The organism is Vibrio sp. C8 (assembly GCF_054051265.1).
In genome coordinates this window covers 1-114101 of sequence record NZ_JBPAOE010000002.1, presented here as the reverse complement: position 1 = coordinate 114101, position 114101 = coordinate 1, and the positions used below count along the sequence as shown (strand labels likewise).

Here is a 114101-nt window from a genome sequence, read left to right as displayed (position 1 = left end):
TTTGATTTGCGCGCTCTTGACCTGAGGTTTGTACTTGAATACAAACGGGATTATTGCTGTCGTTAGTCATGATGGAATCTAGACGCTGCGCCATTCGAGAAGCGATACTTGCCGGCTCTTCTTCACCCACTTTCGTCAGCAGTCCATAGCCCAGCTTTTCATTCGCTGCCGTCACTTTATCGATAATTGGACCAAGCTTTTCACCGAGCGGGGTCAACTGTCCGCGCTTTTTCGCCAGATCCCACACTTGCTTGCTCAGCACGTCGTATTTTGGACTTGATAGAGCGCGAGCACCATGTCGTTCAACCAACTGGCTGTAAACCACGTTGTAACCTTTTGGCACGGCTTCATAGCTGTTTAAATCTTGCTGAGCAGAATAGGTAGCTTTGCTGCTGTACTGATAGCCATTACTTTCATCGTTTTGGTGAGTAGAGCTACAACCACTGAGTAAAGCCACGGTAATTGCAGATGCAATCAGAGTATAACGAGTCATTAATCTTCCTTAATTTCAGAGCGAATTTGGTTTTACGTTTTCAGAAACTCGCTGCACATTAGTTCCGGTTAATGACATTCTCATTGCAGTTTGAATAAGTTACGACGACAGATAACTCTTTGATTTGTTGACTTTCCAATGTGCTGAAACCATTTGTTGTAATAACCTTTAGCCCAACGATTACTTTAGTTCACTTAAACTTTGAGCGTAGGCAGTGAAAAACCAATATCAATAACCACACCTCTTATATAACTCTCGCCAATGTATAGCGTATTTTAAATTGACCTATGCTTGGCGATTGGTGAGACTAGCAGGATAAATCAATAAGTAACGTCAGAGGCCTTTATGATTATCCTGCACCATCTCGTTCAATCTCGCTCTAATCGCATTGCGTGGTTATTAGAAGCTTTAAATCTTCCTTACGAAATTAAAGTTTACCAACGCGACCCTAAAACCTACGGCGCACCTGAGTCACTCAAGCAGATCGACCCGCTGGGTAAATCGCCGGTTATTACCGATGGAGAACTGGTGATTGCTGAGTCTGGCGCCATCATTGAATATCTGATTGATACCTACGACACTGAGCAAAAGTTCAAACCTAAAGAATCTAAAGCGCTGTTAAATTACCGCTACTGGTTACACTTTGCTGAAGGCTCAATGATGCCTTTATTGGTAATGCGACTGGTTTTATCAAAAGCCGTTGATAAACCAATGCCGTTCTTTATTAAACCTGTAATTAAAAAGTTTGTGCAGGCGATAAACCAGCACTTCATCGACCCAAGAATTATTCCGCAACTCAAACTTATTGATCAGCATCTTTCTGACAACAAATGGTTCGCGGGTGAAGAGCTATCAGGCGCAGATTTCCAGATGCTACTTGCTCTGCAGCTTGCTAGTGCACGTTGTGATATGTCTCCTTACCACCACATTAAAAAATACATAGAGCAAGTTGAAAGCATAGAAAGCTATCAAAAAGCGATGAAGAAGCTCGGTTAACTCAAGGTTACAGCACGTGGTGTTTATATTGCTCTGGGTGGAATGCCTAGAGCAATATGATAACGTTGCAATAAACGCTATTCTTCTTTCGTTTCCTCTACGCTCATTTCAAGATCACAAGTTCGTCAAGATAAAACGGGCCCTTTCGCCAAGACCGTGATTCAAAACTCAAATTTAACTCACACTTACCAAACAAGCCTGTCGTTCTAAGCAGCAGTCAACACATAGGGTACTGATTACTATTAACTTTACCGAAAAACCTCATCTAAGCATCAAATATATAAACTGCTATAGTTAAGTCAGCTTCAATAACAAAGGGAAAGTTATGGCCATCAAGAAGCTGTATCTAATCACTATATTATTATGTTGCTTTTCTGCCTTCACAGTAGCTCAAGATAAGGTTGTTCATCTCGTTACGGGAGAAAGAAGTCCATACATTGCGAATACCTACCCAGAATATGGTTACGCCTATGATGTGGTAAAAGAAGCATTTTTGAGGGAAGGATACAGTGTCAAAGTTGTCTTCTATCCATGGCCTCGCGCTAACAAACTGATAGAACGAGGTAAAGCCGATGGCATTATGCCCATTCACTTAGGCTCGCCTTTAGATAAATTTATCATCGCATCGGCCCCATTTCCCGGTGATACAATAGGACTACTTAAACATAAGAACACTAAGTATCAGTATCCAGAAGAACTTACATACAGCCGACTCATCGATACGCTTAAAGGGCAATACATTGGAATAGTCCGGGGCAGTAATCTGATTCCTGAAATTGAAAATGCCGACTCCATTAACTTTATAGAACTGAACCGTGACCTACAAAGCTTGGATATGCTTAATGCTGGCCGCATAAACTTCTCACTTATTGACAAATATACCGCAGCCTACTTAATGATCGAAAACCGACCGCAGTACATTGGTCAATTAGAGTTTCAGCAACCGCCTATCGCCGAAATGCCATTTCACATTGGCTTTTCAAGCAAATCCCCAAACGCAAAGCATTTGGCGAAGGTTTTCAATCTTGGGTTAAACCAAATAAAACAAGACGGAGTGCTTCATGAAATACAAGCCAAGCATGGATTACTTCCCCCTATACCCGAATCAAACACAATCCACCTTACTATTGGCAGCATAAACAACGCCGATATGCGAATAATGCAATCTCTTAGTTCAGAGTTTGAGAATGAACACCCCGATATAAAACTTGAATGGCGTGTTATGGATGAAGGTACATTACGCCGACGACTCCTCAGCGATCTCGCTCTTTCTGATGGTAAATACGATGTCATGGTAATTGGTAACTATGAAGTTCCTATTTGGGCGAAAAACGAATGGATAATCCCACTTACTAATCTAAAAGAGGACTATGACGTAAACGATATATTTCCCTCTCTTCGAGACTCTTTATCTATCGAAAAAGAGCTCTACGCTCTCCCTTTTTATGCTGAAAGTATCATGACCTATTACCGAAAAGACTTATTCGAAAACGCTGGAATCAAAATGCCGAAAAGTCCCACTTTTACCGATATTCAAAACTTCGCCAGAAAGATTCATAACCCAGACAAAGGGGTTTATGGTATTTGCTTGCGAGGAAAGCCAGGCTGGGGCGAAAACATTGGGATCATCACCAGTATCGTCAATGCTTTTGGCGGGCGCTGGTTCAATGAACAGTGGGAACCCCAATTAGACTCAAAAGAATGGAAAGATGCGGTGAGATATTACTACGATCTGGTCAGGAAATATGGTCCACCTAGCGCTGCGAAAAATGGATACAATGAGAACCTAAAGCTATTCCTCAATGGACAATGTGGTATCTGGATAGACGCAACCGTTGCGGCTGGTCAACTTTATAACAAGACACTATCACCAGTGGCAGACAAAGTCGGATTTGCGCCTGCCCCTATGCAAAAAATCACATCAAACTGGATGTGGACTTGGGCTTTGGCAATACCTGAATCATCTAACCGAAAGGAAGCGGCATTAACCTTTATTCAGTGGGCGACATCGAAGAACTACATAAGAAAAGTAGCTGAAACTACAGGATGGACATCTGTACCTTCTGGTACCCGCCAATCGACATACAGTTCGGCTCAGTACAAAGAATCGGCGCCGTTTGGGGTATTTGTTGAAGATGCCATCAACCAAGCTTTTTCAGAGCAAAAAGCCACCACATATACTGTACCTTACAAAGGAATACAATTTGTCGACATTCCTGAGTTTGTTTCGTTTGGCAGTCAGGTAGGGCAAAATATGGCGGATATGCTACGGGGAAAATTGTCTGTTGATGACACCCTTTCAAAGTCTCAACAAGAAGTACGGCAACTCATGATGGCTGCTGATTATTTGAAATAAGCTTTCTGTAGCTTCCTATTTAACACCATTGACCAATGAAAATATTTATTTTCATCACCGATATTTTCGCCAAAATACCGGGAGTTCTAGAACATAGTATTATTTGCTGACTTTTCTGGTACAGACTGACTCACATCCCAGTGTTCCACAACCTTTCCATTGTCTAATCCCCCTTTCTCCCCTGGTTCTCTTACTGCGTGAACATGAAGAATAACGTCATCACCATCGACAACACTGGCTTTGATTTCACTATGGGAATCAGGATATGTCTTGCGTAAAAAGGTACCGAATCCGCGAAATCCTTTAGGTCCGTCAGAGGCGTTAGAGTTATGTTGTATGTAACTATCACCGACAAATTTTCATGCCGCATCAGCATCCTTTTTATTAAGCCCTGCTTCATTGAAATTGAGAACATCGATATGGCCGAGGAAAGGGTAAGCAACAAAGCCAATCAGTCGAACAGAATTAAACCCTACATTCATCTACAGTAATTAAACTGGGCCTGCACTCTTCAATCAAGGTATTAAAGCCAACAATCGCAAGTAATTATATGGTTCACAAACTACAACAAACGATTCTTATATTGCTCCGGCGTCTGTCCGGAGTATTTTTTGAACATAGCAATGAACGGGCTGGCTTGGTTGTATCCCAAGGTTAAGGCGACCTCCTTCACCGAATGACCACTTCGTAATAAATCCATTGAATGAAGATAGCGAACACGCAAGCGCCACTCAGTAAAGCTCATACCGAGTTCTGCCTGACAATATCTGGCAAGCGTTCGCTCGGTAGTGTGCACTCGCTCTGCCCACTGCTGCAAGCTGGTGTTATCGGTCGGGTTTTCTTCTACCGCCGCTAAAATAGGTGCTAAATATTTGTGGTGGCTGGACGGCAAGAAGTGCTGCTGCATTTCGCGTGTCGCAAGTTGATCAATCAATACCTGCAACAGACGTTTGTCTTCGACACTTTCCGCAACACCAATTTCACGCATGCGGAAGTCATCAATAATCGCCGTAACAATCGGAGTAACTTTAATTAAGCTGGTTCTGGTTGGAAAAGCGTGCGTCATTTCGGCTGAAATATTAATCGAGCAATAATCCAGAGGCTTGCGGTTAAAACTCTTGTGTCGTGTTCCCGCTGGAACCCAAATTGCGAGATGAGGTGGAGCAAGAAAACGGGTGTCTTCCGCTTCCATTTCCAATATGCCACCAGCAATTAACTGAACCTGCCCCCAAGTGTGGCTGTGTACGCGCGTTTCGGTGTTCGACAAAAACGCTTCAAAGTTCATGAATACGTCTGAAGGCGCCTTAGCAATAGCTAGGGAAGGATGAAGGTTTCTCGCCTGTTTTTTCACACAATGTCCTTTGCTTTAAATGTCGTTTAAGCGATAGATAATAGTATAAAGACTTCCACCAGGAACATCCAACATTGTCGATTGGCTCACCTTGTCTTGGCTTGTCAAACAAGTATTAATAATCAGCGTGGACATTAATGGAATAGTTGATGGAGTAAAAAATAAAACGTGATCTTGCTTCGGACGAATTCTCGCTCGCTTGAGCAACATCTTGCTCGATTCAGGCAACTTCTTGCTCAGTTCAGGCAACTTCTTGCTCAATCAGTTTGAGAAAAACCATAACCAATTGATAATTAATGAAATAAAAGTTGGCACGAGCCTTGATATATCAAGTGACTTACTCATTTAGAAAAAGGAAAAGTTATGCCAACTCCGTGTTATATCTCAATTAACGGTGAAACCCAGGGTCTTATCACCGCTGGCGCTTGTACTGCAGATTCAATCGGTGATTCTTTTGTTGAAGGTCATGAAGATGAAATGCTGGTTCAAGCATTTTCTCATGACGTTACCGTGCCAACCGACCCACAATCCGGTCAACCTTCCGGTCAGCGTGTTCATAAAGCGTTTAAGTTTACCGTGTCACTCAATAAAGCGGTGCCGCTTTTGTACAACGCATTGTCCTCCGGTGAGAAAATGAGTGAAGTGACGCTCAAATGGTATCGCACCTCCATCGAAGGTAAGCAAGAGAACTTCTTCACCACCAAGCTAGAGAACGCCTCCATTATTGATATCCGATGTGAGATGCCTCACTGTCAGGACCCATCAAAATCAGATTTTACGCAAAACCTCACCGTATCGATGTCTTACCGCAAAATTACGTGGGACCACGTGAACGCGGGTACATCGGGCTCAGACGACTGGCGTAAGCCGGTAGAAGCGTAAGCGCTTTTAATCGTCACTTAATCTGAATAGTCAGCGTCACTTAAGTGGTCGATATCACTTAAGTGACCTTTTACCACAACGTGCTTGCTATCGCGTGAGTGGCTTGTGGTAAAGGTGCTGGGTACACAACGAGGAATTTGGTATGGCAAGGTTGCGTTTTACGTTTCAAGTCGAGGGGCTATCGGAAGCGCTGTTGGTGGTTCGAGGCTTTGATGGGCAAGAGTCGCTTTCAGACAGTTCGTTTAATCACCGGCGGTGTTTAGGGTTTTATTATCAAATTGAGCTTGCCAGCCGTCAAGAGAACATCACGCCTGAGCAAGTGGTGGACAGGTTGGCGGAATTGCATGTGTATCAAGATGGTGAGCTGACTCAGCGCGTGCATGGCATGGTGCGCAGCTTTACCCAGGGCAATATAGGTCATCACCATACCTTCTATCAAGTGACTTTAGTCCCTGCTTTAGAGCGCTTATCCCTCCGTCACAATAGCCGCATCTTTCAGCACAAAAGCTCAGTTGATATAGCGACGACCTTACTGCAAGAGATGGGGATTACCGATTATGCATTCTCACTCAAACGACAAAGTGAGCCGCGCGAATTCTGCGTGCAGTATCGGGAAACCGACTTAGACTTTGTACATCGTTTAGCGGCTGAAGAGGGTTGGACGTACAGTTTTCAGCATGAGTCGGGTAAGCATACGCTACTGTTCAGTGACAGTTCCCAATCGCTGCCAACGCTCAGTGAGTCTCTCCCTTATAACGGTAATGCCGGCGGTGTCGCGTCAGGCAATTATATCTCCTCATTCAATAAGCGCACTCAAAGCGATGTATCAGAGGTCACGCTCAAAGACTACAGCTTTAAAAAACCGCAATACAGCTTCCTCCAACAGCAGCTTGGCGCCGATATAGCGTATCAACGGGAAGGGTATGAGCACTTTGACGCTCCGGGGCGTTACAAAGATGACGACAGCGGTAAAGCGTTCAGCACCGTGCGATTGGAATACTTACGCAGAGAGTCACATCTTGCTTTGGGCAAAAGTAATCACGGTGGTCTTCGGGCGGGTATGCGCTTTGAGCTGGCTGAACATCTTAACACCTCGTTAAACCACCGTTGGTTGGTGGTTAAAGTCAACCACAAAGGCGAGCAGCCTCAAGCCTTAGAAGAAGATGCGACCCAAGGGGCGACAACCTACCACAATACCTTTGAAGTCATACCAGCGACGCAGAATTGGCAAGCCACTCCTCTAGCACAGCCGCAAGTCGATGGCCCAATGATGGCTATCGTTGTCGGTCCCGAGGGTGAAGAAATCTACTGTGATGAACATGGTCGAGTGAAGGTGCATTTCCCCTGGGATAGGTATTCTAACGGTAATGAACACAGCTCTTGCTGGGTACGGGTTTCGCAAGGCTGGGCTGGCGGTCAATATGGCATGATGGCACTGCCACGCATTGGTCATGAAGTGATTGTGTCGTTTTTAAATGGTGATCCTGACCAACCGATTATCACCGGTCGCACGTACCATGCAACCAATACACCGCCCTATCCGCTGCCAGAAAACAAAACCAAGATGGTCATTCGCAGTGAGACCCATCAGGGGGAAGGATTTAACGAGCTGAGCTTTGAAGACCAATCAGAGAACGAAAAAGTCTATCTGCACGCACAAAAAGACTTTGAAGCGAAGGTGAATAACGACCACAGCAGCCACATTCACCACGACAAGCATCTCACCGTAGAGAACGACAGTTATCAGGACATCAAACACAATCAACATGTCACCATGGGGGGCGAGCAGCGCACTCATATAACGAAAGATAACAGTCTCGTTATTGATGGCAGCGCTCATCAAAAAGTGGGCAGTCTCTACGCATTGGATGTGGGCAATGAAGTGCACATTAAAGCGGGTCAAAAAGTAGTGATTGAGGCCGGAGCGGAGCTGACGATAAAAGCCGGTGGCAGCTTCGTAAAAGTGGACGCTTCTGGCGTTAGCTTGGTTGGGCCAGGTATCAAACTTAACTCTGGTGGCAGTGCGGGCAATGGTAGCGGTTTTGGCGGACAAATGGCACAACTGCCGAATGGGGTTGAGTCAGTTGACGCACCTGAGCCTGTCACTCCAGCATCAATCACCGCGACACAATACAGTGACATGGTGAATACAGGGGCGTTAATGAAAGAGTTGTGTAACTGTGGTCAGGGGGGCGCATGCCAAATTCATGGTTAGAGCCCGATTGGGGGATACAAGCACTTGAGCAGTCTCCGATAAGTAGCGGCTTTGGCGAGGCAAAGGTTTATCTTTTAATTGAGTCGGCATTGATGCCTAACTGGCAGCAGGACATATATCAACACGTAAACAAACATGGCAAGGAGGCGCCGTTTTTTGCCTCTTTATTTACGGATACGGCATATCAACATATAGAGCAAGGGCCTGTATTGGTTGATGTCACGCACTATCCATCTTTGCAAGTCTCTTGGCTGGAACAGTTCGAAACGTTACCAATGGGGTGTGTCTTGCTGACGGATAATACGGTTGAAGTCGCGACACTTTTGGACACGTTACGACATCGACTTACCGTTTTAAAAAACGATACATCGACCTTTTTTCGCTATTACGAACCAAGAATGCTCTTACCTTTGATGGGAGCACTATCAACAGAAGAGAAGCCAGTGTTTCTGCCTCAAGTGCATTCGATATATTGGTATCATCAGCAATGGTTGCAAGCCAAATGGTCTTCTCTTCAAAGTAGTAAAGCTCCACTTTCATCATGGAATGTGACCTCTCAGCATATCGAAAACATGACCACTATTATGACCGCAATTCAATCGCAAGAGGAGTCCGCATGAGTCGTAGCTACACCGTAAAATCGGGCGATACATTACTGGGTATTGCGATAGAGCAAGGGTTGAGTTTCAATCAGATATTGTCGTTAAACCCAAAGTATCAACCCAACCCTAACCTCATTCATGTCGGCGATGTCATTGTACTACCTCAAGAGCCAGAATCTGAAGAAGATATGTCGCCGATTGTCACCGTCGCTCCGGCTGAAACTCAGCGGCCATTGTCAACATCAGGATGCTTAGAAGCGGCCCCTCAATGCCAAGGAGTGGATATCAAGGACGTACTTTTTCAAACGGACGATAAAGGGCAACAATACTATTGTTTGGATGAAAAATCGCTGGCAGCGCTGGATAAAGAGGTCGCAGGAATTGAGCCAGTAATTGCGGCTTATCATGAAATATCAGCGCAAGCACCAGATCCTCAAAATGCCACCCTAGAGGCGTTGATTGAGCACACAAACAAAAGAAATCAGTGGGCCATTGATGCGGCTAATGCCGGGGTTATTGCTCATGAAGCTGATACACCTCAAGTACCATCGCCCGAGTCTGTTAAAAAAACGGCTGAGGAAAACTTGAAGCTAGTGGATGCAAAAATTAAAGTGCTAGATCAGCGTCGCCGTCGGATCAATCGGTTTCACCCCCGGCATTTAGATAATGAGCCATCCGTTGGGGTATTAAGAAACCAGACATTGAAGTCTATTGACCGGGACATTCAATACTATCAATCCTTACGGCAGGACGCGGTAACCGCTTCGACTCAGCCTCAAGAGCCGAAAACAGGCAAAATCACGTTGGATAACTTCGTTAATAGTAAAACCTTAACCACCAAACCAGCGAAAAGGCATGCAGTTGAACTGTTTTCGGTGAAGCGTAATAGCTTTGTATATGTCCGAGCCGAGTACTTAGAGGCTGAGAAGCGATACTGGCACAAGCGTAACATCAAAGAAAAATCGCTATCTTCGTTGCGCAATGGTCATACTGGTGAGTTTAAAAGTGCAATATTAGAAGATATTAAACAAGACATCTCCAAAGACATCCAAAGCCCATCGATTGAGGCGGTGATTAAAGAGTGGAAAGCCGACGGGGGAAGTGCGCAAGAGTGGAAAGCAGCACATTACTTACTTAACCAAGACGGTGATACACGATTTGCGACCAGTGCGGAGGCACAACTGCTACGTTGGGGTGCAGGGGTAGCAATAAAATCGAACATAAAACCCATGGATGGAAAGGTGGATATTGGTGTCAGTGCTTCAGCCAAAATAGCACTGGCTGAGGCGTCGGTTCAGTTGAACTCATATTTGCCTTATGAAGCGGGGTTTCCGGTATCTCTGAGTTACACCGACGCAAACGGTAATCCTCAGGAGCACTCTTTTGGTCGCTTTCGAACCAATGCCTGTATCACGATGAGCTGCTTTGTGGGTGCGATGGGCAGCGCCACAGCTGAGGTGAGTAATCAAGGGCAGGAGCAAGTGGCGGGACACAGCGTGCTGTTGGCACCGTCGGTCTCGATGGGTGAAAGTCGAGGACGTATTGGGGTAAAAGCGGAAGGATTTGCGGGGGCGCAAGTGGGTGGAGAGCTGACGGGTGGGATTGAATGGCAAAACCCAAAATATGACAACACCCCTAAATTTGATGCGCTGGCGACCATCAAAGCGGAAGGCAACCTGGCCTTTGGTGCCGGTGCAGGCGCGGATTTTTATATAGAACTACGAAATAGGCAACTTTATTTCCACTGTAACGCTCGCCTTGTTTGGGGACCGGGAGGCAGTGGTGGTTTTGGGGCGTCAGTCAATTTTGAGCATATCTGGTCGCTGGCACAAGTAGTATGGGACGGGGTGCAGTATGTAGATTACCGTAAACTCGATAATGTGAATGAAGATATGTATGAATTCTTGGTGCATGCCAGCTATGTGGCATTTGCCACGAAGATCATTACCGATCCGCCTGGCGCGCTAATGAATACAATTAAAGCAGGGGTATCGGGATTAGACAAATGGCATCGAAAGAGACAATCTCGTCAACATGAAGCTGCACTGTTAGCGAAGCGTATTCTTAACCAAGAAGTTTGGTCGGGAGTGTCGCGCGACAAACTGTTACCCGAGACCATCGGTATGATGCTTGATACGTTAAGTGAAACCTTTGTAGAATCTTTTGAGAAAGAGCAAGAGAAAGCAATTTGTGCTTTGTTGTCCGACTGTGTGAAGAGCTGGCGTAAGTTTGAAGAGGTGTTAGCGAGAATGAACCCGCGAGGTGAAAAGCAAAGCACCGATGATGAATTGTTTTATAACTTGAGTCGCATTAATTATATTTTAGATAGAAACCAGCAGCGACAGTTTAACCGCTGGGTGCAAATACTGGCGCAGAAGAGTGAAATACACCCCGCAAAGCCGAGTCTTGAGTTGGCTTTCACGCCATCAACATATAGGCAGATAGAAGATAAGCTAGAGGATGTGCAACAGCAATATGCGAGCTTGAAGAGTCGCCATAGCGATAACCGCGATGTGTAATCACGTTATATTAAAAAGCGCCGTCGGCATTGAGTTATACAATGCCGACGGCGACTCTTTATGGTTTCACAGGCACAACCTGTTGCATGGCGCAGCGAAAGCTTATTCCAGGTTCATAGCTGTCAAAGCCTGCCGAATGCATTCGAGAGAAGGTCATGGTCACACCGCTGGCATCACGCAACACTTTCTCTGTGCCGGATTCAGGCCCTTGAGGATTATGCTCTGGGGAATTCAGGTAATAATCTTTGGCGTACCAGTCGTTAACCCATTCCGACACCTGATTACTCATGCCATAGACACCAAGCGGATTGGGCGGAAAGGTATCGACATAAGTAATGCGAGTAGAGGCATTAACCTCATCATTGGTGTAATTAACCCTATAACCAGTGGTTGGGTCATAATAGCCGGAGTCTCTTTTTTGGCGATAGCCGTTATTGGTGGCGAAATAATAGTGCTGACCACGACTGCGAGCAGCATACTCCCATTGCGCTTCAGTGGGTAAATCAAAAGGTAGAGCGGTAATGTTACCCAGCCATTGGCAATAACCTTTCCCGTCCTTCCAGATTTTGGTGCTAGCAGCGTATAGCTTAAATCGTTCTAAATCGTTTTTAAATTCGCTGGAATCTCTGCTAATACTCGAACCATCTAAGTTTTGGTCAGCAACTGGTAAACCGTTCACTTTGCGCATTACCTCCATATCGGCGTAGGTAGTTTCAAATTTGGAAATGGAATACGAATCCAGCGTCACTTTATGAAGGTACATACCGCCAGCTAACATTGCGCTGGGACCGCTGTAACATTTGTTATCTGGCGACCAATCAATGCGTTCGTAAGTGCGGGAGGGAATTTCACATGGCGCTTTAAAGTCTCCCATATCAAAACTGCCCCCTTCCACAAAAAGCAGATTTTCAATCGCTTTTACCGCGACATCGGCAATTTGTTGTTGCTCTTCTAGCGAAGCGTTGGGATGAAGTCGCTGAATGTTGGTTTCAATTGCTTTTGCTTGCTCAGGCGTGATTTGAGCGCTGTTTATTTTAATTTTTGAAGGAGCCTCACAGGCTGTGAGTGAAGGCAGTAGTAGAAAAATACCTAACCATGACGTTTTCATAAAAATTCCTTTAAGTTCAATGGCTTTTTATCCATTTTTTATGGTTCGATTATAAAGAATAAGGGTGGCATTGGCGATAAAAACGGCAGCAATTATTTCAATTTATGTAGCTGTCGAGTCATTTATGGTTTCACAGGCGCAGTTTGTTGCAGGGCGCAGCGAAAGCTTATTCCAGGTTCATAGCTGTCAAAGCCTGCCGAATGCATTCGAGAGAAGGTCATGGTCACACCGCGGGCATCACGCAACACTTTCTCCGTACCGCTTTCTGGCCCTTGAGGGTTATGCTCTGGGGCGTGCAGGTAATAATCTTTGGCGTACCAATCGTTAACCCATTCTGACACCTGATTACTCATGCCATAGACACCAAGGGGATTGGGCGGGAAGGTATCGACATTAGTAATCCGAGAAGATGCATTGACCTCGTCTGCTGTATAGCTGGTTCTATAACCTGTTTCATGGTTGTAATATCCCCCATCAAGGACTTGACGATAACCATTATTGGTGGCGAAATAATAGTGCTGACCACGACTGCGAGCAGCATACTCCCATTGTGCTTCAGTGGGTAAATCAAAAGGTAGAGCGGTAATCGTACCCAGCCACTGGCAATAGTTTTTTCCGTTTTCCCATTCTTTAGTTCGAGCAGCACGTAGCCCTCTTTTTTCTAACCATTCCTTAAAGTATTCTGAGCCTCTTACGCGAGGAGTGCCATCTAAGTTTTGGTCAGCAACGGGTAAACCGCTCACCTTGCGCATCACTTCCATATCAGCGTAGGTGGTTTCAAATTTGGCAATGGAATATGAATCCAGCGTGACTTTGTGGAGGTTAATTTCTCCACCGTCACTAAACATGGAATAGCATGTGTGTTCCGGTGACCAATCCATTCTTTCTTTTGTTCGACTGGGAATTTCACATGGCGCTTTAAAGTCTCCCATGTCAAAACTGCCCCCTTCCACAAAAAGCAGATTTTCAATCGCTTTAACCGCGACATCGGCGATTTGTTGTTGCTCTTCTAGCGAAGCATTGGGATGAAGTCGCTGAATGTTGGTTTCAATTGTTTTTGCTTGCTCAGGCGTGATTTGAGCGCTGTTTATTTTAATTTTTGAAGGAGCCTCACAGGCTGTGAGTGAAGGCAATAGTAGAAAAATACCTAACCATGACGTTTTCACAAAAATTCCTTTAAGTTCAATGGCTTTTTATCTATTTGTTATGGTTTGATTATAAAGAATAAGGATGGCATTGGCGATAAAAACGGCAGCAATTGTTTTAATTTATTTAGCCGTCGAGTCATTTATGATTTCAAAGGCGCAGCCTGTTGCAGGGCGCAGCGAAAACTTATTCCAGGGTAATAGCGGTCAAAGCCTGCCGAATGCATTCGAGAGAAGGTCATGGTCACACCGCTGGCATCACGCAACACTTTCTCCGTACCGCTTTCTGGCCCTTGAGGGTTATGCTCTGGGCTGTGTAGGTAATAATCTTTGGCGTACCAGTCGTTAACCCATTCCGACACCTGATTACTCATGCCATAGACACCAAGCGGGTTTGAGGGGAAAGCATCGACATTAGAAATACGTTTCGGAGCATTAACCTCATCATCGGTGTAATTGATTCTGTAACCGGAGAGATGGTCATGATAGCCTCCCCCTTTCAATTGTAAATAGCCATTATTGGTGGCGAAATAATAGTGCTGACCACGACTGCGAGCCGCATACTCCCATTGTGCTTCAGCGGGTAAATCAAAAGGTAGAGCGGTAATCGTACCCAGCCACTGGCAATAGTTTTTTCCGTTTTCCCATTCTTTAGTTCGAGCAGCACGTAGCCCTCTTTTTTCTAACCATTCCTTAAAGTATTCTGAGCCTCTTACGCGAGGAGTGCCATCTAAGTTTTGGTCAGCAACGGGTAAACCGCTCACCTTGCGCATCACTTCCATATCAGCGTAGGTGGTTTCAAATTTGGCAATGGAATATGAATCCAGCGTGACTTTGTGGAGGTTAATTTCTCCACCGTCACTAAACATGGAATAGCATGTGTGTTCCGGTGACCAATCCATTCTTTCTTTTGTTCGACTGGGAATTTCACATGGCGCTTTAAAGTCTCCCATGTCAAAACTGCCCCCTTCCACAAAAAGCAAATTCTCAATGGCTTTAACCGCGACATCGGCGATTTGTTGTTGCTCTTCTAGCGAAGCGTTGGAATGAAGTCGCTGAATGTTGGTTTCAATTGTTTTTGCTTGCTCAGGCGTGATTTGAGCGCTGTTTATTTTAATTTTTGAAGGAGCCTCACAGGCTGTGAGTGAAGGCAATAGTAGAAAAATACCTAACCATGACGTTTTCATAAAAATCCCTTTAAGTTCAACGGCTTTTTATTTATTTGTTATGGTTCGATTATAAAGAATAAGGGTGGCATTGGCGATAAAAACGGCAGCAATTGTTTTAATTTATTTAGCCGTCGAATCATTTATGGTTTCAAAGACGCAGTCTGTTGCAGGGCGCAGCGAAAGCTGACTCCAGGGCGATAGCGGTCAAAGCCTGCCGAATGCATTCGAGAGAAGGTCATGGTCACACCGCTGGCATCACGCAGCACTTTCTCCGTGCCGTTTTCTGGCCCTTGAGGGTTATGCTCTGGGGCGTGCAGGTAATAATCTTTGGCGTACCAGTCGTTAACCCATTCTGACACCTGATTACTCATACCATAGACACCAAGGGGATTGGGCAGGAAGGTATCGACATAAGTAATGCGGGAAGACGCATTGACCTCGTCTGCTGTATAGCTGGTTCTATAACCCGTTTCATGGTTGTAATATCCCCCATCAAGGACTTGACGATAACCATTATTGGTGGCGAAATAATAGTGCTGACCACGACTACGAGCAGCATACTCCCATTGCGCTTCAGTGGGTAAATCAAAAGGGAGAGCGGTAATAGTACCCAGCCATTGGCAATAGCCTTTCCCGTCTTGCCAGATTTTGGTACTAGCAGCGTATAGCTTAAATCGTTTTAAATCGTTTTTAAATTCGCTGGAATCTCTGCTAATACTCGAACCATCTAAGTTTTGGTCAGCAACGGGTAAACCGTTCACTTTGCGCATTACCTCCATATCAGCGTAGGTGGTTTCAAACTTGGCAATGGAGTACGAATCCAGCGTCACTTTATGGAGATTGGTTGCACCGGAGTCACTGAAAATGGAATTGCACGTATGCTCCGGTGACCAATCAATTCTGTCTCTTGTTCGACTGGGAATTTCACATGGCGCTTTAAAATCGCCCATATCAAAACTGCCCCCTTCCACAAAAAGCAGATTTTCAATCGCTTTAACCGCGACATCGGCAATTTGTTGTTGCTCTTCTAGCGAAGCATTGGAATGAAGTCGCTGAATGTTAGTTTCAATTGCTTTTGCTTGCTCAGGCGTGATTTGAGCGCTGTTTATTTTAATTTTTGAAGGAGCCTCACAAGCTGTGAGTGAAGGCAGTAGTAGAAAAATACCCAACCATGACGTTTTCATAAAAATCCCTTTAAGTTCAATGGCTTTTTATCTATTTGTTATGGTTTGATTATAAAGAATAAGGGTGGCATTGGCGATAAAAACGGCAGCAATTGTTTTAATTTATTTAGCCGTCGAGTCATTTATGGTTTCAAAGGCGCAGCCTGTTGCAGGGCGCAGCGAAAACTTATTCCAGGCTCATAGCTGTCGAAGCCTGCCGAATGCATTCGAGAGAAGGTCATGGTCACCCCGCGGGCATCACGCAACACTTTCTCTGTGCCGCTTTCTGGCCCTTGAGGGTTATGCTCTGGGCTGTGTAGGTAATAATCTTTGGCGTACCAGTCGTCAACCCATTCTGACACCTGATTACTCATGACATTGTTCAGCGAATTTACTTGAGGGGGTTGGAAAGCACTTCAGCATAAGCGATATTCTCTAAAGGTTGCGAAAAGGTGACAAATTCGTTATTAGTAAACACTGATATCGCCTTCACTCAGAACTATAAAAGGATAAGCCCATGAGTAATGGCAAAAGAGAAAGTACCCTTCGTTTTTTAGCAGAACCTGGCGATGTGAACTTCGGCGGTAAAGTTCATGGTGGCGCAGTGATGAAATGGATCGACTTAGCAGCGTACGCTTGTTCTGCCGCTTGGAGCGGTAAATATTGTATTACGGCCTATGCTGGCGGCATCCGTTTTGTTGCCCCTATTCATGTCGGTAATATCGTAGAGGTGAGCGCAAAGGTTATCTACACAGGTAAAACCTCAATGCACATTGCTATTGACGTACAAGCCAGTGATCCAAAAGAGCTCAAAAACCGATTAACTACCCATTGCATTGTTATCATGGTAGCTGTTGACGAAAATGGTAAACCAACCGCAGTTCCTGAATGGGTACCAGAAACCCCCGAAGATATCGCTCTTCGAAACTCGGCAATTAGACTAATGAACATGCGAACAGAAATTGGTGAAGAGATGGAAGCGCATGTGAAATACCTTAAAGCTGACGGATAAAAAAACACCCGGCTACTGTCGGGTGTTTTGCTTTACTTATTTACCTAACCAAACTCCCGCTGTATTTATTATTGCTTCATTGTTCACCGAAACATAAAAGTTCAAATGAACACGTAGCAGTGTTAAGTGATGTGTTATTCCGCAAGCTCTTGTGCTGTTTTTATATAGATATCGCGCAGTTTTAGGGCGATTTCTCCTGGCTTGCCACTGCCGACAGGCTTGTCATCAATTGCGACCACAGGCCAGACAAACGTTGTTGCAGAGCTGATAAACGCTTCTTTCGCCTGATACGCTTCATTGATTGTAAATAGACGTTCTTCAATAGTGAGTTTGAGCTCTTGAGCTAGCTTCATCAAAGACGCGCGGGTAATTCCATGCAAGATGTCATTACTCAAAGGGCGTGTTACCAGAACATTTTCCTGCGTCACGATATAAGCGTTACTCGAACCACCTTCAGTCACAAAGCCGTCTTCGATTAACCAGACATCCTCAGCACCTGCAGCATGAGCAGCTTGTTTTGCCAAACAGGCCGGCAATAGGCTAGTTGTTTTAATATCACGACGTCGCCAACGGATATCATCAAACGAGATCACTTCAATACCCGTTTGAGCCTTAGGGCTGTTGATCAGGCTTCTTGACTGCGTAAACAGCACCAAGGTTGGTTCTATGTCATCACTGTATGAGAAGTCTCGATCACCTTCATCACCACGCGTCAATTGCAGATAAATGCCACCTTCAACCAAAGCGTTTCTTTGAATTAGCTCTTGTTGAATGTCCATCAGTTGCTTCCCTGTTACAGGCAGTTTGATACCGAGCTCTTTTGCCGAGCGTTCTAAACGCGCAAGATGCCCTTGATGATCGATGAGCTTACCGCCCAATACTGCGGTAACTTCGTAAACGGCATCGGCAAAGAGAAAACCACGATCAAAGACCGAAACTTTCGCCTCACTTTCCGCAACGAATTCGCCATTTAGATATACGATTCGTTCCATTTTCTCTCCCTACCCCCACAGCTTTTGTTTAAAGGGCAACATAGAATTGTTTTCAAATTCAAATCCGTTTTCGATATCTGCGCTAAGCAATAGCGGGCCATCGAGATCAACCACTTCAGTACCTTGAGCCACGACAAAAGCGGGAGCTATGCTTAATGAAGACGAAACCATGCAACCAACCATGACTCGTAATCCTAACGACTGCGCTTGATCTTTTAGCTTTAGAGCTTCAGTTAAACCACCGGCTTTATCGAGTTTAATATTGACCATGTCATACAGACCAACGACTTTCTGCAAACTATTTCTGTCGTGACAAGATTCATCGGCACAAATAGGAATTGGGCGCTCTAGCGAAGCCAAGACCGAGTCTTCATCTGCATGAAATGGCTGCTCTATCATCGCCACATCCAGCTTTATCAATTCAGGAATAAGCTGCTTGTAGGCTTCTACCGTCCATGCTTCATTGGCATCAAGAATAATTTTTGCATTGGGTGCGCCACGACGAACCGCTTGCACACGCGCCAAATCTTCTGGACCACCCAGTTTGAGTTTGAGTAGCGGTCGCTCAGCATTTTCAATCGCCGTTTTCTCCATATTCTCAGGAGTATCTAACGACAGAGTGTAAGCCGTAGTGAGTGGCTCGGCGGCTAAAAAACCGACCTTCGTCCATATCGATTGTTTGTCTTGCTTGCATTCAAGGTCCCACATAGCGCAATCCACCGCATTTCTCGCCGCACCAGCAGGAAGAAGTGGTTGTAACTGCTCGCGCGTAATACCAGTTTCAATATCTGTAATAACATCGGTGATTTGCTGCAATACACTAGCGATGGATTCATCATAGCGGGCATAAGGAACGCATTCCCCTCGCCCAATCAGACCTTGGTGTTCAATCTCAACAATGATGGTTTCAGCTTGAGTTTTACTACCACGAGAGATAGTAAAACTGCCACGAATTGGCCAACTTTGTGTGTAGAGTTTTACCTTCATTACAGCTCCAGAAGCTTATCAACAATACGAGCAACACCTTGGCGGAATGGATCGACAACAGGTAAACCTATTTCTGATTCCACTTTGTCCATATACGCCATTGCATCAGCTTCGCTCAAACCTGAGGTATTGATAGATACACCTACAAACTTCACCGCAGGGTTAGTTAAACGAGCCGTAGCAATGTTCGCTTCCATGCACACTTTAAGATCAGGTAATTGATAATCAGGTAAGCCACGCATATGTGCGCGAGTCGGTTCATGACAAAGTACCAGAGCATCAGCTTGTGAACCATGAATAAGACCCGTTGTGACACCTGCAAAAGAAGCATGGAATAGCGAACCCTGACCTTCAATAACGTCCCAATGTTGTGGATCGTTTTCCGGTGTAATGGTTTCAATTGCTCCTGCAATAAAATCTGCAACGACACAGTCTGCGCTAACACCAGCCCCGGTAATCAAAATACCCGTCTGGCCGGTGGCACGAAAATCAGCATCAACACCGCGCTCTTTCATCTCTTTTTCTATTGCAAGTGAGGTGTACATTTTGCCAACAGAGCAGTCTGTTCCGACTGTCAAAACACGTTTTCCTGAACGCTTTTTACCATTCGCAACAGGATAAGTTTGTGTGGGGTAACGAACATCATAAAGTGCGCAACCGTTCTTTTTCGCACCCTCAACAAGTTCGGGGATATCTGCTAATTTGTTGTGCAGTCCAGCTGCGATATCCATCCCAGCTTCAAGCGCTTCTATAAGAACTGAAATCCACTCTTTAGAGATCACACCGCCACGGTTAGCAACACCGATAACGAGAGTTTGTGCACCCGCTTCTTTCGCTTGCGCCACCGTTAAGTCTTGCAGACCAACGTCAGCATTACATGCTTCAAGACGCAGTTGTCCTACACAGTACTCAGGACGCCAAGTTTTAATACCCTGCGCGACTTTAGCTGCCAGAGAATCTGCAGCATCACCCAAAAATAATAGATACGGTTGTTTAAGTTCCATCTTTCGTCACTCCATTTTGGCCATCTAGGCCAGACATTAATTTCGACTTCTTTTACAACCTACAGTTTAAAATCCTCATCAACAATAGGACTTTATGTTCACTTATATTCAAAATAATTTATTAAATTAAAATTTTATGCACCAAAAACTCACAATAAGCGCAAATAATGCATTTTAATTCAATTGAAGGAATTTTTAGAAAATATCGTAAACTAAAGAAAATTAAGCAACAAATGAAAGCATCCACGTACCTAATCGAAAGATTGTCTTACAGACCAATCAAATAGTTGTTATATCTAAAATTCAGCCAAAAAACCCATTTGGCATTTATCTCCAAATATAACAATATTTTTAGATTTTCATGTTTTGTGATCCAGAGCAATAATAAACAATTTTGTATACAATCTAGCCATAAATTTGAAGTACAAGAACATAGAATCTTACTAATGGAAATCGAGTTAGAAAGCCCAAAGACTACCTATTTTCAACAACTACAGCCCACCATTAGTTAATAACAATGAGTATTTAGGTTAAATTCTTTTGCACAAAACAGTGATCAGAATTACTTTTTCGCCAGAAAATGAATAATTTTATTCAACTATAAATAATAAAAAATAAGAAATAATATTCTTTCAAACCAACCAATAAACCACTTTGTTAGAAATAAAAAGCAGACAGTGGTTTTATCCATACACAAAACTCCAAAATAGTCGTAATGACTGGAATGCTCTCATACCTTGGCATGGTCTGTTTATTATTAAATAAATGTATAAAATCTTTTGCTGCGAGCGATGGTTCGCTGTTGGAGAAACAGACATTACTCAGTATGATAGCTACTCTTTAGTAAGCCCCCATTTCTGAGCTGCAATGGAAACAAGGTAATAATTAGGACGGATTCAATGATCACAGCAGAAGCTCTTATCAATCTAAAGGCGCTTAGTGATAACTACGATTTGCTAAAAAAGAAATGTGGAAACAAGCCTGTTGTAGCGGTTATTAAAGGTGACGCTTACGGCCACAACGCAGTAAACACAGCACAGGCGCTGGCTCAAGCGGACGTATTTGCCGTTTCTCGTATTGAGGAAGCACAAGAATTAAGAAATGCAGGTATTCAACAACCCATTCTGCTTCTTGAAGGCTGCTTTTGTAAGGACGATTTGGAAACAGCTTCACGTGAAGGCTTTCAAACCGCTATTCATTGTCAAGAACAGCTAGACGATCTGAAAAATGCTACGTTAGCGAAACCAATCATGGTGTGGCTTAAACTCGATACCGGCATGCACCGCCTGGGTGTTCAACCGTGCGAACTGAATGATTATGTTGAGCAGATTGAAGCAACAGGTAAGCTATCTGGCCCAGTTGGCTTCATGAGTCACTTTAGCTGTGCCGATGATCTTTCTTCTGCCTCTACACAAAAGCAAATCGATCTGTTTCTGTCGCAAACCTCTCGATTTCCAGGCCCTAAAACCTTGGCAAATTCGGCGGGCATTCTGTACTGGTCTGACTCTCATCTCGATTACATGCGTGCTGGCATTGCACTGTATGGCATCAGCCCGAATGAAAACGAGACAGGTAAATCCTATGGCCTGCATTGTGGTATGACGTTAACCTCAAAACTCATCGCGGTTCGTAAACACAAAGCCAATCAACCTGTTGGGTATGGTGAAACTTGGACATCACAGCATGATACCTACATTGGAGTGGTTGCTATGGGTTATGGTGATGGGTATCCGAGAACAGCGCCAGAAGGTACGCCTGTTTATATTAATGGTCGTATCGTGCCTATTTCAGGCCGAGTCTCCATGGATATGATTACCGTTGATTTAGGTCCAAACTCACAAGATAAAGTGGGTGACTGTGTCGAATTCTGGGGTGAAAATTTACCGATTGAGCAGGTATCAAAGCACATTGGAACGATTCCGTATGAACTCGTCATAAAGCTAACTAAGCGAGTGCATAAGACCTACATCGAAAAGTAGTGTATTGAGTTAAAAGAGCGTAAGTATGATTACGCTCTTTTTATTTGCACCAATCGTTTAAATTCAGTCTCCTAACAACTTTCTCCTACCAGACTTTTTGTCATAGAAGTTTCATTTTTCTCTGATTTAATATGCTAGAAAATTGAATAGCCTTCCCAGAGAACAAAAACATGGCCTTGTCCATCAGTGATATTACTTTAAGTGAAAACACCCTCTCCGATTTAAAGTCTGTTGAATATCATTGGATTCGGACTATGTATGTCGAAGGCTACCAGCCTTCTGAAATCAATCACTACATTCGCACATGCTTTGGTGGTGATGACACATTTGCAGATCTATTCCGTAAAGTTGCTCTACAACAAGAGAGCCTATATGTACTGTTACAGTACATTGGTTGCGCACCATCCAATAAAGAATTTTAGCTGCTTTAGATTGTTCATATCTAAGTGCCACATCTCTTTAGCCATACGCGCTCGTGTGGCTAATAGTCCGTCATTTCATTAAACCTAACGCGTCATTAAGATTTATGAAAAGCTCAGTAAAACGGTTATCGCAGATATAAAAAAACCTGAGCAGAGCTCAGGTCATGGTTACAAAAACCGTTAGTCATTTACAGTAAGGAATTGAGCTAACAGCCAGCTATGCGTAACGCCAGAAGTTATGTATCTAACTTAACTGATCAGCGGCCAAACCAAGTTGTTAAGCAGACACAAAATGGGCGACCTTACAGTCGCCCTTATCGTTGTTATCCTTTCACACCGCCGGCCGTGAGTCCTCCGACTAGCCAACGCTGCGCAAGCAAGAATACGATAGTAATTGGTAAAGCAGATAAAACTGCCGCTGCCGCAAAGTCTCCCCATAAGTAGTTTTGAGGGTACAAATACTGCTGCATACCAACCGCAAGTGTGTATGAGTTTACATCAGAAAGTAACAAAGATGCCACTGGAACCTCACCCACAACACCGATAAATGAGAGAATAAACACAACTGCTAGAATCGGTACGGAAAGCGGTAAAAGTACTAGGCGGAAAGCTTGCCATGGTGTTGCACCGTCAAGTGCTGCCGCTTCTTCCAATGAAAGGTCAATCGTTTCAAAGTAGCCTTTGATTGTCCAAACATGCAGCGCGATACCGCCCAAGTAAGAAAAAATCAAACCGCCGTGAGTGTTCAAACCAAGGAATGGAATATACTGACCTAGCTTATCAAACAATGCGTATAGAGCCACCAGCGCCAATACCGCAGGGAACATCTGGAAAATCATCATCGCTTTCAAGATAGTGCTCTTACCTTTGAACTTCATTCGAGCAAAAGCATAGGCAGAAGTCGTAGATAGCGCGACGATCAACACTGAACTGATAGCTGCCACTTTCACTGAGTTCCATAACCACGTAAGAACAGGGAATGGCGGTGGAGTGACTGAACCGTCAGCATTCTCGACTGCAATACCTAACGCCAGCTTCCAGTGCTCTAGTGACGGATTTTCCGGAATTAAGCTACCTGTTGCGAAGTTACCTTCACGGAAAGAAATCGCCACAATCATCAGTAATGGGAAGATGATTAAAGCTAGAAATGCCCACAGCGCGATGTGCGTCGCCAACACTCTGTATTTTAAGGTTTTACCTTGTACCATAGCCATTGTGCGACTCCTTAATCTTGTTCTAGCTTAGTGAAACGAAGGTTGAGTAGTGCTAAACCACCCACTAACAAGAAGATCAGTGTTGCGATTGCACTTGCCAGACCGAAATCTTGACCGCCACCACCTTCAAACGCGATACGGTAGGTATAACTTACCAGTAGGTCGGTATAACCCGCTGGCTCTGAAGTACCAATCATATTCGGACCACCTTGCGTTAATAGTTGAATCATCACAAAGTTATTGAAGTTAAAAGCAAAACTCGCAATCAAAAGCGGCGTCATTGGCTTAATCATCAAAGGCAATGTAATGCGAGTGAAGTTGCTCATAAAGTTTGAACCATCAATTGCCGACGCTTCGTATAAATCATCTGGTATTGCTTTTAGTAGACCCATACACAAGATCATCATGTAAGGGAAACCTAGCCATGTGTTAACTATCAACACCATAGTTTTGGCAAGTATCGGATCTGAGAACCAAGACGGACTGATACCAAACATCGCTTCTAGTACCATATTGATTTCACCGAAGCTTTGGTTAAACAAACCTTTAAAAATCAGAATCGAAATGAATGCAGGTACCGCGTATGGAAGAATTAATAAAACTCGGTAAATAGCTCTACCTTTCAAAGCTTCCCACTGCACAACACTTGCAAGCACTAAACCGATAAGCAAAGTGAAAACTACAGTCAATAAAGAGAAAATAACCGTCCAAATAAAGATGCTGATAAAGGGTTCTTTAATACCATCATCTTTCCATACACGCTCAAAATTATGAGTACCGATGGAGACAACAAAACCTGGTGATACCGTTGAGCCAACAAACTGACCACTCTCATCTACAGTCTGGTAGAAACCTACATCCTTGTTCGGACGCAGTACTTCACCAGTTTCTTGGTTAGTCAGAGTAACGCCATCTTCTTGCATTTTGTATAGAGGTAATACCGCTGCGAACTTACGCAAGCCGCTCATACGAATGTCATTACCATCAGGGAAATGGAGGTCGAATTCACTCAAAGCAGAGCGATTACTAATGATGGTTTTAATCGGTGCTTTTTTACCTGATACCGGTTGTTCGGCAGGGCTAAGGTTTAACTCACGACTTGCAGAATTTAACGAAAATGCTTCCGTCACATATTGAGTATCGCCATCTTGAATCGTAATTTGAAAACCTGAGTCGGTCTCATACAGGTCAAATGAGTAGCTTTGACCACTTTGGAACGTTCTATCCATCAACACAGATTGAGCACGTTCTAAAGTAAGCTGGTTCTTAGCGCTATAGTTAGTGAAGGCCAAGTTAACGGTGTACGCCAAAGGGAAAAGGATGAAGAGAATCATCCCAGCGACACCTGGATAAATATAGCGGTGGGCGTAAGTTTTCTTACTGCCAAAAATATAGAGTGCTAATGCGGTAAGAAAGAGAGTAAGTAACGCAAAGGCAGACTCACCGCGCGAATACATAAGAATGGATGCATAACCATTGACCACACCAACAACCCCTAACGCTGCCCACTTAAGTAGTGCACGCTTATTAGAAGATGACGGTGTTGATGGTGTCGGCATCGCTTCTGAACCTTGAACTGACTGCATAGTACAACCTGCTAGCGAAATAAACTGAGAAAATAAGGAGGAGTTACCCCCTCCCCAAAAGTAGAACTAAAAAATTACTTAACCATTTGCTTTTCTGCATCTGCAAGTGCTGCATCTACAGTTTGACGGCCATCAACGATGTTGACGATTGCGTTCTTAGCTGCACCCCAGAAAGCATTCATTTGTGGGATGTTTGGCATAATTTCACCGTTCATTGCGTTGTCCATTGTCGCCGCAATGCGAGGGTCATTACCCAATTCTTGTTGGAATGAGTTCAAAGCAACTGCACCTAGTGGCTTGTCATCATTCATCTTACGTAGACCGTCGTTAGTTAGTAGGTAGTTCTCGATGAACTCTACTGCTAAGTCTTTGTTAGGAGATGCCGTACTGATACCTGCAGTTAGTACACCAACGAACGGTTTCGATGAGTGACCATTAAATTTAGGCAGAGTAGTCACACCGTAGTTGATACCAGACTTCTCAATGTTGCCCCATGACCAAGGACCATTGATTGTCATTGCAGTATTGCCTTTGTTGAATTCAGCTTCAGAAACTGAGTAATCCATATCAGAAGAAATTACGCCTTTATCAACAAGACCTTTAACAAAGTTCATTGCATCCGAAACACCTTTATTCGCGATACCAGCATCTTTAATGTCATAACCTTGAGCTGTGTATTTAAATGCGTAACCGCCATCAGCAGCCATTAGAGGCCAAGTGAAGTACGGTTCTTTTAGGTTCCACATGATTGCAGATTTGCCTTGTTTCTTAAGCTCAGCGTTTAACTGTGCTACTTCTTCCCAAGATTTTGGTGGGTTTGGAACAAGATCTTTGTTGTAGATAAGAGATAGTGATTCTACTGCGATTGGGTAACCAATGAGCTTGCCATTGTAGTTAACCGCATCCCAAGCGAAATCGATAATGCCATCTTTAACTTGTTGAGATGGTTTAACTTCTGCCAGTAAACCTGCTTCAGCATAACCACCAAAACGGTCGTGTGCCCAAAATACAATATCTGGACCGTCACCAGTTGAAGCGGTTTGAGGGAACTTATCTTGAAGCGCATCTGGGTGTGCAACAGTTACTTTAATACCCGTGTCTTCTTCAAATTTCTTACCAACTTCAGCCAATCCATTGTAGCCTTTGTCTCCGTTAATCCAGATAGTCAATTGACCTTCTTCGATTGCAGCGTGAGCTCCAAACGAACCAAGAGCAACTAATGTGCTAAGTGCTACGGTACTTAGGGCGTTTTTCATGTTCATATCCTTTTAATATTTATGTTGTAGGGCTAACCAAGAGGTTTTGCCGTATTTCGGCACATATCATCAGAAAAAACAGACTAGGACTCATCCTCCTGCGCACTACGCCCTAGCTATTATGGACTATTTTCGTGATCTACATCGCCACGAGTGGTAGATGAAGATCACAAAAAGGTGTTTTGTTGTGAGCAACCTCAACTTCAAAAGCATCAATTATTTGAGCTTGATCTAACTACGCCCTATTCCCCCTCCTCCTACTCATCCCTGTCTACTACCCCCACAAAAAAGAGGACTAGGAGGATGTCAAATAGGTTCACATCTTAGAAACTAACCCCGTCCAAAGTGGATGGTAAGAGTCTTTTATTGGCACCGAACATTAGGTGTTTACATTGCCGGTTAGAGTGCTTACGCAAATGTGCATACGACGCAAGTTCGTCGTTCCGGGGGGAACACATATTTGCATTGAGTAAGTGTCTAGTTTTGGCCATGAGGGGTGATGTATGATTTCGAGCAGCGTTTACCCAAATATTACTAAAATACATCACCCTTTCTTTTCTTACCGATAAAGGCTAATAGCGAATTGGGATTACACCAAATTATTAGCCACTTAAATGATTCTTCTCAAAGTCGAGAAATCATAAACTTAAATGTATTCCTACTATTATTGCTAGTAGTTCATTGCACAAAACAATGTCGTACAATGATGGCAATAGTAATTAAAAAGTGTTGATCGAGGACGAGCTAGATGTCGAATGTCACGTTAAAAAATGTTTGTAAAGCTTATGGCGATGTAGTTATTTCTAAGAATGTTGATTTAGACATTCAAGAAGGCGAATTCGTTGTATTCGTAGGTCCATCTGGTTGTGGTAAATCGACGCTACTTCGCTGCATTGCAGGACTAGAAGACATCACATCCGGTGACTTGTACATCGGTGACCAACGCATGAACGATGTTGAACCTTCTAAACGCGGTGTGGGTATGGTGTTCCAATCTTACGCTCTTTACCCTCACCTAAACCTATATGACAACATGTCTTTTGGCTTGAAACTGGCAAAAGCTAGTAAAGAAGAGATCCATAAGCGTGTTGATCATGCTGCGGATATTCTGCAGTTGACACATTTGCTCGACCGCCAGCCAAAAGCGCTGTCAGGCGGTCAACGTCAGCGTGTTGCCATCGGTCGTACTTTGGTGTCTCAACCTAACGTGTTCCTGCTTGATGAACCTTTATCAAACCTAGATGCAGCACTTCGCGTACAAATGCGCTCTGAAATCACCAAACTGCAACGCAAATTGGGTTGCACCATGATTTATGTTACCCATGACCAAGTAGAAGCAATGACAATGGCTGACAAAATTGTTGTACTTGATGCTGGTTATGTATCACAAGTAGGTCAACCTCTTGAGCTTTACCACTACCCTAGAAACCGTTTTGTCGCAGGCTTCATCGGCTCACCAAAAATGAACTTTATGAGTGTATTCATTGAAGCTGTAGAGAAAGAGCGAGTAATGGTGCAACTTTCTAATGGCACAACATTCTGGATTCCTGTAGACGGCACAACCGTAAACCGCGGAGAGAGAATGTCTTTAGGTGTTCGTCCAGAACACTTGCTCACGGCAAGTGAAGGCGATGCTGTCATTGAAGGTAAAGTGATGATGGTTGAGAAACTGGGGAATGAAACCCAGGTTTACATGAACCTTAAAGGCTCAGATTCAGATGTGATCTACCGCCAGCCAGATACGCTAGATGTTGAAACGGACGATGTGCTGTCGATTGGTATTCCAGCGCACCGTTGTCACCTGTTCCACAGTGATGGCCGCGCATGCCGCCGTCTGTTTAAAGAAAAAGGCGTTGAGCTTCCAGAAGCATAAAATGCATTAAAGAAAGAACTATTAAGCGTCCTCTTAACTAATCGTTTAGAGGACGTTTTTTTTGCATGTAGAGCGAATTGGATAATGAATATGTAATACAACAAGCCTACTAATAGACAAAGCTGCGCTTTAACGCTCAACCGTCCCCATCAACAGTCTTATCATCCGTCGACGACTACCTAATAAGGTTAGATTCAACGATTACATAACTGACTTTATTAGCTCTACCAATTGTGAAGCGTTAACTGACAGATTGATTTCAAGAAACACCGAAAGAGTTATCAAGCCAGCACCAACGCCCTGCAATGTATGTTCAAGTGTGTTCATCTCGATTATCCAATGTAATAGTGCTATTGGGATATCCATAAATGAATGACTAAATAGCTTCGTTACAACTCATATCGAATGAGTAAATTCATTTATGGTTGCTAGATGTTAAGAGGACATATTTGATTTCAATTGACATCCCGCTTCAAGCGTAAAGGATTCAGTTCCTTCACTTTCACTAATCACTTCAATACGAATGGGCAAATCATTAACACCAAAGCCCAAACTCAAAGCACTGCGATTAGAGAATCCATAACTCATTTTGTTACCGGAAGAGGTACTTGCCACGATTTTTGCAGCGAATTGCTTGGCCGTTTTCGCGGTAAGCTTTACTCGTTGCGCGTCCTGAGAGCATTCAAATTGAAGCGCCCCACCGTAAAAGCTCAATGATGAACTATCCATTGCTATCGCACTCAATGAAATGAGAAAAGCGGCGCAAAGCGCCGCTAGATAACGTACTAACATAGTAATCTGTTAGTATTGAGTAACTGTAACGACGTTATTTGTGCTTGCACCCACATTTACATTCGCAACATCACCATATGTTTGAGTAACGTTGATAGTGTTTTCTGTACTTCCCCAGTAGACAGCTACATTAGCAGTTGCATTTGAACTGGTTTGTGTGATGTCAAGATTGTTGTTGTCACTCCATCCAGTTACATCAACATCGATGGTGTTGGAGTCGCCAGTTTGTTCAAAGGCAATCGTATTGTCGAAGCTATCATCAACGTAAACATCAGCCATGTTATTATTACCATCGACAGCGCCAGTAACAATACTGCCATCACCTCTGTTCAGCACAACACTAGTTTCGTTTAGTGTACCAACGACGTTAAGTTCAACATTAGCATCATCTGTACCACCCTGAAGCAACACTTTAGAGTTATTGCTCTCACCATTCTGAGTAATAGAAACAGTGTCGTTATCGTAAGAGTAGTTATCCCAGAAACTGTTATCAGTCTTGATTAGAGCTTCGTTGAGGTCGCCAGTTTGATTGATGCTGAAATCTCCGTTGTCCACTCCTACAGCTAAAATTTGAGCGTCGTTTTCACCGCCTACTTGAGAAATTGATAGAGAAGAGTCTTCTACAAAGAAGGATTTAATGTCCGCCGTGTTCCCTTCATCTGGCGACTGTTGGAATACCGTGACGTCAGATTCTGAAGTCATAAACATATTTACGTCTGCTGTATTATTTGCTAACACAGTTGTTGAAGTTAACGTTGCTGCAATTACTAATGCCAATTTAGTTTTCATGACAATTTCCTTTATATCATATTGTTACATTTGAATAGACAAGTATCTAAATGTGCTGTTGATTAATTTTGAGTAACATACACATCGATACCATAGCCCCCAATTATGGCAACATAGTCATTACCATTTTGACTGATGCCATAATTAGAACCACCGTTATCAACAATAATGGCTTGGTTATTATTGCCTGTTTGATTAATACTCAAAGAACTTCCATATCCATACTGGATAATAGCCGCGGTATTGTTATTTCCAGCTTGATTAATCCAAGCGTTATTTCCATAACCATACTGTGCTATGTAAGCTTCATTAAACTTACCTGTCTGAGTAATTAAAGCAGTATTATCCCCGCCATATTGCCAAATTCCAGCCTCACTCCCTACGCTGTCTGACTGGATTACTTTCGCTTTGTTACCTGCAATCTGACTTCCCTGCTCGATATAAACATTTCCTAATATCGAGTTTTCCAAGACAACTTCAGCATAATTATCACTGGTCGAAATAGCTTCTAACTCATTGAATTCACTTAAATCCAAATCGTAACCGAACTCACCTGCATGAGTATGTCTTCTATTTTTAGAGTGATCATGGTGACGACTCTCACCTCCATGATTACTCTCAGACTGATAATAACTCTGACCTTGTAGATCATTGTTCGCCCAAGCTAGGTTCGACATTGCCAAATACAAAACGATACCCATCACAAGCATACTGAAGCAGGCATTATTCCGGATGGACATAATTCCTCCTTCACGAGAGAACACCGTGTTCTCGTTAATTAGGTTAGAGGTAGCAAAGATTTTAAACCATCAACTTTAAATTAAATTTGGTAATTATTTTTTAATTTTTTGGTTGTTAATCTCATGTAACAACAAATACAAATAGACTATTTTATTTGTTCAATTCTAATACTTTGGTTTATACAATTAATGGAAATTAAATCTTATTATTAATTCGTCTCAATCATTTCTATAAGATTCGAACATGACGTTTAGAATTAATAGCTTTCTCACAGTTTTATTCATGCTTTTCTCGTTACAAACATCTTGTTTGCATGCAAAAGAGAATGCAGGAGCTCAAGCTCCCATAGAAGACACACAGCAACTAGAAGATGTACAGCATGACTCTCTGGATGAAGTCAATGGCCTCATCATAGATAGGACGATGACCCGAATTGGGAGCATGTTTTATTCAGAGTTCGCACAACAACTCAACGAGAGTGAAGAAAACTTAGAAGAGAATTTAACAATAACTGAAAAAACGACGGCCAAGTTTGGAACAATTATGACTATTTGGCATTCGCAAAAAGTGGTTTTTCGCACCAGTCTTTCTCCCAAAATGAAAGAGTCAAAAGAACAGGCGGCAAAAGCTGTAAGAATAGTACAAGACTATTTAACCAAGTGGCGAATACAACGGATGTATTCCGACACATTCGATCTTGCACATGACGAATTATAACAAATGCTTATAAGGGAAAAATATGAAAACTCTGGGTGTTACTAAGCGGCATTCTCAACCTGAAAAATCAAATTTTGGGTTCAAGAAAGGACTGGTGATCAGTCTCAGCCTAATCATCTGCAACTTTATAGCGGCTCCAACATTTGCATCCAAACTGACTTACAAACCCATAAATCCTACGTTCGGTGGCAACCCACTGAACACTTCACACTTGTTTGCCAGAGCAGAAGCCATTAACGACTATGAAGATCCAGATAGAGCAAACAACGATAGATCATCGGTATCGTCACTGCTTTCTTCATTACAATCTCGGCTGTTAGGCCAGTTAATTTCCAGCGGAGAACCTGGAAGTTTAGAAACGGACGATTACACATTAACCATCACCGATAATGATGGATTTTTAACCATCACCGTTTTCGATAAGACGACTGGTGAATCCACCACAATCGAAGTTACAGGTTTATAGTTCAGGAAGATAAAAAATGAAAAAAGGACTTTGCCTAGCAGTGGCTCTAGTGCTCTCACTTACAGGGTGCTCAAACTTTATGGATACTCCTGATGCGGAAGAATATCCGACACTAGCGCCAAGAGGGGCGATATACAAAGATCTTATTAGTCTACCTCTTCCTAAAGGGAAGATTATGGTTTCCGTGTATGATTTCCGCGACCAAACAGGTCAGTACAAAGACTACCCTTCAAGTACCTTTGCAACAGCGGTACCCCAAGGAGGCACTTCTATGCTGACTTCTTCTTTATTGGATTCGAAATGGTTTTTGCCTTTAGAGCGTGAAGGTTTACAAAACTTACTTACGGAGCGAAAAATCATTCGTGCAGCGCAAAAGAAAGATGAAGCCCCAGTAAACATTGGCGATGATTTACCTGCGTTAAAATCAGCGAACTTAGTCATTGAAGGCGGCATCATTGGCTATGAGTCCGACTTGAAAAGTGGTGGTCATGGTATCGGCTATTTCGGACTTGCAACTTATGGCGAATATCGCATGGATCAAGTGACCGTCAACCTACGAGCCGTAGATGTTCGAACTGGTCAGATTTTACTCAGCGTCACTACCAGCAAAACCATTTTTTCTCACGCTTTAAGTGGTAGTGCTTTCCGTTACATTGCATACCAAGATTTGCTTGAATTGGAGTCAGGTTATACCAATAACGAACCCGTCAACATAGCGGTAATGTCAGCCATCGATTCCGCTGTAATACATATGATCATCGATGGCATTCAGAAAGGTCTCTGGGAACCAGCGGACAAAAAGCAAATGGAAAGCCCTATCTTGAAACGCTATATGCAAGAGAGCACAACGATTCTCTAAAGCAGTCCTCTGCCCGCCTTTATTAATCTGGGCGGGCAACCTTCCTTCCAATAGACCAATAGGTAAATCCCCTTGCAGCCATTCTTTGTGGCTCGAAAAGATTTCTCCCATCAAATATTACTGGTTCACTTAACTCTGAAAAAATTAAGCTGAAGTCAGGCGCCTTAAAGTTCTGCCATTCTGTGCAAATAATCAAAGCATCTGCACCTTTTAATGTGACTTCTTTGGTACCCATCAGTAAAAGGTCGTTACGCAAAGAGTACAGCCTTTGAGTTTCTTCCATCGCTTTTGGATCATAGGCTTGTACCATAGCACCAGCTGACCACAAGGCTTCCATCAGTGCACGGCTAGGAGCTTCTCGCATATCATCAGTTTTAGGTTTAAAGGCTAGCCCCCACAGAGCGAACGTTCTCCCTTTTAGATTATGCGCCCCTCCAAAGTGAACACAGATTTGCTCAAAGAGCTTTCTTTTTTGGTGATAGTTGGTGTTCTCAACCGCTTTCAGAATCTCACTTTCATAACCAATGTTCTCCGATGAACGAATCAAAGCTTGAACATCTTTGGGAAAACAAGAACCGCCATAGCCGCAACCAGGATAAATAAAGTGATAGCCTATTCTTTCATCGCTACCGATGCCTTTGCGTACCTGTTCAATATCCGCGCCCAACTTATCTGCAATGTTAGCGATTTCGTTCATGAAACTAATTTTGGTCGCTAACATACAGTTAGCAGCATACTTGGTGAGTTCCGCCGATTTCACTGTCATAAACAGAATTTTTTCGTGATTGCGATTAAAAGGCGCATACAGCTCTCTCATCAGATCTTTCACTTCTGTAAAATATCTGTCCTGTTCATCAAGTCCAATCACAATTCTGTCTGGACGCATACAGTCAGTTACTGCACTTCCCTCTTTGAGAAATTCAGGATTGGATACCACTGAGAAATGTATTGGTGGTAAACCTAAATGTTCTCTAGTCAACCGTAATACATTATTCACTTGGTACGCTGTACCCACGGGGACCGTAGATTTATTAATGACTATTTTTCTGTGGCAAGAAAATGTTGCAATTGTTTTCGCAACATCCAATACATAGCGGAGATCTGCTGAACCGTCTTCATCTTGTGGTGTTCCAACAGCGATAAATACTACGTCAGAAAACTCAATTCCTTCTTTTGCTGAAGAGGTAAAGCATAAATGTCCGGCTGTAAGATTATTGTGAACGAGTTGCTCTAGCCCAGGCTCATAAATAGTAATCTCACCTTTTTGCAGTTTGCTAATTTTTTCAGCATCAACATCCACACAACATACATTGTGCCCTACGCCACTCAACACTGCTGCCTGAACCAAACCAACATATCCAGTGCCAAAGATGGTTACTTTCATTCAATTGTCCGCTCTTCTTCTGCATTGACATCAGTATTTAATGCCGATGTGTCAGAGCCGTTACGTTTTCAGGGCAGTACAATGACAAAAGTTAAGCAATTTCCGACTGTTGTAAAAAATCCCAATGGACAAACGCTAGGCAAAGCGTACAGTTAGTTAAAACAGAAGGAGTTTGAATGAAAAATTTTAGCTTCAATATGGAAGATGCCAGCCAAGTGTGTGTGGGAGCTTTTGCATTGGCCGTTCCCATTTCCTTCTCAGAAGAGGCATGGCAACTGGGTACCACATTACCAACAACCAACTTGCTGTTTCTAATGAGCCTTTCTTTGTGTTTTCTGGGCGTATTCGCCTATCAAAGTGTGTTTCAGCGAAACATTCAACATCGAATTTCTGTTTTTATTTTTCGCATTGCTATCGCTTATTTGCTTGCTGCTTTAGTGGTTGGTTTGGTGTTATTTGCCTTGAACAAATTACCCATCATCGATGACCCTATATTAGCGTTCAAGCGTATCATAGTAATCACTATGCCCGCCTCCATGGGCGCGATTGTGGTAGACAGTTTTGACAAAGAATAGAAGACTAAACTGTAATAAAACAATGATATAAAACCGTATCACCTGTAAGAGACATCAACATGAAACAGAATTTATCTCTTCGAGCGTTAGAACGTGGCGATCTTAGATTTATCCATAATTTAAACAACAACAGAAACATCATGTCTTATTGGTTCGAAGAGCCGTATGAGTCTTTTGATGAACTAGAAGAGCTTTACAACAAACACATTCACGATAACGCAGAAAGACGATTTGTTGTTGAAGATGAGAACAAATCCCTAATTGGTTTGGTTGAAATTATTGAGATTGACTACATTCACCGTAGTGCTGAATTTCAGATCATTATTACCCCAGAACACCAAGGGAAAGGGTACGCAAACACGCTAATCAACAAAGCGTTAGATTACTCATTCACTATTTTGAATCTTCACAAAATTTACTTGCATGTGGCGACTGAGAATGAAAAAGCTCTTCATTTGTATGAACAGTGCGGATTTATTGAAGAAGGGCACTTGGTCGAAGAATTTTTTATCAACGGGCAATATCGAGATGTAAAGCGCATGTATATACTGCAACCCCAATATCTGAAACAAACTCGAAGTTAGGCGCGGAATGTTAAGGATGAAAAAACAGGCAAAGCCTGTTTTTTTTTACTTAGGAGAGAATATCAAACCGATTTTCGCTGACACCATTGGTTCGAAACCAACCAGCAATACTATAGCGTTTAGCGTAAGCAGGAAGTACCTCATGTGGAAATTGCTCTGACAGGAACACAACTAGCCGTCCAGCAATAGGAGCAATGGTTTGAATAATTTGATCGTTGAGGTCATAGACTTTCAGTTCACCACCGTTAGCATCACACCAACCTTCATTCATATAAAAAACGGTGGTCAATTTACGACTTTCATTACCACGAAAAGCATCTAAATGCTTTTTGTAAAAGTCTCCTACTTCGTACTCTGCAAAATGAGCCTCATATTCGAACAACCCGAGGAACAGCTCCCGATTAACTTCTCGCCTAATAAACTCCATTCGCTCTAGGTAATCCTGTACTGGTTGTCCCATGTCGGAGTCTAGCCACTGAATTTTGTCGCGACGAATTTCACTGGCTCGTTGAGTATCTTCATTTCTACCAATACGTGCGCGCTGCCAATCATCTGAAGCACAGTTCTTGAGTAACTTAACTTGTTCAAGAGTTAGAAAATCATCCCAGACATACCAACCTTTTTCGGCAATGGAATCTAACAACTGTTCTAGCGCCATAAGTTTTTCACTACGAGGAAAAAGAAAGCGTTATAACCAGCCTTTACCTCAACAGCAAATCAACATGTTAATCTTAAAGAACAAAATTAATTGTTAAACTAATCATTTTAAAATCAAACAATTAAGTAATAAACCCAAATTATTAAGAATTATTAAGTTGAAGGTGGTATAACAAACTCGACCACAAAACTATTCATTGGGAGTTTCCTATGATCGTAACTACTACGCCTAATGTAGAGGGTAAACGTATCGTTCGTTATTGCGGCGTTATTGCTGGTGAAGCCATTCTCGGTGCAAACATATTTAAAGATCTGTTCGCTGGTATTCGAGACATCGTTGGTGGACGTTCAGCAACCTATGAACACGAGTTGCAGAAGGCGCGAACGATTGCATTAGCCGAACTTGAAGCTCGTGCTAGAGAGCTTGGCGCGAACGCTGTTGTCGGTATTGACTTGGATTATGAAACCTTTGGCAAGACCAATGGAATGCTGATGGTATCGGTAAGTGGAACGGCAGTGTTTGTAGAGTAGCCATTCACCGTCAAAGAAGGTAATTTTGGATTGTAAAAGTAAAAAGGCAGCTGAGCTGCCTTTTTACATATAAACTTTTTTATTAGATTAATTTTTAATTAATAAACGTATTTATTATTGACTTACTTCTTCAATTCCAATGTTGTTCTTAGCCCAAATTAATGCTTGAAGACGATTCTTAGCATTAATTTTCTTAAATACATTATGAAGGTGCGTTTTAACTGTATTTTCACTGACAAATAACTGATCTGCTATCTCAACATTTGAAGCTCCACTGCCAAGTAGCTTAATTATTTGTTGTTCGCGCTTGGTTAATTTTGAGAACATTTGAGAGGTAACAACTGAGTTGCCAGAGCGATAATGAAGAATATATTCTTGCGCGAGTCGGCGAGTTAGCCACATTTCGCCTTTAATAATTTTACTCATGCCTTTCACTAATACATCAATGTCATCATCGGCGTAGAATACCCCTGCCAAACACTGCCACTTGAATAAATCTTTTGCTTCAATTTCACTAGGACAATTTAGTACAACTTCTCGCGCTTCCGAACAACATAGGTGTTTGAACGAAGCATAGTCAGAAAGAGCTTGATCATCGAGTCGAGCACAATCGATGAGGACTAACTGTGTATCTTGACATGCAGGGTTACTCTCCTGCATCCACATATCGCAAAAAGGAGAAATTTCAATTTTTATTGGAAGCTTAGACTCCAACGCATCTTTAAGTAAACGTGACTGCATACAGACATCAGAAAGTAATCGTACGTTTAGTTTTTTTCCTTCCGTCATTATAAAAACTCCTAACCATAGACCTGACTTATGTAAAACTAACGTTGATAGAGAATAAGTCAATGGAACAAAATCATCCTCGTTTAATAATAAATAAAATCTACAAATTACTTTAATAAATTCATAAGGTTAATTTATTGTCTTATTTTTAAGAATGCATTTGAGTTATTTAAGGATCAGCATACTATTTGAAATAAAAACGTATGCTAAATTAGAAACAACTAAAAAATCATTCAATAAAATGTACCCATTAGTCTTTCTGATTAGGAAAGAACAACTTTCCTAATCGCTTTAATCCAAAATCCCCCAGTTGAGATACTATATAAAGCATGATGTTCCAATAAATCAAACTCATCCGATAAGACTATCGTTTGCATGCTATTTATACACTCGGAATGATGACTATTATTTGAAAAGCAATTTATTGAGTATTTTAATTATGAATAAAACACTACCTTTTTCCCTTCTCAGTTTACTCATCGCTACTACTTCTTTCAGCTCAATCGCAGAAGAGCAAAAAGATGAAGTTCAGGATATGTCAGATCCACTTGCTGTATTTACCCAAGGTGGTGTTGGTATTACAGATAAAGGTTTAAACCTTAAAGTGGGTCAAACCTACGACTCTGGCAAAGAAAACGTTGCCGCAATGAATGTATTTGAGCTAAAAGGCATCGGTGGTGAGGTGTTAGGTTTTCGAGATAGCGATAAACCTATGTATGGTTCTGTTGACGACAGCATTGACTCTTTCCGTCTACGCAACTTCCAAGCAAACATCAAAAATGGTCAAGGTCGCCAGCTAGACATGACATATGACGTTGATAGTGAAACGTTAAATGCCTCGTACAGTATTCTTCAAGCGCTTCCTCAAATTGGTGGATTCTTAAACCTATACCCTCTTGCAGGTGCGGGTGTGACAGTTCAAAACACCGAAGATGACGGTTATGAAATCCCAGGGACTTTCACAGTCGTAGGTATGTACTCTAAAGTGGCTCTAACCGATAAAATTTGGATCAACTATAACCCAATGTATATGCACACACTGTCTGGTTCGGATACCTATAAGAATGGTAACTTTGCTGGAGACAACAATATCCTGACTCACGAATTTGCCATTTCCTACCAGCTCACACCTCGTTCTAATATTCGTTACTTCGCTAACTGGAATGAAAAAGTCGACTTTGCTGATGGTGACCACCGTATCGAGTACAACTACCAGTTTTAATTCAACTCCTTAATTAGTAATAAAATTTGCAACGTGGATTAAGCGTACAAACAGGTTAGCTTTAGAAGCGGCAACTGATAAAAACGAGCCCAGAATATCAAACAAAATATTCTGGGCTCGTTAACTCAATAATGCATGGCATATGCTTGTTTAAGTACGATATAGCACCTTTAAGACATGCCAACCGAACTTCGTTTTTACTAGCTGAGGGGTGAGAACTTCACCTTGAAAGCATGCTTTATCAAATTGAGGCACCATTTGCCCTTGTCGAAATTCGCCTAGGTCTCCACCTTTCTTACCTGATGGGCATAAAGAATGCTTCTTCGCTAATACCTGAAATTTAGCGCCTTTCTTGAGCTGCTGAATGATATCTTCTGCTTGCTCTTTGTGCTTAACCAAAATGTGAAGGGCTGCTGCGGTTCTTGCCATTTCATTCTCTCCTCATTTCTAAAGCGCGAAGTCTAACCTAAGCTAAAGGGACACGCACCCCACTTTTTGAAAACTAAAAGAGAAAATAAGCGTCTAAATCAATGCCAGTCGTTGATGATATGGCAATATGCGGTAGTATAGTTACCAGTAAAATTATTGAAGTAGTACCACTATGGCTAAGACAATAAGTAAGGCAAATCAGTCACAAGGGATGTTAATGTTCACTTTGAACCTGCAAAAGCAGCTGTTCGCGATTGGAACATTAAAAGTTCGAGAAATTGTGCCTTATATGCCGATGACTCAGATCCCTTATTCACATCACCATGTGATAGGTACGGTCACGTTTCGTAATTTAACGATACCAGTGATCGACATGGCTGCTGCGATTGGTTTTCGACCTATTGCTCCAAACGAGTACGAAAAAAGCTATTTAATCGTTACTGACTGTTTACGTACTGTCGTCGCTTTCATGGTTCGCAGTATTGAAAAAATCATTGACTGTAACTGGCGCGCTATAGAATCAGCACCAAGCACTGCTGGTAAAAATGTTTTTGTTACTGGTATTACTCGTTACGAAGACAAAATTGTTCAGTTACTCGATGTCGAATTACTGCTGTCAAAAATTTACCCGCAATATGAATCGACCAAAGTACCAATGCTGACAGACGTAGAACGTGAGCGTCTTAAAGCACTGAATATTTTGCTGGTTGATGACTCGTCTATTGCCCGTAAACAACTGTCAGACGCGTTAGATCGAATTAACATCCCGTATTACGTGTGCAAGAACGGCAATGAAGCGGCTGAGTTTATGAAGAAGATGGCGAACGAAAACAACGCTATCGACCTCCTTGTCAGTGATATTGAAATGCCTGGTCTTGATGGCTATGAGCTTGCGTTTGAAGTGCAAAATGACAAGTCGTTAAGTCATGCCTACATCATCCTTCACACTTCTCTATCGAGTGAAATTTGTGTCGACAGAGCACATCAGGTTGGTGCCCATGAAGCGCTTGAGAAGTTCAATGCTACGGAACTGATTGAAGCAATGTTGAGAGGCGCAAAACGCTTGGAAGCACAAATGGCTTAGAGCGCCAACCAATCTGCTTAAGATAGATTTGAAAATGCAGCCTGTTGGCTGCTTTTTTTATTGTTCAACAATAAAGAGTGAAACTTTAAGGCAGCAATAGTTGAAGCGCTTCTCTATCTGATTTTTTCAGCTTACTCACAACCAATTGGAATGATCTCAAACACAAATCTTCTATCATCTCTGGCTCCACATCTCCATCCAAAACAACAGAAATCCAGTGTCGCTTATTCATGTGATAGCCCGGTTTAATCGCATCAAACTGGTCAGTAAGAAACGCACCGTCTTGAGGCTCGCATTTCAAAGTAACAAACGGTTTGTCAGTATCAAATGCAAGATAAGCAAACATTTTATCGCGAATCTTAAAAACTAAAGGATCCGGCCCGAAAGGATTACACGATTCAGCCTGAGGTAAATTATTTAAATACTCTTCTAAACGCTGCACATCCATCGGTTTCGCCTTCCTTCTTAATCTTCGAATATTTTGAGCCACAGCTTCAAACATTGACCTATTTGTTGTTGTTCTGCCTTTGATAGGCCAACCACAAGTTCTTCCTGAGCCTTTACATGCTCTGTGACCAACGCTTCGACTAAAACCAAACCCTCTTCCGTCAGCTCAACTTCGATGCTACGTCGATCGGCTTGGCTGTGCTGGCGAAGTATAAGATTTTTACTTTCCAGCTTATCCAATCGATTGGTCATAGCTCCTGATGTCAGAAGCATAGAGCTAAGTAACTCCGAGGGTGTCAGCCGATAGGGTGCGCCAGCTCTGCGCAAAGTTGCCAGAACATCAAACTCGCCCATTTTAAGATCATACTTTTTGTGAACTTCTGCTATTCGGCTCTCGAGAATTTTAGACAGGCGCATCAGGCGTCCAATCATAGCCATTGGCATCGTGTTGAGATCCGGTCTCTCTTTACCCCACTGGGATACAGCTCTATCGATTGCGTCCATTGTTTTAAAACTCTTTCTTTTTTATTGCCTTAAAATACTTCAATGTAAAGATACTTTACAATAACTAATTTTTGTTTTAAATTCGCCGCACAGATATCTTGACGTAAAGATACTTAATATGAATATTTTATTTGCCATGATTCCTGCATTTTTCTGGGGAACCACATACGCTGTCACACAATACACCTTAGCAGGCTGGCCTCCACTACTGCTTGGAGCTCTACGAGCTTTGCCTGCAGGGCTAATTTTGCTTGCGTTAAAACCCACATTTCCAGCTAAAACAAGCTGGAAGCCTTTGATTACCATCGGCATTGTAAATATCGCAGCTTTCTTTAGCCTGATATTTGTTATGGCATTGACGCTACCTTCCGCTATCGCTGGCGTTGGGATGATTTCAGTACCAGTATTTGCCATGACATTTCATTGGATATTTAACCGTACTGCGCCATCAAAAGTTCAGCTTACAAGCGGCGTATTGCTGATATTGCTTGCATGGCTACTGTTTGACCCGAAATCCATAACACTAAACCCGATTGGTTTAATCGCCATGTTGGCGGCTATCTCGTGCATCATTTACGGCTCGTCTCTGACAAAAACGTTGGGCGGTAAAATTGACTGGTGGACAGTACTGACATGGCAGCTAATCATAGGCGGTGTAGCACTCACGCTGGTGACTTTAGTTCACGCAAGCGTGCATCCTCAGCCATACGTTGATGCAATACAGTCCTTCTCCACAACCAATCTTGGTGGGTTAGTCTGGATAACCTTACTCAATACCGCATTCAGCTATAGTTTGTACGTGTGGTTATTGCAGCGTATGTCAATTGTGGATTTTACTTTTGGTGGTATTGCTAACCCAATTGCAGGGATTGTCTTTGGTGGGTTTCTGATGAATGAACTTTATTCACTGCATCAGTACAGTCTCATGGGTGGAATGATTATCGTATCTTTGCTGCCTCAACTCGTGGTGTTACTGAAAAAACGTCACTCAACACAACTCGCGTTACAAAAGTAAGTCGTTACAAACCATTCACAGAGCATTGCATCTTGTTTTATAAGCATTTGATGAACAATCAGACAAATGCATTGCCGCAATAAGAATTACTTAATGTAATCTATGTGAAAAGGCTCAAATAGACGTTATTTTTGGAGCGCAAAGCGTTGAATTCCGCTACTCTTAGCGTATTACTTTCGACGCATTTATTAATACTAAGAAATGAACGAAGACGAGTTTAAAAGAGCCACCTCTAATCTTAAAAAAGCAGTGCCACTTATGATGAAGCATCGCATCGCTGCGACGCCATCGAATTACGCCTTGTGGTATACCTACGCGGATAATACGATTCCTGAGCTGAACCAAGAACTGGATTATATTCTGGAGAGTTTTGGTTTTTGCCCCGCCGCCACGGGTGATCAGCTTTATAAAGATTATATTGCTTCAAAAGCAGAAACGAGTATCCACGAGTTAAGACAAAACGTCGAACTGCTGGTACATGAAATTTCTAGCTCAATGGACGATACCTTGTCCGACGCCAGCGCTTTTTCGCAAGTTATCGATAAAAGTTTTGCTAACTTAGAAAAAGTGCAAAGCGAAAACCTTTCTATTGATGAAGTGATGTCCGTTATTCGTCAATTGGTCAATGAATCAGAGGATATTCGTCATTCGACGCGTTTCCTCAACAAGCAGCTAAACAGTGCCAGCCAAGAGATTTCTCGTTTGAAATCTCAGTTAGCTCAGGTCCACAAAGCGGCTTTGTTTGATAGCCTTTCCGGTTTATATAACCGCCGAGCATTCGATGATGATTTAGCGTCATTGATGCAATCTGAACAATCCTTAAGCCTTATCTTTTTAGATATTGACCACTTCAAAGTATTTAATGACGAATATGGTCATCTGTTCGGCGATACAGTGATTCGAGCTATCGCAAAACGACTACAGACCAGTTGTCAGGGCGGCATTACCGCCTATCGCTATGGTGGCGAAGAATTCGCACTATTGGTGCCACACAAATCTTTGCGCGTGGCGCGACAGTTTGCTGAGATGCTGCGCACATCCATTGAAAAACTCAATGTGAAAGATCGCCGAACAAGTGAACAAGTCAGTAGTATTACCGCGTCTTTTGGTGTCGCTGAAAAAATGCCTAAGGACACACCTGAATCACTGGTTGAACGTGCAGACCGAAAGCTCTATGAAGCGAAAAAAATGGGTCGAAACCGAGTGATGCCTTTCTAAAACATCCACATTTCTGTAAATAAAAAAACCTCCCGAGTTACAGCGGGAGGTGCTCGCAGAGCTTAAGACAGGTTGGATGGAACACAGTGAGATTCCGTGAGTTAAAGACTGAAGCTATAACTCAATAAGTACTCTTCTCCACACTTAGAAACGTACTCTTTATCTTCACTGCACGCTTGAGGTTTACCACGCTCGTCACCTTTCACCAAACTAATCCAATGTCGCATCGCAACAGTTGGAATAGAAGTCTCATCGGTTTGCATAAACGTTGTACACGTTTCTAGTTGTATATCTTCAATCTCCACCAGCTCAACGCATCCTGTACCTCGATGACAGCCCAATGTCACTTCTACATGGCTACCACTGCCATCACGGAACAATATTGAGCAAGGCTGTTCCTTGTTGCCGATATAAGCAACAAAATGTTTAGGATGCTTTAAGCCACTGTGACGACCATCTTTGAAGTACGCAAGTACATGGTTGTAATCGATCATGTAGCTGGTCACGTCTTGGTGTGAACCATTTTCAAGAGGAAACAAACGGTCAAGCAACTGTTTGGCTTTCACTTGTTTTTCTCGCGATTGGTGCGCACTGACGGTTTCGACGGCGAACACTGCTTCAGCGATAAATGGTTTATGTTGTTTTTGAATATCAGTTTTATCAAATGTCAGCATATTCATCGTCATTTCCTTATTGGATTAAGCCCTTCCTATTTGGCGACGCTATTGACTATATTTGCTAGCGATAACCAATCGACTGGGTGTCTTTGTTCAAAAATAGTCCCAGTTCATATTTCTCAAACTTGTGTTTAATTTTTATTCAAGTTTGTGACTGGGTTAATTTGTAGACTAGCGCAATTTTACCTACAATTTCACAACAAAAATTTTACAATGTGAATTTTACAAAATGGCCGTGTCAAAAAGCTTAGTTAGACAGTCTCACTTTTTGGGTACCAAAGTGAGAAACCTGAGAAAACGCAACCACTTAACTATGGAAGATCTTTCTGCACGCTGTATTCGCATCAATTCAGAATACGCACCTTCGGTTTCCTACCTTTCGATGATTGAGAGGGGAAAACGTGTTCCAAGTGTAGAAATGTTGAAAGTCATCGCGGAAGTGTTCCAAAAAGATCCCGCTTGGTTTCTTGATGATGAACCCGAGCAAACCGACATCACGCCAGAAAAAGGCAATCGAGGTGGTATCAGTGGTATGGCCTTGGAACCCAGCTTTCTGTTTTCCAATGATATTTTACAAATCGCGATTCCAGAGATGCTTTCTCAAACCGGCATTACTGGCAGACAGTTCGCGCATTTGCTTATTCGAGCTCATCAGGAAAGCCTGCAAAACCACTTCCCTGACTTAGAAAGAGCCGCAGAAGAGATAGGCCAGAAGCGTCTTAATCTTGCGGTTGAAGATCTGTTTGATATCGCCAAAAGTCTGGGACTCAACATTCGCTGGGTGAAAAGAACCCCTCACGATGTAGTGGATGAACTTGGGGTCAGCGCCAAACAACTCGTTACCTCTTTTTTCGAACCGCCAGATACCATTTATCTCAACGAAGTCTTGCGCCAATACCCAACTCGTCTCAAATACGATTTAGCGGTGTATATCGGTCATAATGTGCTGCACAGCAAAGACGGACTGAAAAACGTCTTATCAGTCGGACACTCCAATAGTTGGGAAGAGCAACCGAATTCTCAATCCAGCTCTGAACTGAATTCACAAGATATTCTTCAGGCATGGCGTGATTTTGAATCCAGCTTTTTCGCCGGCGCGCTGCTTTGCCCGAAAGTACCATTTCGTCAGTTGTTGGATAGAAATGGTTATGAGATCGATGTGCACAAGAAAGCAGGAGTATCCCCATCTGTTGCGATGCGCCGAATGACGGTGGTTTCTCCCTACCCTCACTGGCATTACTTTGATGCTTATGGTCCTGGTAAACTCAAAGCGGTTTATCGTGGTAATGGTATCCCTCTTCCTTGGGGCAACATGCGTAAAGTGCATGATCCTTGTCAGCACTGGGCTGTATTCAGACGCCTAGCCGAGCCTCAGGAAGGAAGTTCTGCACAGATCTCAATCCTAAACGTCGGTGACGAGCCAAGAATCTACTGCTGTGAATCAATCAATGTGTTAGACGCCGCAGGAAATACGCGCGTGCTCTGTGCTGGCGTCGATTTAAACCCAGCAATTGCGGCGCAGGGCGGAGATGCAAACGCCATAGCTGAAGAGTTGAAATCTTCTTGTGTCAGCCAAGGCGGTACCACCATTATTCCAACACATATTAAAAAGGATTTAAGAACCATCGCTCGTATCCTTAATATCAACTGGATTGAGAGAGGTATTGAGGGAGATGCGAGGCTAATCTGTTCGAGGGGCGCCGTGTGTCCGAGAAAACCGAGCTGCTATGCTAAATGCGCAGATTCAGACGAAGATTTGATATGAAATTTCTTCTTCAGACATGAAAAAACAGATAAAAAAAAGCCAACCACAATACCCGTGATTGGCTATAGATATGTGTGAACAAAATAAATTCACTAACAACGTCAGTTGGCTAGGTGATCCTTGGCTTAAAAGGATCACACTAATTAATGCAGGTAGTGTGCCAACTTTTTTTTGCACAGAAACAGGCCACATTGTACATAAAACATGCCGTTTCATTACAACCAATATCATAACGAAATTGCAGAATGCAAATATTTGCAATTTGCAATGTAAGGCGCTACGCAATTTGATGTAAGAATCGAATGATTAAGCCAAACCATTCTTGACAGCATACATGGCTTCATCGGCAGCTTTGAGCATGTCATCAATATCGACAAATTTGGAGTGATAGAGGATATAACCAACACTGGCATGTATGTTCAGAAGCGTTTTATCGTAAATAACTGGCGAATCTGATATCGCCTTTTCTATCGTTTTGCTGATGAGTTCCAAATCTGCAACTCGATTGATACGTGGTAGGAGTATTAAGAACTCGTCGCCCCCCATTCTCGATACGATATCCGAAGCGCGAAGCGCCGACAGTATTCGCTCAGAACAAGCAATAAGAACTTTATCCCCTGCATCGTGGCCGTACTTATCATTGATGGATTTAAACTTATCCAGATCAATGTTCACAATGGCAAAACTGTTCTTTCCTTTCGACCTTTCAGCCAATTCAAAAAAGTGTTGCAGTGTGAACATAAAATAACGGCGGTTTGGTAACTTGGTCAGTTCGTCAAACATGGCGCGCTCATTGGCAATGGTGTACAGGCGATAAATGATGAATGCCAGAATGATCAATATCAGCAATACAGGGTAGCCTTGCAGACGAACGATGTTGCTTTGATACCAAGGGAGCTGCTTGAGGACGTCTTTCTTTTCTGAAGCTGCAATTACCCAGCTTCCATAAGGGAAGTTGACGATTTCTGTCGCAAAGGCGTTATCAAACGTACTCGATTCACCAAAGAAGACTTCCCCTTGAAAGCCTGAACTATCAAAGCCACGAATAGCAAAGTTGTAAGAGTAGCCGAAAGTCTCGACACCAGATTCCGAAAAAAGCGAATCCCAGTTAATGACAATACTGCATACTCCCCAATATTGGCTGTTGATTGGCGGGTCAGTAAAGATTGGAACACGCGCAACGATGGCTTTGCCGCCTTGAACTAAATTTACTGGTCCAGAGATAAAGATATCTTGAATTTCTCTGGCCTTATTAATCGATTTCCACTGTTGCGGAACCGTTCTGTAATCCAACCCAAGTGCCGCTTGATTACCTTCCAATGGATATATGTATTTGATGACATCGTTGGGTGCCAAACCCACACCCTTAACGTGTTTGCCTTTACGCAGCACACTCGCTGCTACCTGCGGCCAATCAGTGATATCAGCGTCGGGACGCAATGTGACCAAGGCCTGCAGACCATTCGCAGCATAAATATCAGACAAAATAGAAGCTTCGAGGCGAAATCGAATTGACAACATCTCTTCTTTAGCTCGAGTGTATAGCCCCTCTCTCATGAAATTTCGCTGGCTAACATTGAAGGATTCAATCAGGCCAACAAAAATTAAGAGAAAAATCAGCAGTAGTGTTCTAACTATCCATAGCTTGCCTGAGATAGCTCCCATGCAACGTTCCTTCCACTGTGCAGTGATTAACTACAGTATTATTATGTCGTACGTAGACACGACGACGATCTTTTTAAATGTAATACTGCTTGGCCAATCCCAAGCCAAATAATCGTACATCTTAATAATAATATTATGGATATAACTTATGGAATTTGCGTTGTTTTCCCTTAACGAAAGTGACAACAATTGGATAGAGTTGCAAAATGCGCGCTTATTTTATGCACCCAATTTTCTATCGGAACAACAGGCAGACCAATGTTTTCTCAACCTCAGAGATGAATTGGATTGGCAGCAGGAGAAGATCCAAATGTTCGGTAAACAAATTCTGCAACCCAGATTGCAGGCTTGGCACGGAGATAAACCCTACACCTACTCTGGATTATCAATGCAGCCTCAACCATGGACACCTACCTTGCTGAACCTTAAGTCTCGCTGTGAATCCGTCGCCAAACATACCTTCAACTCTGTGTTGGCCAATTTATATCGCGATGGACAAGACTCTATGGGTTGGCATCAGGACAATGAAATTGAGCTGGGCACCAATCCTGTCATTGCGTCACTTACCCTTGGTGAATCTCGCCGATTTGTATTACGTCATCTCTCCACCAAAGAGAAATACGAAGTCGAACTCGGACACGGTTCTTTATTGATAATGGCGGGTGAAACTCAACACTATTGGCAGCACAGCGTTCCCAAAACGGCCAAAGCCAAAGAAGAACGCATCAATCTTACTTTTCGCTATATCAATTGACCCCTTGTAGTCACACTGAACTGCGTTAGGAATTCACACATAACTGACTCATTGCTCACACAAATTGGTTCGTCACCATTGATACTAGTGAAAATCATTTTTCAGTATCAGTATCATCATGTTATTACGGAAGAAATACATCGCGTTTAGTATCGGAGCTTCACTACTTCTGCTTTCTGCTTTGTCAAATTGCACGGAAACCACACAGCTTCAAACTCAACAAGAAGAAAAAAGTTACCAGTATTTCGCCGACGTTATTAGAAACACCTATGAGAGTCAGCTTTATACCTTGCCAGCATTTCAAGAAGGTCACTATGCGCTACGAATGTTTCGCCAAACGTCTAACGAAAAGTACCAAGCCGCGATCTGGAGTGATCTGGCTAGAGTCGCAAGTCGGCTGAACCGTTATGCGGACGAAGTACATACTCCGGAACAGATCTATATGCATAGCCAAAAGAGGCTCGCAGGTTATTTAGACGAAACCGATGAACGTTCGAAACTTCGCTATAACGTCACCAAACATAATCCCGAATACCTTTATTTAGGCGTTGGCCTTTTGGGTTCGATGGCCCGCGCTGATGAGTATGGTTTAAAACACAAACAGGATGCGAAACTGCGTGAAATCATTCGTCGTTACGACTTTACTAAGTATGCGACGGACCAAGGCATGATCAAAGCGTGGGCGGCGCAACTCGCCAATCAGGTGTACTGGCTGAAGCAGCTGGGTGAGCAGGATGTGGTAATGCCATTTACTGAAGCTTTCCGTAATACCTATCCGGACAGTGAAGATGAGCATCTCACCAATCAACAGTTCGGTAATAAGCTGTATGGCATGACACACATTATTTTTGCTGATTCACAATACTATCAGCATGCTGTCAATGAAGCGGATCATCAGTGGATCTACGATTATTTTCGCAACAACATTGATACGATTTTGCTAAAAGCCAAAGAAGACATCATTGCAGAGGTTGGAATATCTTTTCTTCTCGCTGGGCTAAACAATGATCCAGTGGTAGAAAAAACCAGACAGCACATCAGAGACGCCATCAATCGCGATCAAGGTATGATTCCTTCCACTTCCGGTGATTTCGATTTGAGTTACGGTGAGCACCGCAATGTGCTAGCGATTATGTTACTTGACTGGCAACAAGTGAACGCCATTCCAACAATCGAAAAACAGCCGCAAATTTTTGCTAGCCTGCCATACGGGTTGGTATCAAAATAGAAATCAACACCTCCCAAAACGGTGATTGAAAACTAACAACCAAGGGCGCAGATAATTGCGCCTTTCAATTATTCAGCCTCTCAACAAAACTCTTTTGTTTCCCATTTCATGTATGCATAAAACAGAGCCTAGATACCAATTAGTGGCTTCCCTCAACTTTAGCATGAGCTAAAACAACCAAGTTTAGTCAGAAAGGTGAAAGGCATCACAAGATTTCTTGTTCTTTTGGCCTTGCTTCCATTTTTTTCTCCTAGACTTTAACCGAGTTGGTTTGTGTCTAGGACAATACTAATAATGAATAAACTGATGGGACATCAGTTGAAGGAGATGGCGGAGATAAGTTCAGTCAGGAAACACAAAGTCATATTATTAAGTTCGCTTTTATCAATCATGGTTTTTACTCTTTACGGGTATCACCATTTAACGAACAATAACTTTATCTTTGGTTTTCTGTGTGTTGTTAGTCTCTTAGTCACTACTGCGAATCTGATTTACCTGCTAATTGCAAAAAACGCTAAATATACCGACGTTATCCTCACTTCTGTGTTGCTGACGCAGGCATTTATGGTTTTTATTTATGGGGCGGAATTAGAAAACCGCTTGTTGTGGGTATATCCGATTCTTGCCGCCGTTATATTCATCAATACCTTCGCAATTGGCTTGATCATCAGTTGTACTTACTGCACTTTGGCAGGTATCGCAATTTATGGTCATCTCGTAATAGTGAGCACTGACATTCTTGCGGCTGAACGCTTTTTCATCAGCCTTATAGCCATGTGCGCTGTGTGCAATACTTCATCCTACTTTTATTCCAAAGCAATAAACTACATAACCTCACTCTACTTAGAAGGAATTGAAAAACTTGCCTATCGCGATCACCTCACGGGTCTAGCCAACCGCTGGAGTTTTGAAAACTGGGCGACAGGGAAGCTATCAGAAATACCAAACGACGAAAGAATTACAGCATTGGTCTTTTTGGATATTGATAATTTCAAACACATCAATGACAGCTATGGCCATGAAATGGGTGATAAAATTCTAAAGAATTTTGCACACCGAATTAAGAACAACGTCCGAACAAGAGACAGAAAAACTCACAAAGCTGATTTCTCAATAGCGAGATATGCTGGCGATGAGTTTGTGTTGCTACTTTATGATGTGAAATCGTTAAAAGATCTCGACAATATCCTTCACCGGATATGTCATCTATTTGACAGTAAATACAAAGATAAACAACTACTTAGCAATGTCACCATCAGCGTGGGTGCCGCTCTCTACCCTCAAGATGCCGACAATCTAGCTGAACTCACACGCTGTGCTGATAAAGCGATGTATGCAGCCAAGCACAATGGTAAAAACCAATACTGCTATTACCAGAATGTCGGTGACTATCAAACTCAACTTCTGAATTATCCAGACAGAAAAGTCACGCCAATACACAGAGCTACTGAGTTAAATACATAACCCCCAGAGCGAGTAGCGCAATCAGTACCATAAACATCGCATATTGATGTGAACTTCGTTTACCTCTTTTCGCCTTAGCTTGTTTTCTATATTCAGCAAAACGAGATCTACGAGCCACTTCAATAATTGACGGTGTTTCGCTTTCTTCGATTGCTTCGCGCTTTTTCTGCGCTTTATTCGCTGCACGAGTGTATCTGTGTAACTGATCGACGGTAAGATCATCATCAGGATCATAGCGAGGGTTCTGGTCGTTATGTTTAGGAAGAACAGCCATTGCAACCTCCTCGTTAATATTACGCGTACTCAAAGTATAGACCAAACGCGAAATCAAATAACAAAGCGGCTACCTATCACTTATTCGAAATTATTGAATGACATCCTCGACTAACACCTCTCATCCTTTGTTTCATCCTCTACTACAATTCCACCATAGAAACAAAAGGTCAATCGACCTCATCTACCATCTAAAGCTACGGTATAAACATTATGAATACACAACGTGAAATCCGCCAAATCATTCCAGCGCAGCCTACGTCAGACGGTGATGGCGTAAAAATCAAGCGTGTAGCTGGTTTCAACAACGCTTCTTTTTCTCCGTTTTTGATGGTGGATGAACTCAAATCAGACCAGCGTAAAGATTATGTCGGAGGTTTTCCTCCACACCCACATCGCGGAATTGAAACACTGACCTATATGCTAAAAGGCCATTTTGAGCATAAAGATCATATGGGAAATGTTGGCTCACTTCGCTCGGGTGGCGCTCAGTGGATGGCAGCAGGGCAAGGTGTGATCCATAGTGAAATGCCTATTATGCAAGATGGCGACTTACACGGTTTCCAAATTTGGATTAATCAGCCAGCGCGCGACAAAATGAAGCCAGCTCAATACCACGATTTTCAACCAGAAACGATTACAGAATTCAGAGATGAAAAACTGGGGTTATTGAGAGTTCTATCGGGTGACATTACCGCTAATGGTACAGATTTACAGGGCCCACTGACAAAAACTGGTGTACCAGCTACAGTTGCTGATTGGCAAACCAATGCTGGCAGTGCAGTGACACTGCAAACACCTGCGCACCACAATGTTATGCTTTACGCTTACAAAGGCAGTATCAAAGTCGGCGAACGAGCTCTGATGCAAGGTGAGTTTGCGTTACTGTCTAGCGGGGAATCATTCTCTATGACGGCGAACGATACCAGTGGTGTGTTGATTTTCAGCGGTGAACCAATCAATGAACCTGTAGTTCACTATGGCCCATTTGTAATGAACTCAATTCAAGAAATTGAACAAGCGATTAATGATTACAACTCAGGCTTATTCCAAACATATTAATGATTCAATTTGAAAGACCGCTTTGGTTTTTCTGTGGCTCATTGGTTGCAACTATCTGTTTAACAACTGTCTGTTTAGCAAACAATGAGCATCCAGACAAAAAGAGAATAATCCACTGCCCATTCCTTTTTGCTTTGCCACACTAGTAATCTAACTAGTGTGGCTTTTTCTCATTATAAGTATTCGCATAGATAGGCAGTATCAGTGTCAACTTTGACTTCAAATGAAGCATTGCCAGCCACTTCAAATGCGTCACCACTTTCAAATGTCGTCCAGTCTTTGTCACCAATTCGTTTAATCGTGAGAGCACCTTTTACCACTGTCATACATTCTGGGTTACCCGTATTGAACGTGTAACTTCCCGGCAACATAACTCCGACAGTGACATCTTTATCTGCGTGAGTAAAACCTAGAGACTTAACAGAGCCTTCAAAGTAAGTGTTTTCCTTAATCATCATTCTTCCTTGTAAATTATCAATTAATGGTTGTTCCATCGACAGCGTAATGTTTTAACGCATTACCTGTTTTGATTCAAGACGCAAAATACCCAGATTATCCTTATTGATTTATAAATAATCGAGCCTCCCTGTTCATCTTCGAATGTCACAATTGGTAACCCTCCTTGTGACTTTTGGTTATTGTCTGTGCTGTAATACATACCAACGAGCCCAGTAGAAAGCGAAATCCATTCGCACACTTTCAAACTGATGCTATTTGATGGTACTTTTAGCACGCTGTAAGAATGAACTTACAAAATGAACAAGCAGTCGGAGTCGTAAGGATCGGTTGATCCAAATATTCATATGTCAAAAGAAGCAATATTTAAATCAGTATTTGCCACAACCTTAGGCGTCGCAGCTTTGCTTTGTGGAGCACTCATTTACTTTGGTTACCAAGCTTATACCAATCCATCCCAAGTATATGGCTCATGGATTGAGATTAATGCGCCAGGCTATCGTACTGAAGTGATCACTTTGAGTGACCAAGGTGTGTTCCGCAATCACCGCTTAATCAGCACCAGTTTTGAATATGATGGTAAAAACATCAAGATCGAAACTGGGCAAGGCCGTTCTGTTTATGCCTTAGCCGGCACAGAGAACTCACCGCAATTAAAGCGAATTCAACCAGCATCTCCAATTCAACGTTTTATTAAACAAGGCTTTGAAGATACCGTTGATTCACAAAGTGCAGTAGAAACGCGCCGCAGCGCGATAACTAGCCACTTCGACCGGGATTAACCGGTCAACACGGTATCTTCAGGGTATTTCAATAGGGTTGGTTGCGGGGTCGCAAGCATATAAGCCAATGTCAGCGGCCCGATACGGCCGATGATCATCACTACCACCATAATGTATTTACCAACTTCAGAAAGCTCAGCCGTCAGCCCTGTTGAAAGCCCGACGGTGGCAAAGGCTGAAATCGTTTCAAACAATATATGATCAAAACTGGCGTTTTTTTCGGTAATCATAAGCAGAAACATAGCGATCGTTAGCAACGCACCACTGACAACAATAATCGCTAGTGCTTTCGTTACCGTAGGCCAGTTGACGGTGCGCTGAAACATCACTACATGTCTCTTCTGACGTAAAAATGACCACGTAGCAACAAACGCTACGGCAAAAGTTGACACTTTAATCCCGCCCCCCGTTGATGTAGAACCTGCTCCGATAAGCATCAAAATGATCATTACCAATAAAGCTGGACGAGTATATTGAGCAAGATCGACACTGTTAAAACCTGCGGTTCGAGCGGTTGCAGACTGAAAAAATGCCGCTAACCATTGAGCTTCTATATCCAGACTTTGCATGGTGTTTGGATTGTGCCGTTCTAACAACCAGAACAACACGGTACCTATAAACAACAAGGTCGGTGTTGCGGTGAGCATGATTTTGGTATGCAAACTCAGACGATGAAAGCCTTTGCGCCAGTTCGTCCAAACATCCCCGACAACTGTAAATCCCAACCCACCAAATATAAATAAACTGGCGAGAGTAATAATCACTAAAGGATCGCCCACATAGCCCGTCATGCTGTCCGAAAACAAGGAGAAACCAGCGTTATTAAACGCTGATATGGCATGAAAAAGCGCATAAAATAGGCCTGTTGACCAGCCAAACTCAGGAACCCAGCGAAACGATAAAATCACAAACCCGATAAATTCTGCGATTAAAGCAAAAGTGATGATTCTTGTGACCAGTCTGCGTAGATTGATCGCACGATCTTGTCCCAACGCATCTTTTGCCAACGCCTGTTGATACAAGCTCAGACGCACACCGAATAGGTACAAAAGTACCGCAGACAGAGTCATCTGCCCCAGCCCGCCTACTTGCATTAACGCCATCAACAGAATTTTGCCCGCCAAAGTAAAATGTTGCCCTGTATCAACCACACCAAGCCCGGTCACACTGATTGCCGAAGTTGCTGTAAATAGCGCGTCGGCGAAGCTTAAGCCGGAAACAGAAAAAACAGGTAACGTCAGCAATATAGCGGAAGGTATCAGAACCCAAAGGAAGCTGAGCAAGATAATCTTCGGCTCAGAGCTTTTCTTTTCGTCATGTTTTTTATCTAGAGGATAGAAAACACCGCTGCGAAATAGACTCATAAAGATTTCAACTTAGCCATTAATACATCTTTAGGACCTGCGACAATTAACATATCCCCTATTTCCATCACTTTATCAAGATCTGGATTTTTGATGATTTCAGGGCCACGTTTAAAGCCTAGAACCTGAATCTCATCGTTCTGACATAAACTCAATTGCCCAAGAGTTTTGCCCATCAAGCGAGAACCAATAACCACTTCGGTCATGGCGAGATTGCTGCCTAACTCCTGAAATTCTAACACTCGCTTATCCAGCATCTTTCGGGCAACGCGTACGCCCATATCACGCTCGGGCATAATGATGTGGTCAGCGCCTATTTTTTGCAAAATCTTCGCGTGAAACTTGTCGTTCGCTTTTACCCAAACAGACTTAACACCCGATTCTTTCATTACAAGCGTAGTAAGAATCGATGCATTCACATCTTCACCGATTGAAATCATCACCATGTCATAGTCACTGAGTTTTAACTCTTCTGCGGTATCTTCGAGTGTACAGTTAGCGACAACCGCTTGGGTGACAAACTGCGTTGCAGCTTTCACCTTGTCTTCATTTACATCAACAGCCAACACTTGTGCACCAGCGTCTGCCAACTCTTGGCAAACAGATAAACCAAAACGTCCTAAGCCGATGACGGCGAATTGCTTATCACGAATCTTCATTTAATTGCCTTACTGACTCAAATGGTTATGCAGCACCAATGGCTCTAACCTTAGTAATTAAAACCGTTACCAAACTTATTGAATAATGTGGGGCGACTTTTTAGATAGCATAGAATGCCTTTAAAAATTCGCCACTTAACTCACATAATCTAGAGAATAAACCTACTTTCTGTTAATTTAGATGAGAAAAATGACATCAAATTTGGATAGTTATGAACGAATTATTAACACAGCTTCAAACTTCACAGTACCTCAAAGGCTGGGATAACAGCGTAATTTTCATCACGTTAGCAAGTTTAATTGCATGGGTGATTTGGCGATTCGTTTATAACCACTTATCCAATATCAGTGAAAAAACCAAGTTTCACTGGGACGACTTAATACTACATGCCTTAAAAACCCCAATTAGTACCTTGATTTGGTGCTGGCCCGCAACGATATCTCTTGGGTTGCTGTTAGATGATAACATTCAAAGCAAATTCAGTTGGTTAGCGACAAGTAAAAAGCTCATGCTTGCCGCTATATTTATCTGGGTTCTGATTCGCTTAGCCATCAATATCGAGCAATATCTTCTCCAAGACAAGAGTCGTGATGAAACAACCATACAAGCCGCGAGTAAAGTTGCCCGTCTCATCATCTTAACAATAGGTTTGCTCTCAGTGATGCAAACGCTAGGAGTGAGCTTGCGAGGCTTGTTGACTTTTGGTGGTGTCGGAGGCTTGATAGTGGGTCTTGCTGCAAAAGATCTACTTTCCAATTTCTTTGGCGGACTGATGATTTACTTCGATCGTCCTTTCAAAGTCGGTGAATGGATTCGTTCTCCAGATAGAGAAATAGAAGGTACCGTAGAACGTATTGGTTGGCGTATGACCATCATACGTACATTTGATAAAAGACCACTGTATGTACCAAATTCTGTGTTCAGCAATATTATTGTTGAAAACCCTTCACGAATGAAAAACCGTCGCATCTACGAAACTATCGGTTTGCGTTATCAAGATGCCGATAAAATGGAGACCATCGTCGCACAGGTGCGCGAGATGTTAGAAAATCACCCAGATATCGATGCGCAGCAAACGCTGATTGTCAATTTCAACGCGTTTGGCGCCTCATCACTCGATTTCTTTATCTATACCTTCACGGAAACCATTAACTGGGTTCGTTTTCACGAAGTGAAGCAAGATGTGATGCTGAAAGTGATGGAGATCATTCATCAAAATGGCTCCGATATCGCCTACCCAACTCGCACTCTAATGATTGAGCCAAAAGAAGCGCCTTTGTTCGACGAATGATCATTAACCAATGAGATGGAATATAACGGTTCCCCTACCTACTCAAATAAATAAGGGGAATCATGATATTAAGGACGATTTATGAATAGTACGGCGATACCGCACCACACGGTAGACTCCAAAGCGCGGCTTTTTGGGCAGGGTACCGTAGCTATGCTGCCACTTAGTGTCGCGGTTCTGCCTTGGGGTTTGCTTGCAGGCTCCTTTGCAATTGAGGCAGGGCTAAACCCTTTTGAGAGCCAAGCGTTATCCGCGATCTTATTTGCGGGTTCCGCTCAGTTAGTTGCAACAGGGATGATAAAAGCGGGTGCAGGCTTAATGACCATGCTGATCACCACCTTCTTCATTACTTCGCGTCACTTTCTTTATAGCGTCTCGATGAGAGGGAAAATCAGCCCACTACCTACCCGTTGGCGTGTGATTCTCGGGTTTCTACTTACTGATGAACTGTTTGCATTATGCGGTCAACAAAGTGAAAAACAATTTAACCGCTGGTATGCATTGGGGGCTGGCTTTAGTTTCTATTTAATCTGGAACCTAGCCACTTTGGTTGGAATTGTGGCGGGAAGTTACATTCCGTCGCTCAATTCTATTGGTTTAGAGTTTGCAGTTGCAGCGACTTTTATTGCAATTGTTGTCCCAAACGTTAAGAGCATTCCGATTCTTATTTCCGTGCTTACCGCATTAATACTGTCTGTTACTCTGACAATCTTTAATGTAAACGGCAGCTTAATGTATGCCAGCGTTGGCGCTATGTTAACGGGATATTTCAGCGAACTAGCCTTAGCGAAAAAGACACCAAGCAACAAAGAAACGGGAGATAAAGCATGATTATTCTCTCCATCTTGGCCATGACCTGTTTGGTGTTCCTCAGTCGGTATTTATTTCTTGAACCCAGACTGCCACTAAGACTTAGCCCGGGGGTACAGAAGCTGCTCAGCTATTCCAGCCCAGCGGTATTAACGGCAATTTGGGCACCGATCGTTTTTACGCACGAAAGTCAGCTCAATACCTCGTTCTACAACCCTTATCTCTGGGCTGCGATACTAGCAGGTATCATTGCTTGGAAAACGAAAAACGTACTACTCACTACTGTAGTGAGTATGGCGGTATTTCTGGTACTTAACTTGGTTGTTTGGGGATAAACAAGAAAAGGGAAAACGAAATCAGTTTTCCCTTCTCAGACCGCCAATAAGAATAAGAAGTAAGAAGGGAAAATACAGCCGATTATTCAGCCGGCCATTCAATCTCGATAAGTGTGGTATCACCGCTTTTCAAACGACCTAGGAAAACATCGCCACGATGAACTTCTCCCACACCCTGTGGAGTACCTGTCATGATGATGTCACCATCAAACAAAGTGGTGTATGACTTTAGTTCCTGCAAAATCATATCGGGTTTGAACATCATCTGCTCAACGCCACCCGCCTGTACTCGGACGCAATTAATCAGTAATTCAAGATGCAAAGAAGCAATATCAATCCCTTCTAGCGGAATAAAACGGCTGAACACTGCTGATCCGTCAAAAGCCTTTGCACGTTCCCATGGTAAGCCTTGTTTTTTCAATACAGATTGTTGCTCACGCTTGGTGAGATCCAAACCCAAACCAACTGCGGCATACTGACCATCTTTAATCATGAAACAGATCTCTGTTTCGTAGTGCAGAGTCTCCTGATGGAAAGAATTCAATATCGAGGTTACGCTGCTGTTGGGCTTATTAAACACCACCATTTGATCAGGAATGGCATTATTTAACTCTTTAATGTGCTCAACATAATTACGTCCAACGCACACCACCTTCGAGGGGTAAACGTGTTGCTCATCTAATCGAACCGAGTTCATTTTTCTTCCTTGAACATTGAATGAGCACAAATTTTATCTTATCCATACAATTCAACAACTAAATTGATGAATCTATAACTAGAACTAAGATCTTTGACCCGAATTTCTAAGTTCAAGACAACTTCGTAATGACCTTTTCGCAAAGTGTTTTTAACGAAATCAGGTCATCCAATTCAAGATCCAGCTTACATAACATAGCGTTAGGTACTGATAACGCTTTTTGCTTTAGTGCAAAACCATCATCCGTAAGGAAAAGCTCACGTACACGTTCATCAGACTGACCACGTTTGCGCATCACAATACCTTTGCTTTCGAGGCGCTTTAAAAGCGGAGTCAATGTGCCTGAATCGAGATGCAATCGCTCACCAAGAATTTTTACGTTAATACCGTTTGTCTGCCACAGAACCATCATCACTAAGTATTGCGCATAGGTAAGATCAAGAGTATCAAGCAATGGTCGATACGCACGAATCACGGCGTTGGCTGCGCTATACAAAGGAAAACATACCTGTTTATCAAGCAGCAGTAGCTCTTCTGTAGCAAGTGAATCCGTATTCTTGCCTGTTACACAATGACTCATGTTTCTCTCTCTCAAAAATAAATTGTGCACAATATACTTGCATTCTACCTAAAGATCGATTTAATATTGCAAACAATTAGATTGCACACAACATATATTAAGGTGATAAACATGGCGACTATCTACACAACTAAAGCAACAGCACTAGCAGGCCGTAACGGTAAAGTTTCAACAGATGACGGTTTACTGTCTGTAGACTTGAGCTATCCAAAAGAAATGGGCGGTAACGGTACAGCAACAAACCCAGAGCAGCTATTTGCAGCAGGTTACTCAGCCTGTTTCTCAAACGCGATTCTTCATGTTGCTCGCGAAGCAAAAGTAGCGCTTAAATCCGCACCGGTAACTGCTGAAGTGGGTATTGGTCCTAACGAGACAGGTGGCTTTGCTCTAACTGTTAGCCTTGATGTTCAATTAGACCTTGAAGAAGCACAAGCTATTGAACTGGTGAAAACCGCTCACCAAGTATGTCCTTACTCAAACGCAACTCGTGGAAATATCGCTGTTGCTCTGACAGCGAATGGCGTAAAAATCGCTTAATTTATCGAGAATTAATATTCAATAAGCTCGCCCTGTGCGAGCTTTTTTGTGAATCACAATAATGACAACAAGTTGAAATCAAACCGTCATTAAATCCGTTTACCTTTACCAACAGCAAAGTAATTAGTTCAAATACTACAGGTATCTTGTAACTAACGATGTTTGCTTGGTTTAAATACTCCCAAGATAAATCCTTTTGACCAAACATTCGTTTGGTCTTTTTTTTGCACCATATCACAGCGTTGTGCGCCATGAAGATGCACATGACGTTACTGCACAAACACGCAACATCCACATAACTTATTGTAAATAAAGAAAAACAATTATTGGCATAGTAAATGCTAAATAGAAAATACAAATGCAGGCAGCGTTTGTGCTTCTTTTCAGTGATAAGGCAGAAATCACTGGTCACTTCATGTTCTTTCGACCTCCTACTAGGAGGTCTTTTTTTATCTGCAATTTACCTCAAAGATTCTGAACAGCTTCAACAGATAATCTCCATTGGTTTCGCTGTAAATTGAACGTATGATTCACCCTACTATCTACTTTGTATAAGCTTTTCAAATGAACGGAAAACACCAGCCAATCCATGGCGCTTTTTGGATGTTAACAGCGGGGTTAGCTTTTGCTGTTGTGAACAGCGTAACGCAAATTGCGACCATCAAGTTCGGACTTACTTCAACTACGGTTGCATTGATTCAGTATGCCGTCGCGATTGTGGTTATTCTGCCATATCTCAAAACGCTGGGAATTCGACGTTCTTTACGTACCCAACATTTTGGTTGGCACGTATTTCGTGTTTTCTTAGCCGTGATAGGTATTCAATTATGGTTATGGGCACTTGCCTACCCAGTGCCTATCTGGCAAGGCATTGCTTTATTGATGACTTCTCCGCTATTTGCCACTGTCGGTTCTGGCTTAATTCTGAAAGAAAAAGTGGGAATCGCTCGTTGGGGAGCTACGCTAACAGGCTTTATCGGCGCAATGATCATTCTTGAACCGTGGGCTGAAGACTTTAGCTGGGCGACACTGCTTCCTGTTGGCGCTGCGTTTTTCTGGGCATGTTATTCACTGATGGTAAAAAAACTCTCTTCGGTCGATAACCCGTCCACTATGGTTGTTTACCTGTTGCTGCTGATTACGCCCTTTAACCTGCTTTTAGCGATTCCTGAATGGCAAACACCTGTCGGCGGCACGTTATGGGTATTACTTATTGCTGCTGGCGCGATGACAGCCTTAGCTCAGTGGTCGATAGTTAAAGCGTACTCTGTAGCGGATGCTTCCTTTGTACAGCCTTTCGACCATGCAAAACTACCGCTGAATGTTCTTGCTGGTTGGATGGTTTTCGGTTGGGTTCCACCGGGTAGACTATGGCTTGGGGCAATCATTATCATCTTGTCTGTCGCCTTCATTACTCAGTGGGAAGCAAAAAAGAGCCACGTTGAAATAAAAACCGCTTGAGTTCGTTCTTATGTTGTAAGTGATCAAACGAAGGTTAACTGGGTATCTATCAGCCATGACAAAGCCAATTAAAATAACTTTATATCGATGGGCAGGCAGCTTCGGTCCATTTAAAGTGAACATTCCGTGCGGCGAATGCACACTGACAAAAGACATACTTCTCGATACGTTTATAAACGAACTCGCGGACGTTCCTGTTGAATTAGAAGTGAAAGACTGGCTAACGCATTGGTGGGAACCTTTGAAGCACGGAGCTTGGCACGCACCAATTGTTATTCTTGAAGGACAAGTAGTGAGCCAAGGAGAAGCCCTAAACAGAGGTCTGCTGGTCCAAGCTGCGATTAAAGAATGGACAAAGCGTGACTCGTTGAAGGGCAATATCGTGTTTGGTAAAGAGACCTGCCCTTACTGCGCCAAAGCAAAACAGTTGCTGGACAAATCTGGCATCAGTTACCAGTACCATGATGTGGTAAAAGACAGCGCGGCGCTGTACAGAATGATTCCCGAGGTGAAAGCCATTATCGGAGATAAAACGCCCGTGACGGTTCCGCAAATATGGATTGAGGGCAACTACATCGGTGGATGCAGCGATTTAGAAACATGGTTAGCCCAACGAGATTTGAATCAAGAAAGCCTATCGAACGGAGAAAATGTTCATCTGATTCATCAGAAAGAGATTGGTTAGCCTATCGCCAATCGAATAAGCAAAAAGCCCTGAGACTATTAACCTCAGGGCTTTTTAATTACTGAAAGATTTTCTTAACAAACATCTTTATACGCGATGATTTCTTCGCTTTAGCTTTTCCGTAAAGCGTTTCTTTCATCACTTGTTTAACAACCACGTCACCCGCCACCATATAGGCTGATGCTAATTGAAAATTAATAGCTGTCTGCGAAAACTCAGTTAGCTTCTTTTCGGCTGCTGATAGGTTTTGCCTGCTGCTTGGTAAGTATCTTTATGTTTAACATCAAAATGGATATCGAAGAACCAAGCGACAAATTTAATCACATCGTCACCTTCATTCATAATATGCTCGACAAACTCTTGCTCTTCGCCTTGTTCATCCTGCTGCAAAAAGACGTGATAGATGCGTTGTTCACCATCAACTTCTGCCAATGCAAACTGGCCCGTTAACGACTGAGCGGCTTCCGCAACCTCTTTATCTTCGCTCGCTTTTAGCAGCTCTAGAGCCTGAGGTAGGTTCTCTTTCTCACATAAGCTTTTTACCAAAGCTTCAAATTCGTTTTGCTGCATAAAATCTCTCCTCAATAAAGTACGCGGCGGATTATATACGTAAAGCGGCAGACAAAGCATCTTCCCGTACATCTTTAAAACATAGGACAAAGCATCTTCCCGTACATCTTTAAAACATAGATAGTTAAAACATAAAAAAGCCCCATCAAACGATAGGGCTCTTGAAACATTAATGATCCAACGACTAACCTTCTTGAGGAACGTCTTTGGCATTTGAAGCAAGCATGCTCTCTTTGGAGTCGAGAATTTTATCAAGCTGAGCACGTCGAGCAAGAAATACGGACATCTCTTTTTTCGGTACCGAAGTTGCCATTGGGATATTCGCTTTCATAGCATCAACCGGACGACCACGAACGATCAATTCATAGTGCAAATGCGGGCCAGTTACACGACCTGATTTACCCGATAAACCAATGCGTTGACCACGAGTTACTTTCTGCCCTTTACGCACCAGTATCTTGCTCAAATGCAAATAACGAGTGCTATAGGTGTTGTCATGCTTAATCACAACATAGTTACCCGCATACGGATGGTTACGAGTCATTATTACTTGACCATCACCCGTTGACAGAATTGGCGTACCTATCGGAGTCGCGAAATCCGTACCATTGTGCGGAGCATACTGTCCAGTAACAGGGTGATGACGATTAGGATTAAAGCCCGATGACATTCGCCAATGTGTTTTTGTCGGATAACGTTGAAAAGCACGTTGAAGACTGTTGCCATCTTTGTCGTAATACTGACCATCTTTGTATAAATACGCAGAAACTTCGCTATTGCGGCTATAAATTTTAATCGCTTGAATTTCTCGGTTACCTGTCAGTTTTTCACCGACATACTGACGAGACTGAACCACTTCAAACTGGTCACCAGCACGTAAATCTCGGCCAAAATTCACTTTATCCTTCAACAAAGCGACGATTTGATCGATCTCAGCACTGCCCAAACCAATTTTATTCGCAGACTGGGAAAAGCTACCCTGAATTTCACCGACTAGAGCAAACTCTTTCCATCGGCTAGGTAAAGTTACGTCCTTATATTCAAAACTTCCATCTTCAACACGCGAATAAACCGCTCGCTCAACCAAACTAAACTCTAACTCCATCTTAGCCAGAGTTCGTTTGTTATCGCCTGACCAGAAACGCAGTATGTTGCCAGGCTTCAGTGTATCCAGGGCCAGATAGTTTAAGTCGGTTTCCATTATCTTCATCAGCTCTTGGTAGGAAAAACCAAGCTGATTAAAGATGCTACTTAAATTATCACCGGATTTGATTACATATTCGTAATCAGGAAGTGGCAAACTCTCTTGCTTTGTCTCGCCAAAAATCGATTCTACTACGTCTGATTCTTGGATAGATAAAGCAATACGTCGCTGATTTGACTCAGGAGTTGACGATAACAAGATGGCTGCAGCAGCTACAATAGGTAACCCTAGTGCAAAGGCTTTCTTTCTTTTTGAAAGCTCTGAAAATCGCAAAATAACAGATTTTGAAAGCACAACCTTACCTGTGTAAATCATTTAAAAAGAGGCACAGATTAAGGCTTTCTTAACAAAAAGTCATTATTGAGCGAGTAAAGAATAGTAAAAAGGCACAAAAGTGCCTTTTTAGAAGTATTGTTTATAGCGCAAGTTTAGCCTTCAGTAGCCAATCAACATTACTTTTAACTATATGGTATCTAAACTAATTTATTGGTGTGTGGATACCATGCAGTTATCTTCGCCATAGCCATTGGGAATATATTGATCAGCCTGTGGATCATTCACCCAAAGTTCTTCGTCTAAAAGATAACGGAACTGGTAATTAGAATCTTTTGGTAGGCGGGTTTTAAACTTAAACACACTGGATTTTGCAACTTTCTTCATCGGCTGAGGCTGCCAATCAAGAAAATCTGCAACAATAGAGACATTCGATGCGACATCCGGAGCATCCAGCTCAAATGTCACTTCTACTTCATCTTTTGTCTTAAAGAAACGCTTATTAATCATGTCAAACTCCATTTTTTGCTCAAAAAGTGTTCTGCTAGGCAAATGATAGAAACTCAAAAATAAACTTTCAACTTCAGCCAAGAAGTTTCCTCAAACAACTGAGTATCACTAAGCCATTATGCTACTATGCACCTACCCTGCTGAAACTGCGTTCCTAATTGGATAGAGATAGCTGATATTTCTCCGATATCGAAAACAGTATAGACACAGATTCCGTTGCTGCCTCAGAAAAAGCCACATTATTTTCATGGCTTAAAAGTGTCACGGTTACGTTGCCACCATTTTGTACCAACGATTGTACATCGACACGATCCCCTAAAAGCTGGCTGCTGACCATCACCATTCGAGATCTGAGTGAGTCATATTTAAATAAGGCTAAATAGTTGAATACGCCGGAGCCCTGATTCGAAACACGAATCACCGAAAGATAACCATGTTGCTCTTCAAAGCCTTCCAACTTAAGCATTAGTTGAGTATCCAATGCGACAGAGCCACGCTCGCTTCCCGAATCATAAGTGCCGCCCACCCAGCGCTGCTGCTCATCCCAAGACTCCATAAATGCAAAGCTTGGAGTTTCAGGAACCGGAACGGTGATTGGGTTGGGTACGTCCAACCCAAAAACAGCTTGAGCGATCAGGTCTTGCTTTATTGTTGTGGTGGGAAATTTCGCCATGATTTCTTGATCAGAAAGTGAGAAGCGATAGATCCCCGCCACAACAACGATAACGAGTAAAACGATAGGAGTGAGCAAAATCAGAGGAATAGGTAAAAGGCGTTTTTTCATAATGTTTGTAGTTTGATGTTTTATAAGGCGCGAACACTATAACCCAAGCTCTCTGACATTAAGAGTATTAAGCCAATAACCTATTGGTAAAAATTCATTACGAATGCCTCACATGAGTACAACTTTTCCGCTTGAAAAGCGCTTTTTTAGCGAAATTTCGCTGCAAAAAATCTATCTGAATCCTACCTTTACAGGATATGAAATGAGCGTAGAATCAGACGCCGTTCGATTACCACACCATTGTTAAGGCTATTGATATGTTTGCCATCTATGAATCCCATAAAGCAGGTCTGCTTAAAAGTAAGCATTGGTTAAATAATTTAAGTGCGGGATTGATAGTCGGGGTGGTTGCTCTTCCTTTAGCGATGGCATTCGCGATTGCATCAGGGGTGAAACCTGAACAAGGTATTTATACCGCGATTATCGCAGGCTTAATTGTCTCTATCTTCGGCGGTTCGCGAGTTCAAATTGCAGGACCTACCGGCGCATTTATCGTTATTTTGGCGGGGATTGTTGCTCAGTATGGCGTTAGCGGCTTGCAAGTCGCGACTATGATGGCGGGTGTCATTCTGCTTGTTCTTGGTGTAACCAAACTTGGCAGTATCATTCGCTATATCCCAGATCCAGTTATCGTCGGCTTTACCAGTGGTATTGGCGTCATCATTTGGGTCGGTCAATGGCAAGATTTCTTTGGCTTGCCTCAGATCAGCGGTGCGCATTTTCATCAAAAACTGATTTCTATTTTCCATGCGTTCCCACAATTTCATTTAACAACTACCTTGTTGGCTTTATTGTCTTTGGTGTTGGTCATTGCAGCGCCTAAAATTCCAAAGTTATCACGCATTCCGGGGCCGTTACTGGCACTGGTAGTGGTCACCACATTGCAGTATGTCGTCGGCTTTGAAGGCGTGCGCACCATAGGTTCTGCTTTTGGTGGTATCCCACAAGGTTTACCAGAACTCTCTGTTCCTGATATCTCGTTTTCTCAGATTATTCAGTTGATCGGCCCTGCTTTTGCTATTGCCATGCTCGGTGCAATTGAGTCTCTACTTTCTGCGGTTGTTGCTGATGGTATGGCGGGCACTAAACACAACTCAAACCAAGAATTAGTGGGCCAAGGCATTGCCAATATCATCGCACCTATTTTTGGTGGTATTGCGGCAACAGGGGCAATTGCCCGCACCGCAACCAATATTCGCAATGGGGGTAATAGCCCACTAGCGGGTATTATTCATGCGTTAACACTGGTTGTCATTTTGCTGGTGCTAGCTCCATTAGCGGTCAATATTCCACTCGCTACACTGAGTGCAATTTTATTCGTTGTAGCTTGGAATATGAGTGAAATTCCACACTTCGTTAAGCTAGTTAAACGAGCTCCCAAGGCGGATGTGGTTATTCTGCTTATCACCTTTAGCTTGACTGTTTTTGCAGACCTTGTTGTAGCAGTAAACATTGGTGTGATTATCGCTATTCTTCACTTTGTGAAACGCATGGCTTCGAGCGTTGAAGTGAAAGCATCAACACCAGAAGAATTAACCCCTGATTTACAGCGTCATGGAAAAAGCGCATTACCGCGAGAATTGGCTATTTATGCACTTGATGGACCGTTCTTTTTTGCTGCAGCCGAAACGTTTGAGCGTGTGATGACCAGCATTCAGGAAACTCCGAAGATTCTTATCATCCGTTTAAGATGGGTACCGTTTATGGACATTACCGGACTGCAAGCTCTAGAAGAAATCATCGAGAATTTCCATCATAAAAATGTCACAGTGCTCATTTCAGGGGCGAACCCACGCGTGACACAAAAGCTAGATAGGGCGGGAATTATTCATCTTGTAGGCGAAGAGAATGTATATAAAGAATTCGATGACGCACTGCGTGTAAGCTTAAATAGCATTGATAAAAATTCATTAACAAATTCAGACCCAACCTAACGCGAAAAAGTAAACATCTCCCCTTGTCAATCCTCTAATCTCAGCTCTTGGTCTAATAACCAAGAGCTTTTCTTTATAATTCTGTAACTTATAGAAAAAGAACCTCTTTCGACCCGCATTTTGATCTACAAGTCTGTGCCCGACTTCACATTAAGCACACAAATGATTTTATACAAATCCTTCACCAGTGTAACAATAACGAAACAAATCACCATGATTTGCCATTCTCAAAGTGCAAAGGAATGAATATTTACTCCTTTTTGTTGAATAGTATTGCTTAAGCATCAAAAAATAGATATTCTCGCGCCAATGAGTAAATACGGATGTTTAGTGAATTATTATACCAAGGACATGGTTTTAATTGACTAGTAGTAACACGAGAAAAATAATGCAAGATAACGCTCAAACACTAGACACGCCAGTAGAACAGAAGTCTGCTGGAAGCTTATGGATGTTCCTGATCCCTTCTCTGATCGGGGTGTTCCTATTTATGGCACCGATCAGTTATGACGGTTCATTCACCATTCCTGTTGCTGTATTGGCTAAGTCTGTACAAGCATTGTTTGGTGACTCTTTAGTGGCAATTATTACTACTATTATTGCTTTTATGTCGGTTGCTTCTTTTGCGACGAAACTTTTCAAACCGGCATTCATTGTTGATAAACCATTTTTAAACAGTCTGTTTAACCCATCATGGTTATGGCTTGCTGTACGAGTGATTGGTGGCGCAGCAGTCATCATGACTTTCTTCAAAGTTGGTCCTGAAGCTATCTGGGAAGAAAACACGGGTGGTTTAGTTCTAGAAGGCTTATTACCAACACTATTCTCAGTATTCATTTTTGCAGGCCTGCTATTACCACTATTGCTTAACTTTGGTTTGTTAGAACTCATGGGTGCACTATTAAGTAAAATTATGCGTCCTCTGTTCAACCTACCTGGCCGCAGTGCAATCGACTGTGTAGCTTCTTGGTTAGGTGATGGCAGCGTAGGTATCCTACTGACAAGCAAGCAATATGAAGACAAATTCTACACTCAACGTGAAGCTGCCGTTGTCGGTACAACCTTCTCAGCAGTATCTATTACGTTCAGTCTAGTGGTTATTGCTCAGGTAGAACTGGAACATTTATTCCTACCATTCTACGGAGCTATCTGTTTAGCCGGTTTTGTTGCAGCGATCATTATTCCTCGTCTGCCACCACTAAGCTTGAAAAAGAATACTTTTATTGATGGTTCAAAGCCTGATGCGGATGCGGATGCAATTCCAACAGGTCACACCTCACTTTCTTGGGGTATGAAACTTGCGCTAACTAAAGCAGGCCAAGTGAACTCATTCAAGTCAGTATTCGGCGAAGGTATTCGCAATGCTGTCGACATGGTATTCGGTGTACTTCCAGTGGTTATGGGCTTAGGTACTGTTGCTTTAGTTATTGCTGAATACACCTCTGTATTCTCGATTCTAGGTCAACCATTTATTCCTTACCTAGAGCTATTAGGCGTACCTGAAGCCGTTCAAGCGTCTCAAACAATTGTGGTTGGCTTTGCAGACATGTTCATTCCTGCAATCCTTGCCGCTTCAATCGACAATGAGATGACTCGCTTTGTTATCGCAGCAATGTCTGTTACTCAGCTTATCTACATGTCTGAAGTTGGTGCGCTAATGCTAGGCAGCCGAATTCCGGTTAACTTCGTAGAACTGTTCGTTATCTTCATTTTACGTACGTTGATCACGCTACCTGTTATCGCTGGTGTTGCACATTTGATTTTCTAAGTTCAGATTCGCAAACAAAAGGCTTCACTCGGTGAAGCCTTTTTTATTGTCTTGTGCAGAAATAATATAAAACTATCTCCATATCTCCCCAGAATTTCATTCACCTCATTGCATAAAATTCCAGTTATTAGTCCTAAATAACCTAGCTTAAGTACTATAAGTCTTAATAAAAAATAGAACTGGTTAGGTATGCACCGTATAATTTCGTAGGAACATCCCAGACAGGTCGTTTTTCAGACGATTTTTGTGCAAATAGCGATCAACATATAAAAGTGAATGAATGGAATGAAACGGATTTTAACTGCCTCTCTACTCTTTATTAGTACTTTCGCGTCTGCGTATGACTTAACAATAAAACTGCCAGATCAAGCACCGATTGTCCTGTCGATGACCCAACTCGAAAGCGAGTTACCTGTTGTCAATTTTACCACTAGCACTCCTTGGGGAAACAACCCCAACGCCGAAGTCTTTACTGGTTTCACCATGATCGATTTGTTGAGCTATTTAAAAACCAAAGATGTAGCCAGTGTTTCCTTCACTGCGTTGAACGACTACTCATCAACAACTTCTATTGATGATTTGAAGCGCTATACACCAATTGTGGCTTACTCCATCAATGGCGAGCCGATGCGAGTACGCGACAAAGGCCCATTTTGGTTTATTTACGATATGTCCAAGTTTCCGCAAACTGATACGCCGGAATATCACACTCAAATGGTATGGCAAATTAAAGAGATATCCATTAAATACAAATGATTGCAGCCCCTCAAAGTAAGCAGTTACATCCTTTAATTCAACGAACAAAGACGTTGTTACTGATCGTCTCTGTTGTTTTAATGATCGCTAATCTCTATACGCTAACTTCAACCAAAGAGTTGGCTCGTTCTTACACTTATAAGCAGCATAAAGCTACTTGGTTTTTGTTCTACCTAACTAAAGAGTTTACTGAGCTGGTATCTATTATGCCTCATGCTTTAGATACACCCGAAGACCTAGAAAATGTGAAGCTAAAATATGAGCTTACATGGAGCCGTTTTGATCTGATTCTGCACAACAGCGAAGCGGATGAATTCTTGGAAATAGACGGCACACTGCACTACTTCAAAAATACTTTTGACCATTTCAAGCTACTGGAGTCCTTGTTGTTGAGCATCAACGACGAGCAGTCACTCACTAACTTCACAAGCAGAACTGAAGCTCTTTATCTGGACGTGATTCAATACATTAACGATAACTTTAAAATTCAAAGTCCTATGTATTTAGAACAGAAGGCACAAGCTGAATATGTAACCAATATTCAATATGTACTCATTCTGCTACTGTTTTTCTCCATCGGATTGGTAAGTTTTATTTGGTACAAAGAGGCTCAGTATCATCGTTTGTTAGCGTTAACGGACCCACTGACCGATATCGGCAACCGATTGTCGATGTTTCGCTCTATTTCACATCGACCTAATAGTGGTCGTTACTCTCTATTCCTATTGGATCTCAACGGTTTTAAAGCCATTAACGATGACTTTGGCCATTTGTCTGGTGATTCTGTTTTAAAACAGGTGACCAAACGCTTATCACACATTCCAACCTTTGATTATGAGCTTTTCCGTATGGGTGGTGATGAGTTTGCACTCATTATTAACAGTGTGGAACCATTGGAATTGGAAGGGATGCAAAACCTTATAGAGCAGTGTTTTGAACAGAAATTTGTGGTAGGCGATAATCAACATCGTGCTTTAAGTACCAGTATTGGCGTTAGTTCTTATCCAAACGATGCTACCGACATCAACCAGTTAATTCACATTGCAGACCAAAAAATGTATGCAATGAAGCATCAAAAAAAAGGCCCCTCATTATGAGGGGCAAGGTTACCATCGCTTTATAGTTATATAGTGTTAGCCAGCAAGTGTTGTCATTAATGACGTCTCTTTGGTGAATAAGTTGCGATTAACCGAAATCACCGTTTACATAGCCTTTTGTTCTGTCATCTTTTGGTTGACTGAAAATCACCTGTGTATCGTCATGCTCAACCAACTCTCCCATCAGGAAGAACGCTGTGCGGTCTGAAATACGACGCGCTTGCTGCATTGAGTGAGTAACGATAACGATGGTGTAGTTTTTCTTTAACTCTTCCATCAACTCTTCAATTTTATGCGTTGCGATCGGGTCAAGTGCAGACGTTGGTTCGTCCATCAGGATCACATCCGGTTCCATTGCGATGGTGCGAGCAATACATAGACGTTGCTGCTGACCGCCCGATAAACCAAACGCGTGTGACTTCAAACGATCTTTCACTTCATCCCAAAGCGCAGCGCCACGCAGTGAACGTTCTACCACTTCATCAATGTGCTTTTTATCTTTCACACCTTGAGCACGCAGGCCGTACGCTACGTTTTCGTAAATGCTCATAGGGAATGGGTTCGGCTTTTGGAAAACCATACCAACACGGATACGGATATCGGCAACATCAACGTTGCCATAAATATCCTGACCATCCATCTCTAGTTTGCCTTTGATAGTCACGCCTTCGATCAAGTCATTCATGCGGTTCAAACAGCGCAATAGCGTTGATTTACCACAACCAGATGGGCCAATCAGCGCCGTCACTTGACGAGTAGGTATTGGCAGGTTGATTGATTTTAGTGCTTGGTTTTCGCCGTAGAATAAATCCAGATTTTCAATATTAAATTTGTTCATTGTCGTGTCTCTTAAATTCTGTCAGTCGTATCGGACTAGTAAGTTGCCGTATTGAATCGCTTAGCGATTAACTTGGTAAACATGTTGATGAGCAACACAACAACAATCAGCACAGTGGCTGTTCCGTACGCTTGATTCCACTCTTCAATTGTGAATAGTTCAGTTGTCAGTTTGTATAGGTGAACCGTCAATGTTCGGCCTGAATCCAATAGAGAATCAGGAACACGAGCTACCATACCTGCGGTTAAGAACACCGGCGCTGACTCACCAATAACGCGGCCAATACTCAAAATAACAGAAGTCAGAATACCTGGAATCGCACTTGGCAAGATGAGACGCCAGATAGTGTATATTTTTGAAGCACCAAGACCATAGGAGCCTTCGCGATAGGTTTGTGGTACCGACATTAGTGCTTCTTCTGTTGTACGAATGATCACTGGCAGAATCAGGATACTGAGCGTTAATGCGCCAGAAAGAATCGAGAATCCTAAACCAAGAATCACCACAAAGAATGTCATACCAAACAGACCAAAAATGATCGATGGAATACCCGCTAGTGATTCTGTACAAAAACGAATGACTTTCACCAGTTTACTGCCCACTTTGGCATATTCAGTAAGATAGATCGCCGTCATAATACCCAAAGGTGCCGCAACCGCTATTGAAGCTATCACCATATAAATGGTTGAGATGATCATCGGGAAAATACCGTGTTCATCACCAGTACGGGTGTAGTTGTCCGTAACGAATGCCCAATCGACGTGTTTTAAACCGTTAGATAGGATGTACCAGATAATCCAGAACAGAAAACCAACCGTTAAAGCCGCAGCAAGCCAGATAAACGCTCTTAAAACATTATCTTTAAATTCTCGCGCTTGTTTTAGTTTTGCGCGATCTGCGCTTTTTTGATTTGCGAAACTCATAGTCGTTACCTCGCTTTCTCACGGTTTAGGTACAGAAGAGCAGCGTTGAGCATCATGATAAAGACAAGCAACACAACACCCGTGGCATACAGCGCGTTAGCATGAACGCCACTTGCATATGACATCTCAATTGCGATGTTTGCCGTCAGGGTACGTGCAGAATCAAGAATGCCTTCTGGCATCGCAGGTGCGTTACCCATCACCATGATGATCGCCATGGTTTCACCAAGCGCGCGACCGATACCAAGAATAACGCCAGTCATAATGCCTGAACGTGCCGCTGGAACGAGAAGCTTGAAAATGGTGTAGATGTTTGAAGCACCCAGCGCCAGAGAACCTTCTTTATATGCGCGAGGTACCGCACGGATTGACGTTTCAGATACAGTGATAACAGTTGGCAAAATCATCACACCAAGAACAATAATCCCTGCGAGAATAGTGTTACCTGCAGGCACTTGGAAAATGTTCTGAATTAAAGGAACAATGATCACTAGGCCGAAGAAGCCATAAACAACCGAAGGGATACCCGCCAACAATTCAACCGCTGGGCGAATGATGTCCGCAACACTTTTAGGTGCAATCTCTGCGATAAAAATGGCAGTCAGTACACCGATAGGAACACCAACAATTACCGCTCCAAAAGTAGAAACAACAGATGCCACAATCATGGTAGCCACACCGTATAACGCCGGCGGTAACCAGTCTTGTCCAAGAACGATGCCAGAAACGCCAACTTCTTGGAATGCAGGAATACTCTCTTTTACGATAAAGTAGGCAATAACAGCTAGAGAAACGATACCAATAACGGCACTCGTCAAAAACAAACCGTGGAAGAAACGTTCCCTCCAATCTACGCGCTTCTGTGCACGCAGTTTACGCTTTGCTTGCGTCTTTTCGATATCCATAAGCTTGTCACTATTTGCGATGGTCATAGATGTTCTCAATCTCACCTACCGAACAAACCAACTTTCATTCGTTCGTCGGTATGTAATACAAAAGCCCAGCCCAAAGCGGGCTGAGCAAAGTTTATTAATTTAAATCTTAGTTCACAGAGATGTAGTGGTGTGAAGCAACAATCTTCTGAGCTTCATCCGTTAGCATCCAGTCTAGGAATTTTTGAGTTTCTGCAGATGGCGCGCCTTTCTTGTAAAGCACTAGGAAAGGACGAGCAACTTTGTACGAGCCTGCTTTCACGTTTTCAACTGTTGCTGGAGTGCCATCAACAGCTAGAGCGTGAACTGAACCGTCAACAGTGCCTAGAGAAATGTAGCCAATTGAGTATGGGTTTGATGCAACCATTGTTTTCAGGCCACCGTTACCATTTGCTACTTGAGCACGTTGAGAAATAGCCGATACCGTTTTACCTGAAATCTTTTTCTTCAATTCCATGATTTCTTCGAAAGCACCACGAGTACCAGAAGCGGTATCACGAGTGATTGCTACGATAGGCTTGTCTTCACCACCAACTTGTTTCCAGTTAGTGATCTCACCTTTGTAGATTTCAGATACTTGTTCAGCTGTTAGACCTTTCACTTTATTGCTTGGGTGTACAACAACTGCGATACCATCACGTGCAATAACTTCTTCAACTAAATTTGATTCTTTTTCTGAATCTTTCAAGTTGCGAGATGACATACCGATATCCGCACTGCCGTTCTTCGCTGCTTTGATGCCAGCAGAAGAACCAGGGCCTTGTACTTCAATAAAAACGTCCGAGTTTGTTTTCATGTATGTTTCTGAGAAAACTTCCATCAGTGGTGTTACGCTGCTAGAACCCACTGCAGAGATAGTTTCTTTTGCTGAAACAGGGCTAATTGCTAGGGCGCCTAGAAGAGCGATTGCACCGATTACTGTCTTTTTCATCACATTCTTTCCTTAAGTGGCTAATTTATTTGCCGTTGATTTACTGGAACGGGATTCACTTTAGAATCCAAATGTGACAGTTGTGTTTCAGTTCGTTGAAAACTGCATGACAAATTGAAATAAAGCCCTCAAAACATATGTACCCTGTTTCTGATTTAAAATAAAATTTCAGCTGGAAACGTTATCACTGAGTAAAAAAATCAGACAATCTTCAAAAAGGCAACACGGTTGCTCAAATAGCAGCCAAAACTAGTCTATTTTGAAGATTGAGATAATTGAATTATTACTCTAAATCGATAAACTCCCCCAAGTTACAAAAATATCAAATAATAATTACTACTATTTACATAAGGATACATCATGCGAAAGCTGATCTCCGGGTTGTCTATCAAGCTACAGGTTGTCGTGCCTGTACTTGTTACTATGCTTCTTCTGACTGTTGGTATTACCTATAGCTCATCAAGTCTTAAAACTGCGTTCAAAAATGTTACTCAATCTACCGAGCAGCTTGTTGAGCACAAAGATGCTGTCACTAATATTGTTAACAACACCTATAGTATGCGCATCAGTGCTATCTATAGCTTGTTCACTCCTGACGAAGTCGCACGTCTTCAATCCGTACTAAAAGAAAACGAAGCGAAGAACCTTCAGCTTCTTCAATCTCTAAACACCGTTCAAGGTCTACAGCCAGAAGTCACAGCGCTGCAAAAAGCGATGAAGCACTATGTAGATTACTCTCTTCACACTATGATCCCTCTGCTTAAAACTAAGCATAGCCAAACGAACCTTGATTCAAGCTTTGACAACAAATATAAGCAGGCCTCTGCGGCTTACAGAGATGCTGGCGCGCAAATGGTCAAAGCGATTGAAGCGCTATCAAGCAGGCTCAATGTTCTCGCACTGGAAAGTGTCAACGCTTCTGAAAATCATCACGGCACAGTCATGCAAAATTCCATGATTGGATTTGTCACGGTGTTGATTCTGGCGGCACTTTGCAGTTGGCTTTTAGCAGGCATCATCGTTAAGCCGATTCAGAGCCTACAAACGATTATGCGTGAAGTTGCGAAAGGTAACTTGTTAGTTGAAGCTGAAGTTGAAGGCAACAACGAAGTCAGTGCATTGACGCGTGACATCAACGCGACGACTAAACAGCTGCGTGAAACCGTTGAAACACTCATCCGTATTAGTGTTGAAGTCGCCTCAGCTTCAACAGAGCTTGCGGCAGTAATGACACAATCGAGTGTTAACTCTGACCAAGAAAAGCAAGAAGTGGAACAAGTGGCTTCAGCGGTAAACCAACTTGAAGGTGCCGCTCAGAGTGTTACTAACAACGCTTCTCAAGCTGAACAAGCTGCACAAAAAGCAAATCAGCAAGCAAAAGAGAGCTTGGCAATATTCGAACAAAGCCACAAAGCAAGTATCGACATGGCTCGCCAGCTTAACGACGCAGCATTGGTTGTGAATGGTCTAAAAGAACAGTCAGAGCAAATTGGTCAGGTCATCGAAGTGATTGAAGGCATTTCTGAGCAAACCAACTTACTTGCTTTGAACGCGGCAATTGAAGCAGCGCGTGCCGGAGAAAGTGGTCGAGGCTTTGCTGTCGTTGCAGACGAAGTCCGTATGCTCGCAGCTCGCACTCAGCAGTCAACTCAGGAAATTCAGCTCATCATTGAAGAGCTGCAAAGTAAATCTGGCATTGCTAATGACAGTATGAATATGAGCTTGAAGATGATTGAAACCAATCAGGCATTGGGCGATCAAGTAAGTGAATATCTCAACAGTATTAGTCAGGCGATTTCAGAACTGAATGGCATCAACACCCAAGTTGCCGCAGCTTCTGAAGAGCAAAACCACGTGACTTCAGATATTAACCGCAACTTGGCAACTATCTATGAATTGGTAAGCCAGAACGTTGCTGGTATTACCCAGTCAGCAGCGGCAAGCCAAGAATTGTCTGTTCTTGCAGAACAGCAAAAAGAACAGCTTAGCCATTTCCGTGTATAAGCCATTTGTAGCTCTAACATAAACACAAAGGCGATGGTTACATTCCATCGCCTTTTTTATTCTGCACTTGCTTTTGTGTCAGCATTGTAGCTTCTATTGCCGTTCATCTTTCGGCGAATCCATCACCACCATAGTCGAGATGGATTTCACTTGCGGGCTTTCACCCAACACATTTGAATGAAAGCGCTTATACGAGTTTAGATCCTTGGTCTCTACGCGCAGCAGATACTCATTCATGCCTGTAATGTTATGGCATTCCACCACTTCCTTGGCAAAGCGAACATGCTCTTCAAAAGCGAGTTGCGACTGCTTGGTATGGCTATTTAAACCTATAGATACATAGGCAATAAAACCGACTTCTAACTGATTCTTGTCCAATACAGCGCGATAACCCTTGATCACTTTCGTTCTCTCCAGTTCTTGCACTCGCCTTAACGTGGCCGAAGGCGATAATCCCACCCTTTCCGCCAACTCGACATTTGAGATTCTTCCGTCAGCTTGAAGCTCAAACAATATTCTTTCGTCAAACCTATCCATAGCTAAATTTTATTGCTTATAAATTGCAGTAGACACAAATATAAGCACAAAATTGCGTTCGCATCCAATTACAATTTTTCCATCATTTGATAACAATTGCAGGAGAGAAAATGGATTTATATCAATGGTGGCCTTTAGTGATGTTTGCGTTTGTATCCACTTTTTCCCCTGGTCCAAACAACATTATGTTAATGACGTCAGGCGCAAATGTCGGCTTCAAGAAAACCATTCCTCATATGGCTGGCGTCACTTTTGGCTTTAGCATTATGATCATTTTGGTTGGCATAGGTTTGATTGGTGTGTTCCAACAATACCCTCTCATTCAACAGATACTGCATTGGTTGTGTCTAAGCTACTTAGTTTATTTGGCAGTCAAAATTGTGCTTAGTAAGCCAAGTCATAACAGCACGACCTATAAACCAATGACTTTTCTTTCAGCAGTAATGTTTCAGTGGGTGAACCCCAAAGGTTGGTCAATGGCTCTGACCGCAGTGAGCGTTTACAACTACACGACCAGTTGGGTTGGTTTAGCCATTATTGCACTTGTATTTGCGATGGTGAATGTGCCTTCAGTCAGTGTCTGGACGGCGGCAGGCAAACAACTTAGCCACTGGATGCATCATCCGAAATATGTGCGCTGGTTTAACGGAGCGATGGGAGGACTACTGTTACTTTCCGTAGTCCCAATGCTATAGAGCGAAGCGTTAGAGAAAGTTAGAACTCTTGATTGATTAGAGTCAGCATTTGAGCCAGATTCTTTTGCTGCTCGGCACTAAAACGACGAGTGAGCTCTTCAGTGAGCGACATGTGCAAGGCGTTGTGTTGTTGAAACACACCCTTCCCTTCTTCAGTCAAAGTAACCAGAATAGAACGTCTATCCCCTTCTATGGATTGACGTTCTATCAACCCCGCCTGAACCAGTTTTTCCACTTGAACGGTTAAGGTTCCCGTTGTAATACTCAGACGGTTCGCCAGCTCTTTCATTCGCATTGCACCATGAGAGCCTAAAACCTCAAGAGTATGAATTTGAGCCAATGAATAGCCTGTTTCTTTAACAACAGACATCTCCCAAGAGGACATCTTGTCGTAGAACTCGGTAATCAGGTTGTTAAGCTCGGTCAACTGGTGCATATGTCATAGCCTTTAAAGCGGATTTACTTCTAGCGTAAGGTGATGGAGTCTATCAAACTCTTTCAATACCTGTCTAAAGTACAGTGCATCTTTATTCGATTCAGCAGACATTCGTATTGCCGCAGAATAATGATTCGCACTGACTTTCCAAACGTGAATATCGATCACTTTTGCGCCCGCTTGTGTCAGTTTGGCCAGCACTTTCTTTTCATAGTCATGGCTAATGTGAGCATCAAGCAGAATTGGCGCAGTTTGCTTCATTAAACCTACAGCCCACTTAGTGATCACAAGAGCACCAACAATACCCATAATTGGGTCTAACCACACCCAACCTAAATATTTACCTACGATCAAAGCCGCGATAGCCAATAACGAAGTTAATGCATCAGCCAGCACGTGCATGTAAGCCGCGGTAAGGTTGTGATCATGTTGATGCTCATGAGCATGATGGTCATGATGGTCATGATGGTCATGATGGTCATGATGGTCATGATGGTCATGATGGTCATGATGGTCATGCAATAAAAACATACTGGCGACATTAACAACAAGGCCAATGACCGCAACAAAAATCGCTTCGTTAAACTGAATACTCATCGGATTGAACAGACGGTGAATAGATTCTCCCGCCATCACCAACGCCACCAAACCTAAGCCGATTGCACTTGTGTATCCACCCAAAACGCCCACTTTACCAGTACCAAATGTGTAAGCGCGGGTTTTCTCATGCTTACGAGCATAGCGATAAGTGAATAAGGTGATGCAAAACGCAGCGGCGTGTGTACCCATATGCCAACCGTCTGCGAGAAGTGCCATAGAGCCATAAAAACTACCAGCAGTAATCTCGACTGCCATAGTAACAACCGTCAGTAATAAAACATAAAGCGTACGCTTTTCCCCTTTCTTATTAGTGTAAGAAAACGTCTGCGTTTGGGGACAACTTGGAGTTTGCATAAACAATTACTTTGATAGTCAAATTTTCTAAAGTGTAGTTAGTTTGATAATCAAAGTAAATTAAAGATTGTTGTATACATGTGTTTAACCTTAAATTATCCATAACATAACAATAAGGTTTTTCATTGTGTCACCTGCCTTCTTAACTGTCGTTACCATGTTTGCTTTCGCTGCGAACTCCATTTTGTGCCGTCTAGCGTTGCAAGACCAAACCATTGACGCCACCACCTTTACTTACCTTCGACTGGTTTCAGGGGCCATTACTTTGATTGTTTTACACAGTGTGATGGTGAAAAAAGCAGAGAGGCGCTACCAGCCGATGTTCGCCATAAAAGCAGGATTGGCTCTGTTTACTTATGCATTGTGTTTTTCTATTGCCTACTTGGAGCTATCAACCGGAACAGGCGCTCTGCTTCTGTTTGGTACGGTGCAACTTAGCTTACTTGCGGCGCACTTTTTCCAAGGGAACAGAATCAACGCATTAGAACTTGTGGGGTTAGTTGTTTCTATATCCGGTTTCGTTTATCTCATGGCGCCCAGCGTCACCAGACCTGACATTTTCTCCGCTCTGTTGATGATTCTTTCAGGGTTAGCATGGGCTACATTTACTCTGGTTGGCCGCAACAGTGGCAATCCGATCTCAGCCATTTCTCAGGGATTTTGGATTGCCGGACTACTTTGCGTATTACTGACTCCGTGGTTGGTGAATCTAGAATCAAGTTCCTCCAAAGGTATCATCCTCGCTTTAATTTCCGGCAGTATTGCTTCTGCTGCTGGCTATATTTTGTGGTATCGAGTGATTAGTCATCTATCCATGTTGCAAGCTTCTGTCGCTCAATTGTCTGTACCTGTGATTGCCATAGCAGGCGGAACCTTACTAGTGGGAGAAGCATTTACCCTACACCTGACCCTTGTCAGCGCACTGATTCTCGGCGGCATCGTTCTGGTGATTATGGGTAAACAAACAAAATGATGGATTTTCCCTCTGCGCCCAGTAAAATTCCGCGCTTATATCTATCTAGGTTTTGTTGACCTAAAAGAGGTTCCAGCGTTATGAAGCACTCCGATCACTGTTTTACCCCATTTCAGACTGACATTTCTGAATACACATTACCGGAGCGTTTTACATTCCCGTTTTGCTATGAACCTCATCCGCTAAGCGAAATCGCCGCCAAAGAGCTACAGCAACATATTCAAACTCAGACCGATTGGACACACCCTTTCGGACTCACTGAAAATGAACCCGATTCTCACGGCAAAATGTTTGGCGTGTTAGTAGTACAAAATCAAAAAGGCGAACTCGGTTACCTCTCCGCCTTTTCTGGCCTACTGGCGGAAAAGTTACAACAGCCTCACTTCGTGCCGCCAGTATTTGATCGTTTTGAAGACGAGACCTTCTTCCGCTTGGAAGCCAATCAAATTGCAGAGATTAACCGCCAAGTTCGAGAGCTGAATGAGTCGCCAATTTCTGCGCAGTTAACTGAGTCGATTCAAGCTTGTCAAAAGCAAGCAGAGCAAGAAATTGAATCCCATCGTCAAGTGATGATTGAAGGACGCAAGCAGCGCAAATTGTTGCGTCAATCGCCACCTAAAAACATGTCTAACGATGAGATAACTGTACTTTTTGAACAACTTGCACAACAAAGCGTCACTGAAAAGAATCAGCTTAAACATCTCAAGCAAAAGTGGGATAACGAGTTAGCGCTGCTTCAAACAGAACTTGAACAACACCAAAATCAGCTTGGTGAACTCAAAGAAAAGCGTAAGCAGCTTTCTGCTGCTTTGCAGAAAAAGCTGTTCTCGCAATATCAGTTTTTAAATCAGCAGGGTGATGAAAAATCGCTGGTCGACATCTTTGAAGGCACGGCGAATCCTATTCCACCAGCCGGTTCTGGTGAATGTGCTGCCCCTAAACTGTTGCAATATGCTTTTGCACACCAACTAAAGCCGATTGCATTAGCGGAATTCTGGTGGGGTCGTTCACCAAAATCTGAAATTCGCCAACATAAGAAATATTATCCGGCATGTAACAACAAGTGCCATCCGATATTAGGCCACATGCTTGAAGGTATTGAACTGGATGACAATCCGTTGCTTGAAAACCCCGCTGACGGCAAAGAGATAGAGATCCTCTATCAAGATGAAGCGATTGTCGTCGTCAACAAACCCGCTGAGTTTTTGTCCGTACCTGGTGTGAATATCAAAGACTCGGTTCTCACTCGCTTAGAAGCAATGTTTACCGATGTAGAAGGCCCTTTTGTTCTGCATCGGCTAGATATGTCGACATCTGGAATATTAGTGTTTGCACTCACTCGTCGCGCGAACAAGAGTTTGCAAAAACAGTTTATTACACGCGGCGTTGAAAAACGTTACGTTGCACTATTGAGCGGCGAACTGACGGCTGATTCAGGTGAAATCACGCTTCCTCTCAGAGGTGATTTGGATGACCGACCTCGCCAAATGGTTTGCTACGAACATGGCAAATCAGCCGATACGTTTTGGCAAAAAATCTGTACTGATGAAGGCAAAAGCAGAGTTTACTTGTACCCCAAAACAGGTCGAACGCACCAGCTTCGCGTGCATTGTGCTCACGGCGACGGCCTGAATATGGCGATTGTCGGTGATGACCTATACGGGCAAAAAGATAAACGCCTTCATCTGCATGCAGAAAGTCTGAGCTTTGATCATCCTTACACAAAAGAGCGTATGCACTTCCAAGTCGATCCTAATTTTTAAGTTCGAATTGATATTACAAATACGCGCATTTTGTAATATCAATTAAAAACCACTAGACGACTGGTCTAATTTAAATTATATTGCACCACATGAACGAAAAATCAAACGACACCAAACAGCATATTTTAGACATTGGCTATGAACTGGTTTCCAGTAAAGGGTTTACCGGTGTTGGCCTTTCTGAGCTATTGAAAAATGCTGAAGTACCGAAAGGTTCTTTCTACCATTACTTCAAATCCAAAGAGCAATTTGGAGAAGCACTGCTGCAAGATTACTTCAACCACTACCAGCAGAAGCTCGAAAACCTGTTTGCGAAGACTAGTATGAGTGAATATGAAAAACTCATGCAGTATTGGCGTTACTGGATGGAACAAAACAGCAGTGCGTGCCAAACTGGTAAATGCTTAGTGGTGAAACTCGCAGGTGAAGTCTCTGATTTATCTGAGCCGATGCGCTTAGCGCTACACAAAGGCACAGACCGAGTCATCATTACCGTGGCTGAACACATTGAAAAAGGTATTCAGTCAGGCGAATTAAACGTTAAAGATAGCCGCCAAACATCAGAGCTGCTGTACAACCTTTGGATTGGTGCGAGCTTGATAAACAAAATTCGCCTCGATGACGCTAGCTTAGTTCAGGCGCTGAAAGTAACCGAACAAGTTTTAAAAGGTGAACAGCTCAACTAAGCGATATCGACAAAGGCTAACCTACGCCGATTTAACAGATTCATCCGCTATTTCCGTAGCGGTTTTTTTGAAACGAACACTAGACGACTGGTCTAATTATTTAAAAATACAAAAGGAAAGTTCAATGACTGACTCAACAAACCAACGTATCGTGTTGGCGTCACGCCCTGTAGGCGCGCCAACGGCAGAAAACTTTCGCTTAGAAACCGTTGCTAAACCAGAACCAAAAGAAGGCGAGGTTTTATTGCGCACTATCTACTTATCACTCGACCCATACATGCGTGGCCGCATGAGTGATGCGGAATCTTACGCAGAACCTGTAGCCATCAATGATGTGATGATTGGCGGCACTGTGTGTCAAATCGAAGCATCAAACAACCCTGATTTCCAAGTTGGTGAATGGGTTCTTTCATACACGACAGGTTGGCAGAAATACTCACTATCTAATGGTGCAGGCCTATTGAAACTAGGTGCAAACCCAACAAACCCTTCATGGGCGTTAGGTGTTCTTGGTATGCCAGGCTTTACCGCATACATGGGTCTTCTGGATATCGGTGCACCACAAGCTGGCGAAACCATTGTTGTCGCTTCTGCAACAGGTCCGGTAGGCTCAACGGTTGGTCAGATTGGTAAAATCAAGGGCTGTCGAGTTGTTGGTATCGCGGGTGGTGAAGAGAAGTGTCGTTATGCAGTAGAAGTACTGGGTATGGACGCTTGTATCGACCATAAAGCGGAAGATTTTGCAGAGCAGCTTGCAGCCGCTTGTCCAAAAGGTATTGATGTGTACTACGAAAACGTGGGCGGTAAAGTATTCGACGCTGTAATGCCATTATTGAACACCAAAGCACGTATTCCAGTATGTGGTTTGATTGCTCAATACAACGCAACGTCACTGCCTGAAGGCCCAGACCGTTTGTCTCAACTAACAGGTCTAATCCTGACTAAACGCATAAAAATCCAAGGCTTTATTATCTTTGACGACTACGGTCATCGTTACGGCGAATTTGCTGCAGACATGAACCAATGGGTAGCGGAAGGTAAGGTCAAATACCGTGAACAAATGGAAGTTGGTTTAGAAAACGCACCAGAACAACTGATTGGTCTATTGGAAGGTAAAAACTTCGGCAAAGTTGTGATTGAAGTCGCTAAGCCGCTTTAATCTCATCACACATACTATAAGAGCCTGTTAATACAGGCTCTTTTTTTTTGATTTAAGCACTAAGCCACCTCGGGAGTTGCCTTAGTAGTGTTCTCGTTTGGATCGCTCTCTTTCTGTACTGGAGGCACTTGCCCTTCCTGAACAGCTTCTTGATAACAACCGCTGAGTTTAATTGCTAAATAGAGATCAGCACGAAGTACTACCCCACCATCGCCAACAGGCACACCAGTTAAGTCACACCATTTACGTAGACTGCGTTTTCGTCCTGCAATCACTAAACGTATGCCTCGTTTTTTAAGAATCAACTGAACATCCCCAAGCATCGCCATCACGCTCAAATCTAAATGGGTAAAGCTGGATACAGCATCAACCACAACACACACAACATCACTGCCACCCGCTTCTGAAAGCTCCAATAGACGACGCTTAAAGTAGGGTGCGTTGAAGTAAGTAAGCGGTGAATTAAAACGATAAATAATTAAGCCTGGAATTGCTGTCGCTTTGCCTGAAGGATCAATAGAGCGTACCGTACCTTTGCTATCTAGGCCCAATACTTGATCTCTTGGGCGCATAACCACGCGCAGGAACTGAAATAAACCCAACAGAACGGCGAGAGTGATACCTGGAATAACACCAATAACCAACACGGATACCAGAGTAATAGAGGCAAGATAAAACGCATCTTTATTACGTTTTTTAAGCTGCCAAACTCCTTTTAAATCCAGCAAGGAAGTGGACGCAATAATGAGCACGACGCCAAGAGCCGCGATAGGAATGTATTGTAATGGTTGATAAGCAAATATCGCTATTGCGCCAATCACCGCTGCTGCAATCACAGAAACCAATTGTGATTTCCCGCCGTTCGCGTCATTCACTGCGGTGCGAGAATCTGCGCCACTAATAGCGAAGCCTTGAGAAAATGCAGAAGCGAGATTCGCAAGTCCCAATGCTTGAAATTCTTTGTCTGCATCAATGTCATAGCCGTTTTTCGCTGCGAAACTACGCGCGGTCAACATCATACTCACGAAACTTACTACCGCTAAGTTAAGCGCTGGCACTACGAGTTCACGGGAAACACCTATATTAAATGTCGGAGCCTGAAATGCTGGCAACCCACCTTGAATGACACCCACCACTTGGACACCTACAGTATCTAACTTCATCAACCAAACCATCACACCAGTAATGAAGATAGCAAACATCGCGGCTGGCCATTGAGGTCGAAAACGTTTGGAAGCCAAGTACACAACCACAGTCGTGGAACTGATCATCATGGTTTGCCAATGAACACTCAGTAATAAGGAGGGGGCTTCATACAATCGTTCCAAAAGGTAACGCTGCTCAAACTTAAAACCGAATATTTTCGCAAATTGACCGACGATAATAGTTAGCGCTACACCGTTTAACAGCCCAAGCAAAATAGGTCTTGATAAGAAATCCGCCAGAACACCAAGCTTGAAACGGCTGGCTAAAATACACCAGATACCCGTCATCGCAGTCATCGTCATAACTAGCTGCCAATGTTTGGTGGGGTCACCAGCAGCTAATGGAGTCACCACGGCCGCGATAACCGCACAAGTTGCTGCATCAGGGCCAATGATTAACTGACGAGAAGTACCGAACAAGGCATACACCAACATAGGAAGCACACACGAATACAGACCAACAATCGCAGACACTCCGGTTAACTGCGCATAGGCAATAGCAACCGGCAAGGCAACAGCCACCACAGATAACGCAGCTCGAAGGTCATCTTTAAACCATGAACGGTCATAATGTTTCAGTTGTTCAAAACCGGGCATCCATTGTTCGATAGAAACGTGTTTCAATTGCAGTGTTCCTTACTTCACATACTAAACATCTCCATTAAGCATAACCTAAGTTGTTCAAACCCTTCACATAAACATTGAAATAAAAATGCAATAGAAAAGCCTGTCATAGAGACAGGCTTACAAAGCAATATTATTTTCGTATCGAAACATGGATTCTCTTATAGCTAGCACTGCAAACTGCTAATCAGAGACAGCACAGAAGTAAGTCAGCAACCTCTTTAGGTAAAACTTGCATTAATGAAATAGTAAAGATTCGAGATCAAAAACTTCCTTCACTTCAGGATCCTGAAATATTACTTTCTGCTTCTGTCCATTTTCATCATAGAGCGTCACTTTTTCTGGTTTACCATTACGATATTGGAACTGCTTCCCCACGGTTAGGCCATTCATATAGTGCTCTACTTTCGTTAATGCTCCACTACCGTTGCGCTCCATATGGTAGCGAAACCCATGCAATTGACCTTTATCATTATAGTTACTTCGGTCAATTTCATATCCGCTCTTAGTTGTTGAAATCCACAAACCTACTCGATTACCTTGCCGATATTCCCCTTTAGACGCGTAATAATTGCCGTACCCAGATCCCTCATCCTCCAACCATTGGCCATTTTTCACACCCAATTTATAAATGCCAGATTCAAGCAGTGTTCGGTCATTATCATACCGCTCATATAACCCGTCTAACTGTCCATGATGATAAGTTGCTTGACTGATGATTGTACCATCCAAAGCCTTCTCTCGCTCTTCGCCGTGCTTCTTACCATTCTTATCATAAATAACCGTGCGTTCACTAACAGGAGATCTATAAAGCCAAGGTCCAACCTTTTTACCCATAGAATATTGTCCCTGTTCTAAGATACTTCCATCTTGAGCCTTACTTAGATACCTTCCGTGCTGTAAACCATCAACATAATAACTTGTATTCAAAATTCGGTACTTAATACTACTCTTTTCATACCAGACATGCTCACCATATAGCTTGCCATTACGAGTTTCTTTGCGAGCAATTAGCGTACCTTGGGGATCAAATTCTTCTTTAATTACTTGTCCTAAAGGAGCTCTTTTTCCCGTAAACATGCGTTCGTGACGTAGAAGTTGCTCATTTTGGTAAAGCCTCTTATCTTCCGTAATACCTCTATCCGTATAACTCCATATCTGCTCGAGTCGTTCAGCACTACGATCATAGAAATTAGTTCTTTCCATTCGGCGACCGTTTTCATCAAAGCGTTCACGTTCTTTCAATCTACCGTCTGAATAATATGATTCTCGAACTCCTATAAGCGTACCCTGAGAATAGAACTCGCTCTCTTGAATCATCCCGTCAGCGAAATAGCTTATTTGTTCACCATGCTTTTTACCAGATTGGTAATGCTCAACTAATATCAGAGTGCTATCTTCTTCACTCCAAATTTTTTGTGGACCATGTAAAAGACCATTTTCGTAGGTACTTTCTGTATAAAGTACACCTTTGGGGGAATAGTACTTTTGTAATCCATGTAGCTTTCCGTTTCGATACTCACTTTCTTTGGAAAGTCCGCCTTCTCTATAAAAATTCTGCTCTCGTCCATGTTTCACACCATTTCTAAAATAGGTGATAGAGCTTATTTTATTTGGGGTATTCTCAAAATAACTAATTACTTCTCCATTCCCCTGCCCACTCTCATCAAGTGAACCTTTCGACTGAATATCCCCATTTTTAAAATAGTAATAGTGGTCACCTATAACTTTTGATTCCGGATCAAATATAGAATCCTTTGTAATATTCGTTTTGAAACGTAGTTGACCATTTTCCTTGTAGTAAACCTCCGCGATCCAAGCCTTCCCATCTCTCGCCAAGGGAACCTCAATATAAAATGAAGCCCCATCTTTACTTGTTTCCTTCCATTGTTCATCAAGCCAAACAACCTTGCTGTAGGCAAAAGGACTAAAACTAAGAGCAAAAATAATTAACGATATTAAACGCATAGCTTATTGCTCCGAAGGAAAAGCTGGAAATGAGTGATGCCATTGCTGCTGGAACCGAAATGGTTGCAAATAAGTCATTTTTCCTGAAGTAACAACACCTGATACCATAAGGTATCCCTCGTCCGTTAAGACACTACTCAACGGCTCCTGACTTGATGGGTTTACCCTATATCTATATGGAGGACCAGCACTACTGAAACTTTCAAACCCTGTAAACTCATTCTGCGCATTTAAGACAACTAAAGTACTTTGGACACGATTATAAAACTTGAAACGTTGTACAAACGTTTCAATCGTCATAGATAGAACATCAACGTTGGGGTCAAGTTCATTTAATGAATCAACGTCAATCAACCAAGGTTTGTTAGATACAATTTGAGGAGTGAAATACGTTTCTTCTGGTCGAGAATTGCAAATCAGTTCTGAAGTCACTTCTCTGTTATAAAAGTTTCGACGTATACCATCTTCCGTTGATAGGAAAAATTCGCCCTGATCACTCTTATCACGGAGCCACACGACTGGGTGTTTATTAACTGAAAATCCTTTTACAACCTCCAACACGCAGCCTTGTTGCCAGTTTTGAGGAAGGGTGAACCTTAACCCGTATGCATCCGAAACGACTGGGTGTGCAGATTCAATCAAAAAAGGTTTTTCGTTCTTCGGGAGTTCGTTTTTATCGTTGGCCGATTCCAGAAATGATGGATTGTTTGTATCTTTCAAATAAGAAATAAGATCCACAAATTCGACTACCTGCGTGATGCTCTTAGCTGGGTCGGTATAGTCAATATAAAACTGTACTTTGTTGGGTTTCTGAGAAAATATCACTTCGAAGACAGAATAATCGTGATTCCAATCCTCACTAAAATCTAAAGAGTCAAACTGTTCGTTTGAGATTAAAGAACGTACTCGGTCCAATGAATTCACATAAGCATTTTTCGTGGTAGTTCCTATATCTACAATATACGGTTCAAGTCGGCTATCTTTGTTGTGTTTAGCCACTATCAAGTAGTGCTCAGACATATCTGGCAAAGGAAAAACTCGAACATTAATCCCCAGCACATTCAATACTCGATCCTGACCCGAAACCCACTCCACCTCCTCTTCTAGTCTTTGGTGGTGCGTAATGGATACTTCCCCTTCAAACGCATAAAAATCATCTAATTTCTTTTGGGAATCCCAACCTAAAGGCAAGGCAGAAAAGTCCATAGAAACAATTCCATCAGATTGCCAAGACCGCCACTCTTTGTCATAACCTTCTAACCAAAATTTTTGCTCGTCTTGCTGGCCGTTTTTGTCCAACGCATAAAGTTTATCCAAACTATAGCTGTAATAGTTACCACCTCCATCAACGACTGATGGATAAACCAACCTCAACCCATCTTTATCAAAATAAAAGGCCCCTTTGGCATTTTCCACCAAATCACCCGCCGGTTCTATGTGATCGACTTCATATTCGTCAAATTTAGGTTCCGACACGATATTCTGAGATGACTCCTGAAAAACACTATCTAAATAAGGGATGTCTTGTAGTGATAATCCTGAAACCGCTATTTGTGCATGTGTTAAAACATAAGTTGGGTTGTACAAATCAGGTAGATGAGCAGGTAACTTCGATGTCATTGATAAGCTCTGAATCCAACCATGTTGACGGTCAATGATGAGCTTAGCCGCAACACCTGTTTGTTTGTCTTCAGAAAGAGCCTCAATAGTTGCCGTTATCGCTTGTTCATCAATCTGTTCCACTTTTAATGTCGCTGGCTGTCCCCAAAAATCGTTTAACGATACGTGAGCCCCTACCTTCGCCGGTATACTTTCCGTTATCATGGGTACAAATTTCATGACATCCAACACTTGTACTCGATCTTCCTGCTCAGCGTCTTTCACCTTATTCCATAGATCTTTATTATTTGCTGAGTAAGTAGAAAGTTTCGTTGATGACCTATCCATTGACAAATTAAAGCCTTCTAACAGCAGCTGGCGAATATCTTTGTATCGATTCGAAACGTCATCACTCACACTATTGAAAGAGCCATCAATACCTTCGAGAGAAAAATATTCATACCGCTGCTCAAGACTTATAGCTTCTGGTTGAATCACGTTGACCTTAAACCGAGTTTGGTTGAATTGTTCAGATAAAACAGGATTTTCCTGTAAATCGCTGCCTTCATAGACCAGGTGCTTCGTTAACTCTATTTGATACGTTTTTTCATCGCCCAGTTTTGGTTTATATGTGACGAATTCATCTTTCACACATCCCGATAAAAAGATTAATGAACAAAAAAACACCGCGAATTTAATTCGATTTATCATCCAATGATTACCTTAATTGAGTGGCGAAACTAACCAATAATCTCTCATTGATTACGTGGCTTATTATTGGTTGTGCTATACGACAACCAAAGTTCGCACTAAGAAATTTATTCAATATTTTCAATCAATTAAGAATATTACAAAAAAAGGTCGTTAGTCGAGCAACTTTTATCCTAATCGGGCAAAACTTACTCGACTAACGACCATTAAAACTAAGAATTTAAGGTGGGAGGCAACTTAACTTGGAACCTTTTTACGCAACGCTAGGAGAGACGCGAATATCTTCGACTGAGCTTTCAGGTTCTTTCTGAATTTCAGGGATATGCCCTTCCCCAACTGCATTGAAATAGCATCCGCTCAGTTTAATCGCCACGAACATATCAGCCCTCAATACTAAGCCTCCGTCACCGACGGGAATACCACTTAACTCGCACCACTTACGCATACTCGGTTTGCGCCCAGCAACAACCAATCGGATACCTCGGCTTTTAAGAATTTTGTGTACATCAGCAAGCGTCGCCATAACGCTTAAATCGAAGTGGGTAAAACATGAAACTGCGTCGATGATGAAACACTTCTCGTCGGGGGCAGCGGCTTCTGAATGGTCCAGAACTCGACGCTTAAAGTAAGGCGAGTTGAAATAAGTGAGTGGAGAGTTGAAGCGATAGATCGTTAAACCCGGAATAGGAGAAGCTTTGTCTGAGCTATCTAAAGCTCGCACTGTCCCTTCTTTATCCAAACCCAGAAGTTCATCGGTTGGGCGCATGATCACTCGCAGGAACTGCACTAAACCTAACAACACAGCCATGGTAATTCCCGGAATAACACCAATCACCAATACACCAACGAAAGTAATCATCGCTAAGTAAAATGCATCTTTATTGCGAACCCTCATTTGCCAAATTCCCGATAAATCGACCAATGATGTGGCAGCAATGATTAACACGACACCCAACGCCGCAATTGGAATATAGCGTAAAGGCTCGTAAACGAAGATAGCAATAATTGCGACTAACAGCGCAGCAATGATTGAAACCATCTGACTTTTACCGCCGTTTGCATCATTCACTGCAGTACGAGAATCCGCTCCGCTGATTGCAAAGCCTTGAGAGAACGCAGAAGCCAAGTTCGCAAAACCCAATGCCTGAAACTCTTTGTCTGCATCGATTTCATAACCATTCTTGGCCGCAAAGCTACGAGCGGTAAGCATCATACTGACAAAGCTCACCATAGCTAAGTTCAGCGCTGGCATCACCAGCTCACGTAACGTTGTCACTTCTATATTTGGAACGTGGAGCGTTGGCAATCCACCTTGGATAGAACCAATAACTTTGACACCCTGTTCATCCAGTTGGAAAAACCACACCAATAAACTCGCAACACAAATTGAGATCATTGCAGCAGGAGAGCTAGGCTGAAACTTCTTGAAGCCAAAATAAATCACCGCAGTCACAACACTTATTGCAACTGTCTGCCAATGCACATCGAAGATAATCCAAGGCGTATCAATCACATTCTGTAGTAAGAATTCCTCTGAATTTTTAATCCCGATAAACTTCACCAACTGGCCAAAAATAATAGTCAATGCAACGCCATTTAATAAGCCAATTAATATTGGACGAGATAAGAAATCCGCCAAAATCCCCAGCTTGAATCGGCTAGCTAAGATACACCATCCCCCCGTCATCAACGTCATGACCGTCACCAATTCCATATGACGAATAGGATCACCACCAGCCAATGGTGTAACAACCGCAGCCACTACCGCACAAGTAGCGGCATCAGGACCAACTATCAATTGGCGTGAAGTACCAAACAACGCATAGACAATCATTGGAAGGATGCAGGAGTACAACCCCACAATAGCTGACACACCTGTTAACTGGGCATAGGCAATAGCCACAGGTAACGCAACTGCAACAACAGAGATAGCCGCACGGACATCATCCTTTAGCCACGAACGGTCATAATTTTTGAGCTGGTGCAACCCTGGCACCCATTGCTGAATTGATGCAGATTTCAACGATTTTACCTTCCAAGACGGCTAAAGCCGGTATGTTGTTTGAAGTAGTTCCCAAAAATGGGGCGTAAGGATAACCTAAGGCGAAAAATCTCTCTCTGCCAAACGCGTTACATAAGCGAAGATAAGCAGACTCTTTCAAGGCGATAAAAAAATTCTCACTTCAAAGTCAGAATATGGGAGAATAACGAGCTTCCGCACACCAGCTCAAAGTTGTAATAATGAAATTCAAAGCTGCTATTTTTGATATGGACGGACTATTGCTGAATACCGAGCAAGTCTGTTTAGAAATCTTCGAACAAGCCTGCTACGCAGTAGGCATACCTTTCCACCGAGAGATTTACCTTTCTGTAATTGGCAAAAACGCGGCGGGAATAGAACAAACCTTACGTGAAGGTTACGGCCCTGATTTAGATTACCCAGTACTGCATCAAGAATGGCGTAAGCGCTACGACGCAGTTGTGAAGCACCAAGCTATTCCTGTCAAAGAAGGGGTTGTTGAACTTCTGCAATGGCTGAAAGAAAACAATATTCCTACCGCAGTCGCCACTTCCACTCAACGCGACGTTGCCACCGTAAAACTGCGTTTGGCTGAGCTTGACCAGTATTTCGATACCTACGCTACAGGCTGTGAAGTGAAAAACGGTAAACCAGACCCAGAGATTTATCTTCTCGCTGCTGAGCGCTTGAATATCGCCCCTGAGCATTGCCTTGCCTTTGAAGATTCAAACAACGGAGTGAAATCTGCAATGGCTGCGAACATGATAACTTATCAAATCCCTGACTTAGTTAAACCTTGTGACGATGTACTGGCACTCGGTCCATACATTCGCAACTCAATGCACGATGTATTAAGCGAATTAAAAGCGGCAAGCTAAGTATTCATTTCTGTAGAAGTCAGAAAATAAAACCAATAGAGCGGCTAAGCCGTTCTGTTGGTGCTCTTCAATCATCTCTCAAGTCTATATTCAAGGATCAACACCCAAGGCTGTTGACTGTTACTGAATAAGACTCGCCAAGGCTACAGGCTTCTCCATATTCAACATAACAAGCGTCACCAGTATCGTTCGAACCTGCTGTTCCCAACACCCCAAAGCCGGCTCTACGATGAGTACATCCCCATTCCACACCATCTTCCCCGGCTTCATCGCCAATATGAAGCAAGCCTCCTTCTTCAAGACCTATCATATTAAAAATATCGATACGGCTTCCGCTCTCATTATTATATTGGTGAGATTCAAGGTAACCATTATACAAATTGATTTGTCCTAGATTCGTTTCAATCAAAACATTCCCAGACAGATCTCCGACATTGTCGATGATAGCTTTTGCATGAACCATTTCATTTAACGAGTGGATTCTACCTTGTGCACCCTGCAACACTTTTGCTTTAGCAGATGAACTTAACCCAAAGTATTTAGGGGCGGCTGTAACAGCTAATAATCCTAGAATAACAATAACGACGATAAGTTCTATTAAGGTAAAACCACTATGTTTTCTTCTTTTTTCAACCTCAGCCATGTGCTTTTATTTCATATCATTAGTAAGAGTTATTTAATGCTCAACGTTGTTGAAACTCATTAGATTTTTAGGCTTAGTCAACGCAGGCATAGGCAGATTGACACACTAGCATTCTTCACCGTCAGGTTAATGTGAAGCCATCAAAAATGAGTTTATTTCTGATAATTCTTACAAACATATCGATTACTAATTAATGAAAAGCTGCGAAGTGGACACTTCAGGTTTTTATTGTCGAACTTGGAAAATTGCGTTCATAATGAGTTCAGTAGGATATCCACCAAGGAGATGTAAGGTTATGTGGAAAAAGCTATTAAGTTTACTTTTAGGTGGCGCAATGGCGTTGCCAGCAGGTTCAGCTTTGGCATCACAGCGAGCCGATGCCGCATGGGCACTCATTGAAAGCGGCGCACTGGTTGTAGATGTTAGAACCCCAGAAGAATTCGCTCAAGGCCACCTCGATAACGCGATTAATATTCCACTCAACACGGTTGAAACTGGTTTTGCAGATATCGCCAAAGATCGTTCTATTGTCGTTTACTGCCGCAGTGGAAACCGTTCGGGCATGGCGATGCAATCGCTTGTCAAACAAGGCTTCATCAATGTTCACAACGGTGGTGGCTTATCAGAAATGCAAGATGCACAACTGAACCAAGCACCATTGAACTGATTATCTATCTAGAAAGCTGATTCACTGCAACGTCAAAGAAGACCATAATACCTCATGGAACATTGGTAATTTGTGTGTGCAGTGACAGCGACAAACTGAATACGCCGGCTGCTAAAAATTCATTTTGTGGGGCTGCGTTTGCTATGCATACATTGGTGAGTAATTTAAACCGAATAGACATTATTAGTACCACTTAGCATCTTTAGTCTTTCCGCACAGACTAACTAAATACTGCCTCTTTCTGAGCTTGCGCAACAAAACAGATAATAATTAATTTTTATAATTGCCCAACTACTATTGTAATGCGATAAACCCTTAATCATTCTTTAGATTCACTGTGAGTGAGCATCTAATGCAAGTCAAAATAAAACAAGATGAAAGAAGGCGAACATGCCTTCTTAATATCTGATGACTTACAGTAACATTTGTCTTGTAATGAAGGAGGAAGGATGAAAGTGGGCGTGATAGGTTTAGGTGGTATTTTTGAAGTTGCTTATTCTCCGGCACTTCAGCAGTTACAACCTTCTGATTTGACCTTATATGGGTTTGACCCTGATCCAGCGCGTAAATTCAAAGGCATGATTCACTGTGAGAGTTTGGAAGATCTGTTAGCACAGTCATTAGACACTGTGCTGATATTAACCCCACCTGAACTGCATTTAGACATGATCAAAACCTGTCTGTCTGAGTCTGATTGTCCCCGTATCATAGTGGAGAAGCCAGTCGTGACAAGTTTAGCGCAAGTGGCAGAGCTCAAGCTTGTACTCAATTACTCCAAACATGCTAAGCGTCTACTAGCATTAGATCATTGGATGTGCCGCGATGGAGTACAACGTCTTTTCACCTCTGGTGTAGCTAATAGTAAGAATTCGACGCTGAATTGGAGGCCATTGCAGCCTATTGATGACTCGATACAGCCGATAAATCTGGCTCAAATTACGAAAATCGAGGCTTTTTTACTGGAAAAAAATGGCTTTAACGACCAAGGTGAGCCCGTCGCACTTAATTTTAGCACTGGGGAAATCGATAGACGCCAGTTTCAGCACCCAGACGGCGTGATCTTGGACATCGGTACACACGTTCTCGCCATGATAAGGGAGTTGCTCGCAGGATTTGGTATGAAGGATGCACCACTTAGCCTACAAGTCGATTTGGCTGAAGATCGATTAAGCCAACCAATTGCTGTTGGTGATGTGACCACCGCGGAAGGTCATGCGAGCCTATCCGGATTTTGCGGTCCTATCCCAATTAGCTTAGAACTCAATAAGTATGCGGGACCTGTAGGTGGTCAAAAGGGCTTTAACCTTTATCTCGATGATGGACGCGTGATCAGTATGGATCGCAGTGGTGATGATGATGTCGTCATATTACTTAACCAGCAGCAAAATTTTCAGTGGCAACATAAAGGGACTTTGTATCTGCATTGTGTGAGAGATGTTGTTTTAAATCAGGATTTGGCTGGTGATTCGTTCAAGGCCATCACACAACGCAGAATTGAAGAAGTGGAAAGTCTCCTATTGTTGCAGCAGAGCTTGCGTGGTGTTCACTAGCTTTATCTATGTTGCCGATCCACCACCCCCCCCCTATTTTGCAACCGCAGTAAACTGTCCGATACCTTCCGACCAGCTCATTGGTTCCTTAAGAATATGGCAAGGTGTCTGAGTGCTTTGACACGCTTTCACCCCCATCACGCAGACCTCTTCCCAGGGTACAGCGCGGGTTTCTGTTTTTTTAAGGTCTTTATTCCAGCGTGAAAACAGCACTTCACGGCGCTGACGATGAAAACGGCAGGGAATAGTTTGGGAGAGCATGGCGCATAACAGGGCTAGTGTCCCATAAAGAGTAAGCCCAAAATCAAATTGCTGTTGCCATTCTCCGTTAATCAATACTTCTTTGTAAGAACCTATGTAAATACCGTAAAAACCATCAAAAGCAATATAGAACCAAACGAACGAGAAAAAACCGATTAAGAAATATATCTACATCATTTGGGTTTGCAAAATCATCCCGCCCGCCCAAATCAATATAGTGCTCGTTTTTTTTGATCAACTGATCGCACTGTTTGGCTTTAGGTAACAAGGTTTTTACTGGCAGAGGGCTGAGTACATGACTAGAACCAAATAACTTATCAGTTCGCTGTCCAGCCACAAATGGAAATAAAGACTTATTCATACTCTATCTATATTTTGCCAATAACATGCCCTAAGCCGTTTTCATTTCTTCTGATTGCATATATCGATCGCAAGCATCGCCAATCGATAAGATGGTATGCCCTTGAGCGTATTCATTACCGGCTAGCATATCGTTCACATGGTTAAGCTGCACACTCGGTTGTTGCCACTCACTTTCTGGTAGTGGTTTACTCCACTCTTCTACCTCAGTAAAGGCTTCGGTGCGTTGATTGAGTTTGCGCATTTCATAGTTCACTCGCCAAATGCCCAGCATGGTGCCGTTGATATACCACCAGAGTTTGGTCGCATTACTAAACTCTTCCCGTTTAATCTTGTGAGCCTGACAGTGCTGTTCAATAACACCGCCTAACGTCAGTGGGGCGGGTTCACCAATGGCGTCAGCGCCGTCTTCCATAAAGGTACGAATCATCTCCCATATAGAGGCAGCATGAAATTTATCTATCGCCCCTATCCGCAGAGCTGACCAGAAGTTACCGTAGTTTTCTTCATCATTAACCGCTATCACCAGCGAAGCGGAGGAAACGACACCACCGGTTGTGGCGGATACACCTTGGCCTACCATTACGCACACCTTTTCCCAAGGTACAGCGCGGGTTTCTATTTTTTTAAGGTCTTTATTCCAGCGTGAAAACAGCACTTCACGGCGCTGACGATGAAAACGGCAGGGAATCGTTTGAGAGAGCATAGCTCTGGCAGAAGCCGCGACTTTATAGTCAATAAACAGCATCGCACTCAAAGGTGTAAATGTTCCTAAAAGAGTACGCCAAAAATCAAATGTATCAAATTGTTGTTGCCATTCTCCGTTAATCAATACTTCTTTGTAAGAACCTATGTAAATACCGTAAAAACCATCAAAAGCAATATAGAACCAAACGAACGAGAAAAACCGATTAAGAAATATATCCACATCATTTGGGTTTGCAGAATCATCCCGCCCGCCCAAATCAATATAGTGTTCGTTTTTTTTGATCAACTGATCGCACTGTTTGGCTCTGGGTAACAGAGTTTTTACTGGCAGAGGGCTAAGCACATGGCTAGAGCCAATTAATTTATCGGTTCGCTGCCCGGCCACAAATGGAAATAAAGACTTATTCATGCTCTGCCTATGACTACAGCTTTAACGTTGTCAAATTACCACCTTTAGCATAATGCGCTTCTGCTTTGGCTCTTTGTCTTAACAGCTCTTCGCTTGGTTTCGCCCACTCATCTTCTGGAATATATTCATTCCACCGCTTCATCTTGCTGATAAATCGGGTGCTTGTATTGCTCATTAAGTCTTTTGATTTTGATAACCTCAAGCTCATGGAAGAGTGAGTGCAAATGATTTAACAACGCTTGTTTTTCTTTGAGAGTCGATGTGAATATCAATCCCTTGTATTGCATTTGACCTTTTTCAGGAATAGTAAAAGAAAGCACGTTATCGTTGATTAAATTAAAGACGACACTACGCTCATCGATAAACAGACAGCACTTATCAATGGTTGGTTGAAAGTTAGTCATTCCAAAAGACATTAGCGCAAAGGCTCCGGCTCCGACAAATGCCAACGGACCAAGGACAACAACAGCAATAATACACACCACAATTCCAACCCACGCAAAGCCGCGAGCAATTTTATAGGCCACCTCTGGGATCATATCTTGCTCTGTGTAGTGAATACCCAGTGCAGTTAAGTAATAGCAGCGATGTTTATCGGGAATAAATAAATATCTTGTTATCAAAACCCCCATTGTTGCCAAAACAAAACAAAACCAAAATCCGGCACTCCACATGGCGGTAATGCTAACCATCACTAAAAATATTGGTAAAAATAAGCCAATAAATAGAGCTAACAACCATCGAATAATTGGAGAATAATTCCCATCGGGACCAATGTGCTCCCAATAGTAGTTTGTTTTAGAAGTATAAAGTTGCTCTTTAAGGAAGTCTGTACTATTTTCACTATCCATTAATCTAATCTCACTTCCATAACACGAGTCGCGAATTCTTTTGGTGCAGGTGACACAAATAAGTCACCCTGACGGCTACCTGATGCCACATAACCTAACTGTTCTAGTTTCGATGCTTGCCAGTTAAAGGGCATAGTGACGAGTACAGCAATGGTATCCTCCGTAGTTCCTCCTAAATTAAGTCGATAGATGACAGAACCACCCTTTTCATTATCTTGGCTCCAAGTACCATTCTGCTCATTTAACATCACCGCTGGCTTTTCCTTAATAGTGCTGTAGCTATAGGCATTAGCTTTGGGTTTACGAGTAATTTGTAAGCCGACTGATTGACCGATTATGAAAGCTGGCAGCTCCAGCTCCAATTGCCATTGGTTAGTGCCAGAGTCCATCCATTGGGAAGGTTTTCGGTTAGGAACTGAGTTGAGTTGAACTTGAGGTTTATGAATAATTCGCTCTAAACGAGTTAACTCCTCTATGGCGTCCCAATTTTCCGGCTCCTTACCCCATGTAGATTGAAGCAACCATTTCTCAAGTTCGGAGCGTTAAATACATTAATGATGATAACGCCAATCAGATAAACAATACCCGTAACCATCAACGCGGTCAGCATCCAAGTGGCGACAATAGCTCCAATACTACCAGCACCTAACCGACTAAATAAATTTAATGTGAATTGAGCAACAAAAACTAATGCCTGTGATCCAGTGGACAGCCCTTTTAAGCCGTAGCCGAGTCGTTCCATTGGTGCATGACTCGAATCATTGAATTTATCGTAGCTTTCCCATGTTTCGAATCCTCCCATTTACATCTAAACCCCATAGAAGCCGCCAAAAGTACTATAGAACCAAGCGAATGAAAACAAACCGATTAGGAAAGCAATCCACATCATTTGGGTTTGCAGAATCATTCCACCCGCACCACCCAGATCAATATAGTGATCGTTTTTTTTAATTAGCTGATCACACTGTTTGGCTCTGGGTAACAGGGTTTTTATCGGCAGAGGGCTAAGCACATGGCTAGAACCAAATAATTTATCGGTCCGCTGTCCAGCCACAAATGGAAATAAAGACTTATTCATACTCTACCTAATATCATGCCCTAAGCGGTTTTCATTTCTTCTGATTGCATATATCGATCGCAAGCATCGCCAATCGATAGAATAGTATGTCCTTGAGCATATTCATTGCGTGCAAGCATGTCGTTCACATGATTAAGCTGCGCACTCGGCTGTTGCCATTCACTTTCTGGCAGTGGTTTACTCCACTCTTCTACCTCAGTAAAGGCTTCGGTGCGTTGATTGAGTTTGCGCATTTCATAGTTCACTCGCCAAATGCCCAGCATGGTGCCGTTGATATACCACCAGAGTTTGGTCGCATTACTAAACTCTTCCCGTTTAATCTTGTGAGCCTGACAGTGCTGTTCAATAACACCGCCTAACGTCAGTGGGGCGGGCTCACCAATGGCGTCAGCGCCTTGTTCCATAAAGGTACGAATCATCTCCCATATGGAGGCAGCATGAAATTTGTCAATAGCCCCTATCCGCAGAGCTGACCAGAAGTTACCGTAGTTTTCTTCATCATTAACCGCTATCACCAGCGAAGCGGAGGAAACGACACCACCGGTTGTGGCGGATACACCTTGGCCTACCATTACGCACACCTTTTCCCAAGGTACAGCGCGGGTTTCTATTTTTTTAAGCTCTTTATTCCAGCGTGAAAACAGCACTTCACGGCGCTGACGATGAAAACGGCAGGGAATCGTTTGAGAGAGCATAGCTCTGGCAGAAGCCGCGACTTTATAGTCAATAAACAGCATCGCACTCAAAGGTGTAAATGTTACCATAACAGAAAAGCAAAAATCATAGGTAGAAAATTGTTTTTGCCATTCTCCATTTATAAAAACTTCTTTATACGCTCTCATGTACATACCACTAAAGCCATCAAAAGCAATATAGAACCAAACGAACGAGAAAAAACCGATTAAGAAATATATCCACATCATTTGAGTTTGCAAAATCATCCCACCCGCGCCACCCAAATCAATATAGTGTTCGTTTTTTTTAATTAACTGATCACACTGTTTAGCTCTGGGTAACAGAGTTTTTACTGGCAGAGGGCTAAGCACATGACTAGAGCCAAATAACTTATCAGTTCGCTGCCCTGCCACAAATGGAAATAAAGACTTATTCATGCTTTGCCTATGACTACAGTTTTAACGTTGTCAAATTACCACCTTTCGCATAATGCGCTTCTGCTTTGGCTCTCTGTTTTAACAGCTCTTCGCTTGGTTTCGCCCACTCGTCTTCAGGAATATATTCATTCCACGGCTTCATCTTGCTGATAAACAGGGTGCTTGTATTGCTCATTAAGTCTTTTGATTTTGACGACCTCAATGTTGGGGAAAATCGACCGTAAGTGAGTAAGTAACTCTTCTTTTTGCTCAAGTGATGTAAAAATATCGCCTGAGTAGGCATGCGCATCTTTCTCAGGAACCGCAAATGAAACAACACCATCATCCATTAGATTAAAAACGACAGTGCACTCATCAATAAGCACACAGTACTTATCCACAGTTGGCTGAAAATTGGTCATTCCAAAGGACATTAACGCAAAGGCTCCGGCACCGACTAGTGCCAACGGGCCAAGTAAGAAGACGGCAATAATACATACCACAATGCCACCCCAAGCAAAGCCGCGAACAATTTTATAGGCCACCTCTGGGATCATATCTTGCTCTATGTAGTGAATACCCATTGAGGTTAGGTGATAACAGCGATGTTTATCCGGGGAAAAAAGGTATCTTGAAAGCAAAATCATCATAATCATGAAAGCCAAAAGTCCCCAAAAAGCAATTGAGTCCACTGTTAGCTCATCGAGAACAAACCAAAAAAAAACAAATAATGAACAACCCACAAACATCGGTATCAACCAATTCACTAGACTCTCGTGTTTTAAACCAGAACCTTTAGACTCCCAAGAGTATGCTATCTCAGTGTTATAAAGTTTCTCCTTAAGAGACTCTACGCTTTGATTATTATTCATTAGTCGATTCTCACTTCAATAATACGAGTCGCAAATTCTTTCGGTGCAGGCTCGATGGTTAGGTCGCCTTGGCTGTTGCCTGACGCCACATAGCCAAGTCGCTGCTCCTCATCCGCTTGCCAGTTAAACGGCATGCTGACAAGGACGGTGATGGTATCATCCGTGGTTCCGCCCAAATCTAATCGATAGATAATAGGACTACCTTCCTCTTTAGCTGGGCTCCATGTGCCGTTCTGCTCATTAATCATAAGTGCTGGCTTAGCCTCAGTAGGACCATAGCTATAAGATTTATCTTTAGGCTTACGAGTAATTTGTAGGCCGATAGTTGTCCCTTCAATAAATGCAGGGAGCGTTAATTCCAATTGCCATTGGTTAGTGCCAGAGTCCGGTTTTCGGTTAGGAACTGAGTTGAGTTGAATTTGAGGTTTATGAATAATTTGCTCTAAGAGCGTTAATTCCTCAATAGGCTTCCATTGCTTCGATTCTCTACCCCATGTGGATTGAAGCAGCCATTTCTCAAGTTCGGAGCGTTTGAAGACATTAATGATGATAACGCCAATCAAATTAACAATACCCGTAACCATCAATGCGGTCAGCATCCAAGTGGCGACAATAGCTCCAATACTACCAGCACCTAACCGACTAAATAAATTTAATGTGAATTGAGCAACAAAAACTAATGCCTGTGATCCAGTGGACAGCCCTTTTAAGCCGTAGCCGAGTCGTTCCATTGGTGTATGACTCGAATCATTGAATTTATCGTAGCTTTCCCATGTTTCGAATCCTCCCATTTACATCTAAACTCCATAGAAGCCGCCAAAAGTACTATAGAACCAAGCGAATGAAAACAAACCGATTAGGAAAGCAATCCACATCATTTGGGTTTGCAGAATCATTCCACCCGCACCACCCAGATCAATATAGTGATCGTTTTTTTTAATTAGCTGATCACACTGTTTGGCTCTGAGAAACAGGGTTTTTATCGGCAGAGGGCTAAGCACATGGCTAGAGCCGAATAATTTGTCGGTTCGCTGCCCGGCCACAAATGGAAATAAAGACTTATTCATACTCTGTCTATGACTACAGTTTTAACGTTGTCAAATTACCACCTTTAGCATAATGTGCTTCTGCTTTGGCTCTTTGTCTTAACAGCTCTTTGCTTGGTTTCGCCCACTCGTCTTCAGGAATATATTCATTCCACTACTTCATCTTGCTGATAAATCGGGTGCTTGTATTGCTCATTAAGTCTTTTGATTTTGATAACCTCAAGCTCATGGAAGAGTGAGTGCAAATGATTTAACAACGCTTGTTTTTCTTTGAGAGTCGATGTGAATATCAATCCCTTGTATTGCATTTGACCTTTTTCAGGAATGGTAAAAGAAAGCACGTTATCGTTGATTAAATTAAAAACGACACAACGCTCATCGATAAACAGACAGCACTTATCAATGGTTGGTTGAAAATTAGTCACCCCAAAGGACATTAACGCAAAGGCTCCGGCCCCGACAAATGCCAGTGGGCCAAGTACAACAACAGCAATAATACATACCACAATCCCAACCCACGCAAAGCCGCGAGCAATTTTATAGGCCACCTCTGGGATCATATCTTGCTCTGTGTAATGGATACCCATTGAAGTTAAGTGGTAGCAGCGATGTTTATCTGGCATAAATAAGTACCTTGTTATCAAAATCCCCATAGATGCCAAAATGAAACAAAACCAAAACCCTGAACTCCATATTGGTATATCTCCAACAATCATTAAAAATATTGGTAGAAATAGGCCGATGAATAGAGCAAGAAGCCATCGAATAAGTGGGGAATAATTCCCATCAGAACCAATATGCTCCCAATAATAGTTTGTTTTAGAAGTATAAAGTTGCTCTTTAAGGAAGTCTGTACTATTTTCACTATCCATTAATCTAATCTCACTTCCATAACACGAGTCGCGAATTCTTTTGGTGCAGGTGACACAAATAAGTCACCCTGACGGCTACCTGATGCCACATAACCTAACTGTTCTAGTTTCGATGCTTGCCAGTTAAAAGATAGATTCACTAAGCAATATCTACATCAATAGAATTCCGCTATTTTTCAACCAATTAACAATAACAAACGCTCACCTAGAGCAAAAACATGCCCACACCAAGCCAATAACAGCCTAGATAGACGTTACTAAAGACAAGCTGTTTGGCTTGGGGATTTTTTATTCTGCTATATCTAATTCAAAGCTTCAGTGTCGTTAACTTGCCACCTTTTGCATAATGCGCTTCTGCTTTGGCTCTTTGTCTTAACAGCTCTTCGCTTGGTTTCGCCCACTCGTCTTCTGGAATCGCGGCTGACCACGCTTTAATTTCATCAGGAAATTTTGCCATCGATATTTTGCTGTCCCACTCTGATACTAAGTAAGGCAACTTCCAGCAGCTTAATAAATTAAACACATAATACCCAAGCATACCCAAGTAAGACTGCGTATAATTGTGCATGCAATAACGTACCCAATACCTGTCACCGTTAAGAAAGCGCTGCTTAATTTGTTTGTGCTTCTCTTCAAATGTTTTACGATTTTCTTCTTTCTCCATTTGCGGCCAGTATTCCGGCGGCTCTTCCATATAACAACGCAGCACCTCCCAGCATCTTTGTCCATCTTCCATTAGGGCGACAGGCATTTGAAACCTCCAATAGTCTTCACCTTCCGCATCCGGTAAAGCAAAGCCAAAAGTGTAATTAGCGACAACGGTATTACCGGTATACCCCTGATAAACCGAGACCCAGCACACAACCTCTTCCCAAGGCACAATTATCGGCGTGTTACTGTTCTCTTCGAAATAGCACACTTCACGGCGTTGACGATTAAAGCGGATTGGTTTTGTTCGAGCCTTTTTAAGTGATGACTGAATAATGACAAACCACCCAATGGCTAGAAGCATAACGATAGGGAAAAAAACAATTAAGCTATCCTGTATTGCATCAATAAAAGCCGCGATAAAACCACTGTACCTTTCTTTCGTAACATAGGAGCCGGCTAATAAGATTGATAAAGACACACAAAACACAGCTACCGGAGGAGACATCGCTACCTGTACTTGAAAAGCCTTACCAGCACTGGATTGACCAATGTCCATATAAACATCATTTATCTTAAGCACTTGATTTGATCTACCTAAGCCCCCTGGAACCATTTTGGTTGAAGGGATAGGTTTAGGTGAAAAAAACAACGCTTCGCCTAACGGGAATTTCCTAATTTCTCCTGCTAAGGGACGCTGTTCAGATAAATCAAATTCTGATTCTAAGGTTTTCTCATTCGACAAGTTATTCACCTATTATTAATTGATTTGATGTTAAAGGTAATAGGTTATCAGGAGACATTTGTCTCACTTTGAACATAGCCACTCATTGCTGATTAATGGCTTCGTTCCAGGGATTGTTATGATAAGAGATTTACCTTTATCTAACTGTTCAACTGAAATTACGTGACTACATGAACTAAGATTGATACTAAAAACAACGTTGGCTAGTAAGAATAAATCCCCAAGCTGTTTGACTTGGGGATTTTCTATTATTAACACTACATCTGATGCAATAACAGACATTAGGCAACCTCAGCAAAGATGTTTAGTTTTGGCCCAGAGTCGGGCTGGCTCTTTTGCTGTTCGGCTATTTTTTCCAACGTGCGCTTGTACTCCTCATCACTCATATCACGCCAATAACGAGGATTACGGCCCATTTTTTATCGTGCTCGGCGGTTAATGGATCGCGCTCTCGGGCTGGCTCTAATACCAAGATATCTGGCAGAGGCTGGCTGGTATCCATATAGCGCTGAATCATATTCCACAGGCGGTAATACTCGGCGACCAATTCATTAGAACCAACCAAATTGCCAATCGGCACCCCTACCGAATAATCATGGTAACGATGCACTAGCATTAGGTTATAGTTCAAATGCCCTTGCGGGCTAGGGGCTGACATCAACACACAGTCAAACTCAATAAATGGGTGAGAAAAGCGCACTTTATTGCCTTTTTTAAATAGCGTCACCATCCCCGTTTGGCGGTTTAAACTGTACACACGTTTACTTGTTAAAAAGGGTGCAAGGAAAAGGTGCCCGGCACTGACCAATTTAAAATGAGCGTAAATTAATAGACAGGGAAGCGCGGCATACAGAGTGACAGCACCAAGATCTCCAATCCATAACCTCCCCCCATATTGTCCTATAAGAGCAAAAGCAGTCAGCATAAGGTAAAGAAGTGGCAAAATAATGGTCAAGCATACTTTTGCCATACCAATAACAAAAAAGTAGAACTGAGACCAGTTAGACAAAGCCTCGCTTTCCAAACCTTTTTCATCCCAAAACAGATTGTCTTGGTTGTAGTTGCTCATTGCTGAAGGTTTGGTTTCTTTCGCCAATGAAAGCGCTATGGTGCTATTGGCTTGAGTAAAAGGAAATACCTGCCCTTTGGTTAATAGCCTACGTAGAAAGCCTTGTGGCTCTTTGGGTTGCTGAAGCGTTAACTGCTGTGAATTATATGCCATAACGTTTATGTCTCTTCTCCTTCCTTGGGCGCAAAGATATTCAACCTTGGCCCAGAGTCGGGTTGGCTTTTCTGTTGTTCGGCTATTTTTTTCAGCGTGCGCTTGTATTCTTCGTCGCTCATATCACGCCAGTACCTTGAGTTACGCCCCGTTTTTTTATCGTGCTCTGCGGTTAATGGATCGCGCTCTCGGGCTGGCTCTAATACCAAGATATCTGGCAGAGGCTGGCTGGTATCCATATAGCGCTGAATCATATTCCACAGGCGGTAATACTCGGCGACCAATTCATTAGAACCAACCAAATTGCCAATCGGCACGCCTACCGAATAATCATGGTAACGATGCACTAGCATTAGGTTATAGTTCAAATGCCCTTGCGGGCTAGGGGCTGACATCAACACACAGTCAAACTCAATAAATGGGTGAGTAAAACGCTCTTTATTGCCTTTTTTAAACAACGTCACCATTCCTGTTTGGCGGTTTAAACTGTATACACGCTTACTTTTTAAAAAGGGTGCAAGGAAAAGATGCCCGGCACTGACCAATTTAAAATGGCAATAAATCAATAGGCAGGGAAGTGTGGCATAGAGTGTAAGTCCATAAAACTCCCAAGATCGATCATCCCACCCTCCATCACCAAATAATAAACCTACTGTCGATAGCCCATAAAAAATTGGCAAAATAATGATCAATAAAACTTTTGCCATACCAACAACAAAAAAGTAGAACTGAGACCAGTTAGACAAAGCCTCGCTTTCCAAACCTTTTTCATCCCAAAACAGATTATCTTGGTTGTAGTTGCTCATTGCTGAAGGTTTGGTTTCTTTCGCCAATGATAGCGCAATGGTGCTATTGGCTTGAGTAAAAGGAAACACCTGTCCTTTGGTTAACAGCCTACGCAGCAAGCCTTGTGGATCTTTAGGTTGCTGAAGGGTTAACTGTTGTGAATTGTATGCCATAACGTTTATGTCTCTTCTCCTTCCTTGGGCGCAAAGATATTCAACCTTGGTCCAGAGTCGGGTTGGCTTTTCTGCTGCTCGACTATTTTTTTTAGCGTGCGCTTGTACTCTTCATCGCTCATATCACGCCAGTACCTTGGGTTGCGCCCCGTTTTTTTATCGTGCTCGGCGGTTAATGGATCGCGCTCTCGGGCGGGTTCTAGTACCAAGATATCTGGCAGAGGCTGGCTGATATCCATATAGCGCTGAATCATATTCCACAGGCGGTAATATTCAGCGACCAGCTCATTGCTGCCCACTAGATTACCGATGGGTACACCTACCGAATAATCATGGTAACGATGCACTAGCATTAGGTTATAGTTCAAATGCCCTTGCGGGCTAGGGGCTGACATCAACACACAGTCAAACTCAATGAACGGGTGAGTAAAGCGCACTTTATTGCCTTTCTTAAACAGCGTCACCATCCCCGTTTGGCGGTTTAAGCTGTACACGCGCTTACTTTTTAAAAAGGGCGCAAGGAAAAGATGCCCAGCACTGACTAATTTAAAATGGGCATAAATTACCAAACAAGGAAAAGCACCGTAAAAAGTTAAAGCATAAAAGGTATTAGACCTAACAGCCCATCCCCCTTGACCAATGACTAACCCTATCAGTAGTAAAAAATAAGCAAGAGGCAAACCAAGAAATAGGACCATTTTTGCCATACCAACAACAAAAAAGTAGAACTGAGACCAGTTAGACAAAGCCTCGCTATTTAAACGTTCTTCATTCCAATAAGAAGACTTATCTCCCTTTTTTTCTCTAATATAAGAAGGTGTAATTTCACCAGCTAAAGAGAGCGCTATGGTGCTATTGGCTTGGGTAAAAGGAAATACCTGCCCTTTGGTTAACAGGCGGCGCAAAAAGCCTTGTGGCTCTTTGGGTTGCTGAAGCGTTAACTGCTGTGAATTGTATGCCATAACGTTTATGTCTCTTATCCTTCCTTGGGCGCAAAGATATTAAACCTTGGCCCAGAGTCGGGTTGGCTTTTCTGTTGCTCGGCTATTTTTTCCAGCGTGCGCTTGTATTCTTCATCACTCATATCACGCCAATACCTTGGGTTACGGCCGGTTTTTTTGTCGTGCTCTGCGGTTAATGGATCGCGCTCTCGGGCTGGCTCTAATACCAAGATATCTGGCAGAGGCTGGCTGGTATCCATATAGCGCTGAATCATATTCCACAGGCGGTAATACTCGGCGACCAATTCATTAGAACCAACCAAATTGCCTATCGGCACCCCTACCGAATACTCATGGTAACGATGCACTAGCATTAGGTTATAGTTCAAATGCCCTTGCGGGCTGGGGGCTGACATCAGCACACAGTCAAACTCAATAAACGGGTGCGTAAAGCGCTCTTTATTGCCTTTTTTAAACAGCGTCACCATCCCCGTTTGGCGGTTTAAGCTGTATACACGTTTACTTTTAAAAAAGGGGGCAAGGAAAAGATGCCCGGCACTGACTAATTTAAAATGGGCATAAATCAATAAACAGGGAAGCGTGGCATAAAGAGTAACCGCACCAAATTCTCCCCCCCACACATCCCAACCTTGTTTCCCAAATACAAAGCCAAAAAGCAAAAGCAAATAAGAAAGTGGCAAGAAGAAAAATAACGCCACTTTTGCCATACCAACAACAAAAAAGTAGAACTGAGACCAGTTAGACAAAGCCTCGCTTTCCAAACCTTTTTCATCCCAAAACAGATTATCTTGGTTGTAGTTGCTCATTGCTGAAGGTTTGGTTTCTTTCGCCAATGAAAGCGCTATGGTGCTATTGGCTTGAGTAAAAGGAAATACCTGCCCTTTGGTTAATAGCCTACGTAGAAAGCCTTGTGGCTCTTTGGGTGACTGTAAAGTAAACTGCTGTGAATTGTATGCCATAACGTTTATGTCTCTTCTCCTTCCTTGGGCGCAAAGATATTCAACCTTGGCCCAGAGTCGGGTTGGCTTTTCTGTTGCTCGGCTATTTTTTCCAGCGTGCGCTTGTATTCTTCATCACTCATATCACGCCAATACCTTGGGTTGCGCCCCGTTTTTTTATCGTGCTCGGCGGTTAATGGATCGCGCTCTCGAGCTGGCTCTAATACCAAAATATCAGGCAGGGGCTGGCTGGTATCCATATAGCGCTGAATCATATTCCACAGGCGGTAATACTCGGCGACCAATTCATTAGAACCAACCAAATTGCCAATCGGCACGCCTACCGAATAATCATGGTAACGATGTACTAGCATTAGGTTATAGTTCAAATGCCCTTGTGGGCTAGGGGCTGACATCAGCACACAGTCAAACTCAATAAATGGGTGAGTAAAACGCGCTTTATTGCCTTTTTTAAACAGCGTCACCATTCCCGTTTGGCGGTTTAAGCTGTATACACGCTTACTTTTTAAAAAGGGTGCAAGGAAAAGATGCCCGGCACTGACTAATTTAAAATGGCAATAAATCAATAGGCAGGGAAGTGTGGCATACAAAGTTAGACCATAAAAAAAATCCGCACCATCAGCCCATTTCCCCTCTCCAAATAATAAGGCAATAAAAAATAACCCATAATAAAGAGGTAAGAAAAAAAATAACGCCACCTTTGCCATACCAACAACAAAAAAGTAGAACTGAGACCAGTTAGACAAAGCCTCACTATTTAAACGTTCTTCATTCCAATAAGAAGACTTATCTCCCTTTTTTTCTCTAATGTAAGAAGGTGTAATTTCCCCAGCTAAAGATAGCGCAATAGTATTATTCGCTTTAGTGAACGGAAATACCTGTCCTTTGGTTAACAGCCTACGCAGCAAGCCTTGTGGCTCTTTGGGTTGCTGAAGCGTTAACTGTTGTGAATTGTATGCCATAACGTTTATGTCTCTTATCCTTCCTTGGGCGCAAAGATATTCAACCTTGGCCCAGAGTCGGGTTGGCTTTTCTGTTGCTCGGCTATTTTTTCCAGCGTGCGCTTGTACTCCTCATCACTCATATCACGCCAATACCTTGGGTTACGGCCCGTTTTTTTATCGTGCTCTGCGGTTAATGGATCGCGCTCTCGGGCGGGCTCTAATACCAAAATATCTGGCAGCGGCTGGCTGATATCCATATAGCGCTGAATCATATTCCACAGGCGGTAATATTCAGCGACCAGCTCATTGCTGCCCACTAGATTACCGATGGGTACACCTACCGAATAATCATGGTAACGATGCACTAGCATTAGGTTATAGTTCAAATGCCCTTGCGGGCTGGGGGCTGACATCAGCACACAGTCAAACTCAATAAACGGGTGCGTAAAGCGCTCTTTATTGCCTTTTTTAAATAGCGTCACCATCCCTGTTTGGCGGTTTAAGCTGTATACACGCTTACTTTTTAAAAAAGGTGCAAGGAAAAGCCGCCCAGCACTGACCAATTTAAAATGGCAATAAATCAATAGGCAGGGAAGTGTGGCATACAAAGTTAGACCATAAAAAAAATCCGCACCATCAGTCCATTTCCCCTCTCCAAATAATAAGGCAATAAAAAATAACCCATAATAAAGAGGTAAGAAAAAAAATAACGCCACCTTTGCCATACCAACAACAAAAAAGTAGAACTGAGACCAGTTAGACAAAGCTTCGCTTTCTAAAGAGTTTTCATCCCAGTAAGAAAGTTTGTCCTCTTTCTCTGTTTCTTTTATATATGATGGTGTAATTTCCCCAGCTAAAGATAGCGCAATAGTATTATTCGCTTTAGTGAACGGAAAAACCTGTCCTTTGGTTAACAGGCGGCGCAGAAAGCCTTGCGGCTCTCTGGGTTGCTGTAAAGTAAACTGCTGTGAATTGAATGCCATTATTGTCTACCTAGCGGTTAAGTAATTAGTGTGTATTTATTAGTTGCTGTATTTTGGGATACGGCGTATTAAGCGGGTACAATGTTTCTAGCCCAGCCGAAATCATCGTTGTCAGAAGCACAAGGGGGCTGGGTTGTGAGCCCGCGCTATCTTCGAGAGCTAACGTTGGAAAATGCGCTTGCACTACTTGCAGCAGGGTTCTTAACACAAATACTGGCTGGTAGTAGTATTTGTGTACTTTACTCATTAGTAGGCACTCCCTTGGTCATGACTTACCTGATCAATAACCTGAAGGTTATTGTTTTATATACATAATTACTTCCCCGTCTTCGGTTCTAACGGTTCATTGCGGTAATCTTTACCCGCAATAATGTCGTAGTGAATAACGGTGTCATCACCAAATTGAGAGAAGTCAAAGTAGAGGGTTTCCGCATTATAGTTCGGTACTTTAGAGATTTTTTTTTCATTCACAAAAAGATAGCAGCCTATAGAGCCAGACCAAACATTGCCTAACCCTTTAAATATATAAGCATCACAACTTTTGGACTCTATTTTTGAACTCAAAGATATCGCTTTATCATCGTAATCATTGCCTGCTTGATAAATACGTAATTGAGCGAACCCTACCTTATCAAAGGCATTATAAGCTTCAACGGTAATTCTACTGAGTTTCATTGCGCAACCAGAAGACTGATAATTTTGATAGGGGATACGCAATTCATACTGGGTTGGTACCTCTGAAAAATTGTGTTTGATCTCAAAGACACCTTTACCACCTTGGCGTTTTTTCCCATCAGAGGCACTCAAAAAAAATGATTGGCAATCCTCACCACCACCATAAAAAGTGGCGTACGCTTTTATACTGGCGTCTTCCGGCTTAAGGCCTTGGATGCGAATATAATGGTCATATTTTGAACTACCAATAGGAGGCTTATTATCGCTATACCATTTAACAAGAGGGCTCACAGCAAATATCACAATCAAAAAGAAGGCGATAACACCACCAACCAGGCCAAGCAAAACTTTAACAACAGTGTTCATTTTAACTGTTCCTTAATTGGTTCTTTTTCTGAATAAAGCAGCCATTTTATTTCCTTGTTTGCGGGTCTAATGGTTCACTACGATAATTATCCCCCTCAAAAATATCGTAATGAATTACGGTGTAGTCACTAAATTGAGAAAAATCGAAATAAATATTTTCAGCGTATGTTTCAGATTGGCTTGATATTTGTTTACCATTCACAACATAGATACAACCAATAATCCTCTTCCAAATATCTTTAGACCATTGATATAATTTACCATCACAACCTTTAGCTTCAATTTTTGCATTTACATCAAGTGATCTGTTGTAATACTCCCCTCCCGCTTTATTAATACGTAAATTCGCAAAACCCGCCGTGTCAAAGGCGTTAGTGAGCTCAACCTCCATATCTGATAAGGTCGTAATGCAGTTTTTTCCTGGCTCTTTGGGCTGATAAGGCCCCCTTAATTCGTAATGTGTTTCATCGTCTGAAAAATCATGCTCAAATTTAAAACTCTGGTTATAAATGCCTTTCTTAACCTCACCGCTGCCTGCATTCCATGACCAGCCCGAACAAGATTCACCACGGCCAAAATAGTTCACACGAACACTAATTATCGCATCGACTGGTTTCTTTCCGGCAATTACCATATAGGGCTCACCATTCGCCCCCCAGATTTTTTCAGAAGGATGACTAAAATAATAAACCGACATTCCAACCACAATCGCTATCAGAACAAAAGGTGTTATGCGTATAAATGCTCTCATGACGACAATTTCCGCCGCACCATTTTATTTCCCAGTTTGTGGATCTAACGGTTCACTGCGATAATTCTCTCCCGCTAAAATATCGTAGTGAATAACAGTGTCATCATCAAATTGTGAGAAGTCGAAGTAGACCGTATAAGCATTAAATACGGCAAGATCTGATTTTTTATTTTTTATTTTTTATTTTTTATTTTTTATTTTTTATTTTTTCATTAGTAAAAAAACTACAAGCTAAACCTGAAGACCATTCATTTATATCTTCGTAATATCGAGCTCGACAATTTCTTGCTTCTATTTTTGAGTTTAATAATATAGGCTTATCGTAGTCCATTACAGGCTGATAAATACGTAATTTAGCAAACCCCACCATATCAAAGGCGTTAGTGAGCTCAACCTCCATATCTGATAAAGTCGTAATGCAGTTTTTTTCTGGCTCTTTGGGCTGATAAGGCACCCTCAATTCGTAACGCGATTCATCATCAGAGAAGTTATGCTCAAATTTAAAACTCTGGTTATAAATTCCTTTCTTAACCTCACCGCTGCCTGCATTCCATGACCAGCCCGAACAAGATTCACCACGGCCAAAATAGTTCACGCGAACACTAATTATCGCATCGACCGGTTTCTTTCCGGCAATCACCATATAGGGCTCACCATTCGCCCCCCAGATTTTTTCAGATGGATGGCTCCAATAGTAAACCGACATTCCAACCGCAATCGCTATCAGAGCAAAAGGTGTTATGCGTATAAATGCTCTCATGACGACAACTCCCACCGCACCATTTTATTTCCCAATTTGTGGATCTAACGGTTCACTGCGATAATTCTCTCCCGATAAAATATCGTAGTGAATAACGGTGTCATCACCAAATTGAGAGAAGTCAAAGTAGACGGTTTCTGCGTTATAATTCGGTTCTTTAGATATTTTTTTTTCGTTGACAAAAAGATAGCATCCTAATCCTCCTGAAAATGTATTGTCTTTCCATTTGTGTATAAATGCATCACAATCTTTTGCTGTAACTTTAGAGTTGATTGCAATAGGTTTATTGTCATAATCATCACCAGCCTGATAAATGCGCAATTGTGCAAATCCTACCGAATCAAATCGGTTGTAAGCTTGAACTGTAATATCCCCTAGCGTCACATCACAATCAAGCGAATCTCGATATCCTTGATAAGGAATACGAAGTTCATACTGTTTCGGATCCGTGGAAAAATTATGGGTAATATGCCATTTTACATCCGCTCCTGATGACCAACCATTACTAGCACTGAATGTTTTGGCTTTGCAATCTTGACCACTCGAACCAAAAATAACCCAAGCATCAATGGTGGCATCGGCCGGTTTTTTCCCTTTAATCGCAATGTAAGGTTCATCAGAGCTATCTCCCCAAACTTTGGGTTGATTATATTGATACAACTCATGACCAACAAAGAGTAAGCCAGCTGCAAGCATCCATTTTTTCTTGGTCATTTTCATTGTATTTGATCCTTAATTTCTTTAGGTAACGATTGATTTGCTAACAACAATAGACTGAACGGCAAACGCTCTGGGTTATTCATAATGTTGGTGAGCTCTTGTGCTACTCGCAGATAGTTATTAGCTATCTGCTCACTAATCGCAATTTCTTGTTTAATTAAGGTCTTTCTCGCTTCATTCACTGGCGAATAAGGCAGCCCTAGTGCTTCAGCCCAAGCATTTTTTGCCGCCAAATAACGGCGATGTTGCTCTTGAGTTTTATTAGTTAAATAATGAATCGCTTGTTGATAGTTTTGATATAAGCTTTCTTTGTTTAAGGCTTGCAGCTGATTAAATAAATTCGGCACATAGCTAGTCATATAGCCTAGGCAGCATCGGCCCCAAATAGTTGGGGCGATAAAACGGAAAGAAGATGAGCTCACCGAGCAAAATAGCCTGAAAGAGACTACTGAAATGCGCGCGAACGTGATCGAGCTCGGCGGCAGATGCGGCAATCAACATGCCACTCTGAGCGTGCTGCTCTTGTGCCCACCATTGCAAAAACTCGCGATTGGCAGGCAACAGCCAGGGGCCGTCTTCAGGATTAGTCAGTTG

119 protein-coding genes (1 of these 119 running past the window's edge) are annotated in these 114101 nt (G+C 42.6%); 46 read left to right on the top strand and 73 right to left on the bottom strand.

Translation table 11 applies throughout. The features are described from left to right. Positions 1-493: the 5' portion of a histidine-type phosphatase gene (locus tag ACRQQK_RS01410; protein WP_457509665.1), read on the bottom strand. It extends 1046 nt beyond the left edge of the window; the window shows 493 of its 1539 coding nt (coding positions 1-493); it begins with the start codon at positions 491-493; the stop codon falls past the left edge of the window. Between the two features lie 345 nt (positions 494-838). Here ACRQQK_RS01410 and ACRQQK_RS01405 point away from each other — a divergent pair, with 345 nt between their 5' ends. Both ACRQQK_RS01405 and ACRQQK_RS01400 read left to right on the top strand, forming a co-directional pair. Then, the gene (locus ACRQQK_RS01405) at positions 839-1489 is read left to right on the top strand and encodes a glutathione S-transferase family protein (RefSeq protein WP_457509663.1); all 651 of its coding nucleotides are present in this window, start codon (positions 839-841) and stop codon (positions 1487-1489) included. A 325-nt stretch (positions 1490-1814) separates the two neighbouring features. Then, positions 1815-3845, top strand: a complete 2031-nt coding sequence (locus ACRQQK_RS01400) for an extracellular solute-binding protein (RefSeq protein ID WP_457509662.1) — start codon at positions 1815-1817, stop codon at positions 3843-3845. Between the two features lie 562 nt (positions 3846-4407). Here the strand turns inward: ACRQQK_RS01400 and ACRQQK_RS01395 are convergent. Continuing rightward, positions 4408-5196, bottom strand: a complete 789-nt coding sequence (locus tag ACRQQK_RS01395) for an AraC family transcriptional regulator (RefSeq protein WP_167413743.1) — start codon at positions 5194-5196, stop codon at positions 4408-4410. A 363-nt stretch (positions 5197-5559) separates the two neighbouring features. On the opposite strand from ACRQQK_RS01395, the gene ACRQQK_RS01390 reads away from it, so the two are divergent. From ACRQQK_RS01390 to ACRQQK_RS01375, 4 genes are all read left to right on the top strand, one after another. Continuing rightward, on the top strand, positions 5560-6078 hold the full coding sequence (locus tag ACRQQK_RS01390) for an Hcp family type VI secretion system effector (RefSeq protein ID WP_457509659.1): 519 nt from the start codon (positions 5560-5562) through the stop codon (positions 6076-6078). 142 nt (positions 6079-6220) lie between these two features. Continuing rightward, a complete protein-coding gene (locus tag ACRQQK_RS01385; RefSeq protein WP_457509657.1) occupies positions 6221-8293 on the top strand; it encodes a type VI secretion system Vgr family protein in 2073 nt (690 codons plus the stop codon). After that, a complete protein-coding gene (locus ACRQQK_RS01380; protein ID WP_457509655.1) occupies positions 8275-8913 on the top strand; it encodes a DUF4123 domain-containing protein in 639 nt (212 codons plus the stop codon). Before ACRQQK_RS01385 ends, ACRQQK_RS01380 begins: the two co-directional genes overlap by 19 nt. After that, positions 8910-11414 (top strand): LysM peptidoglycan-binding domain-containing protein, encoded by a 2505-nt coding sequence (locus ACRQQK_RS01375; protein ID WP_457509653.1) that lies wholly within the window; start codon positions 8910-8912, stop codon positions 11412-11414. Before ACRQQK_RS01380 ends, ACRQQK_RS01375 begins: the two co-directional genes overlap by 4 nt. Before the next feature lie 58 nt (positions 11415-11472). Here the strand turns inward: ACRQQK_RS01375 and ACRQQK_RS01370 are convergent, their stop codons facing one another. From ACRQQK_RS01370 to ACRQQK_RS01350, 5 genes are all read right to left on the bottom strand, one after another. Further along, positions 11473-12522, bottom strand: a complete 1050-nt coding sequence (locus ACRQQK_RS01370; RefSeq protein ID WP_457509651.1) for a formylglycine-generating enzyme family protein — start codon at positions 12520-12522, stop codon at positions 11473-11475. A 122-nt stretch (positions 12523-12644) separates the two neighbouring features. Beyond that, a complete protein-coding gene (locus ACRQQK_RS01365) occupies positions 12645-13688 on the bottom strand; it encodes a formylglycine-generating enzyme family protein (RefSeq protein ID WP_457509649.1) in 1044 nt (347 codons plus the stop codon). 122 nt (positions 13689-13810) lie between these two features. Next, on the bottom strand, positions 13811-14854 hold the full coding sequence (locus tag ACRQQK_RS01360) for a formylglycine-generating enzyme family protein (protein WP_457509647.1): 1044 nt from the start codon (positions 14852-14854) through the stop codon (positions 13811-13813). A gap of 122 nt (positions 14855-14976) precedes the next feature. Then, the gene (locus ACRQQK_RS01355; RefSeq protein ID WP_457509646.1) at positions 14977-16020 is read right to left on the bottom strand and encodes a formylglycine-generating enzyme family protein; all 1044 of its coding nucleotides are present in this window, start codon (positions 16018-16020) and stop codon (positions 14977-14979) included. A 122-nt stretch (positions 16021-16142) separates the two neighbouring features. Next, complete coding sequence (locus ACRQQK_RS01350; RefSeq protein ID WP_457509644.1) at positions 16143-16373, bottom strand: hypothetical protein; 231 nt, start codon at positions 16371-16373, stop codon at positions 16143-16145. Between the two features lie 143 nt (positions 16374-16516). On the opposite strand from ACRQQK_RS01350, the gene ACRQQK_RS01345 reads away from it, so the two are divergent. Further along, complete coding sequence (locus ACRQQK_RS01345) at positions 16517-17011, top strand: acyl-CoA thioesterase (protein WP_042481466.1); 495 nt, start codon at positions 16517-16519, stop codon at positions 17009-17011. 134 nt (positions 17012-17145) lie between these two features. On the opposite strand, the gene ACRQQK_RS01340 is transcribed toward ACRQQK_RS01345, so the two are convergent. From ACRQQK_RS01340 to dgcN, 3 genes are read right to left on the bottom strand one after another with little or no spacing between them, the layout of a single operon-like run. Beyond that, positions 17146-18003, bottom strand: coding sequence for a D-amino-acid transaminase (locus ACRQQK_RS01340; RefSeq protein WP_457509642.1), 858 nt, complete (start codon positions 18001-18003; stop codon positions 17146-17148). 9 nt (positions 18004-18012) lie between these two features. After that, a complete protein-coding gene (dgcA, locus tag ACRQQK_RS01335) occupies positions 18013-18990 on the bottom strand; it encodes an N-acetyl-D-Glu racemase DgcA (RefSeq protein ID WP_457509640.1) in 978 nt (325 codons plus the stop codon). Further along, entirely contained in the window at positions 18990-19994 is a 1005-nt protein-coding gene (dgcN, locus tag ACRQQK_RS01330) for an N-acetyltransferase DgcN (RefSeq protein ID WP_457509638.1), read from the bottom strand. The genes dgcA and dgcN overlap by 1 nt, the downstream gene beginning before the upstream one ends. An 899-nt stretch (positions 19995-20893) precedes the next feature. Between dgcN and alr the strand changes: the two genes are divergently transcribed. Both alr and ACRQQK_RS01320 read left to right on the top strand, forming a co-directional pair. Continuing rightward, positions 20894-21973 carry an alanine racemase gene (alr, locus tag ACRQQK_RS01325; protein ID WP_457509636.1) on the top strand — a complete coding sequence of 360 codons (1080 nt, stop codon included), beginning with the start codon at positions 20894-20896 and terminating at the stop codon, positions 21971-21973. Positions 21974-22143: 170 nt separating this feature from the next. After that, positions 22144-22395, top strand: a complete 252-nt coding sequence (locus ACRQQK_RS01320; protein ID WP_457509634.1) for a hypothetical protein — start codon at positions 22144-22146, stop codon at positions 22393-22395. A 323-nt stretch (positions 22396-22718) separates the two neighbouring features. Here the strand turns inward: ACRQQK_RS01320 and malG are convergent, their stop codons facing one another. The 3 genes from malG to malE form a co-directional block, all read right to left on the bottom strand. After that, complete coding sequence (gene malG / locus ACRQQK_RS01315) at positions 22719-23609, bottom strand: maltose ABC transporter permease MalG (protein ID WP_167410333.1); 891 nt, start codon at positions 23607-23609, stop codon at positions 22719-22721. A gap of 11 nt (positions 23610-23620) precedes the next feature. Then, positions 23621-25195 (bottom strand): maltose ABC transporter permease MalF, encoded by a 1575-nt coding sequence (malF, locus tag ACRQQK_RS01310; protein WP_457509632.1) that lies wholly within the window; start codon positions 25193-25195, stop codon positions 23621-23623. Positions 25196-25269: 74 nt separating this feature from the next. Beyond that, positions 25270-26451 (bottom strand): maltose/maltodextrin ABC transporter substrate-binding protein MalE, encoded by a 1182-nt coding sequence (malE, locus tag ACRQQK_RS01305; RefSeq protein ID WP_457509630.1) that lies wholly within the window; start codon positions 26449-26451, stop codon positions 25270-25272. Between the two features lie 748 nt (positions 26452-27199). Between malE and malK the strand changes: the two genes are divergently transcribed. Beyond that, positions 27200-28324, top strand: coding sequence for a maltose/maltodextrin ABC transporter ATP-binding protein MalK (gene malK, locus ACRQQK_RS01300; RefSeq protein WP_188233564.1), 1125 nt, complete (start codon positions 27200-27202; stop codon positions 28322-28324). Positions 28325-28759: 435 nt separating this feature from the next. Here the strand turns inward: malK and ACRQQK_RS01295 are convergent, their stop codons facing one another. From ACRQQK_RS01295 to ACRQQK_RS01285, 3 genes are all read right to left on the bottom strand, one after another. Further along, positions 28760-29116, bottom strand: a complete 357-nt coding sequence (locus tag ACRQQK_RS01295) for a hypothetical protein (protein ID WP_457509628.1) — start codon at positions 29114-29116, stop codon at positions 28760-28762. Between the two features lie 9 nt (positions 29117-29125). Beyond that, positions 29126-29905, bottom strand: a complete 780-nt coding sequence (locus ACRQQK_RS01290) for a curlin (protein ID WP_457509627.1) — start codon at positions 29903-29905, stop codon at positions 29126-29128. A 62-nt stretch (positions 29906-29967) separates the two neighbouring features. Continuing rightward, complete coding sequence (locus tag ACRQQK_RS01285) at positions 29968-30645, bottom strand: curlin subunit CsgB (RefSeq protein ID WP_457509626.1); 678 nt, start codon at positions 30643-30645, stop codon at positions 29968-29970. 244 nt (positions 30646-30889) lie between these two features. On the opposite strand from ACRQQK_RS01285, the gene ACRQQK_RS01280 reads away from it, so the two are divergent. Genes ACRQQK_RS01280 through ACRQQK_RS01270 form a run of 3 tightly spaced genes read left to right on the top strand, consistent with a single transcriptional unit; the run spans position 30890 to position 32688 of the window. After that, the gene (locus ACRQQK_RS01280; RefSeq protein ID WP_457509624.1) at positions 30890-31363 is read left to right on the top strand and encodes a CsgE family curli-type amyloid fiber assembly protein; all 474 of its coding nucleotides are present in this window, start codon (positions 30890-30892) and stop codon (positions 31361-31363) included. Positions 31364-31385: 22 nt separating this feature from the next. After that, entirely contained in the window at positions 31386-31829 is a 444-nt protein-coding gene (locus ACRQQK_RS01275; protein WP_457509622.1) for a curli assembly protein CsgF, read from the top strand. A gap of 16 nt (positions 31830-31845) precedes the next feature. Then, complete coding sequence (locus ACRQQK_RS01270) at positions 31846-32688, top strand: CsgG/HfaB family protein (protein WP_188233560.1); 843 nt, start codon at positions 31846-31848, stop codon at positions 32686-32688. 22 nt (positions 32689-32710) lie between these two features. On the opposite strand, the gene ACRQQK_RS01265 is transcribed toward ACRQQK_RS01270, so the two are convergent. Beyond that, complete coding sequence (locus ACRQQK_RS01265; protein ID WP_457509619.1) at positions 32711-34072, bottom strand: UDP-glucose dehydrogenase family protein; 1362 nt, start codon at positions 34070-34072, stop codon at positions 32711-32713. A gap of 176 nt (positions 34073-34248) precedes the next feature. On the opposite strand from ACRQQK_RS01265, the gene ACRQQK_RS01260 reads away from it, so the two are divergent. After that, on the top strand, positions 34249-34647 hold the full coding sequence (locus ACRQQK_RS01260) for a DUF2391 family protein (protein WP_457509617.1): 399 nt from the start codon (positions 34249-34251) through the stop codon (positions 34645-34647). A 59-nt stretch (positions 34648-34706) separates the two neighbouring features. Beyond that, entirely contained in the window at positions 34707-35231 is a 525-nt protein-coding gene (gene speG, locus ACRQQK_RS01255; protein ID WP_457509615.1) for a spermidine N1-acetyltransferase, read from the top strand. 49 nt (positions 35232-35280) lie between these two features. Here the strand turns inward: speG and ACRQQK_RS01250 are convergent, their stop codons facing one another. Continuing rightward, a complete protein-coding gene (locus tag ACRQQK_RS01250) occupies positions 35281-35889 on the bottom strand; it encodes a 2OG-Fe(II) oxygenase (protein WP_457509613.1) in 609 nt (202 codons plus the stop codon). A 209-nt stretch (positions 35890-36098) separates the two neighbouring features. Here ACRQQK_RS01250 and ACRQQK_RS01245 point away from each other — a divergent pair, with 209 nt between their 5' ends. Then, the gene (locus ACRQQK_RS01245) at positions 36099-36419 is read left to right on the top strand and encodes a heavy metal-binding domain-containing protein (protein WP_102941807.1); all 321 of its coding nucleotides are present in this window, start codon (positions 36099-36101) and stop codon (positions 36417-36419) included. A 114-nt stretch (positions 36420-36533) separates the two neighbouring features. Here the strand turns inward: ACRQQK_RS01245 and ACRQQK_RS01240 are convergent, their stop codons facing one another. Then, a complete protein-coding gene (locus ACRQQK_RS01240; RefSeq protein WP_457509611.1) occupies positions 36534-37208 on the bottom strand; it encodes a LuxR C-terminal-related transcriptional regulator in 675 nt (224 codons plus the stop codon). A gap of 439 nt (positions 37209-37647) precedes the next feature. Between ACRQQK_RS01240 and ACRQQK_RS01235 the strand changes: the two genes are divergently transcribed. Next, the gene (locus ACRQQK_RS01235) at positions 37648-38430 is read left to right on the top strand and encodes a hypothetical protein (protein WP_457509609.1); all 783 of its coding nucleotides are present in this window, start codon (positions 37648-37650) and stop codon (positions 38428-38430) included. A 150-nt stretch (positions 38431-38580) separates the two neighbouring features. On the opposite strand, the gene ppiC is transcribed toward ACRQQK_RS01235, so the two are convergent. After that, on the bottom strand, positions 38581-38859 hold the full coding sequence (gene ppiC, locus ACRQQK_RS01230) for a peptidylprolyl isomerase PpiC (RefSeq protein ID WP_102962430.1): 279 nt from the start codon (positions 38857-38859) through the stop codon (positions 38581-38583). A gap of 172 nt (positions 38860-39031) precedes the next feature. On the opposite strand from ppiC, the gene ACRQQK_RS01225 reads away from it, so the two are divergent. After that, positions 39032-39943, top strand: coding sequence for a chemotaxis protein (locus ACRQQK_RS01225; RefSeq protein WP_457509607.1), 912 nt, complete (start codon positions 39032-39034; stop codon positions 39941-39943). Positions 39944-40028: 85 nt separating this feature from the next. Here ACRQQK_RS01225 and ACRQQK_RS01220 read toward each other — a convergent pair whose 3' ends face one another. Both ACRQQK_RS01220 and ACRQQK_RS01215 read right to left on the bottom strand, forming a co-directional pair. Continuing rightward, the gene (locus tag ACRQQK_RS01220) at positions 40029-40391 is read right to left on the bottom strand and encodes an MmcQ/YjbR family DNA-binding protein (protein WP_171136903.1); all 363 of its coding nucleotides are present in this window, start codon (positions 40389-40391) and stop codon (positions 40029-40031) included. 17 nt (positions 40392-40408) lie between these two features. After that, positions 40409-40894, bottom strand: coding sequence for a MarR family winged helix-turn-helix transcriptional regulator (locus ACRQQK_RS01215; RefSeq protein WP_457509605.1), 486 nt, complete (start codon positions 40892-40894; stop codon positions 40409-40411). A 118-nt stretch (positions 40895-41012) separates the two neighbouring features. On the opposite strand from ACRQQK_RS01215, the gene ACRQQK_RS01210 reads away from it, so the two are divergent. Further along, positions 41013-41909, top strand: coding sequence for a DMT family transporter (locus ACRQQK_RS01210; RefSeq protein WP_457509603.1), 897 nt, complete (start codon positions 41013-41015; stop codon positions 41907-41909). A 201-nt stretch (positions 41910-42110) separates the two neighbouring features. Beyond that, positions 42111-43127, top strand: a complete 1017-nt coding sequence (locus ACRQQK_RS01205; RefSeq protein WP_457509601.1) for a GGDEF domain-containing protein — start codon at positions 42111-42113, stop codon at positions 43125-43127. 101 nt (positions 43128-43228) lie between these two features. On the opposite strand, the gene ACRQQK_RS01200 is transcribed toward ACRQQK_RS01205, so the two are convergent. Beyond that, positions 43229-43807, bottom strand: a complete 579-nt coding sequence (locus ACRQQK_RS01200) for a hypothetical protein (RefSeq protein ID WP_457509599.1) — start codon at positions 43805-43807, stop codon at positions 43229-43231. 226 nt (positions 43808-44033) lie between these two features. On the opposite strand from ACRQQK_RS01200, the gene ACRQQK_RS01195 reads away from it, so the two are divergent. Then, positions 44034-45569: a DUF3612 domain-containing protein gene (locus ACRQQK_RS01195; RefSeq protein ID WP_457509597.1), complete on the top strand. Its 1536-nt coding sequence runs from the start codon at positions 44034-44036 to the stop codon at positions 45567-45569. Between the two features lie 306 nt (positions 45570-45875). Here ACRQQK_RS01195 and ACRQQK_RS01190 read toward each other — a convergent pair whose 3' ends face one another. Beyond that, positions 45876-47234, bottom strand: coding sequence for a diguanylate cyclase (locus ACRQQK_RS01190; protein ID WP_457509595.1), 1359 nt, complete (start codon positions 47232-47234; stop codon positions 45876-45878). 148 nt (positions 47235-47382) lie between these two features. Between ACRQQK_RS01190 and ACRQQK_RS01185 the strand changes: the two genes are divergently transcribed. The 3 genes from ACRQQK_RS01185 to ACRQQK_RS01175 all read left to right on the top strand — a co-directional run bounded on the left by ACRQQK_RS01185 (position 47383) and on the right by ACRQQK_RS01175 (position 50680). Then, positions 47383-47988 carry an alpha-ketoglutarate-dependent dioxygenase AlkB family protein gene (locus ACRQQK_RS01185; protein WP_457509593.1) on the top strand — a complete coding sequence of 202 codons (606 nt, stop codon included), beginning with the start codon at positions 47383-47385 and terminating at the stop codon, positions 47986-47988. 118 nt (positions 47989-48106) lie between these two features. Next, a complete protein-coding gene (locus tag ACRQQK_RS01180; protein ID WP_457509591.1) occupies positions 48107-49216 on the top strand; it encodes a DUF3541 domain-containing protein in 1110 nt (369 codons plus the stop codon). Positions 49217-49510: 294 nt separating this feature from the next. Continuing rightward, positions 49511-50680, top strand: a complete 1170-nt coding sequence (locus ACRQQK_RS01175; RefSeq protein WP_457509589.1) for a GGDEF domain-containing protein — start codon at positions 49511-49513, stop codon at positions 50678-50680. Here ACRQQK_RS01175 and ACRQQK_RS01170 read toward each other — a convergent pair. Continuing rightward, the gene (locus ACRQQK_RS01170; protein WP_457509587.1) at positions 50661-50954 is read right to left on the bottom strand and encodes a hypothetical protein; all 294 of its coding nucleotides are present in this window, start codon (positions 50952-50954) and stop codon (positions 50661-50663) included. The two genes, ACRQQK_RS01175 and ACRQQK_RS01170, sit on opposite strands and share 20 nt — an antisense overlap. Positions 50955-51166: 212 nt before the next feature. Between ACRQQK_RS01170 and ACRQQK_RS01165 the strand changes: the two genes are divergently transcribed. Then, positions 51167-52015, top strand: coding sequence for a pirin family protein (locus ACRQQK_RS01165; protein WP_457509585.1), 849 nt, complete (start codon positions 51167-51169; stop codon positions 52013-52015). A gap of 173 nt (positions 52016-52188) precedes the next feature. Here ACRQQK_RS01165 and ppnP read toward each other — a convergent pair whose 3' ends face one another. Continuing rightward, a complete protein-coding gene (gene ppnP / locus ACRQQK_RS01160; protein ID WP_457509583.1) occupies positions 52189-52470 on the bottom strand; it encodes a pyrimidine/purine nucleoside phosphorylase in 282 nt (93 codons plus the stop codon). Between the two features lie 348 nt (positions 52471-52818). On the opposite strand from ppnP, the gene ACRQQK_RS01155 reads away from it, so the two are divergent. Next, complete coding sequence (locus ACRQQK_RS01155; protein WP_457509581.1) at positions 52819-53253, top strand: DUF2850 domain-containing protein; 435 nt, start codon at positions 52819-52821, stop codon at positions 53251-53253. On the opposite strand, the gene ACRQQK_RS01150 is transcribed toward ACRQQK_RS01155, so the two are convergent. Together ACRQQK_RS01150 and ACRQQK_RS01145 are read right to left on the bottom strand one after the other, a co-directional pair. Beyond that, positions 53250-54617 carry a TrkH family potassium uptake protein gene (locus ACRQQK_RS01150; protein WP_457509579.1) on the bottom strand — a complete coding sequence of 456 codons (1368 nt, stop codon included), beginning with the start codon at positions 54615-54617 and terminating at the stop codon, positions 53250-53252. The genes ACRQQK_RS01155 and ACRQQK_RS01150 overlap by 4 nt on opposite strands. Continuing rightward, complete coding sequence (locus ACRQQK_RS01145) at positions 54614-55276, bottom strand: potassium channel family protein (RefSeq protein ID WP_042485535.1); 663 nt, start codon at positions 55274-55276, stop codon at positions 54614-54616. Before ACRQQK_RS01145 ends, ACRQQK_RS01150 begins: the two co-directional genes overlap by 4 nt. Positions 55277-55488: 212 nt before the next feature. Between ACRQQK_RS01145 and ACRQQK_RS01140 the strand changes: the two genes are divergently transcribed. The 3 genes from ACRQQK_RS01140 (at position 55489) to ACRQQK_RS01130 (ending at position 57713) form a co-directional block, all read left to right on the top strand. Next, a complete protein-coding gene (locus tag ACRQQK_RS01140; protein WP_457509577.1) occupies positions 55489-56568 on the top strand; it encodes a mechanosensitive ion channel family protein in 1080 nt (359 codons plus the stop codon). An 81-nt stretch (positions 56569-56649) separates the two neighbouring features. Beyond that, positions 56650-57399: an AzlC family ABC transporter permease gene (locus ACRQQK_RS01135; protein WP_457509575.1), complete on the top strand. Its 750-nt coding sequence runs from the start codon at positions 56650-56652 to the stop codon at positions 57397-57399. After that, positions 57396-57713 (top strand): AzlD domain-containing protein, encoded by a 318-nt coding sequence (locus ACRQQK_RS01130; protein ID WP_457509573.1) that lies wholly within the window; start codon positions 57396-57398, stop codon positions 57711-57713. The genes ACRQQK_RS01135 and ACRQQK_RS01130 overlap by 4 nt, the downstream gene beginning before the upstream one ends. Before the next feature lie 82 nt (positions 57714-57795). Here ACRQQK_RS01130 and ACRQQK_RS01125 read toward each other — a convergent pair whose 3' ends face one another. Continuing rightward, the gene (locus ACRQQK_RS01125; protein WP_457509571.1) at positions 57796-58410 is read right to left on the bottom strand and encodes a fumarylacetoacetate hydrolase family protein; all 615 of its coding nucleotides are present in this window, start codon (positions 58408-58410) and stop codon (positions 57796-57798) included. Positions 58411-58522: 112 nt separating this feature from the next. After that, on the bottom strand, positions 58523-58990 hold the full coding sequence (locus tag ACRQQK_RS01120) for a MarR family winged helix-turn-helix transcriptional regulator (RefSeq protein ID WP_457509570.1): 468 nt from the start codon (positions 58988-58990) through the stop codon (positions 58523-58525). 111 nt (positions 58991-59101) lie between these two features. Here ACRQQK_RS01120 and ACRQQK_RS01115 point away from each other — a divergent pair, with 111 nt between their 5' ends. From ACRQQK_RS01115 to ACRQQK_RS01105, 3 genes are all read left to right on the top strand, one after another. Then, the gene (locus ACRQQK_RS01115; RefSeq protein WP_457509568.1) at positions 59102-59527 is read left to right on the top strand and encodes an organic hydroperoxide resistance protein; all 426 of its coding nucleotides are present in this window, start codon (positions 59102-59104) and stop codon (positions 59525-59527) included. A gap of 564 nt (positions 59528-60091) precedes the next feature. Then, positions 60092-60988, top strand: a complete 897-nt coding sequence (locus ACRQQK_RS01110) for a DMT family transporter (protein ID WP_102953684.1) — start codon at positions 60092-60094, stop codon at positions 60986-60988. A gap of 55 nt (positions 60989-61043) precedes the next feature. Next, positions 61044-61673: a glutaredoxin domain-containing protein gene (locus ACRQQK_RS01105; RefSeq protein ID WP_457509566.1), complete on the top strand. Its 630-nt coding sequence runs from the start codon at positions 61044-61046 to the stop codon at positions 61671-61673. 219 nt (positions 61674-61892) lie between these two features. On the opposite strand, the gene ACRQQK_RS01100 is transcribed toward ACRQQK_RS01105, so the two are convergent. The 4 genes from ACRQQK_RS01100 to ACRQQK_RS01085 all read right to left on the bottom strand — a co-directional run bounded on the left by ACRQQK_RS01100 (position 61893) and on the right by ACRQQK_RS01085 (position 65014). Beyond that, entirely contained in the window at positions 61893-62243 is a 351-nt protein-coding gene (locus ACRQQK_RS01100) for a hypothetical protein (protein ID WP_042485511.1), read from the bottom strand. 184 nt (positions 62244-62427) lie between these two features. Beyond that, positions 62428-63741, bottom strand: coding sequence for a peptidoglycan DD-metalloendopeptidase family protein (locus ACRQQK_RS01095; RefSeq protein ID WP_457509564.1), 1314 nt, complete (start codon positions 63739-63741; stop codon positions 62428-62430). 189 nt (positions 63742-63930) lie between these two features. Continuing rightward, on the bottom strand, positions 63931-64230 hold the full coding sequence (locus ACRQQK_RS01090) for an isoamylase early set domain-containing protein (protein WP_102953713.1): 300 nt from the start codon (positions 64228-64230) through the stop codon (positions 63931-63933). Positions 64231-64384: 154 nt separating this feature from the next. Further along, positions 64385-65014 (bottom strand): hypothetical protein, encoded by a 630-nt coding sequence (locus ACRQQK_RS01085; protein WP_457509562.1) that lies wholly within the window; start codon positions 65012-65014, stop codon positions 64385-64387. A 257-nt stretch (positions 65015-65271) separates the two neighbouring features. Here ACRQQK_RS01085 and ACRQQK_RS01080 point away from each other — a divergent pair, with 257 nt between their 5' ends. The 4 genes from ACRQQK_RS01080 (at position 65272) to ACRQQK_RS01065 (ending at position 70569) form a co-directional block, all read left to right on the top strand. Further along, entirely contained in the window at positions 65272-66948 is a 1677-nt protein-coding gene (locus ACRQQK_RS01080; protein ID WP_457509560.1) for a SulP family inorganic anion transporter, read from the top strand. A gap of 388 nt (positions 66949-67336) precedes the next feature. Continuing rightward, positions 67337-68716 carry a YjiH family protein gene (locus ACRQQK_RS01075; protein ID WP_457509558.1) on the top strand — a complete coding sequence of 460 codons (1380 nt, stop codon included), beginning with the start codon at positions 67337-67339 and terminating at the stop codon, positions 68714-68716. Between the two features lie 285 nt (positions 68717-69001). Further along, positions 69002-69472 (top strand): molybdopterin-dependent oxidoreductase, encoded by a 471-nt coding sequence (locus tag ACRQQK_RS01070; protein ID WP_457509556.1) that lies wholly within the window; start codon positions 69002-69004, stop codon positions 69470-69472. Next, positions 69469-70569 (top strand): GGDEF domain-containing protein, encoded by a 1101-nt coding sequence (locus tag ACRQQK_RS01065; RefSeq protein ID WP_457509554.1) that lies wholly within the window; start codon positions 69469-69471, stop codon positions 70567-70569. The genes ACRQQK_RS01070 and ACRQQK_RS01065 overlap by 4 nt, the downstream gene beginning before the upstream one ends. 88 nt (positions 70570-70657) lie before the next feature. Here ACRQQK_RS01065 and pstB read toward each other — a convergent pair whose 3' ends face one another. The 4 genes from pstB to ACRQQK_RS01045 all read right to left on the bottom strand — a co-directional run bounded on the left by pstB (position 70658) and on the right by ACRQQK_RS01045 (position 74193). Continuing rightward, positions 70658-71407 (bottom strand): phosphate ABC transporter ATP-binding protein PstB, encoded by a 750-nt coding sequence (pstB, locus tag ACRQQK_RS01060; RefSeq protein WP_042485491.1) that lies wholly within the window; start codon positions 71405-71407, stop codon positions 70658-70660. 35 nt (positions 71408-71442) lie between these two features. Beyond that, positions 71443-72330, bottom strand: a complete 888-nt coding sequence (gene pstA / locus ACRQQK_RS01055; RefSeq protein ID WP_457509551.1) for a phosphate ABC transporter permease PstA — start codon at positions 72328-72330, stop codon at positions 71443-71445. A 5-nt stretch (positions 72331-72335) separates the two neighbouring features. Continuing rightward, positions 72336-73262, bottom strand: coding sequence for a phosphate ABC transporter permease subunit PstC (pstC, locus tag ACRQQK_RS01050; protein WP_457509549.1), 927 nt, complete (start codon positions 73260-73262; stop codon positions 72336-72338). A gap of 109 nt (positions 73263-73371) precedes the next feature. After that, the gene (locus ACRQQK_RS01045; protein ID WP_457509547.1) at positions 73372-74193 is read right to left on the bottom strand and encodes a phosphate ABC transporter substrate-binding protein; all 822 of its coding nucleotides are present in this window, start codon (positions 74191-74193) and stop codon (positions 73372-73374) included. A gap of 360 nt (positions 74194-74553) precedes the next feature. On the opposite strand from ACRQQK_RS01045, the gene ACRQQK_RS01040 reads away from it, so the two are divergent. Then, complete coding sequence (locus ACRQQK_RS01040; RefSeq protein WP_457509545.1) at positions 74554-76197, top strand: methyl-accepting chemotaxis protein; 1644 nt, start codon at positions 74554-74556, stop codon at positions 76195-76197. Between the two features lie 93 nt (positions 76198-76290). Here the strand turns inward: ACRQQK_RS01040 and ACRQQK_RS01035 are convergent, their stop codons facing one another. Next, complete coding sequence (locus ACRQQK_RS01035) at positions 76291-76734, bottom strand: Lrp/AsnC family transcriptional regulator (protein WP_457509543.1); 444 nt, start codon at positions 76732-76734, stop codon at positions 76291-76293. Between the two features lie 110 nt (positions 76735-76844). Between ACRQQK_RS01035 and ACRQQK_RS01030 the strand changes: the two genes are divergently transcribed. After that, a complete protein-coding gene (locus ACRQQK_RS01030; protein ID WP_457509541.1) occupies positions 76845-77429 on the top strand; it encodes a LysE family translocator in 585 nt (194 codons plus the stop codon). Positions 77430-77448: 19 nt separating this feature from the next. Here ACRQQK_RS01030 and ACRQQK_RS01025 read toward each other — a convergent pair whose 3' ends face one another. Next, on the bottom strand, positions 77449-77865 hold the full coding sequence (locus tag ACRQQK_RS01025; RefSeq protein WP_457509539.1) for a MarR family winged helix-turn-helix transcriptional regulator: 417 nt from the start codon (positions 77863-77865) through the stop codon (positions 77449-77451). A gap of 12 nt (positions 77866-77877) precedes the next feature. Beyond that, positions 77878-78819 (bottom strand): CDF family Co(II)/Ni(II) efflux transporter DmeF, encoded by a 942-nt coding sequence (gene dmeF / locus ACRQQK_RS01020; protein WP_457509537.1) that lies wholly within the window; start codon positions 78817-78819, stop codon positions 77878-77880. A gap of 127 nt (positions 78820-78946) precedes the next feature. Between dmeF and ACRQQK_RS01015 the strand changes: the two genes are divergently transcribed. From ACRQQK_RS01015 to ACRQQK_RS01000, 4 genes are all read left to right on the top strand, one after another. Continuing rightward, on the top strand, positions 78947-79792 hold the full coding sequence (locus ACRQQK_RS01015) for a DMT family transporter (RefSeq protein ID WP_457509535.1): 846 nt from the start codon (positions 78947-78949) through the stop codon (positions 79790-79792). A gap of 80 nt (positions 79793-79872) precedes the next feature. Further along, positions 79873-81555 (top strand): pseudouridine synthase, encoded by a 1683-nt coding sequence (locus tag ACRQQK_RS01010; RefSeq protein WP_457509533.1) that lies wholly within the window; start codon positions 79873-79875, stop codon positions 81553-81555. Between the two features lie 89 nt (positions 81556-81644). Beyond that, positions 81645-82241: a TetR/AcrR family transcriptional regulator gene (locus tag ACRQQK_RS01005; protein ID WP_457509532.1), complete on the top strand. Its 597-nt coding sequence runs from the start codon at positions 81645-81647 to the stop codon at positions 82239-82241. 124 nt (positions 82242-82365) lie between these two features. After that, entirely contained in the window at positions 82366-83400 is a 1035-nt protein-coding gene (locus tag ACRQQK_RS01000) for an NADP-dependent oxidoreductase (RefSeq protein ID WP_457509530.1), read from the top strand. A 59-nt stretch (positions 83401-83459) separates the two neighbouring features. Here the strand turns inward: ACRQQK_RS01000 and ACRQQK_RS00995 are convergent, their stop codons facing one another. From ACRQQK_RS00995 to ACRQQK_RS00980, 4 genes are all read right to left on the bottom strand, one after another. Then, a complete protein-coding gene (locus tag ACRQQK_RS00995; protein ID WP_457509745.1) occupies positions 83460-85202 on the bottom strand; it encodes a SulP family inorganic anion transporter in 1743 nt (580 codons plus the stop codon). 264 nt (positions 85203-85466) lie between these two features. Further along, complete coding sequence (locus tag ACRQQK_RS00990; protein ID WP_457509528.1) at positions 85467-87197, bottom strand: toxin-antitoxin system YwqK family antitoxin; 1731 nt, start codon at positions 87195-87197, stop codon at positions 85467-85469. 3 nt (positions 87198-87200) lie between these two features. Continuing rightward, the gene (locus ACRQQK_RS00985; RefSeq protein ID WP_457509526.1) at positions 87201-89507 is read right to left on the bottom strand and encodes a hypothetical protein; all 2307 of its coding nucleotides are present in this window, start codon (positions 89505-89507) and stop codon (positions 87201-87203) included. A gap of 253 nt (positions 89508-89760) precedes the next feature. After that, positions 89761-91530: a SulP family inorganic anion transporter gene (locus ACRQQK_RS00980; protein ID WP_457509524.1), complete on the bottom strand. Its 1770-nt coding sequence runs from the start codon at positions 91528-91530 to the stop codon at positions 89761-89763. A gap of 218 nt (positions 91531-91748) precedes the next feature. Here ACRQQK_RS00980 and ACRQQK_RS00975 point away from each other — a divergent pair, with 218 nt between their 5' ends. Then, positions 91749-92405, top strand: coding sequence for an HAD family hydrolase (locus ACRQQK_RS00975; RefSeq protein WP_457509522.1), 657 nt, complete (start codon positions 91749-91751; stop codon positions 92403-92405). A gap of 97 nt (positions 92406-92502) precedes the next feature. Here ACRQQK_RS00975 and ACRQQK_RS00970 read toward each other — a convergent pair whose 3' ends face one another. Beyond that, a complete protein-coding gene (locus tag ACRQQK_RS00970; protein ID WP_457509520.1) occupies positions 92503-93048 on the bottom strand; it encodes a type II secretion system protein in 546 nt (181 codons plus the stop codon). 295 nt (positions 93049-93343) lie between these two features. On the opposite strand from ACRQQK_RS00970, the gene ACRQQK_RS00965 reads away from it, so the two are divergent. Both ACRQQK_RS00965 and ACRQQK_RS00960 read left to right on the top strand, forming a co-directional pair. Then, positions 93344-93715 (top strand): rhodanese-like domain-containing protein, encoded by a 372-nt coding sequence (locus ACRQQK_RS00965; protein ID WP_457509518.1) that lies wholly within the window; start codon positions 93344-93346, stop codon positions 93713-93715. A gap of 449 nt (positions 93716-94164) precedes the next feature. Continuing rightward, positions 94165-95265 carry a Gfo/Idh/MocA family protein gene (locus tag ACRQQK_RS00960; RefSeq protein ID WP_457509516.1) on the top strand — a complete coding sequence of 367 codons (1101 nt, stop codon included), beginning with the start codon at positions 94165-94167 and terminating at the stop codon, positions 95263-95265. A gap of 33 nt (positions 95266-95298) precedes the next feature. On the opposite strand, the gene ACRQQK_RS00955 is transcribed toward ACRQQK_RS00960, so the two are convergent. The 21 genes from ACRQQK_RS00955 to ACRQQK_RS00855 all read right to left on the bottom strand — a co-directional run bounded on the left by ACRQQK_RS00955 (position 95299) and on the right by ACRQQK_RS00855 (position 110235). Next, complete coding sequence (locus tag ACRQQK_RS00955) at positions 95299-95526, bottom strand: hypothetical protein (RefSeq protein ID WP_457509514.1); 228 nt, start codon at positions 95524-95526, stop codon at positions 95299-95301. A gap of 115 nt (positions 95527-95641) precedes the next feature. Further along, the gene (locus ACRQQK_RS00950) at positions 95642-95887 is read right to left on the bottom strand and encodes a hypothetical protein (RefSeq protein WP_457509512.1); all 246 of its coding nucleotides are present in this window, start codon (positions 95885-95887) and stop codon (positions 95642-95644) included. 30 nt (positions 95888-95917) lie between these two features. Beyond that, positions 95918-97003 (bottom strand): hypothetical protein, encoded by a 1086-nt coding sequence (locus ACRQQK_RS00945; protein WP_457509510.1) that lies wholly within the window; start codon positions 97001-97003, stop codon positions 95918-95920. A gap of 125 nt (positions 97004-97128) precedes the next feature. Further along, complete coding sequence (locus tag ACRQQK_RS00940) at positions 97129-97854, bottom strand: hypothetical protein (protein ID WP_457509509.1); 726 nt, start codon at positions 97852-97854, stop codon at positions 97129-97131. Next, on the bottom strand, positions 97854-98375 hold the full coding sequence (locus tag ACRQQK_RS00935; RefSeq protein WP_457509507.1) for a hypothetical protein: 522 nt from the start codon (positions 98373-98375) through the stop codon (positions 97854-97856). Before ACRQQK_RS00935 ends, ACRQQK_RS00940 begins: the two co-directional genes overlap by 1 nt. Beyond that, positions 98327-98656, bottom strand: coding sequence for a hypothetical protein (locus ACRQQK_RS00930; RefSeq protein ID WP_457509505.1), 330 nt, complete (start codon positions 98654-98656; stop codon positions 98327-98329). The genes ACRQQK_RS00935 and ACRQQK_RS00930 overlap by 49 nt, the downstream gene beginning before the upstream one ends. A gap of 6 nt (positions 98657-98662) precedes the next feature. Further along, entirely contained in the window at positions 98663-98932 is a 270-nt protein-coding gene (locus tag ACRQQK_RS00925) for a hypothetical protein (protein ID WP_457509503.1), read from the bottom strand. Positions 98933-98952: 20 nt separating this feature from the next. Beyond that, positions 98953-100044, bottom strand: coding sequence for a hypothetical protein (locus ACRQQK_RS00920; RefSeq protein WP_457509502.1), 1092 nt, complete (start codon positions 100042-100044; stop codon positions 98953-98955). A gap of 13 nt (positions 100045-100057) precedes the next feature. Further along, a complete protein-coding gene (locus ACRQQK_RS00915) occupies positions 100058-100186 on the bottom strand; it encodes a hypothetical protein (RefSeq protein ID WP_457509500.1) in 129 nt (42 codons plus the stop codon). Then, positions 100170-100895 (bottom strand): hypothetical protein, encoded by a 726-nt coding sequence (locus tag ACRQQK_RS00910; RefSeq protein ID WP_457509498.1) that lies wholly within the window; start codon positions 100893-100895, stop codon positions 100170-100172. Before ACRQQK_RS00910 ends, ACRQQK_RS00915 begins: the two co-directional genes overlap by 17 nt. Continuing rightward, positions 100895-101686, bottom strand: a complete 792-nt coding sequence (locus ACRQQK_RS00905) for a hypothetical protein (RefSeq protein WP_457509496.1) — start codon at positions 101684-101686, stop codon at positions 100895-100897. Before ACRQQK_RS00905 ends, ACRQQK_RS00910 begins: the two co-directional genes overlap by 1 nt. Before the next feature lie 6 nt (positions 101687-101692). Continuing rightward, positions 101693-101962 (bottom strand): hypothetical protein, encoded by a 270-nt coding sequence (locus tag ACRQQK_RS00900; RefSeq protein ID WP_457509494.1) that lies wholly within the window; start codon positions 101960-101962, stop codon positions 101693-101695. 125 nt (positions 101963-102087) lie between these two features. Beyond that, positions 102088-102813, bottom strand: a complete 726-nt coding sequence (locus tag ACRQQK_RS00895; protein WP_457509492.1) for a hypothetical protein — start codon at positions 102811-102813, stop codon at positions 102088-102090. Beyond that, positions 102813-102953, bottom strand: a complete 141-nt coding sequence (locus ACRQQK_RS00890; protein WP_457509490.1) for a hypothetical protein — start codon at positions 102951-102953, stop codon at positions 102813-102815. The genes ACRQQK_RS00895 and ACRQQK_RS00890 overlap by 1 nt, the downstream gene beginning before the upstream one ends. A 167-nt stretch (positions 102954-103120) precedes the next feature. After that, positions 103121-104206, bottom strand: coding sequence for a DUF6708 domain-containing protein (locus ACRQQK_RS00885; RefSeq protein WP_457509488.1), 1086 nt, complete (start codon positions 104204-104206; stop codon positions 103121-103123). Positions 104207-104588: 382 nt separating this feature from the next. Beyond that, positions 104589-105428 carry a hypothetical protein gene (locus ACRQQK_RS00880; protein ID WP_457509486.1) on the bottom strand — a complete coding sequence of 280 codons (840 nt, stop codon included), beginning with the start codon at positions 105426-105428 and terminating at the stop codon, positions 104589-104591. Between the two features lie 5 nt (positions 105429-105433). Further along, positions 105434-106387 carry a hypothetical protein gene (locus ACRQQK_RS00875; protein ID WP_457509484.1) on the bottom strand — a complete coding sequence of 318 codons (954 nt, stop codon included), beginning with the start codon at positions 106385-106387 and terminating at the stop codon, positions 105434-105436. 5 nt (positions 106388-106392) lie between these two features. Continuing rightward, positions 106393-107349 (bottom strand): hypothetical protein, encoded by a 957-nt coding sequence (locus ACRQQK_RS00870; RefSeq protein WP_457509482.1) that lies wholly within the window; start codon positions 107347-107349, stop codon positions 106393-106395. Between the two features lie 14 nt (positions 107350-107363). Next, positions 107364-108308 (bottom strand): hypothetical protein, encoded by a 945-nt coding sequence (locus ACRQQK_RS00865; RefSeq protein ID WP_457509480.1) that lies wholly within the window; start codon positions 108306-108308, stop codon positions 107364-107366. Between the two features lie 5 nt (positions 108309-108313). Next, positions 108314-109270: a hypothetical protein gene (locus ACRQQK_RS00860; RefSeq protein ID WP_457509478.1), complete on the bottom strand. Its 957-nt coding sequence runs from the start codon at positions 109268-109270 to the stop codon at positions 108314-108316. Between the two features lie 14 nt (positions 109271-109284). Then, positions 109285-110235 (bottom strand): hypothetical protein, encoded by a 951-nt coding sequence (locus tag ACRQQK_RS00855; RefSeq protein WP_457509476.1) that lies wholly within the window; start codon positions 110233-110235, stop codon positions 109285-109287. An 81-nt stretch (positions 110236-110316) separates the two neighbouring features. Between ACRQQK_RS00855 and ACRQQK_RS00850 the strand changes: the two genes are divergently transcribed. After that, a complete protein-coding gene (locus ACRQQK_RS00850; RefSeq protein WP_457509474.1) occupies positions 110317-110550 on the top strand; it encodes a hypothetical protein in 234 nt (77 codons plus the stop codon). On the opposite strand, the gene ACRQQK_RS00845 is transcribed toward ACRQQK_RS00850, so the two are convergent. The 6 genes from ACRQQK_RS00845 to ACRQQK_RS00820 all read right to left on the bottom strand — a co-directional run. Then, positions 110551-111276: a hypothetical protein gene (locus ACRQQK_RS00845; protein ID WP_457509472.1), complete on the bottom strand. Its 726-nt coding sequence runs from the start codon at positions 111274-111276 to the stop codon at positions 110551-110553. A gap of 46 nt (positions 111277-111322) precedes the next feature. Next, positions 111323-112027 (bottom strand): hypothetical protein, encoded by a 705-nt coding sequence (locus ACRQQK_RS00840; protein ID WP_457509470.1) that lies wholly within the window; start codon positions 112025-112027, stop codon positions 111323-111325. 187 nt (positions 112028-112214) lie between these two features. Further along, positions 112215-112787, bottom strand: a complete 573-nt coding sequence (locus ACRQQK_RS00835; protein ID WP_457509468.1) for a hypothetical protein — start codon at positions 112785-112787, stop codon at positions 112215-112217. A gap of 24 nt (positions 112788-112811) precedes the next feature. After that, the gene (locus tag ACRQQK_RS00830) at positions 112812-113507 is read right to left on the bottom strand and encodes a hypothetical protein (protein WP_457509466.1); all 696 of its coding nucleotides are present in this window, start codon (positions 113505-113507) and stop codon (positions 112812-112814) included. Continuing rightward, complete coding sequence (locus ACRQQK_RS00825; protein WP_457509465.1) at positions 113504-113854, bottom strand: hypothetical protein; 351 nt, start codon at positions 113852-113854, stop codon at positions 113504-113506. The genes ACRQQK_RS00830 and ACRQQK_RS00825 overlap by 4 nt, the downstream gene beginning before the upstream one ends. 4 nt (positions 113855-113858) lie before the next feature. Further along, positions 113859-114101 (bottom strand): DUF4123 domain-containing protein (locus ACRQQK_RS00820; RefSeq protein ID WP_457509463.1); only part of this gene is annotated, 243 nt, incomplete at its 5' end.

Excerpts from the sequence above, each read along its gene's own strand:
- ACRQQK_RS01270 (WP_188233560.1), top strand. The coding sequence starts at position 31,846 with ATGAAAAAAGGACTTTGCCTAGCAGTGGCTCTAGTGCTCTCACTTACA.
- ACRQQK_RS00930 (WP_457509505.1), bottom strand. The coding sequence starts at position 98,656 with ATGGGAGGATTCGAAACATGGGAAAGCTACGATAAATTCAATGATTCG.
- ACRQQK_RS01140 (WP_457509577.1), top strand. The coding sequence starts at position 55,489 with ATGAACGAATTATTAACACAGCTTCAAACTTCACAGTACCTCAAAGGC.
- ACRQQK_RS01350 (WP_457509644.1), bottom strand. The coding sequence starts at position 16,373 with ATGAGTAATCAGGTGTCAGAATGGGTTGACGACTGGTACGCCAAAGAT.
- ACRQQK_RS00965 (WP_457509518.1), top strand. The coding sequence starts at position 93,344 with ATGTGGAAAAAGCTATTAAGTTTACTTTTAGGTGGCGCAATGGCGTTG.
- ACRQQK_RS01235 (WP_457509609.1), top strand. The coding sequence starts at position 37,648 with ATGAATAAAACACTACCTTTTTCCCTTCTCAGTTTACTCATCGCTACT.
- speG (WP_457509615.1), top strand. The coding sequence starts at position 34,707 with ATGAAACAGAATTTATCTCTTCGAGCGTTAGAACGTGGCGATCTTAGA.
- ACRQQK_RS00855 (WP_457509476.1), bottom strand. The coding sequence starts at position 110,235 with ATGGCATTCAATTCACAGCAGTTTACTTTACAGCAACCCAGAGAGCCG.
- ACRQQK_RS00950 (WP_457509512.1), bottom strand. The coding sequence starts at position 95,887 with ATGAATAAGTCTTTATTTCCATTTGTGGCTGGACAGCGAACTGATAAG.
- ACRQQK_RS01225 (WP_457509607.1), top strand. The coding sequence starts at position 39,032 with ATGGCTAAGACAATAAGTAAGGCAAATCAGTCACAAGGGATGTTAATG.
- ACRQQK_RS01215 (WP_457509605.1), bottom strand. The coding sequence starts at position 40,894 with ATGGACGCAATCGATAGAGCTGTATCCCAGTGGGGTAAAGAGAGACCG.
- ACRQQK_RS01040 (WP_457509545.1), top strand. The coding sequence starts at position 74,554 with ATGCGAAAGCTGATCTCCGGGTTGTCTATCAAGCTACAGGTTGTCGTG.
- ACRQQK_RS00995 (WP_457509745.1), bottom strand. The coding sequence starts at position 85,202 with ATGCCCGGTTTTGAACAACTGAAACATTATGACCGTTCATGGTTTAAA.
- ACRQQK_RS01070 (WP_457509556.1), top strand. The coding sequence starts at position 69,002 with ATGAAACGGATTTTAACTGCCTCTCTACTCTTTATTAGTACTTTCGCG.
- ACRQQK_RS00940 (WP_457509509.1), bottom strand. The coding sequence starts at position 97,854 with ATGGATAGTGAAAATAGTACAGACTTCCTTAAAGAGCAACTTTATACT.
- ACRQQK_RS00860 (WP_457509478.1), bottom strand. The coding sequence starts at position 109,270 with ATGGCATACAATTCACAACAGTTAACGCTTCAGCAACCCAAAGAGCCA.
- pstB (WP_042485491.1), bottom strand. The coding sequence starts at position 71,407 with ATGAACAAATTTAATATTGAAAATCTGGATTTATTCTACGGCGAAAAC.
- ACRQQK_RS00900 (WP_457509494.1), bottom strand. The coding sequence starts at position 101,962 with ATGAATAAGTCTTTATTTCCATTTGTGGCCGGGCAGCGAACCGACAAA.
- ACRQQK_RS01210 (WP_457509603.1), top strand. The coding sequence starts at position 41,013 with ATGAATATTTTATTTGCCATGATTCCTGCATTTTTCTGGGGAACCACA.
- ACRQQK_RS01385 (WP_457509657.1), top strand. The coding sequence starts at position 6,221 with ATGGCAAGGTTGCGTTTTACGTTTCAAGTCGAGGGGCTATCGGAAGCG.
- ACRQQK_RS01120 (WP_457509570.1), bottom strand. The coding sequence starts at position 58,990 with ATGAGTCATTGTGTAACAGGCAAGAATACGGATTCACTTGCTACAGAA.
- ACRQQK_RS00975 (WP_457509522.1), top strand. The coding sequence starts at position 91,749 with ATGAAATTCAAAGCTGCTATTTTTGATATGGACGGACTATTGCTGAAT.
- ACRQQK_RS00835 (WP_457509468.1), bottom strand. The coding sequence starts at position 112,787 with ATGAGAGCATTTATACGCATAACACCTTTTGCTCTGATAGCGATTGCG.
- ACRQQK_RS01205 (WP_457509601.1), top strand. The coding sequence starts at position 42,111 with ATGAACGAAGACGAGTTTAAAAGAGCCACCTCTAATCTTAAAAAAGCA.
- ACRQQK_RS01110 (WP_102953684.1), top strand. The coding sequence starts at position 60,092 with ATGAACGGAAAACACCAGCCAATCCATGGCGCTTTTTGGATGTTAACA.
- malF (WP_457509632.1), bottom strand. The coding sequence starts at position 25,195 with ATGCAGTCAGTTCAAGGTTCAGAAGCGATGCCGACACCATCAACACCG.
- ACRQQK_RS01360 (WP_457509647.1), bottom strand. The coding sequence starts at position 14,854 with ATGAAAACGTCATGGTTAGGTATTTTTCTACTATTGCCTTCACTCACA.
- ACRQQK_RS00910 (WP_457509498.1), bottom strand. The coding sequence starts at position 100,895 with ATGAATAATAATCAAAGCGTAGAGTCTCTTAAGGAGAAACTTTATAAC.
- ACRQQK_RS01030 (WP_457509541.1), top strand. The coding sequence starts at position 76,845 with ATGGATTTATATCAATGGTGGCCTTTAGTGATGTTTGCGTTTGTATCC.
- ACRQQK_RS01250 (WP_457509613.1), bottom strand. The coding sequence starts at position 35,889 with ATGGCGCTAGAACAGTTGTTAGATTCCATTGCCGAAAAAGGTTGGTAT.
- ACRQQK_RS01245 (WP_102941807.1), top strand. The coding sequence starts at position 36,099 with ATGATCGTAACTACTACGCCTAATGTAGAGGGTAAACGTATCGTTCGT.
- ACRQQK_RS01370 (WP_457509651.1), bottom strand. The coding sequence starts at position 12,522 with ATGAAAACGTCATGGTTAGGTATTTTTCTACTACTGCCTTCACTCACA.
- ACRQQK_RS01260 (WP_457509617.1), top strand. The coding sequence starts at position 34,249 with ATGAAAAATTTTAGCTTCAATATGGAAGATGCCAGCCAAGTGTGTGTG.
- ACRQQK_RS01045 (WP_457509547.1), bottom strand. The coding sequence starts at position 74,193 with ATGAAAAAGACAGTAATCGGTGCAATCGCTCTTCTAGGCGCCCTAGCA.
- ACRQQK_RS01075 (WP_457509558.1), top strand. The coding sequence starts at position 67,337 with ATGCAAGATAACGCTCAAACACTAGACACGCCAGTAGAACAGAAGTCT.
- ACRQQK_RS01220 (WP_171136903.1), bottom strand. The coding sequence starts at position 40,391 with ATGGATGTGCAGCGTTTAGAAGAGTATTTAAATAATTTACCTCAGGCT.
- ACRQQK_RS01280 (WP_457509624.1), top strand. The coding sequence starts at position 30,890 with ATGACGTTTAGAATTAATAGCTTTCTCACAGTTTTATTCATGCTTTTC.
- dmeF (WP_457509537.1), bottom strand. The coding sequence starts at position 78,819 with ATGCAAACTCCAAGTTGTCCCCAAACGCAGACGTTTTCTTACACTAAT.
- ACRQQK_RS00920 (WP_457509502.1), bottom strand. The coding sequence starts at position 100,044 with ATGAATAAGTCTTTATTTCCATTTGTGGCAGGGCAGCGAACTGATAAG.
- ACRQQK_RS01115 (WP_457509568.1), top strand. The coding sequence starts at position 59,102 with ATGGCGACTATCTACACAACTAAAGCAACAGCACTAGCAGGCCGTAAC.
- ACRQQK_RS01090 (WP_102953713.1), bottom strand. The coding sequence starts at position 64,230 with ATGATTAATAAGCGTTTCTTTAAGACAAAAGATGAAGTAGAAGTGACA.
- ACRQQK_RS01190 (WP_457509595.1), bottom strand. The coding sequence starts at position 47,234 with ATGGGAGCTATCTCAGGCAAGCTATGGATAGTTAGAACACTACTGCTG.
- ACRQQK_RS01390 (WP_457509659.1), top strand. The coding sequence starts at position 5,560 with ATGCCAACTCCGTGTTATATCTCAATTAACGGTGAAACCCAGGGTCTT.
- ACRQQK_RS01400 (WP_457509662.1), top strand. The coding sequence starts at position 1,815 with ATGGCCATCAAGAAGCTGTATCTAATCACTATATTATTATGTTGCTTT.
- ACRQQK_RS01195 (WP_457509597.1), top strand. The coding sequence starts at position 44,034 with ATGGCCGTGTCAAAAAGCTTAGTTAGACAGTCTCACTTTTTGGGTACC.
- ACRQQK_RS01200 (WP_457509599.1), bottom strand. The coding sequence starts at position 43,807 with ATGAATATGCTGACATTTGATAAAACTGATATTCAAAAACAACATAAA.
- ACRQQK_RS00945 (WP_457509510.1), bottom strand. The coding sequence starts at position 97,003 with ATGAATAAGTCTTTATTTCCATTTGTGGCCGGGCAGCGAACCGATAAA.
- ACRQQK_RS00955 (WP_457509514.1), bottom strand. The coding sequence starts at position 95,526 with ATGCTCTCCCAAACTATTCCCTGCCGTTTTCATCGTCAGCGCCGTGAA.
- ACRQQK_RS01130 (WP_457509573.1), top strand. The coding sequence starts at position 57,396 with ATGATTATTCTCTCCATCTTGGCCATGACCTGTTTGGTGTTCCTCAGT.
- ACRQQK_RS01355 (WP_457509646.1), bottom strand. The coding sequence starts at position 16,020 with ATGAAAACGTCATGGTTGGGTATTTTTCTACTACTGCCTTCACTCACA.
- ACRQQK_RS01170 (WP_457509587.1), bottom strand. The coding sequence starts at position 50,954 with ATGGCTGTTCTTCCTAAACATAACGACCAGAACCCTCGCTATGATCCT.
- malG (WP_167410333.1), bottom strand. The coding sequence starts at position 23,609 with ATGGCTATGGTACAAGGTAAAACCTTAAAATACAGAGTGTTGGCGACG.
- ACRQQK_RS00840 (WP_457509470.1), bottom strand. The coding sequence starts at position 112,027 with ATGAGAGCATTTATACGCATAACACCTTTTGTTCTGATAGCGATTGTG.
- malK (WP_188233564.1), top strand. The coding sequence starts at position 27,200 with ATGTCGAATGTCACGTTAAAAAATGTTTGTAAAGCTTATGGCGATGTA.
- ACRQQK_RS01175 (WP_457509589.1), top strand. The coding sequence starts at position 49,511 with ATGAATAAACTGATGGGACATCAGTTGAAGGAGATGGCGGAGATAAGT.
- ACRQQK_RS00915 (WP_457509500.1), bottom strand. The coding sequence starts at position 100,186 with ATGAAGCCGTGGAATGAATATATTCCTGAAGACGAGTGGGCGAAACCA.
- ACRQQK_RS01375 (WP_457509653.1), top strand. The coding sequence starts at position 8,910 with ATGAGTCGTAGCTACACCGTAAAATCGGGCGATACATTACTGGGTATT.
- ACRQQK_RS00990 (WP_457509528.1), bottom strand. The coding sequence starts at position 87,197 with ATGCGTTTAATATCGTTAATTATTTTTGCTCTTAGTTTTAGTCCTTTT.
- ACRQQK_RS01345 (WP_042481466.1), top strand. The coding sequence starts at position 16,517 with ATGAGTAATGGCAAAAGAGAAAGTACCCTTCGTTTTTTAGCAGAACCT.
- ACRQQK_RS01085 (WP_457509562.1), bottom strand. The coding sequence starts at position 65,014 with ATGAAAAAACGCCTTTTACCTATTCCTCTGATTTTGCTCACTCCTATC.
- ACRQQK_RS00880 (WP_457509486.1), bottom strand. The coding sequence starts at position 105,428 with ATGGCATATAATTCACAGCAGTTAACGCTTCAGCAACCCAAAGAGCCA.
- ACRQQK_RS01275 (WP_457509622.1), top strand. The coding sequence starts at position 31,386 with ATGAAAACTCTGGGTGTTACTAAGCGGCATTCTCAACCTGAAAAATCA.
- ACRQQK_RS00970 (WP_457509520.1), bottom strand. The coding sequence starts at position 93,048 with ATGGCTGAGGTTGAAAAAAGAAGAAAACATAGTGGTTTTACCTTAATA.
- ACRQQK_RS01010 (WP_457509533.1), top strand. The coding sequence starts at position 79,873 with ATGAAGCACTCCGATCACTGTTTTACCCCATTTCAGACTGACATTTCT.
- ACRQQK_RS01320 (WP_457509634.1), top strand. The coding sequence starts at position 22,144 with ATGGCCTTGTCCATCAGTGATATTACTTTAAGTGAAAACACCCTCTCC.
- ACRQQK_RS01405 (WP_457509663.1), top strand. The coding sequence starts at position 839 with ATGATTATCCTGCACCATCTCGTTCAATCTCGCTCTAATCGCATTGCG.
- ACRQQK_RS01165 (WP_457509585.1), top strand. The coding sequence starts at position 51,167 with ATGAATACACAACGTGAAATCCGCCAAATCATTCCAGCGCAGCCTACG.
- ACRQQK_RS01135 (WP_457509575.1), top strand. The coding sequence starts at position 56,650 with ATGAATAGTACGGCGATACCGCACCACACGGTAGACTCCAAAGCGCGG.
- ACRQQK_RS01290 (WP_457509627.1), bottom strand. The coding sequence starts at position 29,905 with ATGAAAACTAAATTGGCATTAGTAATTGCAGCAACGTTAACTTCAACA.
- ACRQQK_RS00925 (WP_457509503.1), bottom strand. The coding sequence starts at position 98,932 with ATGAATAAGTCTTTATTTCCATTTGTGGCTGGACAGCGGACCGATAAA.
- ppiC (WP_102962430.1), bottom strand. The coding sequence starts at position 38,859 with ATGGCAAGAACCGCAGCAGCCCTTCACATTTTGGTTAAGCACAAAGAG.
- ACRQQK_RS01035 (WP_457509543.1), bottom strand. The coding sequence starts at position 76,734 with ATGGATAGGTTTGACGAAAGAATATTGTTTGAGCTTCAAGCTGACGGA.
- ACRQQK_RS01265 (WP_457509619.1), bottom strand. The coding sequence starts at position 34,072 with ATGAAAGTAACCATCTTTGGCACTGGATATGTTGGTTTGGTTCAGGCA.
- ACRQQK_RS01025 (WP_457509539.1), bottom strand. The coding sequence starts at position 77,865 with ATGCACCAGTTGACCGAGCTTAACAACCTGATTACCGAGTTCTACGAC.
- ACRQQK_RS01285 (WP_457509626.1), bottom strand. The coding sequence starts at position 30,645 with ATGTCCATCCGGAATAATGCCTGCTTCAGTATGCTTGTGATGGGTATC.
- ACRQQK_RS01080 (WP_457509560.1), top strand. The coding sequence starts at position 65,272 with ATGTTTGCCATCTATGAATCCCATAAAGCAGGTCTGCTTAAAAGTAAG.
- dgcN (WP_457509638.1), bottom strand. The coding sequence starts at position 19,994 with ATGGAACTTAAACAACCGTATCTATTATTTTTGGGTGATGCTGCAGAT.
- ACRQQK_RS01145 (WP_042485535.1), bottom strand. The coding sequence starts at position 55,276 with ATGAAGATTCGTGATAAGCAATTCGCCGTCATCGGCTTAGGACGTTTT.
- ACRQQK_RS00985 (WP_457509526.1), bottom strand. The coding sequence starts at position 89,507 with ATGATAAATCGAATTAAATTCGCGGTGTTTTTTTGTTCATTAATCTTT.
- ACRQQK_RS00960 (WP_457509516.1), top strand. The coding sequence starts at position 94,165 with ATGAAAGTGGGCGTGATAGGTTTAGGTGGTATTTTTGAAGTTGCTTAT.
- ACRQQK_RS00870 (WP_457509482.1), bottom strand. The coding sequence starts at position 107,349 with ATGGCATACAATTCACAGCAGTTAACGCTTCAGCAACCCAAAGAGCCA.
- ACRQQK_RS00830 (WP_457509466.1), bottom strand. The coding sequence starts at position 113,507 with ATGAAAATGACCAAGAAAAAATGGATGCTTGCAGCTGGCTTACTCTTT.
- ACRQQK_RS01240 (WP_457509611.1), bottom strand. The coding sequence starts at position 37,208 with ATGACGGAAGGAAAAAAACTAAACGTACGATTACTTTCTGATGTCTGT.
- ACRQQK_RS01065 (WP_457509554.1), top strand. The coding sequence starts at position 69,469 with ATGATTGCAGCCCCTCAAAGTAAGCAGTTACATCCTTTAATTCAACGA.
- ACRQQK_RS01155 (WP_457509581.1), top strand. The coding sequence starts at position 52,819 with ATGTCAAAAGAAGCAATATTTAAATCAGTATTTGCCACAACCTTAGGC.
- ACRQQK_RS01150 (WP_457509579.1), bottom strand. The coding sequence starts at position 54,617 with ATGAGTCTATTTCGCAGCGGTGTTTTCTATCCTCTAGATAAAAAACAT.
- ACRQQK_RS01380 (WP_457509655.1), top strand. The coding sequence starts at position 8,275 with ATGCCAAATTCATGGTTAGAGCCCGATTGGGGGATACAAGCACTTGAG.
- ACRQQK_RS00895 (WP_457509492.1), bottom strand. The coding sequence starts at position 102,813 with ATGGATAGTGAAAATAGTACAGACTTCCTTAAAGAGCAACTTTATACT.
- ACRQQK_RS01340 (WP_457509642.1), bottom strand. The coding sequence starts at position 18,003 with ATGGAACGAATCGTATATCTAAATGGCGAATTCGTTGCGGAAAGTGAG.
- ACRQQK_RS01100 (WP_042485511.1), bottom strand. The coding sequence starts at position 62,243 with ATGCAGCAAAACGAATTTGAAGCTTTGGTAAAAAGCTTATGTGAGAAA.
- dgcA (WP_457509640.1), bottom strand. The coding sequence starts at position 18,990 with ATGAAGGTAAAACTCTACACACAAAGTTGGCCAATTCGTGGCAGTTTT.
- ACRQQK_RS00865 (WP_457509480.1), bottom strand. The coding sequence starts at position 108,308 with ATGGCATACAATTCACAGCAGTTTACTTTACAGTCACCCAAAGAGCCA.
- ACRQQK_RS01180 (WP_457509591.1), top strand. The coding sequence starts at position 48,107 with ATGTTATTACGGAAGAAATACATCGCGTTTAGTATCGGAGCTTCACTA.
- ppnP (WP_457509583.1), bottom strand. The coding sequence starts at position 52,470 with ATGATTAAGGAAAACACTTACTTTGAAGGCTCTGTTAAGTCTCTAGGT.
- ACRQQK_RS01125 (WP_457509571.1), bottom strand. The coding sequence starts at position 58,410 with ATGAACTCGGTTCGATTAGATGAGCAACACGTTTACCCCTCGAAGGTG.
- ACRQQK_RS01005 (WP_457509532.1), top strand. The coding sequence starts at position 81,645 with ATGAACGAAAAATCAAACGACACCAAACAGCATATTTTAGACATTGGC.
- alr (WP_457509636.1), top strand. The coding sequence starts at position 20,894 with ATGATCACAGCAGAAGCTCTTATCAATCTAAAGGCGCTTAGTGATAAC.
- ACRQQK_RS01295 (WP_457509628.1), bottom strand. The coding sequence starts at position 29,116 with ATGTTAGTACGTTATCTAGCGGCGCTTTGCGCCGCTTTTCTCATTTCA.
- pstA (WP_457509551.1), bottom strand. The coding sequence starts at position 72,330 with ATGAGTTTCGCAAATCAAAAAAGCGCAGATCGCGCAAAACTAAAACAA.
- pstC (WP_457509549.1), bottom strand. The coding sequence starts at position 73,262 with ATGACCATCGCAAATAGTGACAAGCTTATGGATATCGAAAAGACGCAA.
- ACRQQK_RS00875 (WP_457509484.1), bottom strand. The coding sequence starts at position 106,387 with ATGGCATACAATTCACAACAGTTAACCCTTCAGCAACCTAAAGATCCA.
- ACRQQK_RS00850 (WP_457509474.1), top strand. The coding sequence starts at position 110,317 with ATGTTTCTAGCCCAGCCGAAATCATCGTTGTCAGAAGCACAAGGGGGC.
- malE (WP_457509630.1), bottom strand. The coding sequence starts at position 26,451 with ATGAAAAACGCCCTAAGTACCGTAGCACTTAGCACATTAGTTGCTCTT.
- ACRQQK_RS00845 (WP_457509472.1), bottom strand. The coding sequence starts at position 111,276 with ATGAACACTGTTGTTAAAGTTTTGCTTGGCCTGGTTGGTGGTGTTATC.
- ACRQQK_RS01185 (WP_457509593.1), top strand. The coding sequence starts at position 47,383 with ATGGAATTTGCGTTGTTTTCCCTTAACGAAAGTGACAACAATTGGATA.
- ACRQQK_RS01000 (WP_457509530.1), top strand. The coding sequence starts at position 82,366 with ATGACTGACTCAACAAACCAACGTATCGTGTTGGCGTCACGCCCTGTA.
- ACRQQK_RS01105 (WP_457509566.1), top strand. The coding sequence starts at position 61,044 with ATGACAAAGCCAATTAAAATAACTTTATATCGATGGGCAGGCAGCTTC.
- ACRQQK_RS00905 (WP_457509496.1), bottom strand. The coding sequence starts at position 101,686 with ATGGGAGGATTCGAAACATGGGAAAGCTACGATAAATTCAATGATTCG.